Source organism: Cellulomonas olei, from assembly GCF_039548315.1.
GTDB lineage: Bacteria > Actinomycetota > Actinomycetes > Actinomycetales > Cellulomonadaceae > Cellulomonas.
The window spans coordinates 1-115343 of the sequence record NZ_JBCLVN010000005.1 but is presented as its reverse complement, the minus strand read 5'-3'; the positions used below and the strand labels follow the sequence as shown (position 1 = coordinate 115343).

Here is a 115343-nt window from a genome sequence, read left to right as displayed (position 1 = left end):
CGCACGGCCGAGCGAGTCCAGCACCTGCCCCGGGGAGAGCGGTGGACGGCCCGTGCCGCGCGACTGGCTCTCGATCACCGCGACCATCGTCGGCGGGTCGAGGTCTGCGAGGTCGAGCAGGAAGTCGTCGGGGTCGCCGCCGAGGACGATCCCGTCGACGAGCGGCTCCCACCCCAGGACCGTGGCGTCCTCGAAGGCGCTCTGCATGGCCGTGAGTCGCGCGTCGACATGCGTCGGCGCGATCTCCGGGTGGACTTCGAGGACGGCGGAACGCACCTCTCGGAGGATCTCCGCCGACCAGAGCGGGCGGTACAGCCCCGCCTCCGCCGCGCGAAGGAGCGTGTCGGCCAGCGAGGCGGGGACGAGCACGCAGGCGTCGAGCAGCGCCCCGAAGCTCACGGATCCCCGCTACCGGTCGCTCGCGCCGTCGCCCCCGCCCGCACGAGCGCGACGGAGGGCGTTCTCGTAGTCGGAGGCGGCGGCGTCGTAGAGCCCGTCGGCCACCGCCTGGCGCGTGATGCCGTCGAGCTGCGCGCGCTGTTCGCGCCGTCGGTCGTCCCGGAACGCGAGCAGGTCGTCGAGGCGCACCCGGCGGTGCCGCGTGACCCGCTCGAACGGGATCCGACCCTCCTCGAGGAGCTTCACGACCGTGGGCCGTGAGACGCCCAGGAAGTCGGCCGCCTGGGAGGTCGTCAGCCGCTGCTCCACGGGAGCGACGGTGATCGCCCGACCGGCCTCCATCGCCTCGACGACCCGTACGAGCACGTCGTGCACCGGGGACGGGATGTCGACGGCGGTCCCGTCCGGGGCGACGAGCCGGGCCGTCGGCTGCTCGAGAGCGCGCGCGAGCAACCTCACCGACTCGACCTCGGCACCCTCGGAGGGTGGCAGCGTGGTCCTGGCGGCAAGGGCGGTGCTCATACGCACACGATGCGCGAGAAACGAAACATTCGCAAGAGCGCGCCCGGGCCTGGGGACGACCTCGCTCCGTCCCGCCGCTCAGCCCCGGGCGGCCTCCGCCTCCAGCGCCTCGGTCAGCAGCCCCACGAGCGTCTCGAGCTGCACGTCCGCCGCCCCGGCGTCCTCCTGCTCCCCGGCGCCGTCGAGCGCCCGCGCCGCGAGGCCGGACTTGGCGTCGATGAGCTCGGCGATCTTCGCGTCGACGGTCTGGGCGGCGATGATCCGCCAGGCGGTGACGGGCTCGGACTGGCCGATGCGGTGGATGCGGTCGATGGCCTGGGTCTGCTCGGCGTCCGTCCAGGAGAGCTCCGCGAGCACCATGTTGGACGCGACCTGCAGGTTGAGGCCGACGCCGGCGGCCATGAGGGAGCAGACGACGATCTGCACCTCGGGGTCGTCGGTGAACGCGGTGACGTTCTTCTCGCGGGCCTTCGGCGTCTGGTCGCCGCGGATGGACGCGTACCGGATGCCGCGGTCGGCGAAGAGCTGCTCGGCGGTGTCCATGACGTCGACGTGCTTGGCGAAGAACACGACCTTGCCGACGTTGCGGGCGAGCTGGGCGGCGTAGTCGGCGGCCAGCCCGGCCTTCGCCTGGCCGATGCGACGGACCATCGTGAAGACGTTCTCGCCGCCGCCCTTGCTGCTGGAGTCCTTGAGCTCCGTGGCGGCGACGCGGCGCACCAGGTCGCGGTCGAGGCCGTCGGAGACCTCGGACCGGGCGGCGAGCGCCGCGTGGTACCGCTCGACCATGCGGCGGGTGAGCGCCTCCTCGGCGGCCCGGATGGAGCGGCCGACGGCGCCGTCCAGCTCGACGGGCAGGTCCGCGACGCGGCGGGCGGGGATGTCGGCGACGACGTCGATCTTGCGGCGCCGGACGATGCCCATGTCGATGACGGCGGTGCGCGCGGCGGCGGAGAACCCGCGGTCGGCCGGCGTCAGGCCCGTCTCCTCCAGGGCGGTCATGAGGCGGCCGAGCGGCTTCTCGTCGTCGATCCAGCCGAGGTACTGCCAGATGGCGCGGAAGTCCTCGATGTCGTTGATGAGCGGCGTGCCGGTGAGCGCCATGAGCAGCGGCCGGGGCGCGCGCTCCCGGATCCGCTCCGACAGGGCGAGCACGTGCCGCGAGCGCTGCGAGCCCTTGTTCTTGATGAAGTGCGCCTCGTCGACCACCATGCCGCGGAACCCGAAGTCGCCGAGCCAGCCGACGTGCCGGTCCAGCAGCTCGTAGTTGACGATGACGACGTCCGCGAAGCCGTTCACGCCCTCGCCGTCGCCGTGCACCACCGTGGGCTGCCGCTCGGGCGTCCACATGCGGACCTCGTGCGCCCAGTTGGTCTTGACGACGTTGGGGACGACGACGAGCAGCGGGTAGGCGTCGGCGGCGCGGGCGGACAGCAGCGCCTGGGCGGTCTTGCCGAGGCCCGGCTCGTCGGCGAGCAGGTAGGTGCGGTGGCCGGCGGCGGTCGCGGCGACGACCTGCGCCTGGTGCGGCATGAGCTCGCGACCGGCGGGCACCTGGACGAGGCGGCCGTCGGGCAGCGGCATGCACGCGGGTGCACCGGCGGGCGCCTGCTCGAACGAGCGGAACAGCGGCTCGAGCAGCTCCCAGCCTGCGAGGCGGCGCGGGCGGCCGGCCATCCGCTCGGCGGCGGCCTCGAAGTCGGGGGCCAGGAAGGGGTTCGCGAGCTGCCGGGCGACGACGGAGCGGGGCACGACGCGCTTCTCGGCGCCCGGCTCGGGCTGCACGGGCGCGGGCTCCTCGGGCTCCTCCGGCGGCTCCAGCCCACCGGCGCGCATCATCGTGGCCTTCAGGGTGCGCGCGGCGTCGGAGACGCGGGCGTCGTCGCCGAGCAGCGCCAGCAGGGAGGTGTCGCGGGCGGCGATCTTCGCGAGCAGCGTCGCCACGCCGTCGAGCCGCTTGAGCTGCTCGGTGCGGCGGGACTGCCCGAGCTCGGCGTCGCCCATCACCCGGGCGCGCTCCTCGCGGACCAGCAGGGCGACGACCTGGAACCTGGTGCGCACGGCCGGGCGCGTCGGGGGCCGGCGGACGATCGCGTCGACGTCGCGGGCCGCCGCGGCGAGGACGGGGATCAGCCCCTCCTCCGAGCGGCGCGGCGCACGACGTCGCTGCGCGGTGGCGGCACCGCCACCACCGGACGCGGAGCGCCCACCACCGGACCGCCGCCGACCCGAGCCCGCTCCTGCCACATCTCCTCCTTCGACGACCGACCGCAGCGACGACGGCGGCACGGCACGCGCCGGCGCCGCAGCACACGCGTCCGCGACGCCCCGGACGGGCACCGCCCGGACACCCGCACCGGCAGAACTCCGGACGACCCGACCACCCGGGACGACCCGACCGCCCGGGTCGATCCAGCCGCCCGGGAAGACCCGGCCACCCAGGACGACCCGGCAGCCCAGAACGACCCAGCCACCCAGGACGATCCGACCGCCCCGGCGCTCCGACTGCCGGAACCCCCGACGATCCGGGCACCCGGACCCGTCCGGACGCCCGGCACCGCACGCCACCGTGGTGCATGTGCGCGCCACCGGACGACCGGGACCTCCCGGCACGCCGGGGCGCCGCGGTCAGGGCCGAGCCTTGCGCCCCCGGCGGGAGTGACTCCACCGGCCACCCGGGGGTGGCACGCCGCCATACGCCTCGCGGGACCACGACGCGGACCACCGTGGGTGCGTCGCCGTCGGGAGCAGCCTAACGCCGCGGAGCCCCCGCGTGTCACGGCGCCCCGCGGACGCGCCCAGCCGGCGCGAGGTCGTCAGGTACGGCCGAGGTCGTCACGCCGGGCTGACGACCTGGGCCCGCAGTGACGACCTCGCCGACCCGGTGGGCGACGGGCCCGGGGCCCGGGGTGCAGGCGGGTGCCGCCGCGAGGCAGTCGCCCGGCGTGCGAGGTCGTCACGTGCAGCCGAGGTCGTCAGGTGCCGCCGAGGTCGTCCCGTGCAGCCGAGGTCGTCACGTGCGGCCGAGGTCGTCACGCCGGGCTGACGACCTCGGCCCGGAGTGACGACCTCGCGCTCCGCTGCGGCGGCCCGGGCGGCGGCGACCCCGTGGTCGCCGGCCGGCGGGGCCGGCGCGTCAGCCCTTGACGGCGCCCGCCATCACGCCGGACACCAGCTGCTTGCCGGCGACGACGAACACGACGAGCAGCGGCGCCGCCACGAGGAACACGCCGGACATCACCAGGCCGGTGTCGGTGGTGAACGCCCCCTTGAGCTGCGGCACCACCAGCGGCATCGTGAGCTGCGACCGCATGACGACCGACGGCCAGAAGAAGCTGTTCCACGACCCGACGAACGTGAACAGCGCGAGCGTCGCGGCGGCCGGCCGGGCGGCGGGCAGCGCGATCGACCAGAACGTGCGGAACATCGACGCGCCGTCGACGCGGGCGGCCTCGACGAGCTCGAACGGCAGCGCCTCCTGCAGGTACTGCGTCATCCAGAACACGCCGAACGCGGTGACGAGCGTCGGGACGGTCAGGGCGAGCAGCGAGTCGATCCACCCGAAGTCGTTCATCATGATGAACATCGGGATGGTGCCGACCTGCGCGGGGATCGCCATGGTGGCGATGACCGCGACGTACAGCGCCTGGCGCCCGCGGAACTGCAGCTTCGCGAAGCTGAACCCGGCGAGCGTCGAGAAGAACACCGTCGACGCCGTGACGGACACGGCCACGAGGACGGAGTTCAGGAACGCCATCCAGAAGTTGAACTGCGAGGCGTTGAACACCTCGCCGAAGTTCTCGATCAGCACGAGCGTCGGGAACCAGGTCGGCAGGGTGCCGACGGCGCGGGCGATCTCCTGCGTGGTGGACGACCCGTACATCGCGGAGGCGTACAGCGGGAAGACCGACACCACGAACACGACCGTGAGGATCACGTACGTGACCCACCCGGGCCGGCGGCCGGCGGACTCGTGCTGCGGGACGGGCCGGCCGCGGGCGGCACGCTTCCTGGCGTAGGCGGCGGCGCCGCGACCCGCGGTGTTCTCGATGAATCCGGTGCTCACGACCGCACTCCTTCCTGGGTGGCGTCGGCGTCGGCGTCGTCGGCCGGCCCCGGTGGCCCGGAGGTCGGCGCGGCGACCGTCTCAGGACCCTGCGGGGCGGACGCGACCGACCCGGCCGCGACGGCCCGCGCCCGGGCGACCGCCGCGTTGTGCTGGGCGCGGGTGACGCGGGACGCCTTGGACTGCGAGGACGAGATGGACCGGGTGAGCAGGAAGTTCACCAGGGAGAACACGGCGATGATGAGCGCGAAGATCCACCCGACGGCCGCGGCCTGGCCCAGCCGGTCCTGCCAGTCGCCGAAGCCGAGCTCGTAGAGGTAGAGCACGACGGTCGTCCACTGGTTGTCGGCACCGCCCTTGCCGCCGCCGGTGCCGCCGCCGTCGAACATGCGGGCCTCGTCGAAGATCTGCAGCCCGCCGATCGTCATCGTGAGGATGACGAAGATCATGGTCGGCCGGATGCTCGGGATCGTCACGGAGAAGAACTGCCGGGTGCGGCTCGCGCCGTCGACGGTCGACGCCTCGTAGAGCTCGCGCGGCACGGCCTGCATGGCGGCGAGGAAGATCAGCGCGTTGTAGCCGGTCCACCGGAACACGACCATCGAGCCGATCGCCATGTGCGACAGCATCCGGTCCTGGAAGAACGGCGAGTCGAGCCCGGTGAGCAGCCCCAGGTCGTGCAGGTTCGGCACCAGCAGCCCGAACTGCCCGAACACCTGGCCGAAGATCATGGACGTCGCGACGGGCATCACGACGAACGGGACCAGCACGCTCATGCGCCAGAACGTCCGGGCGCGCAGGTTCTGGTCGAGCACCGCCGCGATGAGCAGCGCGAGGACGAGCTGCGGGACGCTGCCCCACAGGAAGATCGAGAACGTGTTCTCCAGCGAGCGCCAGAACAGCGGCTGCTTGAGCACCCACGTGAAGTTGTCGAACCCGACGAAGTCGCCCATGCCGGCGCGACGGTGCCAGTCGTGCAGGGCCACGACGACGTTGAACAGGAGCGGGAACGCCCCGAAGACCGCGAACAGGATGAAGAAGGGCGAGACGTACAGGTACGGCGAGACCTTGATGTCCCACCGCGAGAGCCGCTGACCCCACCCCACGCGGCGCACCGCACCCGGTGCCGCCGATCTGGATGACATGCGTGAGCCTTCCGTGACGTGCGTCTGGTGGACGGGCTGCCGGCCGGCGCGCACACCGGCCGGCAGCCCCGGTCGCGGCCGGCGCCCTCGCGGGGGCGCCGGCCGCGTCGGGTCAGCTCGCGGTCTCGAAGCCCAGGGCGTCGAAGTTGGCGACCACGGAGTCCCACGCCTCCTGGGCGGTGGCGCTGTCGGACTCGACCAGGCGGATGCCGTCCGTGACGAGGGTCTGGATGCCGGCGAAGTTCTCGCCGCGGTAGCCGCCGGCCGCGGCGTCGCCGGCCGCTGCCGCGAGGTCGCCGTAGATCTTGCCGACCTGCTGGTCGCCGAAGAACGGGTTGGTGGACTCGGCGATCTCGGGGGCGGACATGGCCTCGAGCTGCGACGGGAACTGGCCGGTGGTGTTGAACCAGTCGATCGCCGCGTCGGGCGAGGTCAGGTAGTCCGCGAGCTCCGTGGCCCACGCGGTGTTCTTGCCGGTGGACGGGACGGCGAAGAACGAGCCGCCCCAGTTGCCGCCGCCGTCAGGGAACGTGCTGGCGATGCGCCAGCCGTCGATGCCGTCGGCGTTGTCCGCGATGATCCCGGTCATCCAGGCGGGCGTGACCACGGTGGCCCACTGCTCGTTCTGGAACCCGGCGCCCCAGTCGGCGTGGCCGATGGCGATGCCGGCGGAGATGTCGTCCTCGGCGGCGTCGGCGAACATCATGAAGAGGTCCTTGACCTCGGTGTTCTCCGACAGGTCGTACGGCAGGCCGGACTCCGGGTCCTCGAACGCGGCGGGCAGCAGGTTGATCGCGGCCTGGAACGCGTTGGTCAGCGAGTCGATGAAGTAGTTGTCGCTCGCGGCGACGTACTCGCGGCCGGCGTCGAGGAACGTCTGCCAGGTGGCGTCGTCCCCGCCGATGAACTCGCCGAGCGACTCCGGGTCGGTGGCGACGCCGGCCTCGGCCGTCATGTCCTGGTTGAACGCGATGGCGAGCGGGCCGATGTCGGTGCCGTAGCCGGTGATCGCGCCGTCGACGGAGCCCTGCGAGACCTTCCAGTCGACCCAGCGGTCCGGGATCTCCGGCAGCTCGACCCAGTCCTCGGGGACGGCCATCATCTCGGCCCACCAGTCGAGCTCGACCAGGTGGACGTCGGACAGGCCGGCGCCGTCGGAGGACAGGCCGTTGCGCAGGACGGTCTGGGCGGAGGCGCCGTCGGGGAACGAGTTGACGACGACCTCGATGCCGGTCTCCTCCTCGAACGAGTCGAGCAGCTCCTGCGGGAAGTCCATCCACGCGGCGACCGTGAGCTTGTCGGGCTTGTTGTCGTCGCTCGCCTCCTCGGCGGAGCCACCTCCCCCGCCGCCACCGCCGCACGCGGTGAGGGCGAGGGCCGTGACGGCGGCGGCAGCGGCCGCTCCAGCGGACTTGCGGGTGATCCTCATCGGTGAGGTCCTTTCCGGTTTCCGGGTATCCAGCGGGCGTTTCAGCGGGGGTGGTGCTCGGCGGGGGCGACGGACGCCACCGCCCAGGCGGGCAGGTCGAGGTCGATCACCAGCACGCCGTCGGCGCCGACCGTGACGGTGCGGCGGTCCAGGGCGTCGGCGACCTCGGCGAGCTCGGCGACGTCGCGGCGCGACAGGTTGAGGGGCTCGCCGCGGCGGAACCACTCCTCCGCGACGTTCCCGTGCTCCCAGTCGAGGACCTCGACGGTGTACGCGGCGCCGGCGGGCAGGCCGGCGACGGTGTGCGTGATGCGGCGGGCGGGCCCCTCGGAGGCCAGCGCGCGGGTGGCGGCGTAGCTGTTGGCGCTGCCGACGGAGCGGGAGCCCATCGAGTCGGGGTAGTTGAAGAACACCCCGGCGACGGCGTCGTCGGCGGTGCGGGTCAGCACCCCGTGCTCGGTCCGCAGCAGCATCCGGTCGCCCAGGCGGTTCAGCATCGCCATGGCGTGGAACGTCGGCTTGTGCAGGCCCTGCTCGTTGACGAACCCGAACCCGCCGTGGAACGGGCCGATGCCGCCGCCGCCCTCCTCGAACACGTCCGTGAACGTCCAGTACGAGATCGAGTCGGCGAGGTCCTGGCACTGCAGGAACGCCCGCGTGATGTACGTGGCGGCGAACAGGGTGTCGTGCATCCGGTCGCGGCTGGACGGCGACGTCGACCACTCGGTGATGTGCAGCTCGGCGTCCGGGTACGGGCTCGCGGCGATGATCTCGCGGAGCCGGCGCAGGTCGTCCCGGGTCGCGTCCCGGTGGCGGCTGATCGGCCGGCCGACGCCCTGGGTGTCGAACGCGAAGTCCGTCGGGTACAGGTGGGTCGACAGGAAGTCGATCGGCAGGTCCCGCTCGGCGCAGTACGCGATGAGCTCGTGGATCCAGACCGGCTTCCACGGCAGCACGTCGGGGTCGGGCGCCTCGGCGGTCGCGCCCTCGAGCGAGGGGTCGTGGTACTCGCCGTCGTACCGGGCGTCCGGGACGAACACCGACGAGGACGGGCCGCCGACGCGCAGCTGCGGGTCGACGCCCTTGACCGCCCGGGCGGTGGCCGCGTAGAGCTCGAAGTACTCCGTCTTGGTGCCGGTCCAGAAGTGCGGCACGAGGTTCGGCTCGTTCCAGACCTCGAACGGCCAGCGGCGCACCTCCTCGACGCCGTACCGGTCGACCCAGTGCTGGACGGTGGCGGTGACGAGGTCGACCCACGCGTCCATGTCCGTGGGCGGGCTGCCGTGGGCCTTCCACCAGAACAGCGTCTCGGTGTCCCGGGCGAGCTCGCGCGGCATGAAGCCGAGCTCGACGAACGGGCGGGCGCCGGCGTCGAGGATCGCGTCGAAGACCTTGTCGACGTAGGCGAACGTGTAGACCGGCTTCTCGAGCGGCGTGGGCGGGCCGAACCCGCCGCCGTTGGACGCGCGGTACACGAACATGTCGTCGTGGAACACCCCGTGGAACCGCACGGAGCGGGCCCCGAGCACCTCCACGGCCTCGCGGAAGTGGTCCTGCCAGTCGACGCGCAGCGCCTCGTTGGCCCGGCCGGCGCCGAGGCACTGGCTCCAGACGTGCCGCAGCTCGATCTCAGCCGCGGGGCGACCGTCGATCAGTAGGGTTGACGGCGGTGCGTCGACAGGCACGCAGACCTCCTTTGGTCGGCGGGGCCGCTGCCGTGCGGCCCCTCGTGAGTTCGAAACGGTTTCGCAACCTGTATCGTGGCTTGACCGTAGAGGGTGGACGCACCGTCTGGCAACACCCCCGCACCAATCGACGCCTTCGGGGCGTCGACTGTTATAGAGTCGCGAAACAGTTTCGACCTGAGGAGCTCCATGTCGAGTGGTCCGGAGCGGCGGCGCGCCACCCTGTCCGACGTCGCCGCGGCCGCCGGCGTGTCCAAGGCCACCGTGTCCAAGGCGCTGAACGGCCGGGACGACGTCTCCGCCGAGACGCGCGAGCGCATCCTGGCCGCCGTCACCGAGATCGGCTACCGCCCCACGACGAGCCTCGCGCCGGTCACGTCGCGCCGCGCCGTCGCCGTCGTCTTCGACATCCCGGCCTCGCCGTACATCCTCGGCGTCCTCCAGGGCACCATCGACGCCGCGACCGCCGAGCAGGTCGACCTGCTGGTGCGCCTCGCCCCCGAGCGGGCGTCCCGCACGCACCGCACCGTCGCCCGCGAGTGGGTGGCCGACCAGCGCGCCGCCGGCGTCGTCGGCATCATCGGCCTGACCCTGACGGCGCCCGACGGGCTCATCCGCGCGGCGAGCGACGCGGACCTGCCGTTCGTCATGGTCGACCCCGTCGACACCCGGCACCGGCACATGGTCAGCGTCGGGTCGAGCAACTGGGCCGGCGCCCGCACCGCCACCGAGCACCTCATCGGCCTCGGCCACCGGCGCATCGGCTGGATCGGCGGCCCCGAGGCGTCCGACGCCGCCCGGGACCGGCTCTACGGCTACCAGGCCGCGCTCGACGCCGCCGGGCTCACCGTCGACCCGGCGCTCGTGCGGTCCGACCAGTTCGCCGTCGCGCCCGGCACCCGGCACGCGCACGAGCTGCTGGCCCTCGACGACCCGCCGACGGCCATCATGGGCGGCGACGACGAGATCGCGGTCGGCGTGCTCGCCGCGGCCCACGCCCTCGGCGTCCGCGTGCCCGAGCAGCTCAGCGTCACCGGGTTCGACGACACCCCGCAGGCCGCCTGGACCACGCCGCCGCTCACCACCGTGCACCAGCACCTGGAGGAGATGGGGCGGATGGCCGTGCAGACCGTGCTCGCGATGGCCGACGGCGGCAGGCCCGCGTCGCGGCACGTCGAGCTGGCGACGTCGCTGACGCTGCGCGCGAGCACGGGGCCCGCGCCGGCCTGAGCCGGGGGCGCGTGCCGGCCCGAGCCGGGGGCGCGAGCCGGGCCCGACCGCCCCCGTCACCCCGCCGGGGGCGCCGTCGACTCCCGCACCACGAGCGTCGTCGAGAGCTGCACGTGGTGGGAGTCCACGCCCTCGCCGCGCGCGAGCTGCAGCAGCGTGCGCAGCGCGACCCGGCCCATCTCGACGACGGGCTGCCGCACGGTGGTGAGGGGCGGGGCGGACGACGAGGCCGCCGGGCTGTCGTCGAACCCCACCACGGACAGGTCCTGCGGCACGCGCAGCCCGTGCCGCTGTGCGGACGCGAGCACGCCGAGCGCGATCGAGTCGGACGCCGCGAACACCGCCGTGGGCCGCTCGGGCTGGTCGAGCAGGTGGTCCGCCATCTCGAGCCCCGCGGCGAACGTGTGCGCCCGCGAGCGCACGAGGGCCTCGTCCACCTGGCCGCCGCCGGCGCGCATCATGCTGAGGTAGCCCTGGAGCCGCTCCGAGGACGGCAGGAACGACTCGGCCCCGCCGGCGAACGCGATGCGGCGGTGCCCGAGGTCGAGCAGGTGGCGCGTGGCCTGCACGCCGCCGGAGAAGTTGGTGGAGCCGACGGAGACCGTCGAGTCGTCCAGCGGGTTCACGGGGTCGACGTGGACGGTCGCGACGCCGAGGTCCCGCAGGAGCGCGTGCTGCTCGGCGGTGGTCTGCATCGTGACGAGGACGACGCCGGCGCGGTCGGGGGCGGCCTGGCGGCGGATCCAGCCCGGGGACAGCGGCGGGGTGCTGCCGCCGGGCACGTCGAGCACGTCGACGGCGACCTCGATGCCGTGCTCCCGCGCGGAGGCGACGACGCCCTCCAGCACCCGCATCGCGTAGATGTCCGACAGCGTCCGGAACACCACGGCCACACCGACCGGCGGCGTGCCGGCGCGCGGCCCGGTGGTGGGCGCGTAGCCGAGCGCGTCGATGGCCTCCTCGACGCGTCGCCGGGTCTCCGCGGAGATGCCGGGGCGGCCGTTGAGCACCTTGGAGGCGGTCGACGTCGACACCCCGGCGGTGGCGGCGACCTGCTCGAGCGTGGGGCGGCGCGGGCGGTCTGACATGCGGGGAACTCTAGCGAAAGAGTTTCCACGACCGGTAGGCCGCCGCGGCGCCCCGTCGCCGGTCGCCGCCCCACTTCCGCTCGGCGCCGACACCGTCTAGGGTCGATCCAGCAGAAACGCGGCGGAAACAGTTTCGTCGCATGGGGCGTCGACGCCGGCGGGCGGAGGCGCGCCCGCACCCGGCCCGACCCCTCGGAGGACCTCCGCCGTGACCACCTTCCACGTCGCCGTGACCGGCTCGGACCGGGCCGACGGCTCCCCCGGCGCCCCGTTCCGCACCGTCAACCGGGCCGCCCGCGCGGCGATGCCCGGCGACACCGTGCAGGTCCACGAGGGCACCTACCGCGAGTGGGTGCGCCCCGTGCGCGGCGGCACCGGCGACGACCGCCGCATCACGTTCGAGGCCGCCCCGGGCGAGCACGTGACGATCACCGGCGCGGAGGTCGTCACCGGCTGGGTGCCCGAGGGGGGCACGGTCTGGCGCGCCGAGGTGCCGAACACGCTGTTCGGGGAGCTCAACCCGTTCGACGAGCCCGTCGCCGGCGACTGGCTGCACCCCGGCCCCGTCGTCCACCGCGGCGCGGTGTACCTGGACGGCCGCTCCCTGCACGAGGCGCAGGACCGCGCCGCCGTCGCCGCGCCCGAGCGCCGCACCCACGTCCGCTACCAGTGGACCGCGCTCGACACCGAGCTGCTCGAGCCCGACCGGACCGTGCTCGTCTGGTACGCCGAGGTCGGCGAGGACGTCACGACGATCTGGGCCAACTTCGCCGGCGCCGACCCGAACGCCTCCCTGGTCGAGGTCAACGTCCGGCCCTCCGTGTTCACGCCCGTGCGGCACCACATCGACTACATCACGGTGCGCGGCTTCGAGCTCGCGCAGGCCGCGACCCCGTGGGCGCCGCCGACCGCCGAGCAGCTCGGCCTCGTCGGCCCCGGCTGGTCGAAGGGCTGGGTCATCGAGGACAACCTGGTCCGCGACGCGACGTGCGCCGGGATCTCCCTGGGCAAGACCGCCGCGAGCGGCGACAACTTCGCCCACGAGCGCGGCGACAAGCCCGGCTACCAGTACCAGCTCGAGTCCGTGTTCACCGCCCTGCACCAGGGCTGGGAGCGCGAGCGCGTCGGCTCCCACGTGGTGCGCCGCAACGAGATCCGCGACTGCGGGCAGAACGGCGTCGTCGGGCACCTGGGCTGCGCGTTCTCGACCATCGAGGACAACCACATCCACCGCATCGGCACCAAGCACGAGTTCTCCGGCTACGAGATCGCGGGCATCAAGCTGCACGCCCCGCTCGACGTCGTCATCCGCCACAACCGCGTGCACGACACCACGCTCGGCATCTGGCTCGACTGGCAGGTGCAGGGCACGCGCGTGACGCGCAACCTGCTGTACGGCAACATCCGCGACCTGTTCATCGAGGTGGCGCACGGTCCCGCGACGGTCGACCACAACGTGCTGGCCTCCCCCGCGGCGATCGAGCTGTTCAGCCAGGGCAACGCGTTCCTGCACAACCTGGTGCTCGGAGCCGTGCGGATGCAGGCCGTGCTGGACCGCGCGACGCCGTACCACGTGCCGCACTCCACGCAGGTGGCGGGCTACGCGTTCGTCTACGCCGGCGACGACCGGTACGTCGGCAACCTGTTCGTCGGCGCGCGGCGCGGCGTGTACGGCCCGGACGCGCCGCTGGTGCTGGAGGAGTTCCCGCCCGAGACGTTCGGCACGCACGCCTACGACGGCGCGCCCGGGTCGTGGGAGGAGTACCTGCGCCGGGTGGGGACGCCCGGCGGGGCCGGCGACCACTCCCGGTTCCACCTCGAGCAGCAGCCGGCGTACGTCCGGTCGAACGCCTACGCGGACGGCGCCCGGCCCGCCTCGCACGAGACCGACGCCGTCACCGTCGCCGGGCCCGCGACCGTGCGGGTGGTCGACGAGGGCGACGCCGTCTACCTGGAGCACGACCTGCCCGGCGCCCTGGTCGCGCCGCGCGTCGGCGTCGTGACCGGCCGGGACCTCGGCCACGTCCGCATCGCGTCGGCGTCGTACGAGAACCCGGACGGCACGCCCGTCGTCGCCGACGTCGACCTGCTCGGGCACCGCAAGGAACCCGGGACCGCCTACCCGCCGGGCCCGCTGGCCTCCCTCGCCGACGGCGCCGCGCGCGTCCGGGTGTGGTGAGCGCGGTGGCCCGGTTCTACGCCCCCGCCGTCACCGCGTTCCACGCCGACGGCACCCTCGACCGCGACGGCAACCTGGCCGTCTGGGAGCACATCCTCGACGGCGGCGTCGACGGCATCGTCCTCATGGGCAGCACCGGCGAGTTCTTCGCGCTGCTGCCCGAGCAGAAGCGCGAGCTCATCGACCTGGCCGTCCGGCACGTCGCACCGCGCGCCGACCTGATCGTCGGCACCGCGTGCCTGCGGGTGGACGAGACCGTCGAGCTCAGCCGGTACGCCCTGGACGCCGGGGCGCCCGCCGTGATGATCGTCAGCCCCTACTACTTCGCGCTCGAGGACGCGAGCATCGAGGCGTACTACTCGGCGATCGCGGAGCAGGTGCCGGGCGACATCTACCTGTACAACTTCCCCGCCCGCACCGGCTACGACCTGGGCCCGGACGTCACGCGGCGGCTGCTGCGCCGGCACCCGAACATCGTCGGCTACAAGGACACCGTGCTGGAGGTCGGCCACACCCGGCGCCTGCTCACCGAGCTGCTGCCGGAGTTCCCGGACTTCCGGGTGTTCGCCGGGTTCGACGAGAACCTGCACCACGTGGTGACCTCCGGCGGCGCCGGGGCCATCGGCGGGCTCGCGAACCTGTACCCGGAGTACTGCGCCGCCTACGTGCGGGCCGTCGACTCCGGCGACGCGGCGGCCATCGCGCGGGCCCAGCGGCGCATCGACGTGCTCATGGGGCTGTACTCCCTGGGCGCGCCGTTCTTCCCGCTGCTCAAGGAGGGCATGGTCGGGCGCGGCGTCCGCCTGGAGCACCACTCCACCGCGCCGCACCTGCCCGCCACGCCCGAGCAGGCCGAGGCGCTCGCCGCGCTCATGGCCACCGTCGAGGACATGCCGTGACGGGGGCGGGCCCGCGGGAGGGCGCGCCGGAAGGCGCGTCGGACGGCGCCTCGGACCGCACGCCGGAGGGCGTGCTGGACGGGCTGCTGCAGCCGCACGACGGCATCTACGCGGTCCGCTCGCACGCCGAGGGGCCGCGCGGGCGGCTGCCGCTGACCGCCGAGGTGCTGCGCGACTCCCCCAGCGGCGACGTGTTCGGCATGACGCAGAACGCCGGCATGGGCTGGCCGCGCGCCAACATGCTGGGCCCGCAGGTCATGATCGTCTCCACCGCCGGCGGGCTGCGGTCCGAGGCCGGCGAGCCGATCGCGCTCGGCCTGCACTCCGGGCACTTCGAGCTCGTCGACCAGGTGCGCGCCGCGTCCGAGACCATCGCCGAGGCCGGCGGCCTGCCGTTCGCGTCGTTCGTCTCCGACCAGTGCGACGGCCGGGCGCAGGGCACCACCGGCATGTTCGACTCGCTGCCGTACCGCAACGACGCCGCCACCGTCATGCGCCGGCTCATCCGCTCGCTGCCCACCCGGCACGCCGTCATGGGCGTCGCGACCTGCGACAAGGGGCTGCCGGCCACGATGATGGCGCTCGCCTCCCAGCACGACCTGCCGACGGTCCTGGTGCCCGGCGGCGTCACGCTGCCGCCGACCACCGGCGAGGACCTCGCGCGCGTGCAGACCCTCGGCGCGCGGTTCGCCAACGACGAGCTGAGCCTCGCCGACGCGTCCGAGCTCGGCTGCCGCGCGTGCGCGTCCCCCGGCGGCGGCTGCCACTTCCTCGGGACCGCCGGCACCAGCCAGGTGATCGCGGAGGCGCTCGGCCTCGCGCTCCCCCACTCCGCGCTCGCGCCCTCCGGGGAGCCCGTCTGGGCGGAGATCGCCCGGCAGTCCGCGCGCGCCCTGCTCGACATGCGGCGCCGCGGCATCACCACGCGCGACGTCCTCACCCCCGAGGCGTTCGAGAACGCGATGGTCGTGCACGCCGCCGTCGGCGGGTCCACCAACCTGCTGCTGCACCTGCCCGCCATCGCCCACGCCGCCGGCGTCCCGCGCCCCACCGTCGACGACTGGGCGCGCATCAACCGGGCCGTGCCCCGCATCGTCAGCGTGCTCCCCAACGGGCCCGTGCAGCACCCCACCGTCCGGATGTTCCTCGCCGGCGGCACCCCCGAGGTCATGCTCCACCTGCGCGACCTCGGCCTGCTGCACCTCGACGCGCTCACCGCCACCGGCGAGACCCTCGGCACCGTGCTCGACTGGTGGGCCGGCTCCGAGCGCCGCGCCCGCATGCACCAGGCCCTGCGCGACCAGGAGCACGTCGAGCCCGACGACGTCATCATGAGCCCCGACCAGGCGCGCCGCCGCGGCCTCACGCCGACCACCGCGTTCCCGATGGGCAACCTCGCCCCCGAGGGCTCCGTCATCAAGTCCACCGCCATCGACCCGTCCCGCATCACCGACGGCGTGTTCGAGCACACCGGCCCGGCGCGGGTCTACACCTCCGAGGCCGACGCCATCGCCGCCATCAAGGCCCACGACGTCCACCCCGGCGACATCATGGTCATCATGGGCGGCGGCCCCCTCGGCACCGGCATGGAGGAGACCTACCAGGTCACGTCCGCGCTCAAGCACCTCTCCTACGGCAAGGAGATCTCGCTCGTCACCGACGCGCGGTTCTCCGGCGTCTCCACCGGCGCCTGCATCGGCCACGTCGGGCCGGAGGCGCTCGCCGGCGGCCCGCTCGGGCGGCTCCGCGACGGCGACGTCGTGTCGATCCGCGTCGACGTGGAGCGGCTCGAGGGGTCGGTCGACTACGTCGGGTCGGTGGACGGGGAGCGGGTGTCGGCGGTCGAGGGTGCCGCCGTGCTCGCCGCGCGGCCGCCGCACCCCGGGCTCGCGCCCCACCCGCTGCTGCCCGACGACACGCGGCTGTGGGCGGCGCTCCAGGACGCCAGCGGCGGGACGTGGGGCGGGGCGGTGTACGACGTGGACCGCATCGTGGAGGTGCTGCGGGCGGGGACGGCGGCGCTGGCCGCGGACGGCGGCGGCGCGCCGGACGAGCACGGCGGTCGGGGCTGACGCCCCGCGCGGTGCGCCCCGGATCGCACCCCGACCGTTGATCGGCGGGTCGGAACGCGCGACCATCGTCCCGACCGGTCCGGGCGGGAGGGGGATCCCGCCGACGCGGCCCGCCCCGCCTCCGCGCGACAGGGGCCGACCGCGCGGACTGCGGGGACGGGGGAACGCGCATGCAGGTCCTGGACACCACCGCACTGCCGCCGACCGACCGGGTCGCGGCCTTCCAGCACGCCGTCAGCAGCAACTCGACGGTGAGCCTGGCGACGTTCGACGACCCGGCGGACTTCGTGGCGGAGTGCCACGTGGTCCCGCTCGGCGTCGCGAAGGTCTTCACCATCGAGGCGACCGGGACCACGCTGCGGCGCACGCCCCGGGCGGCACGGGCCATGAACGAGAGCCCGATCGCGTGCGCCCTCCCCCTGCGGACCACCAACCGGCTGGAGCGCGACGGAGGTGACGACGTGCGCGCGTTCGGTGCCCGGGACCTCATCCTGGTGGACCTGTCCTCGCCCTACGTGTACGGGTGGTCCGGCCCGGGCGCGTCGTACGCGTTGCACGTCGAGTACGACGACCTCGCGCTGCCGATGGACCAGATTCGCCGCGCCATCGCCGACCCCACGGCGAGCCCGTTGTACCCCCTGGTGCGCGACCACATGCTCCGGGTCCTGACCGGGGCCGAGTCGATCGGGGCCGGCGGAGCGGCCGCGGACGTGGGGGCGGCGTCGGTCGCGCTGATGCGCGCGCTGATCGTCTCGGTGGCGGGCGACGCGCGGCAGCAGCGGGAGGCGCTGCACGCCACGGAGCGCACCCGGGTCGAGGCGTACCTGCGCGCCCACCTCCGCGACCGCGACCTCAGCCCCGCGCGGATCGCCGCGGCCGCCGGCATCTCGGTGCGGCTGCTGTACAAGCTCTACGAGTCACGGGGGCGCAGCCTGGAGCAGGTCGTCATCGAGCAGCGCCTGGAGGGTGCGCGGGGCGACCTCGCGCGACCCGCGCTCCAGCACCGGACCATCGCCGCGGTGGCGCGGTCGTGGGGGTTCACCAGCCCCAGCTTCTTCACCAGCCGGTTCCACCAGGCGTTCGGGGTGACGCCGCGGGAGTGGCGTGCCCGGCACGCCCGCACCACTCCGGCGCCGTAGCGCCGCGGTCACACCTCCAGCGGCAGCGGCACGCCCGGCACCGGCCACTCCACGTCCGCGACCATCCGCGCCGACGCGAGCTCCGCCGCCAGCTCGGTACGCCCCTGCGCGAAGTGGGACCAGCCCTCGTAGTGCACGGGCACCACGGTCCGGGGGCGCAGCTCGCGGCAGAGCCCGACCGCGTCCGCCCCCGTCATCGAGTAGCGCAGCGGGCCGGTCACCGGGAACCGCACCCCGCCCAGGTGCAGCACCGCGACGCTCACCTGCGCACGCCGCGCGACCTGGCGCACCCCGCGGAACAGCGTCGTGTCCCCCGACACCCACAGCGCCCCGTGCCGCTGCCCCTCCCACGCGACCAGGAACCCGACCACCTCCCCGACGAGCGCGCGGCTGCCGGGCGGCCCGTGCCGGCAGGGCGTCGCGGTGACGGTCAGGTCCGGCCGGCCCGGCGCCGCCAGACGCGTCACCTCCCACGGCCGCAGCCCCCGCGCGCCGCTCCCCAGCCGCACCGCGCCCGGCGCCGTCGTCACGACCACCGCCCCCGCCAGGAGCGACCGGCCGGTGTCGTCGAGGTTGTCGGCGTGGTGGTCGTGGCTCAGCAGCACGACGTCGACCGGGCCCACGTCCCCGGCGCCGAGGGCGGGACCGGTGGTCTTGCGCGACGACGTCCCCCAGCCGAACCGGTAGGTCCGGCCGGGGGCGTCGAACGTCGGGTCCGTGAGGATCCGCCAGCCGCCCACCTCGATGACGGTGGTCGGCCCTCCGACGTGGGTGAGGGTGACCATCAGCGCGCCGTGCGGCTCAGATCCGGCTGCGGCTGCCAGGTGGCGTGCCCGAGCGCCCACGCCAGCGCCTGGTCGGCGATCTGCTCCCACCCGGGCGCCGACCCCATGAGGTGCGGCTTGCCGTCGAGCACCACCTGCTCCGTCACGGTGCCGGGCGCCCGGTAGCGCGCCAGGGTCGCCGCCTGCACCGAGGGAGGCATCAGGTGGTCCGCCCCGCCGGAGAGCAGGAGCAGCGGCGCCCGCCGCGGGTTGCCGTAGTCGACCCACGCGTCCTGGTGCCCGGGCAGGTAGTTCGCGAGCACCGAGTCGAGCAGCACCCGCCGGGACGCCGGCACGTGGTACCGGTCGTACAGCCGGCGCGACTCGGCCTCGTCCAGCGTGTTCGTGAACGCGTACCGCCACTGCTCCGGCCGCAGGCCGATCGCCGCACGCCGGTTCAGCGGGTTCCTCACCACCGGGAACACCGACCGCAGCTGGCTGGGCGGCGTGGTCCGCACCCCCTCCGGCGGCGCGGAGTTCAGCACGACCCCGGCGCTGCCGTACCCCCGGTCCAGCAGCACCTGGACGAAGCAGCCCCCCGCCGAGTGGCCCATGAGGAGCGGCCGCTCGGGCAACGTGTCGAGGAACGCCGCGAGGTGGTCGACGACCGCCCGGATCGTGAGGTCCCGCACGGGCCGGGGGTCCGCGCGCAGCGCCTCCACCTCGACCTCGAACCCCGGGTACGCGGGGGCGTGCACCTCGTACCCCAGCTCCTCGTACCGGGCGCGCCAGCCCTCCCACGAGCGCGGCGTCACCCAGAACCCGTGCACGAGCACGATCGTCCCCGGCCCGTCCGGGCGGCGGGCGAGCGAGCCGGGCGCGGCGGTCACGAGAACACCCCGGACGTGCGGACGGGGCGGGCCGACCCGACCGTCGACGGCCGGCTCGCCGCGAGGCGCCCGGCCGGCCGACGGCCGGGTGCCCGGCGCAGGTGCAGCGCGCCGTGGCGCGCGGTGACAGTGCCCATCGGGAACCTCCTCGACGCTCCGGTCGACCGCGGGTCGGATCGACCTGGACCGCACACTCGCAGCGCCGCGGATCCCGCGATGTCGTGACCGTGCACCGTTCTGGCGCGTACGTGCACGCGCCGGGACGGTGCACGGGCTCTCGTGCTCGGGGTCGGTGCCGGCATCGACGGGCACGGTCGCGCCGTCGCGCCGGTGCGCCGGTGGCCGGCCGGCCGGTCGGGGCCGGCCGGCCACCGGTCGTCAGACGCGGAACGTCGCCGCGCCGCCCTCCACGAGCGCCGTCAGGACGGCGCCCTTGCGGTCCGCCGGGGCGGCCAGGTACTCGTCCGCCGCCGCCCGGTCCAGGAGCAGCGCGAGGGACACGGTGCGTCCGGTCGACTCCTGCCAGGCGGTGAGGCGCCCGAGCACCTCCTCCCGGGTCCCCTCGATGTCGACCAGCGACGGGTCCGCCGTCGTGACCGACGTGACCTTGTGGTCCTCGTCGAGGTCGAGCACGAGGGACGCCCACAGGCTGCCGGCGTCGTGCACGCCGAGGACGACCGTCGTCCCCGCGGGCACGAGCGCCCGGGCGGCGCGCTCCACGTCGTCCCGCGACGCGCCGGTCGCCCACTGCAGCCCCAGCACGTCCCGCGCGGCGCCCGGGAACGTGACGATGCCGTCCGGGTACCGGTCGAGCAGCGCGTACGTGCGCTGGACGAAGACGTCGAGGTCCTCGTCGATGTCCCAGGAGTCCTGGACGGCGGCGAAGTAGGAGTCGACGGCGTCGCGCTCCATCACCACCACGAAGTCCACGGCCTCCGCGTTCTGCGCGTACAGCGCCTCGGCCAGGGCGTGCGGGTCGTCCACCCGGTCGACGCGGCCCGCGCACGCGGTGCCGGCGGTGTGCCGGAACTTCACCACCGCGCCCCGGTCGTGGATGACGACGAGCCGGCGGGCGGCCTTGGCGGAACGCAGCAGCAGCGACTGGGCGTTGCGCCACTGGTCGACGTCGATGTCGGCCATGAGGACGTCTTGATGCAGCATGAAGGTGCTCCTCTCAGGCGGTGACGGTGCACCGGTAGACGTGGATCGAGTACGGCGCCATGCGCTCGGCGACGGTGGTGCCGGAGGTGGTGACGTCGCGGTCGTCCCAGACCTCGTGGACCTCCTTGAGGCCGACGCCCAGTCCGACCTCGGCGTCGACCGGCTCCGCGGTGGGGTTCGCGACGAACACCAGCAGCGTGCCGGGGTCGTGCGGGTCGGAGTGGATGGTGACGTCGAGGCGCGGGTCGTTGGTGACGACCTCGTGGGCGCCCGCGTCGCGGACCACCCGGGCCACGGCCTGCGGGACCGCGTCGAGCTGCGTCACGACCGTGACGGAGCCGGCGCCGACCTGCGCGGTCACCACGTCACCCGCCGCGTCGGCGAGCGCCTCGCCGACCGCGTCGGCGAGCACCGGGCAGGGCCGCATCACGCTGTCGAGCCCCGGCACCTTCGGCCCGACGACGACGTGACCGCCGCCCCGCGCGAAGTCGACCAGGCCGCGCTGGACGCCCTCGTCGAGGTAGTCCAGCGTCGTGAGCACCACGACCTTGCGGCCCGCCCAGCGCTCGGGGCGCAGGTCGGTGTCGGACAGCACCGTGCTCGCGCCCGTCGCCGCGAGGGCGTCCGAGAACGCACCGAACCAGGTGCCCTTGGCGAGCTGCACGGGCTGGTCGAAGCCGAGCGTCGCCTCGCTGACCGTCACCGGCCCGGCGTACTCCGAGAAGCCCGACGGCGTCTCCAGGAAGTCGCCCGGGAAGGACACCAGGACGCTCGTCGCCTCGAGCCGGTCGTACTCGCGGTTGGCGAGCAGCAGCACGTCCGCGTCCCGCCGGAACCGGTGGTACTCGCCGCGGTCCAGCATCGCGTTGACGTTCCCGAACATGGCGACCTTCTCGGGGCGCTCGCGCCCGTCGCGGCGCACCGGCGAGTCGAGCCACCGGTCGCGCTCCACGAGCATGTACCGGGAGAACCCGCGGATGCCCTGCATGAGGGCCGCCTTGGTGACGAACTCCTCGTCGTGCCAGTCGCCCGGGTTGAGGTACCAGGGCCACACGCCGGCGATGAACTCCGGGATGTACGGGTAGCGGCTCGTCCCGGCCACGTACGACGCGACCGTCTTGACGTGGGAGAACAGCTCCTTGCGGGAGTAGATGTCGAACCCGACGAAGTCGAGCTTGTCCTCCAGCCGCATGAGGTTGAACGGGGTCGTGAACCCCGACGCGGCGCCGCCCGGGCCCAGCGGGTGCGGGTAGTTGTGGAACAGGGTGATCCCGCCGAGCCCGCGCTCGCGCATCATGCCGGCGAGCCGGTCCATGGCGTCCACGAGGTACTGCTCGCGGTACTCCGCCCAGTCGGCGTACCAGGGGATGTCGGCCTTGTCGGTCGCCTCGAACCGCCGCGGCGGCTCGACCTCGGACAGCTCGGCGTACGGCCGGGAGTACGCCGCCGCGACACCCGGCAGGTCCCCGTACTTGCCGACCAGGAACGCCCGGTAGTTCTCGAGCGACTCGGCCGAGTAGTCGGCGATGTACGCGTTGACCCCGAAGAAGTACGCCATCTCGTTGTCGACCTGCGCGGAGACGATGCCGCCGTTCGGGTAGGCGTGCTTCGCGAGGATCGAGCAGATCGCGTCGTACCAGAGCGCCGTCTCCTCGTAGAACGCCTCGGAGGCGTAGTTGAGGGCGGGGATCGGCTTCGGCACCTGCGTGAGGATCACCTTGGACCCCTTGCCGCTCACGGCGTGCAGCCGCTCGTCGGCGAGGATGCGCCGGGGGTACCCGAACCAGGTCAGCTCGGAGTTGATCTGCGGCCCGGGGCGGACGACGATCCGGAAGCCCTTCTGCTCGCAGAGGGTGAGGAACGCGTCGATGTCGTTCGACGGGTTGATCTCGCCGAAGTCGAAGCGACCCTTCTCGATCTCGTGGGCCTCCCACGGGATGTAGATCGAGATCATGGTGAAGCCCATGCGCCTGACCGAGTCGAGGATCGGTTCCCAGCGGTCGCGCTCGAGGCGCCAGTAGTGCACGGCGCCGCCGTAGAGGCTGACCTCCTCGCCGTCGACGGCGAGGGAGCTGTTCTGGATCGTGACGGGGCGGTGGGTGCCGGAGTGGTGGGGCACGGGGCGTCCCTTCCTTCCTGGGTGAGTGGTGGTGCTACTTGTTCCGGGCGAGGGCCACCGCGAGGACGATGATCACGCCCCTGATGACCTGCTGCTGGCTTGAGTCGAGGCCGGCGAGGATCAGGCCGTTGTTGATGAGGCCCATGAGCAGGGCGCCGAAGAGGGTGCCGACCACGGACCCGCGTCCGCCGGCCAGGGCGGTCCCGCCGAGGATCACGGCGGCGATGGCGGAGAGCTCGTCCCCGGCGCCCCACTGGAAGCGCCCGGACTGGAGCCGCCCCGCGTACAGGAGGCCGGCGAGGGAGGCGGCCATCGCGGAGAGCATCATCACGCGGAACGTGATGGCCCGGGTGTTGATCCCGGAGTACTCCGCGGCGGTGCGGTTGGCGCCGGTCGCGAGCACCTGCCGCCCGAACTTCGCCTTCTTCAGGACGACGGCCCCGACGGCGACGACGACGGCGCTCCAGACGACCAGGCCCGGGAGGCGGCCGATGTTGCCGCTGCCGAAGACGGTGTTGAAGGTGCGGTCGAGGATGGGCTGAGGCGCCGACGCGGTGACCCACTGGGCGACGCCCGCGGCGATCCCGAGCATCGCGAGCGTCACGAGGAACGACGGGATGCGCAGGAACGCGACCAGCGAACCGTTGACCGCGCCGACGACCACCCCGACCAGCAGCCCCGCGACGATGCCCGGCACGAGGCCCCAGGCAGCGATCGCCATGGCGGCGGTGATGGACGTGAGCCCGGCGATCGAGCCGACGGACAGGTCGATCTCGGCGCATGCGATCACGTACGTCATGCCGACGGCGATGATCGTGATGATGGCCGACTGCCGCAGGATGTTCAGCAGGTTGGTGGTCGACAGGAAGCCCTGGTCGCCGAGCAGGACGGCGAACACGAGGAACACCACCACGAAGCCGACGTAGATGACGTCGCGGCGCCAGTCGATGCGCGCGCCGGCGCTCCGCCACCACGGCGTCGCCGCGCGGGTGCCGGGCCGGTCGGGGGCGGTGGTGCTCATGCCGCGATCCCCTGGACGGCGAGCTCCAGCTCGACCTCGGTGGTGATGCGGTCGGCGTCGATGCTGTCGACGACCCGGCCGTCGCGCATGATCAGGAACCGGTCGCACATGGCGATCAGCTCCGGGTACTCCGACGAGATCACGATGATCCCCTTTCCGGTCCGCGCGAGCTCGCGCACGATGCGGACGATCTCGGTCTTGGTGCCGACGTCGACGCCGGCCGTGGGCTCGTCCATCACCAGGACCTCGGGGTCGGTCCCCAGCCACTTGGCGATGACGATCTTCTGCTGGTTGCCCCCGGACAGGAGGCGGGCGGGCCCGTCGGGGCGGGCCACCGCGATGGAGAGCTGCTCGATCAGCCGGTCGGACAGCGCGCGCACCTTGTCCCGGGCGATCAGGCCGTGCCGGCGCAGCCCGTCCAGCAGGGGCAGCGTGAGGTTGTCCCGCACGGAGTGGTCGAGCACCAGGCCCTGCAGCCGCCGGTCCTCGGGGATGAGCGCGATCCCGGCGGCGATGGCGTCGGCGGCCGACCCGAGGCGCACCGGGCTGCCGTTGCGGTGCACCGAGCCCGCGGTGACCGGGCTCATGCCGAACAGCGCCCGGGCGAGCTCGGTGCGGCCCGACCCCATGAGGCCGGCGATCCCCACCACCTCGCCCGCCCGCACCTGGAACGTCGCCCCGTCGACGCCCGCCGCGTGGACGTCCCGGACGTCGAGCACGACCGGCCCCGGCTCGGTGTCCCGCACCGGCCCGGCGGTGGCCGCCAGCTCCCGGCCCGCGATGCCGGCGACGATCTCCTGCGGCGTGATCTCGTCGAGCGCCGCGGTCACGAGGTTCCGGCCGTTGCGCACGATCGTGATGCGGTCGGCGATCCGGTACACCTCGTCCATGCGGTGCGAGATGTAGACGATCGCGATCCCCTGCTCCTTGAGCCGGGCGACCAGCTCGAACAGGGCGTCGACCTCGTGCTTGGCGAGCGAGGCCGTCGGCTCGTCCATGATCAGCACCGTGGCGTCCTGGCCGAGCGCCTTCGCGATCTCGGTGAGCTGCCACTGGGCGGTCGAGAGCGAGCCCACCTCCGCCGCCGGGTCGATCGCGACGCCGATGCGCCCGAGCAGCTCGGCCGCGCGGGTCCGCATCGCGGCGTCGTCGATCAGCCCGGCGCGGGTGGGCTCCCCGTCGAGGAAGATGTTCTGCGCGACGGTCAGCGTGCTGATCAGCGAGAACTCCTGGAACACCATCCCGACTCCCGCGGCGCGGGCGGCCTGGATGCTGCGGGCCTCGAGCGGCTCGCCGAACACCTCGACGACCCCGGCGTCCCGCTGGTAGACGCCCTGCAGGATCTTCATGAGCGTGGACTTGCCGGCTCCGTTGCCGCCCGCCAGGGCGTGGACCTCTCCCGGGCGGACCTCGAAGTCGACGTCGTCCAGCACCGTCACGCCGTCGAACGCCTTGCGGATCCCGTGCATCCGGATGGCGAGCGGGGACTCGCTGGGCATGCGGCACCTCCTCGTGCGCAGTCGTGTCTGTGGGGTGGGGACCGGGGGTGGAGCAGCGGCTCCCGGTCCCGGCGGCGCCGCCGGCCGCGGGGTCGCCTCAGTCGGCGTAGGAGTCCGTGACCTCGGACGGCGGGTCCGCGTGGTAGACCTGCTGCCACGCGTCGAGCACGTTGTCGTGCGTGACCGGCAGCGCGGACAGCGCGACGTACGGCGGGGCCGTCCTGCCGAGCAGCGCGCCCGCGGCCAGGTCGGCCTCGGTCACGCCCTGGTCGAACGGCACCTGGGCGCCGAGGCCCACGACCATCTCGCCGCGCGCCAGCGCGATGGCGACGTTCGTCCCCAGGTCCTCCGTGGCGATCTTGAGGTCGGTGCGGCCGGCGGCACGCGCCGCGGCCATGACGCCCTCGGCGGGGACGTCCCAGACGGCCCAGATCCCGTCGAGGTCCGGGTACTGCGTCAGCCACGCGTCCGCGACGGCCTGGGCGTCACCCGCGAAGTCGGGCCCGGCGATGCCGCGCTCGTCGACGACCTCGATGTCCGGGTACTGCTCCTCGATGGTGGTCTTGAAGCCCTCGTACCGCTGCTGCGTCACGAAGAAGTCGGCCTCGTGGTAGATCAGGCCGATCTTGCCGGAGCCGTTCAGCGCCTTCGCCATGAGGTGAGCGGACACGACGCCGTTGCCGTAGTTGTCGGCCGAGACCACCGAGACGTAGTCGGTCCCCGGCTCCAGGCCGTCCGGGACGTTGTCCATGAACACGAGCTTCACGCCGGCGTCCGCCGCGGCCTTGTACGCCGCCGCGGTGGCGACCGGGTCCGTCGGGATCGACACGATGATGTCCGGGTCACGGGCCATGACGGTCTCGATGTCCGACACCTGCTGGCCGGGGTCGAAGTCGGCGTCCGTCACCGCGACGACCTCGATGCCGAGCTCCTCGAACCGCTCACGCAGCCCGGCGATCTGGGCGTTCGCCCAGTCGTTGCCGCCGTAGTGCATGACGATCGCGGCCGTCGCCCCCATCTCGCGGACCTGCGCGACCTCGTCGTCCGTGAGGGCGGCCTCCGACGCGGGCGCCGGGTCCTCACCGCGCGGCCCCTGGGCCAGGACCTGCCCCTCGAGCTCGGCCAGCGCCTCGTCGGCCTGGGTCGAGACCTCGGTGTTCTGCTCGGTGGTCGCGCCGCTCTCCGACGAGCACGCGGTCAGTGCCACGGCGGCGACCGCCAGTGGTGCCACCCAACGCAGCCTGCGCAACATCATCAATCTCCTTCGATCGGTGTGCGGTGGTGGTGCGGGGTCGGGACGCCCGTCACGGCTGCTCCCGAGTGCGGGGCGCCGTCCTCGGCAGGTCCCCGTCCCGAGGAGTGTGAACGTTCGCCCTGAGCGGGGTCAAGGGTTTGGGCGAACGTTCGCCTATCACGATTCGGTCTCGGTGCGCGGGGTGCCGTGCGGGCGGGACGTTCGACCCGGACGGGAGGGGGGCGGGCGGGAGGGGCGGCGGGCGGAGGTCAGCGCGCGGGCGGGGGGCGGCGGGCGGAGGTCAGCGCGCGGGCCGGGCGGCGGACGCCCGGACGACCAGCGACGGCTCGGCCGGCGACGTGTCCACGTCCTGGCCCTCGATCAGCCCGAGCAGGATCTCCATGCAGCGCGACCCCACCGTCGCGAACGACTGGCGGACCGTCGTCAGCGGCGGGAACACCTGCGCGGCGAACTCGTTGTCGTCGAACCCGACCACCGAGACGTCCTGCGGCACCCGGACACCCGCCTCGTACAGCGCGCGCAGGAAGCCCAGCGCCATGAGGTCCGAGGCCACGAACACCGACGTCGGCAGGCCGGCGGCGACCATGCGGCGCCCGATCCGGTACGCGCTCTCGCCCGTCCAGTCCCCGTACTGCACGGCCGGCGCCGGCAGCGCGTGCGCGCGCAGCTCGGCCTGCCAGCCCCGCAGCCGCACCTGACCGTCCAGCCAGTCCTGGCTGCCGGCGAGGTGCGCGACCTCGCGGTGGCCCAGCTCCACCAGGTGCCGGGTGGCCAGCCGGGCGCCGAGCTCCTGGTCCTCGTAGAACACCGTGATGCCCTCGTGGCTCGTCTCCCCCGGCGACAGCAGCACGACCGGGAGCCCGGCGGTGACCTCCTGCGTCACGTGCGACAGGGACACCCGGGGGGCGATCACGACGACGCCCTCCACCCCGCGCTCGACGAACGCGCGGAAGATCGCCGCCACCTCCTGCGGGGACGGGTGGCTGGTCGTGGTGACGAGTGCCGTGTAGCCCGCGTCCCGGGCCGCGGACTCGACGGCGGCGAGCGTGCTGACGGGCCCGTACTTGGGCGAGGCGTCGGCGATGACGCCGATCGTGTGCGAGCGGCTCGTCACCAGGGCGCGCGCCGCGTCGTTGCGGCGGTACCCGAGCTCCGCGATCACGGCAAGCACCCGGTCGCGGGTGGCCGTGGAGACCCGGCCGCCGTCGTTGATGACGCGCGACACCGTCTGGTACGAGACGCCGGCCTCCCGCGCCACGTCCTTCAAGGACGCCCGCCGACGCGTTCCTGGCACTGCGGCTCCTCGTCCCTCGCCCCCGGAGGGCGCTACCCCCCTGACAGAGCCCCAGGTTAGGGCCTCATGCGCTCCCGGCACCCGCGCTCACTCCCGCGTGCTCTCCAGGCTGTGCCACGTGTCGTACGCGACGGCGGCGGCCCGGTCGGTCTCGCCCGCGGCGCACAGCCGGATCAGCTCGTCGTGCTGCGCGACCGAGCGCCGGCCGGCCTCCGACTCGAACCGCAGCCGCTCCGCGCGCCGCACCGCGGGGGTGAACAGCTCCAGCACCCGCTCGAGCGCGCGGTTGCCCGCGACGTCGACCAGCACGCCGTGCAGCTCGCCGTCCGCGCGCAGCGCCGCGTCGACGTCCCCGGACTCGACCGCCGCGGCGAAGCGCGCGTTGGCGTCCCGCATCTCCGCGACCTCCGCCTCCGTGAGCAGCGGCACCGCCTCGCGGACGGCCACCTCGTGCATCGCGGCGACCACGTCGCGGGCGTCGCGGACCTCGCGCGCGTCGAGCGGGCTGACGATCGTCGAGCGCCCCGGCTGGGCGAGCACGAGGCCGCCCTGTGCGAGCCGGAGCAGCGCCTCGCGCACCGGCGTGCGGCTGACACCCAGCCACGCCGCGATCTCCTGGTCCCGCAGCTGCTCCCCCGGCTCGAACGTCCCGTCGACGATCGCGTCGCGCAGCCGCAGGTAGACGTCGTCGCGCAGCAGGTGGCGGTCCACGCCGGGGGGTGTTGCCGGGACGGGCACGGGCGGGTCCTCTCGGATCGGTCGGGGGCTAGCTCTCGACAGAGCGTATCCCTGGATGCAATATATCGGATACCGCATGCGTTGCTCATCCCGGCCGGAGCGGGACCCGCCCGCCCCGGATCACCGAGAGGACACTCCGATGACCGACACCACGCTCGACAGCACCGGCACCTCCACCCCCACCGTCGTGCTCGTGCACGGCGCGTTCGCCGACTCCTCCAGCTGGAACGACGTGATCGCCCGGCTGCGCCAGGACGGCTACCCCGTGCTCGCCGTCGCCAACCCCCTGCGCTCCCTCGACGGCGACGCCCGGTTCCTGCGCGACGTCCTGGACAGCATCGACGGCCCGATCGTCCTGGCCGGCCACTCCTACGGCGGCACCGTCATGAGCGAGGCGGCCGACGGCCACCCCGGCGTCCGGGCGCTCGTGTACGTCGCGAGCTTCCTGCTCGAGGAGGGCGAGAGCACCGGCGAGCTCGCCGGCCGCTACCCCGGCAACGAGCTCGGCGGCGCGCTGCGGCCCGTGCCCGTGCGCACCCCCGACGGGCGGACCGTCGACGACCTCTACATCCAGCTCGACACGTTCGGGCCCGTGTTCGCCGGCGACGTCCCGGCGGACGTCGCGTCCGTCATGGCCGTCACCCAGCGGCCGATCATCGGCGAGGCGCTCGCCGACAAGGCCACCAGGGCCGCCTGGAAGACGATCCCGTCGTGGACGCTCGTCACCCTCGCCGACCTGGCCGTCCCGGCGGAGGCGCAGCGGTTCATGGCGTCCCGGGCATCGTCGCACGCGGTCGAGGTGGACGCGTCGCACGCGGTCACCGTGTCGCAGCCGGGCGTCGTGGCGGAGCTGATCGAGGAGGCGGCGCGGGCGACCGCGCGCTGAGTCCTCGCACGCAGGGCGGCGCCCTCGGGCGCTCCGGCCCGGGTCAGTCCGGGGCGGGGCGGCCGGGGGCGTCTCCGGTGGACGCGGCGCCGAGCTTGCGCAGCATCACGGCCAGGGCCGTCAGCTCGTCGTCGTCGAGGACCGCGAACAGCTCGTCCGTCGCGCGCTCGTAGCTGGCGACCCACGCGCTCGCCAGGTCGGCGCCGTCGGGGGTGACGTGCAGCAGCACGGACCGGCGGTCGTCGGCGCTCGGCCGGCGCTCGAGCAGCCCGTCGCGGACGAGCCCGTCGACCAGCGTCGAGGCCGTGCCCTGCGCGACGCCCACCGCGTGCGCGAGCTCGGTGAGGCGGACCGGCTGCGACCGGGCCACCTCGACCACCAGGCGTGACCGCGGCGTCGACACGCCGTGCTCGCCCAGCCGCTCGTCCAGGCGCCGCACCAGCACCTTGGCCGTGCGGCTGAACTCGTCCGCCACCTCGGCGGCCGTCACCGTCGCTCTCCTGCGTGCCATTGGCACCGCCCCTCCCTTGACGAGCCGATCCTACGGCGGGTTACATAGACCCCGATGTATTGATATCGAACTGTTTGGTGCCGATGCGGTTCCGGGTGGTGCCGTCGCGCCCCCCGCAGCCCACGCACGTCGATCGGAGAGGACCAGCCATGAGGATCTTCGTCACCGGAGGCAGCGGCTTCGTCGGCGGCGCGCTCGTGCGCCGCCTCGTCGCCGAGGGCCACCAGGTCACCGCCCTCGCGCGGTCGGAACCCAGCGCCCAGCGGGTCCGCGCGGCCGGCGCCGTCGCGCTGCACGGGGACCTCGCCGACCTGGCGGACGCGGCCGGCGCCGAGTGGCTCGCACGCCTCGCCGACGTCGACGCCGTCGTGCACACGGCCGCTCACATGGAGTTCTGGGGACCGGACGCCCTGTTCGAGCGCGTCAACCACGCGCCCACCATCGCCCTGCACGCCGCCGCCGTCGCCGCCGGGGTCCGCCGCTTCGTCCTCGTCAGCGCCGCCTCCGTCTCCACCGGCAGCCAGCGCCGCCCGGTCGTCGACGAGACGACCCCCGAGGGCCGGCCCAACATCGCCTACAGCCGGGTCAAGCTCGCGACCGAACGCGCCCTCCTCGCCGCGCCGGCGGGGGGCATCGAGCTCGTGGTCCTGCGGCCGCCGTTCATCTGGGGGCGCGGGATGGCGACGATCAACGGCTTCGTCGAGGCGGCGCGGACGGGTCGGTTCGCCTGGATCGACCACGGCCGCCACACCGTCGACATGGTGCACGTCGACAACCTCGTCACCGCGCTCGTCCTCGCGCTCACCCGCGGGCGGCCCGGCGGTGTCTACCACGTGACCGACGGCGCGCCGATGCCGATCCGCGAGTTCCTGGTGCCGCTGCTGGCGACGCAGGGCGTGGACGTGTCGGGCAGCCGCAGCGTCCCGCTCGCGGTGGCTGCGCCGCTCGCCGCCGTGCTGGACCGCGCGGCGCGGGTGCTGCGGCGGCGTACCGCTCCGCCGCTGACGAACTGGCTGGTGAGCTTCACGGGGCGCGACCGGGCGTACGACATCACGGCCGCGCGGAGGGAGCTCGGGTACGTGCCGGGGGTGACGTTCGGGCAGGGGCTCGGGGGTATGGCGTCGGCGTGAGCCCTGGGAAACCTCGCGACGACCTATCGGTGAGGATCGCCCGGAGCCGCGGCGGGACCGGGTCGGGGCGAGACGGGGTGGGGCGGTCGACGCCGCAGAGGCCACCGAGACCAGCGCGCCGGGGGCGACGCACTCACGGCCACGTCAGGAGCCGGGCCCCACCCTCCGGCGCGCAGCGCTGCCACGGCTGCGACGACCGCGTCCTCGTACTGACGCCGATCGAACACGAACGGCCCGAACCCCGCGTACGACCTCGCCCGGCGGTGCGGCTGGGAGAAGCTGGACCACGTCACCGACTGGCCGGCGAGCGTCACGTCAGCCTCGAACGGCCAGCACCCCTCCTCACCGCACTCGCACCCGAGAAGCCAGACCCGCTCACGCCGGGGCCACTGCCGTCCCGCGACGCCGAGGTAGTAGTCAGGGATGTCGTCGAACGCGACCAGCGTCGGCCCGACACCCGCGTAACCCCCGGCAGGCGAGAAGCCCTGGCGCTGCTCGAAGGCCTGCACCATGTCGGCCAGAGCCGTGCCGTCGACCGACGGGACCAGCGTCGCGAGGCCCTCCCACTCGTCCACGGCGAGATCCAGGACGTTGACCATGTCGGTGAGTCTTGCACCGCGGGACGCGGCGCGGGGCGGAGCAGGGAGCGACCTGCCAGGCCCACTCTCCAGCCGCGCGCCCGCTCTTGCAGTTCGAGCTGACCCTCCTCACTGAGTTCGCCTCGGTCTCCGCCGCCGATCCCCGCTGGGGCCACGGCTCCGACGTCGACCCTGACCTGCGGAAACCCCTCTGTGCGCCTGGGCAGCTGCGAACCGCGGACACCTGGTACAGGATTCCGATCTCGGAATTTCGACAGCGCGCTGACCTGCGGAACTACATGCGGGCAGTTCGCCGGATCACCCGGTTCCGGAGCGGACGCTGACCACGCGCTGACCACGGTCCGCTCCACCACAGCTGATTCGGATAGGAGCGCGCTCCCTGCTCCCTTCTAGCGACCGTCGCCGGCGGCCCGCCCACGCCCCTCCATCGCGTGCTGAACCGACTCCCGCGGTGCCGGGCAAGTCGACTGCCCAGGCGGCCGGGGCGGCCAGGCCCACGAGAGCTCCTGCGGCGGCGCTCAACTACCCCCACTCCTCCGCCTCACGCTGTCGAGCCTCCTCGAGCTGCACCTTCAGCGCGGCCACGACCTTCACAGCCCACCGCTTCACGGCGGCTGGTTCCGAGGCAGCTGCAATCCACCCCTCAAGTTGAGAAATGAACCCTGCCAGCCGATCCGACTCCGGCCCCGACCATGTGCCAGTGATGTAACCGAAGTACAGGTGAGCATCTACCTTCTCGTCAGTACCGAACGCCTCGAGAAGAAACCGAACGACGGGCGACGAAGTCGCCCCCTTGGCGGACGTGAGGGCAGCGACCACTCGAGCACGCTCAACGTCCTCCCCGACCCAGGTCGTGATTACATCAGGGGAAACCACCTCCGTGACCCACGGCCCGAGCTCAAGTTGGAGATGCCAGGCGCCAGTCTGCGCGCGGTCCATCACCTCGCGCCAACCGGCCTCGCCGGTCACGGAAACAGCCTCCGAGAAGAGCCTCCGCTCATCGCTTCCCTCGTAGGCGCGGTACTCGCGGGCGTCCGCGATTGCCAGAATCGTCCTCAGTACCCCGGTGGCGTCGGTGCGCAGCGCTATCCCGGCCAACTGGACCCAGTCCCACGCCTGACGACCCACCTTCGGGAAGTCGGCTCGCTGGCGGACGAGCCAGGCCACCTCCGCGGTCAGCTCACGATCCGCTGCGCCAAGCCTATGCACCGCTGCCGCGGCAAAATCCACCACTGCGTCATAGTCGGCCTGGGTTCGAATGCGCTGCCGCCAGTCCGCCAGAAGTGGTACGAGATCGCTCCGCTCGAGCTGGCGTGACCACCCGAAGAGTAGCGGCGCTGCCCTGCCTGGCTCGAGAGCGCCGGCCAGCGCAATTATCCGCTCTCGCGCGATCGTTGACTTCGGCCCCCGCAGACTGAGCGCCAGTCGAGACTCCTCACCGATACTCGATCCATGAGGACCCGCCAGGAAGTCGTCGAAACTGCCCTGGGTACCCACATCCTCGAGGCCCCAAAGGAATCCTGACAGCGCGCCAAGCCGCCCCTCACGCGCTAGTTCACAGAGCCGCGCAAGCACCTCCGGGGAAGCGGGCGCCACTTCCGCGAGTAAATGGCCTACTTCAAACGCGGCGTCGTCAATGTCTCTCAACGACTCGACGAGGTGAGGAACGAGCTCAGGCGCCGCAATCCGCCCCGCCGCTTCGCGAAGCCGGACACGGTAGGCTTCTTCCCCGATCTCCCAAGTATGCGTCGCTAGCAAGACGCGTAAATCATCCTCAACTGACGCTGGCGGAAAGGCGCGCGCGAACTCTTCGAGACTTTGCCGTCTATCGTCTGTCTCGGCTCCGACCCGGTCAAACAATGCCGAAAGGTGACTCAACTCTGCCCGAACGAGACGCAACTCCTGCGATGGGAGAGTTGATAGCGCCGTAGCTAGGTGTTGCCGAGCGTTCGGGTCTTCCAGCAAGGGGTGTATCGACGAGACAAGGGCCTTGAGGGCAGCGGCCTTGACCTCCTCGGACTCATCGGCGGCCAGCGCCCGCAGGACAGTGATCGCACGAGCGCGGTAGTCCCAGACCTCTCCCCAAGTCCTCGGTCGTCCCCGAGGCTCCACGACCAGGCCCCCCTGGACCTCGCCGGACACAATGATCGACTCCTGCTGAACGAGGGCGTGTGCCGCGCCCCCAACGGCTAGGAGCCGGGCCGGCTCGTCGGGGTCGGCCGCCACGCTCTCGAGGTACGACATCCTCGCAGCCGGGCCCGCCGCGGTCCCCGGTAGCATCAGGCCGAACAGGTCCGTCCACGTTCCGGTAGCGTTATTGCTCCAACTCTCGTTTTCTTCGAGGGCGAGCCGGAGAAGCGCATCCGCGGCCGGTTCAAATGTGTCGGAGTGCCACGCGAGCTTCTCGAGCGTCCACACAAGGTCACGCCGGATGCCCGTGAGCCGTCGCAGTTCCTGAGGCTCACTTGCGGCAATCAATGCGGACAGATGCCGCGTCACCGGCACCGCAGCGATGATAGCGAACTGCGTTAGCAGTGAGCCGTTGCTAGACTGCTCGATTGCCTCAAGCGTCGCAAACGGTCCCTCTGCAGACAGAAGCTTCCCCACAGCTGACTGTGCAGCGTCGAAGTCGCCGATCTCCGCTGCCCGACGGAAGAGACGCACAGCCATGGACTCAGTCAGCCGAGGGAGCAGATCGTTCAGTAGCGCTTCACCGAAAACCTCCCACCCTCGGACGGCGAGGAACACAGCCAGTGGCTGAGGTGCGACGCCACGGAACCTACCTTGGATGCTAAGTAGGCCGCGTTCCGCCAGTTGCCGTGCTGCGGCCCTAAGGTCGCGAACACTAATCCCCAAGCCTTCGCTCAGAATCGATAGCTCGTCGGAGACAGCCCCCTCGAAACCGACTCTGGTGAACAGGGCCAGAGCGCTACAGGCTAAAAAAGCCGATCCATCCGGTAGCGTCTTGGTGATATATTGCTCAATCGTCTCGGGCGTTATTAGGTCCCGCATCGACACGTCGGGGTTCTCGACCAATGACTTCGCAAGATGGAGCGCCCATCGAATGTTCCCAGCCGCCGCGTCAACGACCACCCGCGCAGCCTCGGGCCAGAGGCCTGGCTGGTTCTCCCGGAGCAGTGCAAGCATAGACTGCTCGTCGAAGGAGCCGAGGTGCACAACAGGCGCTTGTCCGCGGAAGGCGTCCGGCTCTCCTATTGTGATGACGCGTATCGGACTTCCGGTGGGAAGCACTCCAGCAATCGTCTCATGCCGCCGCCCTCCGCACTCGTCGACGACCACAATTCCCGTTCGCCGATCATCGAGCAGGTGCTCGACCATTCCCGGCGCTAGGTCGTCGGCGGCGGACACGTAAACAACCAGGGGCTCGTAGAGCTGCCCGCGGATGGCTTCCAAGACGAGCCTCGTCTTGCCGATTCCGCTGGGCCCCTCGATGCGTAGGTCGAGGCTCGATGGGCTGAGGAGGAACTCACGGATCCGCTCTATCGTCTCGTCGCGCGAGTCCGAGGAAACCCATCGCGATGCGTGGCGATTTGATTGGCTCCAAGCGTCGAAGGTCCTGGCGACGTTGCCCGGCTGGCGCAAGAGTGGCGAAACCGCGAGCGCCGGGTGATCCTCGAGCCAACGGGCGAGATGGCTGGCATTGAGCACCCGGAACTTCCGCTCCGGGTCATTGATGCCGAGCAATCGCGCCTCGGCAACTAGGGCATCGCGTCGATTCCTGAGTTGGGTCCCGGTAACGTCCGATCCGAGAACGAGGATGTACTCCCCGCCGTTGCGAAGGATCTCCAGAGCGCCTAAGGCACCACGGAGTTCCTTCTTGCAGGCCGTGGGGCCGAGATCGCCCGCCTTGAACTGCCATGCGCTGTCTCCCGCGGGGATCCATTGGGTGCCCGGCGCGCCCACAACACCTGCGTCGACGCCGCCGTCCGCGGTGTCGACCCGGTAGGTGGTCACAAGCTGTTCGCCGCGCATGCCCGCCGCCGCCGTCTCGGCAGCGAGGAGCGCATTGACCAGAGGGGTGAACCGAGCGGCTCCAAGAGTGGTGATCTGCTCCGGGCTCACGGAGAACGGGCCGAGCGTTTGGCGGGCCAATGGTCCCCCCGTTCAATGGGCACACTAGGCGACTCCACGCAGAGTAGCGGTAAGGAAGAACCCGCGGGCGCCACTGTGGATCTCGATCTCGGCCCGACCCCTGAGGTCATGCGCCAGGTCTGCGGCATCCCATGCGGTGCAAGAGGAGTCGCGACCGTCGTCACCCCCTAGCGGGGGGCACCAGGCGGGGTCTGACGCAGCGAGCGAGGTGTGTGCCCGGCACGTCTGCTGGCGGAGTCGATGTCAGAGCACCCGGCTGGGAAACGGCGGGACATCAGGTGAGTTCCTCCTTCGGCAGCCGCCGATCCTGCGCGCGCGACAGCCAGTACGCCCGTTCCCGAGTGGGCTGAGCGGTGAGCTCCTCGACGTCCCGTGAGGACTCTGCCTGCGTCCTCGCTTGAGGGGTGGCGGACTCCCCGCGAGCGCCATGCCGACGGCATGTTTAGGCCGACCGTTGTTGAAGCCCTCGGTTCGCCCGACGCTGCCCTTTGGGGCGCCGTAATGGCGCACACCGGTCACGCTAAAGCACCTCAGCGCTCTCACAACCCCGTCACCTGCTCGAGCAACTCCACGAGGCCGGCTTCCGCGTCATCGACCTCCGGCGTGAGCATGGAGATGTTCCACTCGTGGAGTACCGCCTCCTGAATAGGGTTCGGTCGCGGTGCGTATAGATAGGAGCGAGGCTGCGCGCTCCCTGCTCCGCCTTGCCTCCAAAGATTCGCCAACTTGTAGAAGAGGTACCTAATATTCAGATCCCCGAAGCCGTAACCAATAAATAGCACAGAGCGCCCCAGGACGTCAGCTCGCAGCTTGATATCGAGCGGGGACTCGAAGTCGAGTCGGCGATAGTAGCTCGACTCATCCAGAACAATCGACGAATCGTCGTCGAAGTCACCGTGGAACTTAACAACTTGGCGCTTGCCGGAATCTGCAGTCACCAGGTCGCCAACATTGGTGATCTTGTCGAATGATTGCCCGTAGTGTTCGAGCGCGCGCTCGATCCAGCGGTCATAGTTGGTTGTGTAGATCAAGTCAAAGCTGCCGCGGGCAATCAGTTCGTGGATGCGAGACTTCGCCAAGTCAACGCCAGCAGCATGCCACTCCCGGTCCATCCAGCTGCGGAGCGAGCCGATCTTGCCCTTCTTGATTCGGTAGTACTCGGCGAGGGCGAGGTAGTCGCCGTAGGTCCGGTAGATCGCTGGATCGAAATCGAGGTCCAGCGCCATGCGGTCGGTCATCCGGGACCACGACGGCAAGCCTAAGTTCATCGAAACACCCGCTCCCACAAACAGCAGGACACGCCCCGACCGATAGGCTTGAACAAGTTCGTCCACTATGCACCCCTCTGGAGGAAACTGCTCAGAGCGTTTAGCGCCTTGCGCCGCATCGAAATGGCGTGCTTGGCGTCACCCATCTCCGCAAACGTCTGGACATGCTCATTAGGGACGAAAACGCAGTCCCACTGGAAGTCTCGCGGCCCACGCGGTACTTCTGCGATATGACCAGAAACCGAACCAGCGAACAGATGGAGGCGTCGCCCGTCGCAGTAGCAGATCGTGGTGCGCGCTGTCACCGCGCGCGTCGAGAGGCCAGCAGCAAGTTGTGCGAATCGGTCCGCCTCGAGTCCGTCCCAGAACACTTGCGTTAGCCCTCCAGGCAAGCCATTCAGCCCATCAAGTTCAAGACCTGTGTGTTCCACAAAGACCGGGCGTCCAATGGCCGCGAAGGCCTTCATTGCCTTGTCCCGAACCAGTGCCTCGACATCCGGTGTCTGGATTTCGTCGATCTTGTGCCCGATTGGCACGACTTCAAGGCCGACGGGCGCAAGGATCAACTCGACTTCGCGGATCTTGTGGGGGTTCGCCGAGAGGAACCGTACGGACTTCGTGGTCAAGGCAATGCGCCCCCATGACATACGCTGCAAGCGGTGACGCCTATGCATACCACGGCTCACCGGTGAGGCGGTCACGAACGAAGCACCCGCGTAGCGCCCGCGGCGGGCGCCCGGCCGCGAGTCGCTCGGAACCTGAGGGTGGCATGCCGGGCAGACCAGACACGCTGGGCCTGCCGGGGTGGTATGGCGCGCTACACGACCCGGCGCGCGGGCGGATCACGTTCGCGGCGCTGGCCGCGGAGTGGCAGATCTCGCGGGGTCACCTGGCGGTGCGCAGCCAAGAGACCACACGGTTCCTGCTCGACAAGTAAGTGATCGGCGAGATCCGGCTGGTCCTTGGCTACGCGCTCCGTCACCAGCGGCTGAGCGTGAACGCCGCCCGCATAGTGTCGCTCCCCCGCTGGGACCAAGCGCGAGCCACACTGGCTACGGCCCGAGAAGTTCGGGCGGCTCGTGCTGGCGCTGCCTCCGCTGTGCCAGCCAGTGGTGCAGTTCCTCGGGACCACTGGATGCCGGTTCTCGGAGATGGCCGCCCTGCGGGTTGCCGGGACCGCGCCCGGCGCGCATCTGTTCCCGAACCCGACCGGTGGCGTGTGGACGAACACCGACTTCCGCGCACGGTCGGGACGGATGGACGCGACGCGACGCGACGGGCGGGCGTGAAGGGACGACGATCCACGACCTGCGGTACACCGCGGGGTCGCTGCTCAGCGCGGCCGGGGCCGAGGTCAAGGCGGTGCAGGTGACCCTCGGGCACTCCACCGCCATGACGACGATGGACCTGTACAGGCACCCGTTCAGCGAGGCCACCTAGCAGGCCATGAAGCGGCTGCCGGCCTTACCACTAATGGAGGCGCCGACGCGGGCGATCGAGCCGCCGGTCGCACCGCCGGGCCAACGCACCCGGGCAAGTCGCTCTTCTGCGCAGCGCGCTTAGGGTCTCCATCTTGGACGCCAGCCCTAGGCTTGCTCGAGCGGGCACTGCACTGGGGTGGTCAGTGGTGTCCGTCCGCGACGTCGTCGAACTCATCGCGGTCGGAGAGTGCCCCAGGAGCTGCGGCGGCGAGGGGGCTTGCGAGCCGCGGCCGGTAGTCCTCGTGTGCGTACTCAACCCGCTCATCGATGTAGGCGTCCGCATCTGCGAGCGCGTCCTGAACCGAGGCGTCATCGGCAAAGGCGTCCCTGTATTGCCGGATCGCGGTGCGTGCCTCGTCGTATCGCTGGGCCGGCTCGACGTCGTCATCCCATCCTTCACCCGCTTGATCGATGCGCTCCCGCAGATCTGGGATGACCTCCTCACGGATGCGGTCAAGAATGCTCGCGCGCTCGTCGGCGGTGAGCAAGGTCACGACGCCGGGGTCTAGCCAACCGCTGTCGAAGTCGAGGGCATGCTCCGCGAGTTGGGCGGCAGCCGCCGCACGGACGCTCTCGGGTAACGCCTCCGCCGCCTGCAGCCGGACAAGAACGCCGGGCTCCCACATCGCACCGATGTACATGCCAAAGGTCGCGAGCCGGGGCAGGTCCTCCGCGTGGTGCGAGGCCCACTGGCGCAGGAACTCATCGGAGCAGCGGTACTGGAGGAACCACGCCGTCGGGTTGCTCCATTTGGTTGCCGTTCTGCTTGGTACGGGCACCTTCGGCACGACCCGGTCGTATAGGGACGGCGGTACCCGCACGAACGTGCCGCGCGCTCGTTCCCCCCCGCAGTCGAGCTGCTCAACCAGTTCATCAGGCGCGAGCCCATCCACGAACACGCCCACAGCGTTCGCTTCCTCGGCGACGACAGCGGCGAATCCCTCACGAATGGTGGGGTGTCGAAACCTCCAAACCGGATCGCCGTCGCTGCTTTGCGACAGCTGAAGAAACGTGCCGTCGGCCGGGCCGAACGCGCTCAGGACCTCCGCCGGCGACGACCCCAGGCGGGTGATCGCGTCGGAGAGCCGGGGCGTCAGCTCGATTGGTGCTGAGAGCTCATCTCCGGCCATGTAGACGCAGGCAAGTGCGGCGCGAGCCGCCGGGTCCAGCTGACGTAGCACGTCAGCCAGGAACGACACAGGCCGGTCGAACCATCGGAGCAGGGCGTCGCGAGACGCGAGCTGGGCACTTTCGGTGAAGGCCGTGTACGCAAGACGGCGCGCAACCTCGGGCTGGAACCGCTCGACGTTGGCCGCGGCGCGCAGGTGCGGACGCCAGCGGTTCAGGGTGTCCGCCGACTGGTCACCGGCCTTGAGGTGGTTGTACAAGATTTGCCCGCGCTCGGTGGGCGTGAGCTCGGTGACGTCGACAACGACCTGCCGTTCGCGCAGCCGTGTGTGCACGTACTCCTTCAGGTACGGGCGGGCATCTCGATAGATGTAGTCCCTACTAGTGAGCACGACCTTTGCGCCACGCTCAATGGCGGTCATGACTTGGTCCATCCGGCGGGTCCAGCCGTCGGTGAGTTCGGGGTTGTGGCGGATGCTGCCGAACGCGTCGTCGACCCAGAACAACTGATCGGGATCGTCCGGGTCCCACGCAGCTACGAGCTCCTCGGCCGAGTCCACACGTCGGACGCCACACTTCCAGTTGTCGAGCGCCGCGAGGGCCAACGTCGCAGCGATCGTCGTCTTCCCACATGCGGGTTCGCCAAGCAGCAGGACGAAGCCGTAGTCGGCGACGGCGTCGGCAGCGCGCCGGTAGGCAGCAGTCGGGACGAACGTCGCTAGATCCGGCCTCAGCCGCGCGAGCAGCGCCTCCGCCTGACGCAGCCTCCGGTCGTCCAGGATCTTGCCGAGGTCGCCGAGGCCGTACACCCGCGGAACGTAGCGGCGCAGGTCCGGACGGGTCTCGATCTGCTGGCAGATCCAGCGGCCGTCAAGAACGAGCGACGCGTCGACGCCGACGCGCGCGCACTCCTCGGCCACCCATGCCTCAGTCCGACCGGTTACCCGCAGGTTTGTTAGGAGCAGGTACGCGTCGCACAAGCCTTGTTGATGCAGAAGCTCGACCTTCGAGATCTCGTCCGCGAGCATCGACGGCGTGAGCGTCCCGGTCGCTTGGCCGCTGAACTTGCACTGCGCGACCGTCGCCCGCCCGGCGGCTAGAGCCGCGACTTCAGGCTGGGGCGCATCGCCCGGTGTTGCCCAGGTGCCGTGAAACGCGCCGTCCCGGCCTCCATCGTTGCTGTCCGCGAAGGCATGGAACGTCTGGCCTAGCACGCGCTGTAGCACGACTGCGGACAGGTCCTGGAACGCCCGCCATCCCAGCGTGTGCAGGTTGTAGTCGAGTGGGAGCACCGGCCTATTCTCGTTCTGCCCTAGCAGGCGGAGCCGCAGGTGCCCTCGGCGCGTCGCCCTCGCGAGCCACTGCCCCACGCCGGACGCCGAACGCCGGACGCCGTGCATTTCGCGGGTCGTTTCGATGTACTACGGCCTCACGCTCGGCGGCGCGCGCCCGTCCTACCGAGACGACGCGCTAGCCGTCACCTGCACTTCATTGGAGGCCGAGCGGCGGCTCGCGGAGGGACTCCTCGGGCACGCCGAGGTCCGCCGGCAACACCCGGCTCGCTTTCATGATGTGCATGTCGCCGCTCGCGTCGCGCAGCATCGCAATGGACACGATGTCGTCGTCGGCAACAGCACGGAAGACCCGAACGAGGGTCGCTGCGGCGAGGAAGTAGACGCACCTCCGCCGCTTCCTGTCGGATGACACAAAGATGCCGTCGAACAAGTGCGGCGGCTCCTCCGTCACGGACAACATCCAGACCCAGGAGTGGATCACCTGGTTGCAGAAGTCGGCCAACGCCAGCTGCACCGACTGAGTGTGCTCCATGTCGTAGTGCACGTAGAACTCGTGTCGGTTCCAGACATCGACAGGCCTCCCGATGAGCGTGTGCTCCCGGGCGGGGACCGTCTCCGCGGCCAGTTCGTCTGAGACCTTGCGCGCCTCAATGAGCTTCCTCACGGCGTACGCTGCGTTCATCACATCGCGCTCCACCAGGAACGAGGTGCGCTCGCTCCACCGTCGCTGCACGGTCCGCCGTTCCAGAGAGTCGGCCACACGCAGCAGGTCCGCCTTCCACGGGATCGAGTCCCAGATCAAAGCGGTCCCCCCGTGACGGTCGCAGTGCGCGAACTCCATCGACTTCGTGCGGCCCAGCGTTTGCACCGCACCACTCAAGCCACGCCTGCCGCCGGGAACGCAAGACCCGGCCGCGGCGCCCACCGGCCGTTCGCCAGCGTCCGTCCGCGCCCTAGACGGACCGTCCACGTCCTGAGACAAGTCGCTGACCGCGCGCTGACCACAGCCCGGCAAATCGGACACTGGTTCCGCCGCGGCCGGGGCGCGAATCCAGTCCCTGACCTGCGACAACACGCTGTGCGCCTGGGCAGATTCGAACTGCCGACACCCGCTTTAGGAGAGCGGTGCTCTATCCACTGAGCTACAGGCGCCCGGGCCGGGCCAGAAACGTGGGCGGAAACCCGGCGAAGATCGCCCCGGGTCGGTCCGTGCATGTTCTCGTCGGCCCCGTGCGACGCCGGTCGGTCCTGCACAGGCCGTTCGACGCCCGTTCAGCCTACCGGTGCGCGCAGCGGTTGGGTGTCAGCGGCTCGTCCCACCGGACGCTCAGAAGAGCCGGGGCAGCGTCGCGCACGCTCGAACGCCTCCTTGCTCGGTGATCAGCGAGGCGCCGTAGGACCCGCGTTCCCGGCCCCTGCTCGTCCCGGCGGGGACGGGATCGACCGGCTCGATCGTGCCGTCCGGTCGTCGACGGCCCGTCACCCGGCTGGCGATCGGCACCCGTGCCTTGCGGAGCCCGATGGGCCCGCTCGGGGCTTCGGCATCGCGCCGAGCCTTCCAGGCACGCATGCGTTCGTCCCGCTCCTCCTGCGGAAGCGCGAGCCACGCCTCGATGTCGTCGAACGGCTGGTCGCTCACTCGATGATCTCCTCCAGCAGGTGGTCCACGACCTCACAGGTCAGAGGTCGATCAGGACCTCGCTTCCGCAGGTGTCGGTCTGCCTCTGACCGTATGGCATACGCCCGGCCGAGCCACATGGGCTTCCCCGGTGCTTCACGGACGCCGGGCCCGGCAAACGACAGGGCCGGACTCCCGAGAAGGATGTCGCCGCTCGGTCTTCTGCGACCACGCCACGTGTGACCCATGGCACATCGGTTCGCCTGCGACGACGTGAGGCCCCGTCCTAGCCTCTGCCTGTCCGGCCGAATCCCGGATCGACCACGCTTCACGAGCAGCGCCATCGACCAGATGCCGGTCCGGGACGCGACGGCCCCGGGGCCCGAACGGTCGGACGCGACGACCGGCCGGCGCGGAGATGTACGACGACTGCGTACGACCTCGTACGCGCATTCCCTGTCGGACCAGACCGCAAGTAGGTGGCACGCATGAACACGACCCGGCCCCGCCAAGGGTCGCTCGGCCTGTGGAGTCTCGCCCTCGCCGGTTCGGCCGTCCTCGTCGCCTCGCTCGCGGGATGCGCGACGGCAGACGGGGCTTCGGCGCCCGCTTCGGACTCCGCCACCAGCCCGAGCGCTGCCGAGCTCATCGCGGAGCAGGCCGAGCGCGGAGGCCCGACGGCTGCACCCACCGAGTGGGTCCCCTCGGAGTACGCCCTGTGCGCGGAGTTCCCGCCAGCTGGGCAGACATCGGCGGGCGACCTCGAGGGCTGGTGGAACGGCGCGCCGGCGAACCCTGACGGCAGCATCATCCAGAACCCAGACGAGTGGCCGAACACCCGGATGCGCGATCACCCGCGGGTCGCGGTCGTCGGGGTGGACAACGCGGAGGTGTACTCGACCTGGGACCGCATCACCTGCGGCCCCGACCCGACCTACGTGCCGACGCGGACGGACGAGTGGCCCGCCGACGTCGATGCCGTCGTGCTCGACATGGACACCGGAGAGGTGCTCGCCACCGGCCGCCTCGGCGGGTGACCGCCGGACCGCGCGCGGGCACCAGAGGCGATCGACGCCGTCCGCGGCGACCGCGCAGGCAAGCCGGCGAGGCATCACCCCCGTGACGACCGTCCCGGACTGGCAGCTCCCCAGCGCCGCCTTCACCCGCGTGATCCGCCACCGACGTCGCCACGCCGTCGCCCCGACCCCCGCGGCGAGAGCCCCGACCCCGATCGCACCGACGGGCAGCAGGTCGCGCAGGTTCGGCTCGGGCCGCCCGCCGATGAGCGCGATCCGCAGGCCGTCGACCAGCTCGACCCGGAGGCACCCGGCGGCGGACGCCAGCCCGCGCGGGTTCACGGGCCTGCGCCGCTCCAGCTCATGCGCCCTCGCCACCCAGCAGCCGCTGCACGGTCCCGAGGCTCTGCTCCGTCCCGAGCTCCGCCGCCGCGGCGGCGGAGCGGTAGTGCGTCAGCACCCGGGCGATCGCCTCCCCGGTCTCAGGGAGCCTGTCGGTCGGGATGCCCTTGATCGTCGTGAGCGCCTCCCCGGAGGCAGCCGGACCGCGATCGCGGGACACCGCGACCCGCAGCACCACTGGCCCGGAGGCTGCGGACGGCGCGACCACGTCGACGACCTCTGCCCAGGCGACCGTGAGGGATCCGCGCGCGTCACGCACCACGAGCTGCTGCGGGGTCATCCACACCCCGGGCCGTCTGGCCCGGAGCACCGCGCGAACCGTGAAGACCCCGAACCCGATCGCGCCCGCGGCCGTCACGACACCGACAGGGTCCGCAGCGGCGCTCAGGGCGGTGGCGGACGCGGCGAGCGTCGCCGCGGTCCACCCGGGGATCGCCGCCGCGATGCGATCAGCCCGCACGTCGGCCGGGATCACGGTCGCTGGCGTCCCGCCGGTCTCGGCGATCAGCGGCGCAGCGCCCCAAGGGATCCACCGACGGCTGGAGCGCGCACACCGTGCCGCCAGGAACACGAGACCGAGCCCGGCGATCCACACGCCGAGAAGCATGAAGCCGGGATCATCACGTGCCGCCACCGCGATGAGCGACCCCACGATCAGCAGCGCGCTGATCGTGGGGACCTCCGTGCGACGACGACGGCGCTCACGGCGGTGGAGCTCCGCACGGAGAGCCTGGCTCGACGGGCCGCGCAGGTCCCGCGGACCGTTCCGGTCCGGATCGCTCATCCGAACACCGACTCCCACGCGTCTGAGAGGCCGTGCCCGAGGCCGGAGACAGCGACCCCGATGGCCCGTCCGCCACCCACGACGACGTCACCGACTGCCTCAGCCGACTCGCGGAGGTCACCGATCCCGGTGGCCAGAGCCGCAGCGACGTCGCCGTTCTCCTCGTACAGCCCGTCGATGACACCGGACGTGAACATGCCGACCAGACCCCCGACGGCTGCTCCGATGACCGCGCCGGCGACGTTCCCGATGCCCGGAGCGAACGAGCCGAGGAACATGCCGACCCCCGCTCCCGCCGCCACCGACGCGCCGAGCCCACCGAGGTTCGACGCCCAGGCCTGCTCGGCGCTCTCCCCTGCCTGGATGTCGCTGCTGATGGAGACCCCCGTCAGAAGGGTGCTGGTGACGACACCGCCCACTCTGCCGGCGCGGGCGAGCCTGGCGGCGTCGTCGGCGGCGCCCTGTGCCTGCACCCGCAATCGCGCGGCGTCGTCCACGTCCCGGTAGAACTGCTGCGGGAACCGGCTCGACCCGGGGAGCCGCGTCCGGGACTCCAGCGTGTCGGCGTCGTCGAGGAGGAAGCGGGCTTGCCCTCGCATCGCCGTCACCCCGAGCCCGACGCTACCGCCGATCACCGCACCGACCGCGAAGTCGATCGCGGGGACCGACAACGTCCTGACGCCGGCAGCGGTCCGCTCCAAGTCGTCGAGGGCATCGGCCAGCTCGGCTCGGACGTCCGCTACCGCCGCCGAGGCGACGACGAAGGCCTCCACGCGACGGCTCGCCTGCTGGTGCTCGAGCACAGCGGCTGCGTACCGACGGGCCGCAGCGGAACCCGACGGCGCCCTGGGGCGGGAGGGCGCGGGAGCTGTGGGTGGCCGGACGATGCCCCCTGGAGTAGTTGCGAGCCCGGCACCCGCCGCGGTCGCACGGATCTCGCCGATCGATCCGGTGGCTCGCTGCGAGGCTTCCGCGAGCCTGTCCAGCGCCGCGGCGGCAGCGCCGGCAGCATCTGCCACAGCGCTCGCGGGCCCGACCAGAGACGACATTCGTGCCCGGAAGGCGTCGGAGGCGGGCCCCGACCACGCCCCACGGTCAGCACGTGCGTAGAGCAGGGCGTCGACAGCCGAATCGAGTCCCCCGCCGAGCCGCCGTCTGAGCCAGGAAGCCGTGCCACGGAGCGCAGCGGCGTCCACGTGCAGCGTCGTGTCGAGGTCTGTCATCGCCTCTCCATCAGGCTCCGCTGCCGCTCCGAGGAGCTGCGATCTGCGGCTTCATAGCTCGCCCGCGTCGCCTCGATCGCCTCGCCCGCGGACTCGAGGGCGAGGCACAGGTGTCCGTACTGCCTCAGCAGGTGCGCGGCCGTCTCCATCGCGACGGTGCCACCGACGACATCCGGCGGGACTTCCGGGAGCTCGGAACCTGGGCCTCCCTCCTCGCCCGCTGCCGCCCGGAGCCTGGCCGCGATGGCACTGAGCTCGCCGTACCCGACGGCCACGCCACGTGTCATGCCGTCGACTCCCGGTGCTCCGTCGGGATCCGCAGATCCTGGTAGATGACGTCGAACGGCGACTCCTCACGGAGACGCCCGAGATCGCCGACCGACATCACCACCCAGGGGACATCGCCGGCGCCCGCGAGCAGGCGGTCGAGCGCGGTGTAGACGAGCAGCGCTACCCGGCCGTCGTTCGTCCGTCTGAGCGTGGCGCGGAAGACCCCGGAGGCGTCTGTCGTGCACGGCACGTAGAAGACCGGTGGGGTCACATCGGGCGCCGGCACGATCCTCCTCGGAGACGCTCTGAGCTCGTCACCGACGGTAGGAGGCACTGCGCTCGCTGGCCGCTCGTCCTCCTACGCTGCGTGGGAACCCCGGCGCAGGCGCGGTCCCCGGGGCCGGCGCAGCGCGCGTCGCCGGCCCGCTCGGAAGCCAGCCGCTGGTGGATGGCGGATGTCCCACGGGCGCCGCCACCGCTGCGACGACCGTTCGCCGCCTGGCCTGCCCGGCAGCCCGGACGGGGCGCGTGACCTCTGCCCGCATCGGCGGCCTAGAGTGGCCGCCGGGCCCGCCCGGGCCCGCCGACCGGTCGGACAGGAGGGGTTGCGGTGCCGCGGATCGACGCCCCCACCGTCGCGGAGCACCGGGCGGCGCGGCGCCGGGCGCTGCTCGACGCGGCCCGCGACGCGCTCACCGCGGAGCCCGACCGGCTGCCGTCGCTGGCGGAGGTCGGCGAGCGCGCGGGGTTGTCGCGGTCGAGCGTGTACGAGTACTTCCGGTCGCGGGACGACCTGCTGCGCGCGGTGGTGAGCGACTCGTTCCCGCGGTGGCAGCAGCGGCTCGACGCGGTGATGGGCGCGGCGCCGGACCCGGCGGAGCGGGTGCTGGCGTTCGTGCGGGGGAACCTGCAGCTGGTGGCGGACGGCGAGCACGCGCTGGCGCGGACGCTCGCCGTGGTGGCACCGGCGGAGGACCTGGCACGGGAGTCGCGGGCGTTCCACGAGCAGCTGCTGCTGCCGGTGCTGGACGCGCTGCGGACCCTGGGCGTCCCGGACCCGGAGACGACGGCCGAGCTGGTGAACGCCCTGGTGCACGCGGCGTCGCGGCGGGTCGAGCAGACCGGTGACCTGGAGCGGGCGTACGAGGCGACGGCGGCGCTGCTGGAGCCGTACCTCGGCGGCGCCGGCACGCGCGGGCGCACCGGCACCGCCGAGGACGGCGGCGCCGCGGACGGCACCGTCCCCGACCGGACCTAGCCGCCCCGGGTCACGCCGGCCGGAGCCGCCCGTCGACCATCTCCACCACGCGGTCCACGTGCTCCAGCACGTCGTGGTCGTGGGTGACCATGACGGTCGCGACGCAGAACTCGTGCGTGCGCCGGGCGAGCAGCTCGACGATCTCGTGGCTGCGCCGGCGGTCGAGCGCGGCGGTCGGCTCGTCGACGAGCAGCACCGACGGGGTCGCGGCGAGCGCCCGGGCGATGCCGACGCGCTGACGCTCGCCGCCGGACAGGCGCCCGGGGCGCCGGTGGGCGTGCTCGGCCATGCCGACCGCGTCGAGCAGCTCGAGCGGCGGGCGGGCCGGGGGCCTGCCGGTGATCTTCTCCACCAGGCGGATCTGGTCGACCGCGGTGAGCGCGGGCACGAGGTTGCCGGACTGGAACACGAACCCGACGTGGTCGCGCCGGAACCGGGCGAGCCCCCGGGTGGAGACGTCCGTGAGCTCGGTGCCGTCGACCACGACGGAGCCCGACGTCGGGCGGGTGAGCCCGCCGGCGACGGCCAGCAGGCTGGACTTGCCGGCGCCGGAGGGGCCGACGACCGCGACGATCTCGCCCGGCTGGACGACGAGATCCACGTGGTCGAGGGCGGTGACGAGCTGGTCGCCGTCGCCGAACGTCAGCACGACGTCGGTCAGCGCGAGCTCGGACGGGATGCGCGGCTCGGCGTCGCGCGGGCGGGGCGTGCGCGGCGTGCGCGGCGTGCGCGGCGTGCCGGACGGCCCGGCGGTGGTGGCGGTCATCGGTTCTCTCCCAGGGCGGTGACGGGCTCGACGGAGGCGATGCGGGTGGTCGCGACGGCGGCACCGACGAGGCCGAGCCCGACGATCAGCGCCGCGCCGCCGAGCACGGGCGCGGCCTCGAGCGCGAACGGCATGCCCGTCCCGTCGAGCAGCGCACCGGCCCCCAGTCCGACGGCGACGCCCGCGGCGGTGGCGGTCACCAGGAGGATCGCGGCCTGCAGCAGGCCGTCGGTCAGCAGGTAGCGCGTGGAGGCGCCGATGGCCCGCATGACGGCGAGCTCGCGGGTGCGCTGCACGGTCCAGAGCGTGAAGAACGCCCCGACGACCAGTGCGGAGATCGCGTACAGGAACGCCTGGATGAGCTGCATGGTCATGAGCTCGGCGGTGTAGCCGGGCGAGGAGTCGTACGCCTCGGTGATCGTGCGGGCGGACGTCCCGGCGGCGGCGTCACCCGCGGCCAGGTCGATGCCGTCGCCGCCGACGCCCCGCAGGGCGACGACGCTCGCGACGTCGTAGGCGTCGGCGGGCACGGGGTCCCCCGGGGACACGCCGGCGTGCACCTCCTGCCAGGTGGTCAGCGCGATGTAGCCGATGTCGACGTGGCCGAACGTGCGCTGGTCGGCCGTGAAGCCGACCACCTCGAGCGGCGTGCCGAGGCGGTCGAGCGTGATGACGTCGCCGATCTCGACGCCCTCGTCGCGCGCGGTGGCGCTGAGGACGACCTCGCCGTCCCCGGCGACCTCGCGTCCCTGCGCCGCCTCGGGCGCGACGAACCCGCCCGGCCGGACGCCGAACAGCGTGAGGTCGACGGGCGTGCCGTCGTCGTTCTTGGCGTTGACGATCGCGGTGCCGAGCAGCTCGGCGACCGCGACGTCGTCCCGGGCCGCCCAGGCGTCGCGCTGCTCGGTGGTGACCTCGGAGCGCGTGAAGGCGGAGTCGGTCTTGGTGCCCTCGGCGAAGGCCAGCGCGTCGATCGGACTGCGCTGGAGGCCGGAGACACCATCGGTGACGAGTCCGGACGACAGCCCGGACAGCAGGACCATGAGGACGGCGATCAGGGCGACCACCGCTCCCACGAGTCCGAAGCGGGTGCGCGCGAAGGCGAGCTCGCGCAGGGCGAGGAACACGGGTGGCCTCTTCCGTTCGGGTCGGACGCCGGTTTTCCGACGTCATGTCGGGATCATACCGACGGGGTGTCGGTATCCCACCGACACCCCGTCGCGGTGCGGGTCAGCGACCCGCGCGGGCGGCCACGCGCCGCCGCAGCACGCGCGCGACCGACCACACGGCCACGCCCGCGACGGCCAGCGTCCACGCGGCGACCCAGCCGCTCGCGAGCGCGAGCCCTGTCGTGGCGAGCACGCCCGCCCCCTGTCCGGTGATCTGGTACACGGTTCCCCCTCCTCTCGTGTCGTGCGGCCGCGGCCGCGGGTCGGTGCACGCTCAGGCGCGCGCGGGTGCGAGGTGACCCCAGCTCGGCTGCCGGCCGCGCAGGTGGGTCACCCAGGCATGCAGGTAGGCGCACTGCAGCGCCGTGTCGTAGACGAGCTCCGGCAGCACCGCGGCGCTCAGCCACCGCGCCCGCGGGCCGCCGTCCCAGACGGTGACGAGCCGCTCGACGACGAACACGGCCCCGACGGCCAGCCAGAACGCCTGCCAGACGAACGTGCCGGCGAGCGCGGCGCCCAGCATGATCGCCAGCATCGCCCACCAGGTCAGCGTCCCCAGGGTGAGGGCCGCCTGCTGCAGGTGGTACCGCACGGTCACCGGCGTCAGGCCGTACGCGCGCAGGTTGTCGAGCATCCCGGCGTACCAGCGCACGCGCTGGCGGTGCAGCGTCGTGAACGTCGGCATCAGCTCGGTGCTGCACCGGCAGTCCGACGGGGCGACGAGCCGCCAGCCGCGGGTCCGCAGCGCGAGCGTCAGCTCGGAGTCCTCCGTGACGGCGGCGCGGTCGTACACGTCGCCGCGCGGCCCCGGCAGGACGTCGCCGCGGTGCTCCGCCACGTCCGCGAGCGCCCGGTAGCGGAACACCGACGCGGTGCCGGTGACGACGGCCACCCGGCCGGTCGTGAGGATCTTCGACGCGTAGCGCGTGTACTCGTTCGCCTGGCAGCGCTCGACCATCCCGTGCGCGCCGTCGCCGTGGAAGATGCCGCTGACCGCGCCGAGCGCGGGGTCGGAGTCGAGGTGCGCCAGGGCGGTCTCGACGAACGTCGGGGCGATCCGCGTGTCCGCGTCCAGCACCAGCACGTACTCCGGCGGCGCGACCGCGAGCGCGGCGAGCGCCTGGTTGAGGGCGCCGGCCTTGCGGTCCGCGTTGTCGCGGGTGCGCAGCACGCGGGCGCCGAACGCGTGGGCAACCTCCGGGGTCGCGTCCGTGCAGCGGTCGGCGACGACGGTCACCGCGGACGGCCGCACGGTCTGACGGCGCAGCGCGCGCAGGGTGCCCGGCAGGGCGGCCTGCTCGTCGTGCGCGGGCACCAGCACCACCAGCCGGGAGCGGTCGACGGACCGGCGCGCGGTCTGCCGCTGCGGCGTCCCGTGCGGGGCGGGCGCGGGTGCGGTGGGCATGGGGACCTCCGGGGCGCTCGGGCACCCGGGTGTCGGCAGGACCGGGTGCGGTGTGCACCCATCGGACCTCCGCGGGGGTGCTGCTCACCGGCCGCGCGACGCCCGCGAGCAGGGCGCGGCACGCGGTGGAGCAGCCGGGCGCGAGGCGGCGAGCGACCCGGGCGGCTGTGCTCACGTGGTCCGCCCTCGGCGGGGTCGCGGTCAGTGGATGCGGCGGGCCAGGCTCTCCCGGTCGCTGACGCCGACCTTCCGGTAGATCCGGTACAGGTGGTTGTCGACGGTCCGCACGGACACGCCGAGCGTCTCTGCCACCTGCCGGTTGGAGGCCCCGCCTGCGACGAGCCGGGCGATCTCCAGCTCGCGGGCGCTGAGCCCGGCGACCGGCCCGACCGCGTCCAGCGCCCGGTCGAGGTCTCCCCCGGCCTCCGCGATCACCGCCTCGGCAGCCCGGAGCTGCTCCCGCGCGGCGGCCGGGTCGCCCTGGAGCGCCGCGAGCGAGGCGGCGCGCGCGTGGGCGCGGACGGCGTGCACGCGCAGCCCGGCCGCCCGCAGCTCCGGCGCGACGCGCGCGGCCTCGTCCGGGCTGCCGGAGGCGAGCGCCGCGACGTAGCGCCCGAGCACCGGCAGCAGCGTCCCCTGGGCCTGCGACGCGGCGGCCGCGACCCGGGCGGCCGACGGGTGGTCGGGCAGCACCTCGGCGGCGGCGGACCCGGACAGCACCGCGGCGGGGACGAACCCGCGGTCCAGGTCGAGCTCGACCTCCGCCCACAGCGCCTCCGCGTCCCGCCGCGGGTCGGTGCCCGACGCGACCGTGACCCGCGTGCTCGCCAGCGTCGCCGACGTCAGCGGGACCGGCCCGACCGGCAGCCGCATCGCGACCAGGCCGTCCCGCAGCGCCTGCGCGGCGACCACCCGGCCGTCCGCCGCGGCCAGGGACGACCCGATGCACAGCAGCCCGGCGCGCGCCCACGGCTGCAACGGGGCCGTCGACCCCAGCGCCAGGGCGCCCGGCAGGTGCTCGCGCAGCTCCCGCGACCGGCCCGCGAGCGCCAGCCCCAGCGCGACGACCGCCGCCCCGAGCTCGATCGCGGGACCGTCCAGCGCGGCGCGCGCCTCGTCCAGCGCCCGGGACGCGTCACGGACCGCCTCGTCGATGCGACCCGCCAGCAGCACCGCCAGCCAGCGGGCGGCGTGCTCGTCGGGGTCGGGCGCGGTGGGCCCGGCCGGCGGGTCGGTCGCGTCGAGGGCGTCCAGCGCGTCGAGCGCACGGCCCCGGGCGAGCAGCAGCCAGCCGTCGGGCCGCTCCCCACCCGTGTCCCCGTCCTCGTCCTCGTGCTGTCCGCCTGCGCCCACGCCCAGCAGCAGCTCGAGCCGCCGCCGCGACCGCCGACCCGCGGCGTCCTGCGGCACCGGCACCGCGAGCGCCGCGTCCACCTCGCCGCACGCCAGGCCGAGGTAGCGCGCGTGCCACTCGTCCACGGCCGCGCGACCGGCCGACCCGACCCGGTCCCGGGCGGCGGCGACGGCGGCCTCCACCTCGCGCCGGTCGGCGCCGGCCCGGGCGAGCGCGTCGAGGAACGGCACCGCCGTGCCCGCGTCCGGCTCGTCCTCCCACTCGGCCCGGCGCACCGCGAGCCGGGTGGCCGCCGCGCGACGCAGGGCCCGCCCCAGCACCGCGACGCCCTCCCGGGACTCGGCCCACCGCGCACCGCTGCCGTCGGGCTGCGCACGGCCGCCGTCAGGCTGCGCGGGGCGGTCGCCGAGCCGCGCACCCCGGCCGTCGGGCTGCGCGCCGGCCGCGGGGACGCCCCCGGGGGCGGGAACGGGCGCGGCTGCGGGGACGGACGCCGGGGCGGCCACCCCGGCGACCCCGCTGACCGGGGCGGCCACCCGGGCGTCCCCCGCGGCGGCACCCGCGCCGCCCGGGGTCGCGGCCAGCGCCCGCTCCACCTGCTCACGGGCCCGCGCCGCCTCGACGCGTCCACCCACCGCCAGCAGGTGCTCGGCCACGAGCGGCGGCACCACGACCACCTCGGTCCGGTCCCCCGCGTCGACCACCCGCACGACGCCGGCGTCCTCGAGCGCCGCCAGGTCGTCCCACTCGAGCACCCGGCGCACGACGGCCGGGCTCGCGGGACCGAGCGTCGCCAGCACCGCGAGCGCCGACCGCGCCGGCCCGTCGAGTCCCTCCAGCAGCGCGTCGACGACCGTCACCAGTCCCGGCGTGCGCAGGTCGGCCACCGCCGTCCACACCCCGTCGACGAGCACCAGCCGCCCGGCCCGGCGCGCCCCCGCGACCACCGCACGCGCGACGCCCGGCACCCCGGCCGACAGGGCGTACACCCGGGCGGCGGCGTCCGGCGCCGGCGGCCCGCCGAGCTCCTCGGTCAGCACCGCCAGCAGCGCGTCGAACCGCAGCGGCGGCACGGCGACGCCCGCCAGCGGCACCGCGCCGGCGGCCCGCGACGCGGCGACCCGGTTCGCGCGGGCCGGCCGGGCGGTCAGCAGCGGCAGCGACCCGGTCTGCTCGGCGACCGTCGCGAGGACCGCGCGGGACTCCTCGTCCAGCAGGTCCGCCCGGCGTGACAGCAGCACCGCGCGCCCGGCACCGACGGCCTCCAGCACGCGCGCAGTCGCCGGACCGAGCGGGTCACCCGGCGCCGGGCGCGCCGCCCACCCGGCCAGCGCGAGCGCGGCGAGCGGCCGTCCGCGGACGCCCGGACGACCCGGCACCCGGAGCACCTGCCAGCCGTCCTCCGCGAGCACACCCGCAGCCCGCTCGGCGAGCGCGCCCGCCCCCGACCCCGCGACACCCGTCAGCAGCGCCCCGGTCCCGGCGCGCAGCGCGTCGAGGACCTGGTCCGCCGCGTCGTCGTCCCCGGGTCCCGCCCCCATGCCCGCCACGCTACCCACGCGCGGTCCGGGCGGCCCGGCGTCCGCACGGGTGCGCGGGCGTCGCGGCGCTCAAGGTGACGTGTCAGGCGCCGATAGCAGGGAGGTCGGACGGCACGCGGTCACCTCCGGGACCGCGGGAGCGAGATCCGGCTCCCCGATCCCAGGAAGCTCAGATGACCTCACGTCTCCGCGCCCGCCGACGGGCCACGCCCCGGTCCGGGGTCCGGCCGGCCGCCACCATCGCGACGGCCGCCCTCCTACTCACGCTCGGCGGTCTGCCGGCGCTCGCCGTCGACGACGCGCCCGCCGACGGCGCCTCCGTCACGACGACGGACACCTCCGACCCCGCGGACGGTGCGCCCGCCGACAGCACGCCCGCCGACGGCACGTCCGCCGACAGCGCACCCACGGACAGCACGCCCGCCGACGGCGCGTCCACGGACGAGACGCCCACGGACGACACGGACGCGGCCCCCGTGGTCCCCGGCGACGACGCGGGCACGAGCCCGGTCGCCCCGGTCGACAGCAGCCCCACCAGCACGGACACCGACACGGACGTCGACACCGACGACGGCGCCGACCCCGGTCCCGCGCCGGCCACCACCATGCTGGCGGCCGCCGAGACCCCCGCGATCAGCATCCGCCTGCCGGACGGTTCCACGAGCGCCACGCTGCCGTCGGACGCGACGTCGTTCGACGTGGTCGTCGACGTGACGGGCTGCTACGACGACGGCTCGATCCGGATGTTCGCGTACGGCTACCCCTACACGTTCCGCCCGACCACCGACTACGGGCTCTGGGGCCGCGAGTGGTTCGCGATCCCCTACACCGACCCGGACCAGGACGGCCGCGGCAGCTACACGGTCACCTTCGACATGGTCGACGTCGACGGCGTCCCGCTGACGGGTCACTTCCAGCTCCTCACGGCGGCGTTCCAGGGCATGTCGTGCTTCGGCAGCGGCGGACAGTCCAACGTCCTGGACCTCACGGTGGCCACGGTCGTCGCGCCCTCGTGGCAGACCGCGATGCTCCCGGTGATGCGCGCCGGCGAGCCCGTCGAGGCTCTGCTGCTGGCCTCGGACGCCACCGCCTACGCCGTGACCGCCGGCGCGCTGCCGGACGGCGTCGAGCTGGACCCGGCCACGGGCGCCCTGAGCGGCACCCCCCGCGCGGCCGGCCCCTACTCCGTGACGATCACCGCGACGTCCGCCTCGGGCGGCTCGACGCCGGCGACGTTCACCGGCACGGTGGCCGCGGCGGAGCCGACGGCCGCCCCGGTCGTGTCGACGCCCTCCGTCCGGACGACCTCCGCCGTGGTGGCGTGGGGCTGGACGCCGGGCACCACCTGGCAGTACCGCACCGGCACGGGCGGCACGTGGTCGGCCTGGACGGCGACGTCCGAGCCGGGCGCGACCCTGACCGGCCTGAAGCCGGGCACGGCGTACACCGTCGAGGTGCGCGCGCTGGACGCCTCGGGCATCCGCCCGGTCTCCGCTGCGACCAGCGTGCCGTTCACCACCGCGGCCGCTCCCGTCCTGCCGGGCACGGCGGTGGCCATCGAGCTCGGCGCCTCGGTGGGCGACCCCGTCGCCGGCGCACCCGCCAGCGTCACCGCGACCGGCCTGCTGCCGGGGTCGTCCTGGACGATCGTGCTGCGCTCCACCCCGCAGGTGCTGGCCCGCGGCACGGCGCCCGGGTCGGGCGCCCTGCTGGAGCAGGTCGTCATCCCGGAGGGCCTGGAGCCGGGGTGGCACAGCCTGACCCTCACGGGCACGGCTCAGGACGGCTCGCCGCTGTCCCGGGTGCTGTGGTTCGAGGTCACCGCGACCGGCGTGCTCGCCGCGACGAGCGACGTCGAGCCGGTCGTGACCGCGCCGCAGTCCCCCGCCGTCGCGGCGCCGGCCGCCGTCGCAGCCCCGGCCGCGGCGCGTCCGGCACCCACCCGCGAGCTCGCCGCGACCGGTGCCGACTCCGCGGGCGTCGCCGCCCTCACGGCACTGGGCCTCATCGGCCTGGGCGCGGTGACGCTCACGGCCCGCAGGCGGTTCGCGACGCGCTGAGCACCGGGACGTCCCACCCTCCACGGTCCGGGGCCGGCGCACGTCGCGCCGGCCCCGGACGTGTCCCCGCCGACGGTCCGGCGGGCGGGGGCCGAGTCGCGGCCCGGGCCCGTGGCCGACGGACCCGGCCGACGAACGCGGCCCGTGAACCCGGCCCGTGAGTCCGGCCCGTGGACCCGGCCGGCCGCTGGGGCAGCGGACGTCAGCCCGGCCGCAGACCCGCCCGGTCCACGATGACCGCGAGCTGCGACCGCGTCGTCACCCCGAGCTTGGCCATCGCGCGGCTGAGGTGCGCCTTGACCGTCGAGTCCGAGCGGTAGGTCAGCTCGCCGATCGCCTGGTTCGACAGCCCGGCGGGCACGTACGCGGCGACCTCGAGCTCCGCCTCCGTCAGCACCTCCAGGGCGCGCTGCGCCTCCTCGCGCCGGCCGCGGTCGGGGTCGGCGGCGACGTGCCGCAGCAGCGACCCGGCGGCGGCGCGGCCGAGCGCGCCGTCCCCGTCGGCGACGCGGCGGACGGCCTCGGCGATCTGCGCCGGGTCGGCGTCCTTGGCCAGGAACCCCGAGGCGCCCGCACGGACCGCGGCGACCACCGTCTCGTCGGTGCCGAAGGACGTGAGCGCGATGACACCCGGCGGTGACGGCAGCTCGCGCAGGGCGGCCAGCGCGTCGAGGCCGGACATGCGCGGCATGTGCAGGTCGAGCAGCACGACGTCCGGGTGGTGGGCCTGCACCGCGGGGACGACCTCGTCGCCGTCGGCGGCCTGCGCGACGACCGTGAGGTCCTGCGCGGCCAGGATCGTCGTGAGCAGCGTGCGCACCAGCGCGTCGTCGTCGACGACGAGGACCCGGATCACACCGACGAGCGTAGGGCCTGGCCGTCGTCCGTCCGGGACTGCCAGGGCAGGCGCGCGTCGAGCACGTGCCAGCCCTGGTGCACGCCGGCCTGCACGGTGCCGCCGAGCAGCGCGGCCCGCTCCCGCATGCCGACCAGCCCGGAGCCGGTGCCCGGCGCGGCCGGCCGCACCCCGGGGACGACCGGGTTCGCCACGCGCAGGTGGACGCCCTCGGCGGGCGACGCGCGGACGGTCACCTCGACCGGGCGGCCCGGGGCGTGCTTGAGCGCGTTGGTCAGGCCCTCCTGCACGATGCGGAACGCCGCCCTGGTGAGGGCCGGCGAGGCGTCGCGGCCGTCGGTGACGAACACCGTGCTGGTGACCCACCGGCCCTGCCGCCGGGCGCCGTCGAGCAGCCCGGCGAGCTCGTCGAGCGTCGCGCCGGGCGCGTGCGGGTCGTCCCCCGTGCGGAGCGTGGAGATGAGGCCGCGCATCTCGGCGATCGCCTGCTGCGCGGAGGAGCGGACCTGCTGGGCGGCGGCCTGCACCTGCGCGTCGGTGGCGCCGCGCTGCACCTCGAGCGCGGAGGCCTGCAACGAGATGCGCGAGATGTGGTAGGCGACGGTGTCGTGGACCTCGCGGGCGATCAGCTCACGCTCCTCCTGGCGGGACATCCGGTCCCGCAGGGTGTCGGCCCGCGCCACCTGCCCCTCCATGTCCGCCACGGCGCGCTCGGCACGCGCCCGGGACGCGCGGACCAGCCCCGCGGCGACCGACGCGGACAGGCACAGCACGCCCACGACGACGATGCCGAGCGGGCTCGCGGTCGAGATCTGCCCCGTGACCTGGTCGGTCAGGCTCAGCACGCGGTGCTCCGGCGGCCGTGCGGCGTCCCGCCACAGCGCCGCCCCGCTCCCGGCGGCGACGGCCGCGGTGCACCACCAGGCGACCCGGCGGGACGCGGTCGCGAACACCCACGGCAGGGCGATCAGCGCGGTGACGGAGTCGAGCGGCAGCACCACGGGCAGCGCGGACGCGGCGAGCGTGAGGGGCACGGCGGCCGAACGGCGGGCCACCAGGAACCCCGCCCCGACCAGGCCGACGAGCATCGCCACGATGTCGAGCGCGATGCGCGGGTCGTCCGTCACCCGGGCGTTGCCGCTGAACGACGACGCGACCATCGCGCTGAACGCGGCGACGGTCACGGCACCGACCGTCCCGGCCCGCGACCACCACGGCCGACCCGGGCGCGGCGCGGCGGTGCGGGCCCCACCCGCGGGCGGGGCGCCGGGGAACCACGTCGCGGCGGCCGGGCCCGACGGCACGGCACCCGACGGCACGGCACCCGGCGACACGGCACCCGACGACACAGGGCGCTGCGGGCCGGGGACCAGGGACATGCCGCACAGGGTACGGACGACCGGGGACACCCCACGTCCGCCGACCGGGCGGTCCGACCGGGTCGGTGCTGCCCGATCGGGCACACCGGTCCTGCCCGGCCGGCCGACGCCGCGCCCCGGGCCGGTCCGGGAGCGTCGGTGCACGTCACGGCGGTGCCCGTCACCGCCGGTCCGCACCACCCGATCCGTCCGCGTCCGCGGCGCCCACGAGGAGCAGCACCATGTCCCAGGTCCCCCCGCCCGGCTCGTACCCCGTCCCCGGCGCGCCCACGCCGCCCCCGTCGGAGCCTCCGACGCGGAAGCGGTCGTGGTTCGCCCGTCACAAGGTGCTCACCACGCTCGGCGTGCTGGTCGTCGCCGTCGTCGCGATCGCGTCGGCCACGTCCGGAGGCTCCGACGCGCCCGACGCCTCCGCCCCGGCCGCCGGTGGCAGCACGGCCGGCGGCGGCGGCGACCCCGCGGCTCCCGCCGACGACCCGGCGGCCGACGACGCGGGCGACGACGCCGCCCCCGCCGCCGAGCAGCCCGCCGGGATCGGCACCCCGGTCCGCGACGGCAAGTTCGAGTTCACCGTCACCGGCGTCGAGCCCGGCGTCGCCCGCATCGGCGACGACATGCTCGGGCAGGACGCGCAGGGCCAGTTCGTGCTCGTCCACCTCACCGTGACGAACATCGGCGAGGAGGCCCAGTACTTCGACGGCTCCTCGCAGAAGGCGTTCGACGCCCAGGGCCGTGAGCTGTCCGCGGACGGCACCGCCGCGGTGTACCTCGGGGACGCGAACTCGTTCCTCAACCAGATCAACCCGGGCAACTCCGTGACGGGCACCGTCGTGTTCGACATCCCGGCCGACGCGGCGCTGACCCGGCTCGAGCTGCACGACTCGCCGTTCTCGGGCGGCGTGGAGGTGGCGCTCGGCTGAGTGCGCGGCGGCGGCCGGCCCCCGGACACGCTCTGCGGGGCAGGCCGCCGCTCTACGCTGGGCGCATGGCCACGATCAGGGACGTCGCCTCGGACGCCGGGGTCGCGCCGAGCACCGTGTCCTACGTCCTGTCGGGCCGCAAGAAGCTGCCGGACGCCACCGTGCAGCGCGTGCTGGAGAGCGTCGCGCGCCTCGGGTACCGGCCGTCACCGGCCGCGCGGGCGCTCGCGCTGGGCCGCACGAACATCCTCGGGATGCTCGCGTCGTACTCCCCGGCGACGCCGGAGCCGGACGTCGACGTGTTCATGCGGTTCGTCCGCGCCGCGATGTACACGGCGCAGCCGCGCGGCTACGACGTGCTCGTGATGGGCCGCGGCGACGACGAGCTGGCGGGCGACATGCTGGCCGACGCCCTCGTGGTCATGGACATCCGGCTGCACGACCGGCGGCTGCCGGTGCTGCGGGAGCGGGGGCTGCCGACGGTGCTGATCGGCTGGCCCGCGGACCCGGCGGGCATGAGCGCGGTCGACCTGGACTTCGCGGAGGCGGCCCGCGTGATGGTGCGCCACCTGGCGTCCCTGGGGCACCGCGAGGTCGCGGTGCTGGTGCACCCCGACGACAACGTGGACGAGCTGGCGTTCCGGTACCGGTACCGGACGGCGTTCGCGCAGACGTGCGCGGAGCTCGGCCTGCGAGGGGCCGTCGTGTCGTGCCTGCCCGGGCCGGGGGCGGCGGGCCGGTGGCTGGACGAGGTGCTGACCGAGCTCCCCGGCCTGACCGGCGTCCTGGTGCTGGGCCTCGCGTCGTTCGACGACCTGACGGCGGAGCTCGCGCGGCGCGGCCGCTCGGTGCCCGGCGACGTGTCCGTGCTGGCGCTGGCGCCGGCGGAGCAGTTCCTGCCGCTGCACCCGGGGACCACGCTCGTGGACCTGCCGGGCCGGGCGATGGTGTCCCGCGCGGTCGAGCGCGCGCTGGACGAGCTGGCGGGCGCCGCGGGCGGGGCGGTGGACCTGCTGCCGGCGGTCCTGCACGAGCACGGGTCGACGGGCCCCGCGGGCCGCGGCCTGCGCGCCTGACACGCGGCCCCGCCGCCCTCGGGGCCCGCCGAGGTCGTCAGTTGCGGCCGAGGTCGTCACGCCGAGCTGACGACCTCGGCCCGAGATGACGACCTCGCGCGAGCGTGTGGGGGCGCAGGGGCGGGGGGCGGCGGTGCGCGGGACGGCGGGCGGCGGGGCCTTCGGGCGGCGGGCGCGCTCCCACGGCGGTGTCAGGTCACGATCCGGTCACGATCGGTGAACCGGTTCACCTCACCCCCTTGATCCGCCGAGCGCGCCGAGGATACGGTGCCGCGCATCGGTGAACCGGTTCTCCACATGGGGTACCGCACCGCCGCTCATCAGAGAGGATGACCGTGAAGCAACGACGCTTGGCCTCTGCCGCCGCCCTCGCCCTCCCCCTCGCCCTGCTCGCGACCGCCTGTGGTTCCGGCGGTGGCGACGAGTCGGGGGGCGACCCCACGCAGCTGACGTTCTGGGACGGGTTCACGCAGTACAACACCGGCGGCTCGCCGTTCGAGGAGCTCATCGCGACCTGCGAGGACGAGACCGGCATCACCATCGAGCGCACCGTCAGCGACAACATCTACGACAAGTACACGCGTGCCGCCTCGACCGGTGACCTGCCCGACCTGCTCATCCTCGACAACCCGAACGTCGCGCAGTTCGCGGAGACCGGGATCCTCGCGGACAACGAGGCCGCCGGGATCGACACCAGCGAGATGCAGCCGAACATCGTGGCGTCCGGCATCTACGAGGGGAAGACGTACGGCGCCCCGTTCGGGTCCAACACCCTCGCGCTGTTCTACGACGTCGACGCGTTCGCGGAGGCCGGCCTCGAGCCGCCCACCGACTGGGACTCCCTGCGGTCCGCCGCGCAGGCGCTGACCGACCCGGCCACCGGGCGCTACGGCATCGCGTTCTCCGCCCGCCCCGACCAGGAGGGCACGTTCCAGTTCCTGCCGTTCTTCTGGGGCGCGGGCGCCGAGCTCACGGACGTCGACTCCCCCGAGGCCGTCGAGGCGCTGACGCTCTGGACGGACCTGGTGGCCGACGGGTACGCCTCCGGCGAGAACGTCACGCTCAACCAGCAGGAGATCCGCGACCAGTTCACCGCCGGCCACGCCGCGATGATGGTCAACGGCACCTGGCAGCTCAACACGCTCGACGACAGCGACGTGAACTACGCCGTCGTGCCGATCCCCGCCCCGGACGGCGGCGCCGCGCCGAGCCCGCTCGGCGGCGAGTTCATCAACGTCGTCCAGAACGAGGACCCGGCGATCGTGACCGCGGCCGGCGAGTTCGCGTCCTGCTTCACCTCGCGCGAGAACCTCGCGGGCTGGCTCGAGGGCCAGACGTACATCTCCCCGTACGCGGACCAGGCCGAGGAGCAGGCGGCGGACGACCCGCGGCTGGTGCCCTGGGTGGAGGCCGTCGGCGCGGCCCGCAGCCGCACCGAGGACCTCGGCTCGTCCTTCGCGTCCGTCGCGACCCGGCTCGGTGAGGCGCTCTCCGGAGCGGTGGCGGGTCAGACCGACCCGGCCACGGCCCTCGCCGACGCCGCGCAGTGAGCCCGGCGGACGGACGACCGTGACGCTGCCGGCCACCGCCCCGGCGCCCGCCGGCGCCGGCTCCCCCCACGCGGATGCGCGTGAGGCGAGCCGGCGCCGGGCGCGGCGCGCCTCCCGCCTCGCGGCCTTCGGGTTCATCGCGCCCGTGGTCGTGTTCATCGCGCTGTTCTTCGCGTACCCCATCGTCCGCACGCTCCAGCTCAGCCTGCAGGACTACACGTTCCAGTCGTACTTCACGGGCCAGGCCGACTTCGTCGGGTTCGCCAACTACGTGACGCTGGTGCAGGACCGGCTGTTCGCGCCGGTGGTCCGCAACACGGTGCTGTTCACCGTCGTGAGCCTGGTGTTCCAGTTCGTCATCGGGCTGGCGCTGGCGGTGTTCTTCCAGCGGACGTTCCCGCTGTCCGCGACGTTCCGCGCGCTCATCCTCATCCCGTGGCTGCTGCCGGTCGTCGTCTCGGCGACCACGTGGCGCTGGATGTTCTACAAGGACTACGGCATCGTCAACGCGCTGCTCGGGACGCACATCGGGTGGCTGTCGGACCCGCAGTGGTCGCTGTGGGCGGTCATCATCGCGAACATCTGGCTCGGGATCCCGTTCAACCTCGTGCTGCTGTACGGCGGCCTCCAGGGCATCCCCGGGACGCTGTACGAGGCCGCCGCTCTCGACGGGGCGGGCGCGTGGCGCCGGTTCCGGTCGATCACCTGGCCGCTGCTGCGCCCCGTCACCGCGGTGACGCTGCTGCTCGGCCTCGTCTACACGATCAAGGCGTTCGACGTGATCTGGGTGATCACCGAGGGCGGCCCGGTCGACAGCTCCCAGACCCTCGCGACCTGGTCGTACAAGCTCTCGTTCGAGGGCGGCACCGACCAGAGCCTGAGCATGGGCGCGACGGTGGCGTCGCTGCTGTTCGTGGTCGCCCTGGTGTTCGGGCTGCTGTACATCCGCACCCAGCGCAAGGAGGCCGCGGCATGACCCGCTCCCGGACCCGGTCCGCCGTCCGCGTCGCGATCGGCGCCGTGCTGTGCGGGGCGCTGCTGTTCCCGCTCTACTGGATGGTCGCGGTGTCGCTCACCCGCCCGCAGGATCTCATCCGCTCACCCCCGGCCCTGTTCCCGCTGGACCCCACGTTCGACGGCTACGCGCTCGCGATCGACCGGAACCTCAGCTCGATGGGCACCAGCATGGTGATCGCCCTCGGCACCGTGGCGATCACGCTGGTGATCGCGCTGCCGGCGGCGTACGGGATGAGCAAGCTGCGCGCGCCGGGCACCGGGGCCGTGATGTTCGCGTTCCTGCTCGCGCAGATGATCCCGAGCGTCGTCGTCGTGACCGCCCTGTTCGCGCTCTACAAGCAGCTCGGCCTGCTGGACTCCTACCCGGGGCTCATGCTCGCGAACGCGACGGCGTCCGTGCCGTTCGCGATCATCCTGCTGCAGGCGTTCATGCGGACCATCCCGGACGAGCTGCTCGAGGCCGCCCGCATCGACGGCGCCGGGCGCCTGCGGACCTTCGGGTCGATCGTCGTCCCCCTGAGCCGCAACGCCGTGGTGACCGCCGCGCTGTTCGCCTTCCTGTTCTCGTGGGGCGACTTCCTCAACGCCAAGACGCTGACGACGGGCAACAGCATCACGCCGATGACGCTGGCGCTGTTCCGGTTCGTCGGCGCGGAGGCCACCAACTGGAACGGCGTCATGGCCACCGCCGTGCTCGCCTCCGTCCCGGCCGCCGTCCTGCTCGTCGTCGCCCAGCGGTACGTCGCCGCCGGCGTCACGGCCGGCGCGGTCAAGGACTGACCCCACCCGACCCCACCCCACCTCGAACGACCCTGCGACATCGGAGATCCTGTGAGCTTCTTCCAGACCGACGGACACCACCTGCGCTGGACCGGCGACGGCGAGACCCTGCTCGTCGAGCCGTGGGGCGCGGACGCCGTGCGCGTGCGCGCCGTGCCGGCCGGTGACGTCCTCGACACGGCGTGGGCGCTGCTGCCCGCGCCCGCCACCCCGCCGCCCGCTGTCGAGGTCTCCCCGGACGGCGCCACCGCGCGGCTCGTCCAGGGCCGCCTGACCGTCGAGCTCGAGGCCGGGCAGGAGCACGACTGGCAGACCGGGTACTCCGTGTCCCGCTGCCGGCTGACGTTCCGCGACGCCTCGGGACGCGTGCTGCTGCGCGAGCTCGAGTCCGGGGGCGCCCTCAAGCAGAAGGCGCGCGACTACCGCGCGATCGTCGGCGGCGACCACCGGCTCACCGCGGCGTTCGAGTCCCCCGCGGACGAGCACTTGGCCGGCATGGGCCTCTACCAGCAGGACCTGGCCGACCTCAAGGGCAGCACCCTGGAGCTGGCGCACCGCAACTCCCAGGCGTCGGTGCCGTTCGTGCTGTCGAGCGCCGGCTACGGGATGCTCTGGCACAACCCCGCGATCGGCCGGGCGACGTTCGGGGTCAACCGCACCGAGTGGGTCGCGGAGTCCACCCGGCAGCTCGACTACTGGGTCACGGCCGGCGACACCCCCGCGCAGATCCTCGCGGCGTACGCCGACGCGACCGGCCACGTCCCGCCGATGCCCGAGCACGGCCTCGGGCTGTGGCAGAGCAAGCTCCGGTACGCCTCGCAGGAGGAGCTGCTGACGACGGCGCGCGAGTACCACCGCCGCGGGCTGCCGGTCGACGTGATCGTGGCTGACTTCTTCCACTGGCCGCACATGGGCGACTACCGGTTCGAGGAGGAGTTCTGGCCGGACCCCGCCGCGATGGTCGCGGAGCTGCGGGAGCTGGGCATGGAGCTCATGGTGTCCGTCTGGCCGCAGGTGTCGGTCGAGTCGGAGAACTTCGACCGGCTGCGGCGGGACAACCACCTGGTGCGCACCGACCGGGGGCTCGAGGTCCAGATGTCGTTCGAGGGCCCGAGCATGTTCGTGGACGTCACCCACCCCGGCGCCCGCGAGACGCTGTGGGACCTGTGCCGGCGGAACTACCACGACCACGGCGTCCGGCTGTTCTGGCTGGACGAGGCCGAGCCGGAGTACGGGCGCTACGACCTGGACAACTACCGCTACCACGCCGGCCCGGGCGCGCAGGTCACCAACCTGTACCCGCAGCACTTCTCGCGGGCGTTCCACGACGGGCAGACCGCCGCCGGCCAGGGCGACGTGGTCAACCTGGTGCGGTGCGCGTGGGCGGGCAGCCAGCGGTACGGCGCGCTCGTGTGGTCCGGGGACATCTCCTCCACGTGGGAGGCGCTGCGCCGGCAGGTCGTCGCCGGGGTGCACATGGGCGTCGCCGGCATCCCGTGGTTCACCACCGACATCGGCGGGTTCCACGGCGGCGACGTCACCGACCCGGGGTTCCACGAGCTGCTGGTCCGGTGGTTCCAGGTCGGCACGTTCAGCCCGGTGCTGCGGATGCACGGCGACCGCCGGCCCGGCCAGGAGGTGACCGCCGCGGACGGCTCCCGGCGGTCCCCCACGGGTGCCGGCAACGAGCTGTGGAGCTTCGGCGAGGAGGTGTACGGCGTGCTGTCCGGCTACCTGCGGCTGCGGGAGGCGATGCGGCCGCTGCTGCGCCGGCTCATGGCCGAGGCGCACGAGCACGGGCAGCCGGTGGTCCGCGGGCTGTTCCACGAGTTCCCGGACGACGCGCGCGCGTGGTCCGTCCCCGACCAGTACCTGCTGGGCGCGGACCTGCTGGTGGCGCCGGTCATGGAGGCCGGCGTCGATGCCCGCGAGGTCTACCTGCCGCACGGCGCGACGTGGACGGACCTGTGGTCCGGCGCCGAGCACGCCGGGGGCACGACCGTGCGCGTCGACGCCCCGCGGCACGTCATCCCGCTGTTCGGGCGGGACGGCGCGGGGGCGGACCTGCGGGCGGTGCTCGCGGAGCTGGACTGACCGGCAGCACCGCGACGGGCGCCGGACGAGGGAGCTCTCCCCCGTCCGGCGCCCACTCCATTCGCAAGAGTTGTTGCGCAAGAGTTGTTGCGCGTCGTAGGGTCGTCCCGTGGAACCGACCCCGCCGACCGCCGCGCCGCCCGTCCCGGCGCGCGCCGCCGCCCAGCACATCTCCGACCCCGCCCGGATGCGCGCCCTCGCGCACCCCGTGCGCCTGGACCTGCTGAGCCACCTCGACGACGTCGGCGAGGCCACCGCGACCGAGTGCGCCGACCACCTCGGGCAGACCGTCGCGAACTGCTCGTTCCACCTGCGCACCCTCGCGAAGGCGGGGCTGGTGGAGCCGGCACCGCGACGGGGCCGCGAGCGGCCGTGGCGGGCCGTCGCCCGCGAGCGGTCCTTCGCCAGCGACGCCACCGACGCGGCGGGCCTGCAGGCCGTCGCCGAGCTCGGCGAGGTGCAGGTCCGCCGGGAGGCCGAGCGGTTCATCGCCCACCTGCGCCAGTCCGCCACCGCGGCGCAGCAGGACCCCGACCTCGTCCGGCTGACCCAGGTGTCGCAGGCGGCGTTCTGGGCCACCCGCGACGAGGCGACCGCGCTGCTCGCGGAGCTCACCGCGCTGACGGAGCGCTTCGCGGGCCGCGCCGCGGACCCGGCGCTCCGTCCGGCCGGCGCCCGGCTGATGCGGCTGTTCACGACCGCCAACCCCGACCTCGCCCACGCACCTGCGCCGGCACCCGCGCCGGCGTCCACGACCGCGCCGCAGGAGGACTGAGATGACCACCGTGACGTTCGACGTGACCTACGGGCTGCGCCCCGTGCGGCTGCGGCTGCCCTACCTGTCGGTGCGCCGGCTGCGGGACGGCGGACCGACGCCGCGCGACCCCGGCGCCCGCGCGGCGAGGTCCGCCCGGGCGGACCGCCTGGCCGACCGCGTGGGTGCCGGCCGCGAGGCCGCGCTGCGCCGCGTGCTGACGGAGCGCGCCGGCGCGGGCTGGTGACCCGCGCCGGCCGCGCCCCGGGTCGGCTCAGGCCGCTGAACCGTCCGCGGCGTCGTACCGGGCGGTGACCGCCAGCTCGATCCCCCGCAGCTCGGCGAGCCCCTTGAGCCGGCCGATCAGCGAGTACCCCGGGTTCGTGGCCCGCCGGACGTCGTCCAGCAGCTCGTGCCCGTGGTCGGGGCGCATGGGGATGCGGGGCCCGCCCTCGGCGGCCCGGCGGCGCTGCTCCGCGACCAGCGCGTCGACGACCGCGACCATGTCGGCGTCGCCCGCGATGTGCGGCGCCTCGACGAAGCTGCTGCCGTCCGCGTCGAGGCGGACCGACCGCAGGTGCGCGAAGTAGATGCTCCGCGCGAACCGGCGGGTCATGGCGACGACGTCGTTCCCGCGGCCCGAGCCGTACGAGCCGATGCACATCGTGAGGCCGTTCGCCTCGGAGGGCGCCGCGTCGAGCACCGCCTGCGCGTCCTCGGCGGTCGAGACGACGCGCGGCAGGCCGAACAGCGGGCGCGGCGGGTCGTCCGGGTGGATGGCGAGGCGGACTCCGACCTCCTGCGCCGTCGGCACGACCTCCCGGAGGAAGTGGGCCAGGTTGCCCCGCAGGGTGGCGGCGTCGACGTCGCGGTACGCGTCGAGCGCGGCCCGGAACTCCGGCAGGTCGTACCCCTCCTCCGCACCGGGCAGCCCCGCGATGATCGTGCGGGTCAGCGTGGCGCGGGCGTCGGCGTCCATCCCGGCGAGCAGCGCCGTCGCGCGCGCCACCTCGTCGGGGGTGTACGACTCCTCGGCCCCCGGCCGCTCCAGCAGGAACAGGTCGAACGCCGCCGCCGCCGCGATGTCGAACCGCAGGGTCCGCCCGCCGTTCGCGAGCGGGAACCGCAGGTCCGTGCGGGTCCAGTCCAGGACGGGCATGAAGTTGTAGCAGACGACGTCGAGCCCGCACGCCGCGAGGTTCCGCAGCGTCGCGCGGTAGCTCTCGATCGCCGCGTCGCGCAGCGGGCCGCCGCGCTTGACGTCCTCGTGCACGGGGACGCTCTCGACGACCGACCAGGTGAGGCCGGCCCGCTCGATCTCGGCCTGCCGGGCCTGGATCGCGTCGACGGGCCAGACCTCGCCGTTCGGTATCTCGTGCAGCGCCGTGACGATGCCGGTGGCGTCGGTCTGCCGGATCTCGGCGAGGGTGATCGGGTCGCGCGGGCCGAACCAGCGCCAGGTGTGCTCCACGGGTGCTCCTGCTCTGTGTGCTGTGCGTGCTGCGGGCCGGGCCGGGTCAGCCGCGCCAGCGGCGGCGCAGCAGGTGGGCGGCGGCCTTGGGCCGGCGGTCCCGCGTGAAGACGCCCTTCTTGTTGCCGTCGACCCGCACGATCGAGGTGGAGCTGGTCGCGAAGTCCGCGAAGTTCCACACGTGCTCGCCGATGACCGCGGGGACCGAGTCGAAGACCCGGTGGTTCATGTCGAGGTACTCGACCTGGTACTCCTCCGACCACGGGGTCGGCACCACGGTGTGCAGGCCCGCGACGGTGTCGGCCCCGTACTCCGTGATGATGATCGGCTTGCCCTCCGTCGCCCAGGCCTCGAGCTCGCGGCGCCACGCGTCCTCGGCCGGCGCGAGGTCACCGGTGTTCTCGTACCAGCCGTAGTAGCGGTTGAGCATGAGGACGTCGGCGTACTGCGAGACCAGGCACGCGCCGTGGGGCGACAGGCCGACGTTCACGAACCCGACGGGGCGCGTCGGGTCGAGCTCGCGCGTGAGGGTGAACAGCGGCTCGAAGTACGCGCGCGCCTCCTCGGTGTGCGACTCCGGCTCGTTGGCGATGGACCACAGCACGACGCACGGGTGGTTCTTGTCCCGGGCGACGAGCTCGCGGATGGCCTGCCGGTGCGCCTCCTGGGTGCGGCCGTCGATCGTCTCCGCGGAGAACGTCGTCCACCCCTGGTTGCCGAAGATGCCGCCGCCGAGGCCCATGTTGAGGCCGACGGCCGCGGTCTCGTCGATCACGACCACGCCGGTGCGGTCGGCGTAGTCGTAGACCTCCTCCGCGTACGGGTAGTGGGAGGTGCGGAACGAGTTCGCGCCGATCCAGTCCATGAGCGCGAAGTCGTGCACGAGCATCACGTCGTCGTGGCCCTTGCCGCGCACCGCGACGTCCTCGTGCTTGCCGAAGCCGCGGAACCGGAACGGCTCGTCGTTGATGAGCAGCCGGGTGCCGTCGACGCGCACGGTGCGGATGCCGACCGTCTGCTCGTAGACGTCCAGCAGCTCCCCCGCCCCGTCGAGCAGCTCGACGTGCGCGGTGTACAGGTACGCGGCCCCCGGCTGCCACAGGTGGGCGTCCGGCACCTCGACCCGCCCGGAGGCCCCGGTCGCCCGCCCGACCTCGGCGCCGGCCTCGTCGACCAGCCGCACCCGCACCGTGTGCGGCGCGTCCCCGACGGTCACCACGTCGTAGTCGACGAGCCCCGTCGCGCCGTCCCGCCCGGTGCGCACCGTGACGTCGTCCACCGCGGTGGCGGGCGTCCGGTGCAGCCACACGGTGCGGTGCAACCCGGCGTAGTTGTAGAAGTCGTGGAAGTAGAGCTGCCGCGGGCCGTGCGGCGTGTCGCGCACGTGGCCCGGCGGGATCGTCTGGAACGACAGCCGGTTGTCCACCGCGACGGTCACCCGGAGCTCCTGCCCGGCGACTGCGATCGCGGTGAGGTCGGCCTCGAACGGCGTGTAGCCGCCCACGTGCTCCGCGACCAGGAGGTCCCCGACCCAGACGCTCGCCGCGTGGGTCGCGGCGCCGAACCGCAGCAGCACGCGCGACCCGTCCCAGCCGGCCGGGACCCGCACCGTCGTCTGGTACCAGACCTCGCCGACGTGGTCGCGGACGGCCGGGTCCGCCAGGACGTCGTTGAAGCTCGCCGGCACCGGCATCCAGCCGGCGTCCGGCAGCTCCCGGGCGAACCACCGGGAGTCCCGCCCCTCGCCGGCGGGGTCGGTCCGGAACCGCCAGAGGCCGTCCAGGCTCTTGCGCTCGCGGGTGGCGGTGTCGGAGGGGCGCAGCATCGGGTCTCCTCGCTCGGGGATGCGGGTGGGGCTCGGGTCGTCGGGTCGGGTGGTCGCGGGGTCGCGGCGGGGTGCGCCGCCGCCGTCAGCGGGCGGCGACGGCCTGCTCGTGCCGGGCGGCGCGCCGCTCGGCCTGCCGGTCGGGGTCGGGCACGGGCGACGCCAGCAGCAGCCGCCGGGTGTACGGGTGCGCGGGCTCGGTGGTGACCGCGAGCGCCGGCCCGGTCTCGACGATCTCGCCCTGGTACATGACCGCGACGCGGTGGCTGACGTGCCGCACCACGTCGAGGTCGTGCGACACGAACAGGTACGAGACCTGCGTGTCCGCCTGGATCTCCAGCAGCAGGTCCAGCACGCGCGCCTGCGTCGACAGGTCGAGCGCGCTGACGGGCTCGTCGCACACGATCAGCCGGGGCCGCAGCGCCAGGGCCCGCGCGATGGCGATGCGCTGGCGCTGACCGCCGGAGAACTCGCGCGGCAGGCGCCCCATCGCGTCCTGCGGCAGGTGCACGCGGTCCAGGAGCTCGCGCACCCGCTGCCGGGCCTCGGAGCCGCCGACGCGCTGCACCTGCAGCGGCTCGGCGAGGATCTGGCCGATCGTCAGCGACGGGTTCAGCGAGGTGTACGGGTCCTGGAACACGACCTGGAGGTCCCGGCTGAGCGCCTTGCGGTCCTGGCGGGTGGCGTGCGTGATGTCCTGGCCCTGGAACTCGATGCGGCCCGCGGTCACGGGCGCGAGCCCGAGCACGGCCCGGCCGAGCGTGGTCTTGCCGGACCCGGACTCGCCGACCAGGCCGAGCGTCTCCCCCTCGCCGATCTCGATCGAGACGCCGTGCAGCGCCCGGAAGGGCCGGCTGCGCCAGCGGCGGCGCCCGTACTCGACGACGACGTCGGTCGCGGTGAGCAGCGGGCCGGTCACCGGGTCACCGCCGCGTCTCCGGTCGCCAGCAGCGGCGTCATGGGTTCCTTCCCTTCGAGCGTGGCGGACAGCAGCATCCGCGTGTAGGGGTGCGCGGGGGCCCGCAGGATGTCGCGCACGGGGCCCTCCTCGACGATCCGCCCGGACTGCATGACCGCGACCCGGTCGCACAGGTCGGCCACCACGCCGAAGTTGTGGGTGACGAGCACGATGCCCACGCCCAGGCGCTGCTGGAGGTCCCGCAGCAGGTCCAGCACCTCGGCCTGCACGGTCACGTCCAGGGCGGTCGTGGGCTCGTCCGCGATGATGAGGTCCGGCTCGCAGGAGATGGCCCCCGCGATCAGCACCCGCTGCGCCATGCCGCCCGAGATCTCGTGCGGGTAGGCCGCGAACGTGCGCTCCGGGTCCGCGATGCCGACGCTCGCGAGCAGGTCCAGGGCGCGCGCCCGCGCCTCCTGCCGCGAGAGGCCGAGCACCTTCACCAGCGGCCGCGTGAGCTGGGCGCCGACCGTGAACGCCGGGTCCAGGTTGCTCATGGGCTCCTGCGGGATGTAGGAGATCCGCCGGCCCCGCAGCGGGCGGACCCGCCCCTGGTCGACCTGCCGCGCGCCGGCCGGCACGAGCGCCGTCCCGTCGAACAGGATCGAGCCGCCGGTGATGACGGCGTTGCCGGGCAGCAGGCCGAGGACGGCGAACGCGGTCTGCGTCTTGCCCGATCCGGACTCCCCGACGATCCCGAGCACCTCGTTGCGGTCCACGTGCAGGGTGACGCCGTCGACGACGAGCTTCACCGAGCCGTCCGCCTGCGGGTACCCGAGCCGCAGGTCCCGCACGGACAGCAGGTGGGCGTCGTCACCGGCGACCGGCTCCGCGGCACCCGCCGCCGCGGCGGCCGCGGCCTCGAGGGTCCGCCGGTCGCGGCGCCGCACGGTGACCTTCTCGAGGTCCTCGAGGGAGTCGCGCACCGCGTTGCCGAGCAGCACGAACGTCGCGATGGTCACGGCGATGGCCAGCGACGGCCACAGCAGGTTGAGCGGCTGGCGGTAGATGGACCGGAAGCCGTCGTTGACCATGACGCCCCAGGTCGGCGTGTTCGGGTCGCCGAGGCCCAGGAACTCCAGGGACGACTGGATCGCGATGGCCACGCCCGCGACGCCCGCCGTCTGGATGATGATCGGCGCCCGCACCACCGACAGGATGTGGCGGCCGACGATGCGGGCGTCCGACAGCCCCGCGACCCGGGCGGCGTCGACGTACAGCTCGCCGCGCACCGCCTGCACCGTCGTGCGGGTCAGCCGGAAGTACCCGGGGCTGAGCAGCACGCCGAACACGATCATCGTGATCCACGTCGACGGCCCGACGGCGCTGCGCACCGCGAGCAGGACGATCATCGCCGGCAGGGCGAGCAGGATGTTCGCGACCCAGCTCGACGCCGAGTCGAAGAGCTTCCCGTAGTACCCGGCCAGCAGGCCGGCGGGCACGCCGATGACCACCGCGACACCTGCCGCGAGCGCGGCGGACAGCAGCGTCAGGCGGGTGCCGTGCACGAGGCGCGCGAAGATGTCACGGCCCGCGCTGTCCGTGCCGAGCAGGTGCTCCCCGCCGGGGGGCAGCAGCACGCTGCCGAGGTCCGAGCGGCCGGGGTCCTGGCCCGCGATGAGCGGGGCGAACAGCGCCACGAGCACGAGCAGCGCGAGCACCACCAGGCTGGCGAGCCCCATCGGGTTCTTCAGCAGCCGGCCGGTGGCCGACGAGCGGGTGGGGGCCGCGAGGGCCTGGGGCTGGGCGGTCACCTCGGTCACGACACACGCACCTTGGGGTTGAGCCATCCGTTGAGGATGTCCACGAGCAGGTTCACCACGATGACGATGAGCACCGTGTAGACGACGACCCCCATCACCACGGGCAGGTCGGCGCGCGCCGTCGCGTTGACGGCGAGCGAGCCCATGCCGGGGATGGCGAACAGGGACTCGATGATGACGACGCCGCCGAGCAGGGAGATGAACTGCAGCGACAGCACCGTCAGGCCCGCGGGCGCCGCCGAGCGAAGCACGTGCCGGAACAGCACCTCCCGCTCGCTGATCCCCCGCGAGCGCAGCGTGCGCACGTAGTCGAGCTCGAGCTGCTTGATGAACGCGCTGCGGATCTGCTGGGCGGTGCCGCCGACGCCGTTCACCACGAGCGCGAGCACCGGCAGCGTCAGCGACGTGATCCACACGCCGAGCCGTGCGCCGGGCGAGATCGCGGAGATCGCCGGGAACCAGCCCGCGTTGATGGCGAGGGTCAGCACCAGGACGATGCCGATGATGAAGCCGGGGACCGCGTTGCCGACGACGGCGGCGACCTGCACGACCCGGTCCACCCAGCCGCGGCGGACCGCGGCGACCATCCCGAGCACGGTCGCGACGAGGGCGATCAGCAGGATCGACGTGATGACCATCGCGAACGTCACGGGCAGCCGGCCGAGGATCGAGCCGACGACCGGCTCGTTGGTGAACCAGGACCGGCCGAAGTCGCCCTGCGCGGCGTGGGCGAACCAGTCGCCCAGGCGGGTCAGCAGCGGCTGGTCGAGGCCGAGCGCGACCTCCTTGGCGGCGACGGCCTCGTCGGTGGCCTGGTCGCCCAGGATGTTGCGGGCGATGCTGCCGGAGGACGAGTAGAGCAGGACGAAGGTCAGCACGGTGACGCACAGCAGCACGGCGATGCCGGCGCCGAGGCGTCGCAGGACCAGGGAGATCATGGCGGGCTCCGGGTGCGGGTGCGGGGCCGGGGTGCGCCGCGGGACGGCGCACCCCGGCGTGGCTCAGGAGGCGGGCGTGTAGTTGTAGATCGACGGCACGGCCATCTGGATCTGCGCCTCGACCTGCACCTTGTCCGCGTCGTAGAAGTACAGCTGGCTCGGGCGGTACCACGGCACGAACCACGCGTTCTCGGTGATGTACCGGTTGAGGTCCTGCGCGGCGGAGTCCGCGTCGTCACCGCCCGCGTTGATCGCCTCGGCCGCCGCGTCGATCTCCGGCGTCGTGGTGGCGAACGGGTTGTACGCCGCGCCGGTCGCGAGCAGCTGCGTGTAGGCGACCGACGTCGGGCCCTGGAACAGGTTGAACACCGCCATCGGGTACTTGCCGGCCCGCAGCACGTCCAGGTACTCCTGCTGCGTCACCGCGGTGGTCTCCACCGTGATGCCCACGTCGCCGAGCTGCTGCACGACGAACGCCGTGAGGGTCTCGAAGTTCGGGGCGAGCAGCGGCATCGTGATGGTCAGGCCGTCCGCGTAGCCGGCCTCGGCGAGCAGCTCGCGGGCCTTGTCCGGGTCGTACGCGTAGTAGTCGTCGAGCTCGGGCAGGTACGCGGAGCTGTCCGGGCCGAACACCTGGCTCGTCACCTCGCCGAACCCGCCGGCGACCTGGTCGAGCAGCGACTGCCGGTCGAACGCGTAGTTGATCGCCTGGCGGACGCGCACGTCCGCCAGCGCCGGGTTCAGCACGCCCTCACGGTCGAACAGCATCATCCCGGACCAGTCGGTGGGGTACTCGAGCAGCGTGTAGCCCGACTGCTCCCCCTGGTCGTACGTGGTGGCGTCCAGCAGCACCGCGTCCACCTCGCCGGCCGAGACGGCGTTCGCCCGGGCCGCCGAGTCGACGAGCACGCGCAGGGTGATCTGGTCCCACTTCTGCAGGTCGGCGCCCCAGTAGCCGTCGCGGGCGGTCATGACGTACTGCGAGCCGGGGATCGACTGGCCGCCGTCCATGACGTAGGGGCCCGTGCCGACCGGCAGCGTGTCCATGTCGTCGGTCCCGAGCGCCTCGGGGCTGCCCATGAGGCCGAGCGCCTGGCTGAGGAAGTACTCGAAGGAGGCGTCCGGGCGGGACAGCGTGAACTCGACGGTGTCCTCGTCGACCGCCACGACCTCCTCGAGGGAGGCCGCCTGGTTGGCCTGCGGGCCGTTGTCCTCCCGGAAGTGCGTGATGTTCGCGACCACCGCGTCGGCGTCGAACGCCGCGCCGTCGGAGAACGTCACGTCCGTGCGCAGGTCCATCGTGAGCACCGTGCGCGCGTCGTCGGTCCACTCCCACTGCGTGGCGAGCATCGGGGAGAGCGTGCCGTCGGGCTCGCGCAGGATCAGCGAGTCGTAGACCGCCTGGTAGGGCTGCAGCGCGTGGCCGACGTGGGCCTGCGCCGGGTCCCAGGAGGTCGGCTCCCCGAGGATCCCCAGGGTGAGCGTCGCCCCGCCGGCGGAGTCCCCGCCGGCGGAGCCGTTGTCGTCCGATCCGGCGCTGCAGGCGGCCAGCGCCAGCGCCGCGGTGGCGGCGAGCGCGGCTGCCGCCGTGGTACGAGACTTCATCGTCTGGTTCCTCTGTCTCGGCTGCGGCGGCGGTCGTTGCCGCGCAGCGACGGGTTCACGTGCCCGGCACCGCTGCCCGTCGGCGTCCTGGCAGGCCCACCTTCACAGCGCCGACGGGCGCGGTGCAATCGGTTGCCATCAGTTGCCCCTCGCGCCCCGGGCGGGACGCAGCGTCGCCCCCAGGTCGACGAGCACGGTCGCGAAGCCGGCCGACCGCACGGCGTCGTAGACCTCGCGGCGCAGGGGCTCGGCGGCCAGCGCGACCACGTCGTCCCCGGGGACGAGCAGCCGCGCCGCCCGGCCGTCCGCGCGCACGCGCATGCCCGGCAGACCGAGGCGTCTCAGCTCGGACTCGGCCGCCTCCACCTGCGAGGACGCGTCCCCGGGGTCGACGACGACCGGCACCGCCCCGACGCCGGAACCTGCCCCACCCCCACCGCTCGCACCCGCCACGCAGCCCCGCCGTCCCGTCCCCTCGTCGACCGGCCGGAACTGGACGGTCGCCCGACCGTCCAGTGCGCACGGCGCGCGGTGCAAGCGGTTGCCACCGTTTGCCGTGGGGCGTCCTGCGCGACGCGCGGGCTCGTATGCTCGCGCTGTGAGCGACGACGCCGGGGTCCGCCGCAGGCCGGCCGCACCCACGATCTACGACGTCGCCCGCGCGTGCGGGGTCGCGCCGTCCACGGTGTCCCGGGCGTTCTCCCGGCCCGGCCGCGTCAACGCCGACACCGCCCGCCGCATCCACGAGGCCGCCGAGCGCCTGGGCTACCGCACCAACCCGCTCGCCCGCGCCCTGCCCACGGGGCGGACGTCGCTGCTGGCGGTCGTGGTGTCGGACGTGACCAACCCGTTCTTCTTCGACATCCTGCGCGGCGCCGAGGCGGTCGCCGTCAAGGCCGGGTACACCCTGCTCGTCGCGGACGTGCACGAGTCCGGCGAGGCCGAGCGCAACGCCGTCGACCGCACGGTGCCGCTCGTCGAGGGCGTCGCGCTCGCGACGGCGCGGATGTCGCACTCGGCCATCCGCGTGGGCGCCCGGGAACGCCCGACGGTCGTGCTGAACCGCGTGCTGCCGGACATCCCCAGCATCGTCACCGACAACGCCGACGGCGCCCGCCAGCTCGTCCGGCACCTCGTCTCCCTGGGGCACACGTCCCTCACGTACGTCGGCGGGCCAGAGGCCTCGTGGGCCAACGGGATGCGCTGGCGCGCGGTGCTCGAGACCGCCACGGACGCCGGGGTCCGCGTGCGGCAGGCCGGGGCGTTCCCCCCGACGCAGGCCGGCGGGCTCGCCGCCGCGCAGGTGGTCGCCGCGGAGGACGCGACAGCGGCGATCGCCTACAACGACCTCATGGCGATCGGGCTGATGCGCGGGCTGACGCGGCTCGGGCTCGACGTGCCCGGCGACCGGTCCGTGACCGGGTTCGACAACATCTTCGGGTCGGACTTCTGCACCCCGCCGCTGACGACCGTGGCCGCGCCGCTGCGGCAGCTCGGGGCGCTCGCCGTCCAGACGCTGCTCGACGCGCTCGGTGCGGACGCCCGGACGCGGCCGGGTGGCGGTGCGCCGACGACGCCGGTCGTGCTGCCGGTGCAGCTCATCGTGCGGGACTCGACCTCCGCCCCGCGCTGACCGCGGGGTCGACTCCGGCCGACACCGCGCCGACACCGCGCCGACCCCGGCCGACGCCGCGCCGCGGGCGCGTCAGCGCGTGCCGGACGTCCGGCCGGCCGGCACCGCCAGGGCCCGCGCGCGCTCCGCGACGGCCTCCACCGCACCGCGGTCGTCGGCGAGCGCGCCGTCGACCTCCGCCAGCAGCGCCCGCGCCGCGTCGTGCCAGCCGCCGGTGCGGGCCGCGGCCACCACGCGGTCCGCGGCCACGTCGGCCACCGGCGCGTCGGTGGTGCGCAGGTACCGCAGCCACGCGGCGACCGCCTGCAGCGCGCCCGCCCCCTCGCGGCCGGCCGCGCGCTCCACCACCAGCGTCGCCCCGAACCGGGCCGGGATCTTCTGCGACCCGTCCGCGGCGATCTGGTCGAGACGGTGCACGATCGCCGGGTTGCCGAACCGCTCCAGCAGCCGGTCGGTGTAGGCCGCGACCTCGGCGGGCGGGAAGTCCAGGTGCCGTGCGGCGTCGGACCACCACCGCCGGACGTCGTCCACCAGCGCGTCGTCCGCGACGGCCTCGGCGACCGTCGTGTGCCCCCGGACCAGGCCGGCGTACGCGAGCAGGCTGTGCGCACCGTTCAGCAGGCGCAGCTTGCGGGTCTCGAAGCGCTCGACGTCCGGCGTCACGAGCGCTCCCGCGGCCTCCCAGGCGGGTCGCTCCCGCGTCAGGGCCGCGTCCAGCACCCACTCCGCGTACGGCTCGGTGACGACGACCGCCGGGTCGTCCACCCCGGTCAGCGCGCGCAGGCGCTCGACGTCCGCGGGCGTCGGGCGGGGCGTGATCCGGTCGACCATCGTGCCGACGAACGTCACGTGCTCGCGGGCCCACGCGTGCAGACCCGGGTCGACCTGCTCGGCGATCCCGAGCACGGCGGCCGCGACGGCAGCGCCGTTGCCGGGCAGGTTGTCGCACGACACCACGTCGAGCCGCCCGGCGTCCGCGGCGCGCCGGGCGGCCAGGCCCGCGACGACCCGGCCGGCCGCCGTCACCGGCGCCCCCGCACCCGACCGGAGGGCCGCGACGTCCGCCCCGACCGCCGGGTCCCCGGGCACCGGGCGGCCGTCGGCGCCGAGCCGGTACCCGGCCTCGGTGACCGTGCAGGTGAGCAGCGTGACCGCCGGGTCCGCGAGGTAGGCGGCCCACGCCTGCGCGTCGCCGGCCACGTGGGCGCGCACCACGGACTCCACGAGCTCCACGTCGTCCCGCTGCCCGCGCGCGACCAGGGTGTAGACGCCGTCCTGGGCGGCCAGCACCGGCGCGGCGCCCTCCCCCATCCCGCTGAACGCGGCGATCCCCCACCCCGCGCCGTCGGGTGCGCGGTGGGTGTACCAGGCCTGGTGGGCGCGGAAGAAGTTGCCGAGGCCGAGGTGGACGTGACGCACCGGCGGCGCCGGACGGCGCCGGACGGGACGGCTCACAGGCCGAACACCTCACGGGGCCGGCCGACCACGAGGTCCACCGCGGTGTCGACGGCCTCGTCCAGCTCCAGGCGGTGCTCCGCGACGAGCCGCGCGAGGTGGCCCGCGTCGATCCGGCGGCTCATGTCGTGCCGCGCCGGGATGGAGCAGAACGCCCGCGTGTCGTCGACGAAGCCCGCCGTCTTCCGGAAGCCGGCGGTCTCCGTGACCGCGTCGCGCCACCGGCGGATCGCGTCGGGCGCGTCGTAGAACCACCAGGGCGCCCCGGCGTACACCGACGGGTAGAAGCCGGCGAGCGGCGCGACGTCGCGCGCGTACGTCGCCTCGTCGAGCGAGAACAGCACGACCGTGAACCCGGGATCGGTCCCGAACCGCTCGAGCAGCGGCGCCAGCGCGTCGGTGAACTCGGCCGCCGCCGGCACGTCGTGCCCCGTGTCCGGGCCGAAGCGCCGCGTCGTCGGCGGGTGGTGCCCGCGGCGCACCCCCGTGTGCAGCGTCATGGTCAGCCCGTCGTCGGCCGACATGCGCGCCATCTCCAGCAGCATGTGCCCGCGCAGCGCGGCGGCCGCGGCGGGCGTCGCGGTGCCGGCGACCGCGTCGCGGTAGACCCGCGCGGCCTCCTCGTCCCCGAGCGGGTACGCGCGCACGTCCGCGTGGCTGTGGTCGGCCGACAGCGCGCCGTGCGCGCGGAAGACCTCGCGGCGGCGCTCCATCGCGGCCACCCAGCCGGGCCAGGTCCGCGTGTCGACGTCCGCCACCGCGCCGAGCCCCGCCACCGCGTCCGCCCAGCCGGGCGCGGCGGGCTCGAGGTAGCGGTCGGGGCGGAACGTCGGGACGACGCGCCCGTCCCACGCGGGGTCCGCCGCGAGCGCCGCGTGCGCCGCGAGGTCGTCGGCGGGGTCGTCGGTCGTCGCGAGCAGCTCGATGCCGAACCGCCGGAACAGCGCGCGCGGCCGGAACTCCGGGCGGGCCAGGGCGGCCTGGACGCCGTCGAACAGGTCGTCGGCGGACGCGCGGGAGGGGCGCCGGTCGAGGCCGAACACCTCCGTGAGGACGTAGGTGGTCCAGTACGCGACCGGCGTGCCGCGGAAGACGTCCCAGTGCTCGCAGAGCAGGCGCCACGCCGCGCGCGCCTCCGCCTCGTCCAGGTCGTCCCGGCCGACGCCGAGCCGGTCCAGCGGCACGCCGGCGGCGTGCAGCAGCCGCGTGACGTAGTGGTCCTTGGACACCAGCAGCGAGGTCGCGTCGCGGAACGGCCGGTCCTCCAGGAGCAGCGCGGCGTCGACGTGCCCGTGCGGGGACAGCACCGGCAGGTCCCGCACCGCCGCGTGGATCTCCCGGGCGATCGCGCGGACCTCCGGCGCCGACGGGAGGAGGCGGTCCTCGTGCAGGTGGACCCGGGTGGCGACGCTGCTCATGCCTGGCATGCTCCCCGCCCCGGCGGCGGCGGGACAACCGGTTGCCACGACTTGCGGCGGGACCGGCTCAGCGCGGTCGCGGCCCGCTCTGCGCCTCCTCCAGCCACACCGCCGGGTCCGGGGACCCGCACAGCGCGGAGCCGCTGACCACCCAGGTCGCGCCGTGGGCGGCGCAGTCGCGGGCGCGGTCGAGCGTGACGCCGCCGTCGACCCCGAGCGCCGCACGCCCGGCCAGCGCGTCCAGCCGCGGCAGCGTCGCCGGCTCGAACGCCGCGCCGGCCCGGCCGGGCACGATCGACATCACGAGCACCGCGACGTCGTCGGGGAGCCCGTCGACCACCGCGGGCGGGGTGCCGGGCGCCACGGCCACGCCGGGCCGGCGGCCGCGCCGGCGCACCCGCTCCACGGCCTCCTGCCAGCCCCGCGCCTCGGCGTGCACGACGACCGTGTCGCAGACCTCCGCCCAGTCGTCGACGTGCGCGAGCGGGTCCGTGACCATGAGGTGGGCCTCGCCGGGCAGCCCGGTGCGGCGCATCAGGCGCGCCGCGGTCGCGACGTCGAACCCGCCGGGCGCGGCGAGCACGCCGTCGGAGGCGTCCCAGTGCCACCGTCGCAGGCCGGCGGCCGCGAGCCGGCCGGCCTCGGTGTCGAGCCGGTCGCGCGGGGTGGACCAGAGCGACGCGGCGACCAGCAGGGTCACCGCGTCAGGCCCCGCGCCACCGGCGGCAGCGCGAGCAGCGCCTCGGCGAGCGCGCGATCCGTGACGAGCTCCGTGCACAGCCCCGCGCGCACGATCGCCGCCACGGCCCGCGCCTTGCGCGCCCCGCCCGCGGCCGCGACGATCCGCGGCACGGCGCGCATCTGCTCGTAGGCGATGGTGACGCAGCGGTCCTGGAACCCGGGGGCCACGAGGTGGCCGTCGTCGGAGACCAGCAGCGAGGCGACCTCGGCGCGCACGCCGGCCTCGAGCAGCGCCTGCCGCTCGTCCTCCCCGATGGTGCGCAGGAGCTGGGAGTCGGGCGGGTCCCAGGACCCGACGGACACGACGGCGGTGGTCACGGAGCCGAACATCTGCAGGGCCGCGGCGACGTCCGGCTGCCGGCGCAGCGCGGCCGCGGTGCGGGCGTCGTCCACGACCAGGGGCGCGAAGATCGGCCGCGCCACGCCGCCGGAGCGCAGGGCGACGCGGCGGACGATCTCGACCGGTGACTCGGCGAGGTCCGTGCCGATGGCGCCGGTGAGCTGCACGACGTCCACACGCGGCAGCGGCGGCAGGGCCGCGCTCATGGCGGTCAGCGTGCGGCCCCACGCCAGGCCGAGGACCTCGCCGGGACGGAGCGTCGCGCTGAGCACCTGCGCGGCGGCCTCGCCCACCTGGCGCCGCACGGCGTCGGCGTCGCCGCCGGACTCCACGACCGTGACCTCCGCCAGACCCAGGTGCTCGCGCAGCCGCGCCGCGAGCGCGGGGTCGCGCAGACCGTCGGCGTGGACCGTGATGGTCACGACGCCCTCGGCCCTGGCCTGCTCGAGCAGGCGCGCGACCTTGAAGCGCGACAGGCCCATCTCCTGGGCGATCTGCACCTTGGACACGTCGTCCACGTAGTAGCGGCGCGCGGCCAGGACCATCAGGCCGCGCTCGTCCGGCGAGCTCCCCCGCGCGTCTGCCTCCTCGCTCATGTGAGCACTGTAGCGCGCTCGAACGTATCCAAACCGTGATCTGGAACCGGGTTGCCAGGATCGACGACCGCACCGTACGGTCGTCGCAGATGAGCACCACTCAGTGCTCAGATGAGCAAACTGCAAGGAGGCAGTCCATGGTCAGGCGACGCCGGATCCCGGAGGAGCTCGGCATCGGTGTGGTGATCGTGCTCGTCGCCGCGATCTTCAGCCTGATGTCGCCGACGTTCCGCACGTTCGACAACGCGAACCTGCTGCTGCTCAACGGCACGGTGATCGCGTTCCTCGCGATGGGGCAGGCGTTCGTGCTGCTCACCGGCGGCATCGACCTGTCGACGGGCTCGAACATCGCGCTCACCGGCATGGTCGCGGCGCTCCTCATGCGCTCGGGGCTGCCGTGGTGGCTCGCCGCGCTCGCCGCGCTGGCCGTGGGCGCGCTGGTCGGCACCATCAACGGCGCGCTGATCCACTACCTGCGCCTGCCACCGTTCATCGTCACGTTCGCCGCCTTCGGCGTCGCCGCGAGCATCCCCCTGATCCTCACCGGCGCCAGCTCCGTCAACGTCGCCGACCCGATGTTCGCGGTGATCGGCCGCGGGTCGCTGTTCGGCGTGCCGATGCCCGTCGTGCTCGTCGCGGTGTTCGCCGTCGTGCTGACCGTGCTGCTCAAGCTCACCCCCACCGGCGTGCGGATCTACGCGGTCGGCGGCAACCGCGAGACCTCCCGGCTGTCGGGCATCCCCATCGGCCGCGTCACGATGCTGGTCTACGCGCTGTCCGGCCTGTGCGCCGGCATGGGCGGCCTCATCGTCACCTCCCGCCTCATGGTCGGCTACCCGTCCGCGGGCTCCGGCAACGAGCTGTTCTACTCGATCGCGGCCGCCGTCGTCGGCGGGGTCAGCCTGTTCGGCGGCATCGGCACCCTGCCCGGGGCCCTGCTCGGCGCGGTGCTGATCGCGACCGTCTCCAACGGCATGAACGTCGTCGGCGTCCAGTCGTACTGGCAGCCGCTCGTCATCGGCCTGATCATCCTCGGCGGCGTCATCGTCGACACCTACCGCCGCCAGTCCTCGCTCACCGCGCTGATCCGGGCCCACCTCCCCGGACGCAGCGGCACCGACGGCACCGACGGGCCCGGGAGCACCGCCCCGGCAGCCCCGGCCGCCGTCCCCTCCGGCGCCGCACCGGCCGCACCGCCGGGCACCGCGGCCCCCTGACCACCCCGACCGCAGCCAACCCCGTCCACCAGGAGAAGAAGCGATGAAGCTCCGTGCCCCCGTCCTCGCCGCCGGCCTCTGCGCCGCCGGCCTCACCCTCGCGGCGTGCAGCGCCGTCGACACCGGCACCGGGTCCTCCGGCGGCGGGACCGACGACGGCTCGGGCTCGTCCGCCGCCTCGTCCGGGATCCCCCGCCCCGACTCGTGCGACGACGACACCCCCTACGTCGCGGTCGCGCTGCCGAACCTCACCAACCCGTACTACGTCGCCATGAAGCAGGGCTTCGAGGACGCGGGAGAGGCCAACGGGTTCGACGTCGAGGTGCAGATCGCCGACGACGACGACGCCAACCAGCTCGCGCAGGTCCAGGCGATGCTCCAGAAGCAGCCGTGCGCCCTCGCGCTCAACGCGGTGAAGTCGGAGCCCGGCGCCGCGATCGTCAAGGCCGCGAACGACGCCGGCGTGCCGGTGTTCACGGTGAACGTCGGCATCGACCCCGACGCCCTCGAGTCGCAGGGCGCGAGCATCGTGCAGTACCTCGGCGCGGACAACGTCGCCGGCGGCCAGCAGACCGCCGAGCAGGTGCTCACCGACCTGGGCGCCGACGCCGAGCTGACCATCGGGTTCGTCACCGAGCCGGACGAGACGCCCACCCAGATGCGCGACCAGGGCTTCGAGGACGAGATCGCGTCGAACCCGAACGCGGAGGTCGTCGCCCGCGTGGACGGCAACGTCAAGCCCGACGACAGCCTGCGCGCCACCACGGAGATGCTGTCCGGCAACCCGGGCATCAACGTCATCTTCGCCTCCACCGGGCCCGCCGCGTACGGCGCGCTCCAGGCGCTCGGCGCCGGCAGCGACGTGAAGGTCTACGGGTTCTGCGCAGCCGAGGTCACGCTCACCGAGCAGTACCCCGCGTGCGTCGCCCAAGAGCCGAACGTGTACGGCACCGAGGTCGTCGAGCAGATCCGCGCGTGGGCCGACGGCGCCACCCCGGAGCCCGAGATCCTCAAGCCGCTCAAGCTGTTCACGGTCGGCGAGACCCCCGGACCGGGCGAGGTCGGCTGACATGACGACGTCGACCGGGACGCCGGCTGGGCTGAGCGTCCGAGGGATCACCAAGACGTACTCGGGTGTGTCGGTGCTGCACGGCGTCTCGGTCGACGTCCGGCCGGGCGACGTCGTCGGGCTCGTCGGCCACAACGGCGCGGGCAAGTCCACGCTGCTGCGCACCGTCTCCGGGGCCACCGCCCCGGACGGCGGGCGCATCGTGGTGGACGGGCGCCCCGCGGCGATCGACTCGCCCGCGGCCGCCATCGCCGCGGGCATCGCGACCGTCTACCAGGAGCTGGCGCTGCTGCCGAACCTCACGGTGGCGCAGAACGTCTTCCTCGGGCAGGAGCGGTCCCGCGCGGGCCTGCTGCGCCGGGAGGAGATGCGCGCGGCGGCCCGCGAGCTCGTCGCGTCGTTCGGGATCGAGGTGGACGTCGACCGCAGGCTCGGCGACTACCCCGTCGCCACCCGGCAGATGCTCGAGATCGCGGTCGCCACCCACCGCGACGCCCGGTACCTGCTGCTGGACGAGCCGACCACCAGCCTCGAGGGCGGTCAGGTCGAGCGGCTGCTCGACGTCGTCCGCTCGCTGGCCGCCGACCGCGGCCTGGGCATCGTGTTCGTCGACCACAAGCTCGACGAGCTCTACGCGGTGTGCAACCGCGTCGTGGCGCTCGTCGACGGGCGGGTGCGCATCGACGCGCACGTCGACGAGGTCGGCCGGCACGACGTGGTCGCGGCCATCGCGGGGGACGAGGCCGCCGAGCACGCGTCCCCCGTCGGCGCCCCGGCCCCCGCCGGAGCGGCCGCCCCCGGCGAGAGGTCCGCCCTCGCGCACGGGGCCGCCGGCGTCGCGCCCGCGCGCGCCGTCCCCGACACCCGGGCGTGGTTCCCTGACGCCACGCCCGGGCCCCTCCTGGAGGTCCGCGACCTGCGCGCCCCCGGCGTCGCCGGCGTGACCCTCACCGCCGAGCCCGGCCGCGTGCTCGGCCTGTACGGGCTCGTGGGGGCCGGGCGGACCGAGCTGCTGCGCGCGCTCGTCGGCCTGGCGCCCGTGTCCGGCGGCTCGATCACCCTCGACGGCCGCCCGTACCGCCCCGGCAACCCCGCCCACGCGCAGCGGGAGGGCGTGGTGTACGTGACCGAGGAGCGCAAGAGCGACGGCATCGTGCCGGGCCTCGACTCCCCGATGAACGTCGCGCTGCCCGTCCTGCGCCGCTACCGCCGCGCCGGGCTGCTGGACACCCGCCGCATGCTGCGGGACGCGGACGACCTGCTGGGCAGCCTGCGGGTGCGTGGGGACCGCCACGGTCCGGTGGTCAGCCTGTCCGGCGGCAACCAGCAGAAGGTGCTGCTGGCCCGCGCGATCGCCCAGCGCCCCCGCGTCCTGCTGCTCGACGAGCCCACGAAGGGCGTCGACCTGGGGGTCAAGGCCGAGATCCACCGCATCGTCCGCTCGCTCGCGCACGACGCGGGGCTGACGGTGCTGCTCGTCTCCTCCGAGGAGGACGAGGTGTGCGACGTCGCCGACGACATCGTCGTCGTCTCGCACGGCCGCAGCACCGGCGGGCGGGTCCCCGCCGAGCACCGCACGCCGCAGGCCCTGCGGCACGCCGCCTGGGACGCCGCGTGACCCGCGCCCGCCCCGACCGCCCCACACCCCCGGAGGACAGCACGATGACGACAGCCGCCGACAGCCTCGAGACCGCCCGCGCGATCGTGCGGCGTGAGGGCCGGGGCGTGGCCGACGTCGCCGACCAGCTCGACGCGACGTTCGTGACGGCCGTCGAGATGATCGGCCGGGTCACGGGCAAGGTCTTCGTCACCGGCTCGGGGACGTCCGGGGCGGTCGCACGCCGCATGGCGCACCTGCTGTCGGTCTGCGGCACGCCGTCGCTGTTCCTGCCGGGGATGGACGCCCTGCACGGCACGATGGGTGCCGTGGTGCGCGGCGACCTCCTGATCACCATCTCCCGCGGCGGCGAGTCCGACGAGCTCAACGACCTGTCCCGGCGCGTGCAGCAGCGCGACGTCCCCGTCATCGCGCTCACCGCCGTGCCCGGGTCGTCGCTCGGGCGGCTCGCGGACCTGACCGTGGTGGTGGACCCCGGGCCGGACGTCGACCCCGGGGGCGTCATCGCGATGGGGTCCACGCTGGCGACCGCCGTGTGGGGCGACGCGCTCGCCGCGGTGCTCATGCAGCAGCGGGGCTACGGCTGGGAGCAGGTGCTCTCCACGCACCCCGCCGGCGCCGTCGGCCGCCTCGAGACCCTGCCCCCGGCGCTGCCGGCGCTCGGGACCCCCGCGGCGACCGCCGCCGCGCCGGCCCCCGGGGCCGTGCAGCCGTGACGGGCGTCGTCGCGGGGGTCGACTCCTCGACCCAGTCCTGCACCGTCGAGCTGCGCGACGCGGACGACGGGCGGCTGCTGGGCACGGGGCGCAGCCCGCACCCGCCGACGTCGCCGCCGGTCAGCGAGCAGCACCCGGACGCGTGGTGGCGGGCGCTGGAGCAGGCGCTCGCCGCCGCCCTGGCCGCCGCGGGGCTCGCGGCGCGGGACGTCGATGCGGTCTCCGTGGCGGCGCAGTGCCACGGCCTCGTCATGCTGGGCGCCGACGGCCGCGTGCTGCGCCCGGCGAAGCTCTGGAACGACACCACGTCCAGCCCGCAGGCCGCGGCGCTGGTGCGCGAGCTCGGCGCGGCGCGCTGGGCCGACGCCGTCGGGTCCGTGCCGACCGCGGCGTTCACGATCACCAAGCTCGCGTGGGTCGCCGAGCACGAGCCGCGGCACCTCGACGCGCTGCGCTCCGTGCTGCTGCCCCACGACTACCTGACCCGCCGCCTGACGGGCCGGGCGACCACCGACCGCTCCGAGGCGTCGGGCACCGGCTACTACGCCGCGCACACGGGCCGGTACCTCGTCGACCACCTGCGGCGCTGGGTCCGCGACGACCTGCCGTGGCCGGAGCTGCTCCCAGAGGTGCTCGCGCCGTCCGAGGCCGCCGGCACGGCGAGCACCGCGGACGCCCGCCGGCTCGGCCTGCGGCCCGACGTGGTGGTCGGCGCCGGCGCGGGCGACCAGCACGCGGGCGCGCTCGGCACCGGGCTCGCCCCGCACCAGGTCCTCTACAGCCTCGGCACGTCCGGGGTCGTCATGACGACCTCCCCCACCCCGGTGCACGACCCGTCGGCGTGGGTCGACGGCGTGGCCGACGCCGCGGGCGGGTGGCTGCCGCTCGTCTGCACCCTCAACTGCACCAAGGTCACCGACACGATGGCGCGGCTGCTCGGCGTGGACCACGCGGGGCTCTCGGCGCTCGCGCTCGCCGCCCCCGCCCGCGCGGACCGGCCGCTGCTGGCCGCGTTCCTGGACGGCGAGCGCTCCCCGGACCGCCCCGCCGCGCGCGGGCTGCTCGCCGGGCTGCGCTCGGACAGCACCCGCGAGGAGCTGGCGCTCGCGGCCGTCGAGGGCGTCGTGCTGGGGCTCGTGCGCGGGCACGAGGCGATCCGCGCGGCCGGAGCCACCGCCGACGGACCCGTCGTCGTGGCCGGCGGCGGCGCGCGGTCGGCCGCGTACCGGCAGGTGCTCGCCGACACGCTCGGCACCCCGGTCGAGACCCGCGCGGTCGACGAGGCCACCGCCCGCGGAGCCGCCGTCCAGGCCGCCGCCGTGCTCGCGGGCGCGGACGTGCGGGACGTGCGGGACGCGTGGGCGCCCGCGACCACCGGTGTCGTCGAGCCGCGGCGTGCCCCCGACCCCGAGGTCGCGCGCCGCTACCGGGCGCTGGCCGACACGCGCCAGCCGGACGAGCCGCAGCCCGGGGGCACGTCGCCCACCGGGGACCCGAGCGAGGAGTGAGCATGCTGCTGTACCTGGACGCCGCGGACACCACCGCCCTGGAGCCGCTGCTCGCGACCGGCCTGTTCCGGGGCGTCACCACCAACCCGCTCATCCTGCAGCGCGGCGGCGTCCGGCTGTCCGGCGTGCCGGAGCTGGTGGGCTGGCTGCTCGGCCACGGCAGCCGCGAGGTGTTCGTGCAGACCACGGCGCACGACGTGGACGCCGTGGTCCGCGAGGGCCACGAGCTGCGCGCGCTGTCCGACCGCCTCGTCGTGAAGGTGCCCGCGACGAGCGAGGGCCTGGCGGCGACCCGCCGGCTCGCGGACGACGGGGTGCCCGTCCTCGTCACCGCCGTGTACCACCCCCGCCAGGCGGTGCTCGCAGCCGCCGCGGGCGCCCGGTGGATCGCGCCCTACCTGGGCCGCATGACCGAGTCCGGCCGCGACGGGCACGCGCTGGTGGCGCAGATGGTCCGGGTGCTCGCGGGCACGGGCACGGGCACCCTCGTCGCGAGCGTCCGGACGCCGGACGACGTCGTCACGCTCGCCGAGGCGGGGGCGGACGCCGTCACCCTGGCGCCGGACGTCGCGCGCGGGCTGTTCGCGGAGCCGCTGACCGACGCGGCTGTCGCCCAGTTCGACGCCGCGGCCGCCGCGCTCGCCTGAACCCCGGGCGGGGGGCGCCGGGCCGGACCGGCCGGCCGGGCGCCCCCGCGCTCAGCCCTCCCCGAACACCGCCGCGAGCCCGTCCCAGGCCGACGCCCGCGCGTACACCGGCACGACGTCCCGCGGCACCTCCCGGGTGACGACCTCGCCGTCGCCGTGCGGCACCCCGGCGGCGGGCTCCCCGGTCCACACGTCGACCCAGTCGCCCGCCGGCAGGTAGGTGTCCCACGTGGTGGCTCCGGGCTCCGTGACGGGGTGCACCAGCAGGTCGTCGCCCAGCAGGAACTCCCCGGGCCGCTCCCACACGGCCGCGTCGTGCGGGTGGTCGACGAACAGGCCGCGCATCAGGGGCGCGCCGGTCGCGATGGCCGCCCGGGCGCCCGCGGCCAGGTACGGGACCAGCCGCTCGCGCAGCAGCGCGTAGCGCCGGAACACGGCGACCACCGTGGGGTCGTCGTTGACCTCGGCCACGAACCACGGCGTGCGGTCCCGCAGCGGGAGCCGGTGGTGGTTGAACTCCGAGTGGTACTGCATGACCGGGCAGAACGTCGCCGCGGCGACCGCCCGGACGTACAGCTCGGCGTCGGGCACGGGCCCCGAGAACCCGGCGAGGTCCCAGCCCCAGTAGACGATGCCGGACGCCGACGCGGTGATGCCCGCGGTCATCGACCAGCGGAACGCCTCCCACGTGGAGTTCTCGTCGCCCGCCCAGTGCAGGCCGTGCGCCTGCGAGCCGGTGAACCCGGCGCGGGAGAACGTCACCGGCGCCTTGCCGGCGGACCGCAGCAGGTCCCCGAACGCGCGGGCGTAGTGCACCGGGTTGAGGTTGTTGCCCTCGTCGCCGCGGCGGCCGTCGGCGTACCGCAGGTCGTCGCCCCACGCGTGCTCGCCGCCGTCGGTCTTGAAGCCGTCGACGTCGTAGTCCTCCACCAGGTAGCGCCGTCGCTCGGTCCACCACGCGCGGCCCTCGGGCGTGGACAGGTCGGCCATCAGCGCCTGCGGGAACCACCAGCCGCGGTTGTGGTACGGCGTGCCGTCGGCCTCCCGGACCGCGTGCCCGGCGGCCACCATCGCGCGGCCGTCGGCGAGCACCTGCGCGTCGTGCGGGACGTCCGGGCCCAGGTCGTGCTCCGTCTTGAGCAGCGGGATCTGCCAGAGCACGACCTTGGTGCCGCGGGCGTGCAGCTCGTCGACCATCGCGCGCGGGTCCGGCCAGGCGCCGTCCGGCGGGTAGGTGAAGTCGGCCGCGCGGTGCGGTGCGCCGTCCGGGTGCACGTCGTACCGGGCGTCGCGGAAGATCGTGATGCCCTCCTCGTCCGACCACGCCTCGATGACGACGACGCCGACGGGGATGCCCAGGTCGCGGTGGGCGTCCATGCGGTCCATGACGATCGCCTGGGTGTTCCACTCGTTGCCGGACGCCCACAGGCGCAGCACCCAGTCCGGGAGCTCCTCGGCGCGGCCGACCTCGTCGCCGAACGCCCGCAGCACCTGCGCCGGGGTGCCGTCGTAGACCGCGACGTCGAGCGCCGCGTCCGGCCCGACCAGCGCCTCCACCACCAGCTCGTCGGGTGTGGACGCCCCGACGTCGAACCAGGTGCGCCGGGAGGTGCGGACGTGGAACCCCCAGCCGTCGCCGCCCACGACGTGCGCGAACGGCATGGGCAGGTAGGTGCGGCCGGTCGCGCCCTGCGACTTGTACTGCTCGAACACCACGGCGTCCAGGCGGCGGCCGCGCTGGTCGACGGCGTCGAACCGCTCGCCGAACCCGACGACGTGCTCGGACGGGGCGAGCCGGAACGCGAACCGCACCCGGCGCGCGCCGTCGAGGTCGCGCCACACCCGCACCGACCCGGGCACGACGCGCGGGTGCGCTGCGGCCGGGACGCCGCCGACCGTGACGGGGGCGTCCGGGGCGTCGGCCCACGCGCCCGCGGAGACCTCTGACCACGGCGTCGCGACGATGTCGTCCGCGGCCGCGTCGGCGCCCGCCACCACGAACCGGTACCGGTACCGCACCCCCGCCGCGAGCGCCGGGGCGGTCACGTGCCAGGCGCCGTCGGCGGCGAGCTGGCCCGCCTGCGCGGCCGCGAGGTGCCCGTCCCCGCCCGCGAGCGCCGCGGCGTCGGCGGGCGAGACGGACCCGGGCTCGCACGGCAGCACAGCGACCTCGTCGCCCGCGGCCCACTCGCAGACCACGGACGCGCCCGCGGGCAGGCCGGTCGCGACGACGCCGAGCGCGGGCCGGTCACCGGCGCCGGGGTGCACGGGGAGACGCTGGTCGGCGGACGCGGCGTACGGGTGGCCGATGCCGGCGGGGCGGTGGGCGAGCACAGGGCGGTGGGCGAGCACGGGCCGCGCGGGGGCCGCTGCCTCGGTGCGGGCGGCGGCGCGGTCGTCGGTCGAGGTCATCGGGAAGCCTCCGGGGCGTCGTCGGTGCCGGACTGGTCGGGCCGGCCGAGCAGGCCGAGCTCGTCGGCGAGGATCAGGTACATGCCGTGCGACCACAGCAGCGGCTGCGCGACGGTCCCCCAGCGGTCCACCCACTCGTCGCGGGAACCGGGGTGCAGCAGGTGGTCGGGCACCTGCTCGGGCATCTCCCCCGTCGCCGGGTCGGCGTGCGCCGCGATCCAGCGCAGGTGCGCCCACGCGGCGTCGGTGCGGCCGGCGGCGGCGTGGTTCCAGCCGAGCAGGGCGGACAGCAGCAGCCACTGGCCGCCGCCGTAGAACACGTCGGCGCGGAACCGGTGCACCCCGCCGTCGACGTCGAGGTCCCGGGCGACGGCGTCCAGCGTCGCCTCCGCGACGGGCGAGCCGACGGGCACCAGGCCGAACGGCACGACGCAGGACGCGAGCGAGGCGTCCACGGCGTCCGAGCCGCACCACTTCGCGAGGTGCGGCGCGTCCGGGTCGGCGGCGCGCCCGGCCGTGACGCCGGTGGTCGCGACCAGCGCGGCGGCAGCCTCGGCGGCCTCACGGGCGCGGGCGGACCTGCCGGCGTCCAGCAGCGGGGCGCCGTCGTCGCCCGTCGCCCCCGCCGCGGCGAGCAGGCCGGCGCGGACGGCGGCGAGCGTCGACGGGTGCCGCTGCTCGACGTGCTCCTCCCACCAGTCGTAGCAGGGCCGGTCCCACGTGGCGCACAGGTAGTCGACGGCCACCGCCACGGCCTCGCGGTACGGCTCGAGGGGCCGGTCGTGCCGGGCGGCGTGCGTGACGAGCTGCCACAGCCACATGCCGTACCCGTCGGTCTGGAAGTCCCACCACGGGTCCTGGCCGTCGGAGCCGTCCAGCCGGAACCGCGTCGGCAGCAGGTCGGTCAGCGGGACCTCCTCGCCGGCGTCGCGGCGGGCGAGCACGTCCGCGACCTGCGCGCGGCGGCCGGTCAGCACCCCGGCGGCCCAGGCGTGGAACCGGTCGACGCCGGCCACGTCGCCGTACCGGGACATGCCCTCGGCCGTGAACGAGCCGTCCCGCAGCCACGCGTACCCGCGGTAGGCGCTGAACGTGGGCGACGCCGGGTAGGCGCCGCCGGCGTCCTGGTGCCGGGCGATCACCTCGGCGGAGGTGCGGACGAGCGCGCGCAGGCGCTCCGTCGACGGGGTGGACGACGCGGTGGCCGGCCGGGCGGTGAGGGTCATGGAACGGTCCCGGGGGTGGTGCGGATGGAGAGGGGGCGGGGCCCGCCCGCCGCGCGCCGGCAGGGCGGCGGGCGGCGGGCGGGCGGCGCGTCAGCCGAGCAGCGCGTCGACGCGCGAGGCGGCGTCGGCGAGCGCCTGCTCGACGGTCTTGCGGCCGGCGGCGGCGTTCGAGAGCTCCTCGTTCACCGCGTCCTGCATCTCCTGCTGCGAGGCGATGACCGGCGGCAGCGCGACGGTGTCGAGCGCGTCGAGGACGGCCTGGCGGTTGGCCGGCGGCGTCTGCTCCAGGTACGGGGCGAGCGCGTCGGCGTCGTCCACCGGCGGCAGCTCCCACGAGGACGCCACGCGGGTGTCGACCGCGGTCGAGGACGCCGTGAGGAACTGCGCGAAGTCCTGCGCGGCCTCCTTGACCTCCGACGACGCCGCGACGGCGACGCCGTTCGTGAACAGCGCGGACGCGTGGGTGGTCTCACCCGGCTCGACGACGATGTCCCAGTCCAGCCCGTCGACCTCCGCGAGGCCGCCGAACATCCAGATGCCCGAGTGCCACATCGCGAGCTTGCCGGCCTTGAACAGGTCGGTGTCGAAGTCCGGCGTCCCCGCGCCGTCGGCCTCCGTCGGCATGACGGTGCCGGGCTTGGACACGAGCCACTGCGCCGCGCGCAGGCCCTCGGGGCTGTCGAACGCCGTGGCGGAGCCGTCCTCGGTGAAGAACTCCCCGCCCGCCTGGGCCAGCGCCTTGTAGAACTCGTGGAACGACACCGGCTGGTAGTCGCCCCACACCCCGGCGCCCGTGTCGGTGAGCGCGGTGGCGGCGGCCTGCTCGTCCTCCCACGTCCAGTCGGCGGTCGGGTAGTCCAGGCCGGCGGCGTCGAACAGGCCCTTGTTGTAGAACAGCACGACGTTCGAGTACGACGACGGTAGGCCGTACTGCGTGCCGTCGAGCTGGAACGACTCGAGCAGGCTGCCCTGGTACGGGGCGGTGTCGACGTCCTCCAGCGGCGCGAGGCTGCCGGCCTCGGCGTACGACACGAAGTTCTCGTAGTTGAGGTCGACGACGTCCGCGACGGTCTGCCCCGCGAACGCGGTCTGCAGCTTCGTGAAGTAGTCGGCGTACGGGAGGGTCTCGACCTGGACGTCGACGTCCGGGTGCTCCTCCTCGTAGGCGGCGACGATCGCGTCGAGGTCCTCCTCGTGGCCGTCGTTCGACGTGAAGTTCATGTAGCGGACGACCGTCTGCCCGTCGGTCGCGGCGCCGCCCGAGGTGGCGGAGCCCTGTGCGCACCCGGCCATCACCACCGCCCCGGCGAGGGCGAGCGGGACGAGCGCGACCTTGCGCCCGGAGATGCTGGAGGCCATGGGAGCCTCTCCTTCCAGTGGGGGTGTGGGTGGTGCTTACTTGAGGCCGGTGTGTGCCATGCCGGCGATGATGTGGCGCTGGGCCACGAGGTAGACGAGGGCGATCGGCAGGATCGAGACCACGGACCCGGCCATGACGACGTCCCACTGGGTGGTGAACTGCCCCTGGAGGGTCGCCAGGCCGAGCGGCAGCGTCATGAGCTCCGGGGAGCGGATGACGACGAGCGGCCAGAGGAACGAGTTCCACGAGCCCATGAACGCGAACACCGCGAGCGTCGCGAGGGCCGGCCGCACCAGCGGCAGGACGACGGTGCCGAAGATGCGCAGGTGCCCCGCGCCGTCGAGCGTCGCGGCCTCGTCGAGCTCCCGCGGAACGCCCTCGACGGCCTGCCGCAGCAGGAAGATGCCGAACGCCGACGCGATCGTCGGGGCGAGCAGCGCGAAGTACGTGTCGTTGAGCCGCAGCCGCGTCATCTGGATGAACAGCGGGACGACGAGCACCTGCAGCGGGATCATCAGCGTCGCGAGGTAGGCGGCGAACACCACCGGCTTCGCCCGGAACTCCATCCGCCCGAACGCGTACGCCGCCATCGACGCGGTCACGAGCTGCAGGACGGTCGAGACGATCGCGACGAGGAACGAGTTCGCGACGATCCGCCAGATCGGCAGGGACTCCCCGAGCGTGCGGTACGCGTCGAGCGTCGGGTCCTCGACCAGCAGCGACGGGCCGCCGGACAGCGAGCCGCTCGGGGTGATCGACGTGACCACGGTCCACAGGAACGGGAACAGCATCACCCCGGCGCCGACGGCGACGGACAGGTACAGGCCGACGCGGCCGAGCGCGTGGCGGGCGCCGCGGCGCGGGCGTCGGGCGGGTGCCGGACCGGCGGCGGGTGCCGCGGGGGCGGGCGGCGCGGCGGGGGCGAGCGTGTCAGGCATGGGTCACCCACTTCCGCTGGCCGCGCATCTGCACGGCGGTGACGAGGAGGATCAGGACGAAGAGGATCCAGGAGAGCGCGGACGCCTCCCCGGCCCGGCCGTACCGGAACGTCAGGTCGTAGATCTGCCCGACGACGACCTGGCTGGCGCCGGACGGCCCCCCGCCGGTCATGACGAACACCTGGTCGAACACCTGGAACCCGTTGATGAGCGAGATGACGACCACGAAGAACGTCGACGGGGACAGCAGCGGGAACGTGATCCGCCAGAACCGCTGCCACGCGCTCGCTCCGTCGACCCGCGCGGCCTCCAGCACGTCGCCGGGGATCGCCTGGAGCCCCGCCAGCAGGATGACCATGACGAAGCCGAGGTCCTTCCACGCGGACGCCAGGACCACCGAGGGCATCGCCCACTGCGGGTCCGTCCACCACCCCGGCGGCGCGAGCTCGGTGCCGAGCACGCCGTTCACCGCGTCGAGCACGGGCGCCAGGAGCTGGTTCACCAGGCCGTTCGACGGGTTGAGCAGCCACTGCCACACCAGCGCGACGACGACCCACGACGTCACGACGGGCAGGAAGTACGCGGCCCGGAAGAACGCCCGGCCCCGCATCGCCCGGTTGAGCAGCACCGCCAGCCCCAGGCCGCCGGCGTACACCAGCGGCAGGTACCCGACGATGTACCCGAGCGTGTGGCCCAGCACCTTCCACGTGGTCGGCGACGTCAGCAGCTCCGTGTAGTTGCCCAGCCCCACCCACTCCATCGGGGAGATGAGGTTCCAGGAGTGCAGGCTCACCCACAGCGACGACACCATGGGCGCGAGCGTGAACACCGCGAGCGGCACGGCGCTGGGCAGCAGGAAGAACAGCACCCACGCGCGGTTCCGCCACCGGCGGCTGCGGGCGGTGCGGCCGTCGGAGGACCGCACGGGGCGGGTGGCGCCGGCGGGCCGGGTGGCCTCGCGGGCGGTGGCCGCGGGGCTGCTGGTGGTCGTCACGACGTCGCCTCCTGCAGCCGCGCCAGCACGAGCCGGCCCTGGTCGCCGGACGCGCCGCTCACGTCGAACGGGGTGGCGAGCACGAGCGTCGCGGCGCCGAGCGCCCACTTGTCCTCCGCCCACGGCTCCACCACGAACGGCAGCGAGCGCCGCGACGGCAGCAGGTGCGCGCGGAACACCGGGTCGAACCCGCGCTCCCAGTGCCGCCAGGCGCGGATCCCCTCGCCGAGCAGCACGACGACCTCCGGGTCGATCACGTGCACGACGCCGGCCAGCGTCCGGGCGAGCAGGGCGCCGGCCTCCCGGTAGATCTCCTGGGCGACCGCGTCGCCGGCGTCGGCGGTGGCGACCAGCGCGGCGACGCCGTCCCCCGACGCGACCGCGCCGCGCTCGACGGCCCGGGCCAGCAGGGCGGCGTCGCCGATGACGGCCTCGAGGCAGGCGCGGTTGCCGCACTCGCACACCGGCCCGTCCTCGGCGACCGGCACGTGGCCGATCTCCCCGGCACCGCCGCCGGCCCCGCGGCAGATCCCGCCGTCGACCACCAGGCCGCAGCCGATGCCGCGCCCGATCGTCAGGACCAGGAACGTCCGGTGCCCGCGGCCGGTGCCGTACAGCCGCTCGGCGACCGCGAGGGTGTTCACGTCGTTCTCCACCAGCACCGGCACGCCGAGCGCGTGCCGCAGGGCCGCGCCGACCGGCACCGCCGTCCAGCCGAGGGTCGGAGCGGTGACGACGCCGGAGTCCTGCGCGTCCACCGAGCCGGGCAGCCCGATCCCGACGCCCAGCACCGGACCGTCCTCGGCGTCGACGGCCTCCCGCAGCACGTGGCCGAGCGCGTCGAGGGCGTCCGGCCGGGACGGGTCGAACGGGTAGGTGGCCTGGCCGCGGACCTCGCCGTCGAACCCGACGGAGACGACCGCGACGTGGTCGTTGGTGACCTTCGCGCCGATCGCCCGGGCCTGGGCGCCGCTGAGCCCCAGCAGCCGGGCCGGGCGGCCGCCCTGGCTCGGGGCCGTGTCGAGCTCGACGACCATGCCGCGCTCGACGAGCTCGCGGGTCACCTGGGTGATGGTCGCCGGGCTGACGCCGAGCAGCCGCGCGATCTCCGCGCGGCCCAGCGGGCCCCGCGTGCCCAGCAGGGCCAGCGTTGCCGCCGGGACCTGTTCTCCCCGCGCCGTGACGGACACGCGAACTCCTTCGTTCATGACTACCTTTAGTCACAAATTAAGCCCTCGGGCTGCGGGGGTCAAGCACCCGGCCCGGTCCTCCCCCGTCGCCGTCGCCGCCGCGCGGCGGGCCGCACCCTCCGGAGCGGACCGGACGCACGGCGGGCCGGCGGACCTGCCGCGGGTGCCCGCCGCGAGCGCCGAGGCGCCGGCGGCGGCCCGTCGCGGCGCCGCACCGACCGCCGCACGGTCTGCCGCACCGCCTGCCGCACGGTCTGCCGCACGGGCGGGTGCGTGCGAGGATCGGGCGTCATGGAGACCCCGTCCGCGCCGGACGCCACGGCGCACGTCCCGTCCACGGCCCCCGCGCAGTCCACCCGGCTCTGGGTCGAGCGGACCGGCACCCGCACGTACACCGGTCGCAACAGCCGCGGCGCCGAGGTCAGCATCGGCCCCGTCGAGGCCGGCGCGGTGTTCACGCCCGGCGAGCTGCTGAAGATCGCGCTCGCCGGGTGCTCCGGCATGTCCGCCGACACCGCGTTGAGCCACCGGCTCGGCCCGGACGTCGAGGTCACCGTCGAGGTCGAGGGCGCGAACCACCCCACCGAGGACCGCTACCCCGCGCTGCAGGAGCGGATGGTCGTCGACCTCAGCGGGCTCGACGAGGCCACGCGCGACCGGCTGCTGCGCGTCGTGCAGCGGGCCGTCGACCAGCACTGCACCGTGGGCCGCACCCTCAAGCACGGCGCGACGGTCGACCTCGAGGTCGTCAGCCCGTGACGCGCCGCACCCCGCTGGTCGACGCGGCCCTGGACCGGGCCGTGACGATCCCGTCCGCGACCGTCCACGCGCACGTCGACCAGCTCCGGCGCAAGCACCCGGACGCCACGCCGCAGCAGCTCGTCGAGCTGCTCGAGCGCGAGTACCTGCTGCTCGTCCAGGGCACCGGCGGCGCCGTCGGCGCGGCGGCCGCCGCCCCGGCGGTCGGCACGGGCGTCGCCCTGGCCCTGACGCTCGGCGACGTGGCGACGTTCTTCGGTGCGTCCGCAGCGTTCTCGCTGGCCGTCGCGAGCGTGCACGGCATCGACGTGCAGGACGCCGAGCGCCGCCGGGCGCTGCTGCTCGCCACGATCCTCGGCGAGACCGGCGTCAAGGCCGTGGCCGACGCCGGCGGCATCCGCACCGTCTCCGTCGCCCGCGCCCTGCTGACCCGGATGCCGACCGGCACGATCCGCCGCGTCAACACCCGGCTGACCCGGCAGCTGTTCCGGCGGCAGCTCGCCCGGCAGAGCGGCCTCGCGTTCGGGCGGCTCGTGCCGTTCGGCATCGGGGCCGTGATCGGCGTGACCGGCGCGCGGGCGCTCGCACGCACCGTCATCGAGGGCGCCCAGCAGGCCTTCGGCCCGGCACCCGCGGCGTTCGGCGACCGCGTCCTGGTCGTCGAGACCGGCGCCGAGCCCCGCCTGCTCCCCGAGGGCACCCCGGCCCCGCCGCGCTGACCCCGCGGGCCGCCCCCACGCCCGCCGCGAGCACACACCCGCCGGGCACAACGAGAGGCCAGTACCCGGGCACCGAACCGCCGCGCGACCACCAGTTCCTGGCCTCTCGCCACCCGCACCTGGGCCCAGACCCATCGACGTTGCAGCAGATGCGGGGTTCCCGCGCGCGAACCCCGCAACGACAGCAACCTCGTCGACAGGACGACGCGGGCGCACCCGGGCCGCGTGCAGCCAGAGGCCACACCCCGAGCGCACACCCGCCCGACGCATCGAGAGGCCAGCACCCGGGCACCGGCCCCCCGACCGACCACCAGTTCCTGGCCTCTCGCCACCCGCACCTGGGCCCAGACCCATCGACGTTGCAGCAGATGCGGGGTTCCCGCGCGCGAACCCCGCAACGACAGCAACCTCGGCGACAGGACGACGCGGGCGCACCCGGGCCGGGCGCGCGCCACGCTCGCGGCGCTCGTGCGCTCGGGCCATGGGCCGGGCCCGCGTCGCGGGCGGGCCCGGGCCGGGTCACCAGCGGGTGTGGACGTGCTCCCGGATGCGGTCGTCGTAGATCGCCCGCAGGGCGTCCTGGGTGGCCTCGTCCAGCGCGGGCAGCGACGCCGCGGCGGCGTTGGCGCGCGCCTGCTCGGGGTTGCGGGCGCCGGGGATGACGGTCGAGACCCCGGGCTGGTCGACGATCCACCGCAGCGCGAGCTGGGCGGTCGTCGCGCCCTCGGGGGTCAGCGCCGCGACCTCGCGGGCCGCCGCCACGCCGACCTCGTACGGCACGCCCGAGAACGTCTCGCCGACGTCGAACGCCTCGCCGTGCCGGTTGTAGGCGCGGTGGTCCGTGGCGGCGAACTGCGTGTGCTCGTCGTACTTCCCGGACAGCAGGCCGCTCGCGAGCGGGACCCGCGCGATGATCCCGACGCCGGCCTGCGCGGCGGCGGGCAGCACCCGCTCGAGCGGCTTGCGCCGGAACGCGTTGAGGATGATCTGCACCGTCGCGACGTGCGGGCGGGCGATCGCCGCGAGCGCCTCGTCGACGGTCTCGACGGACACCCCGTACGCGGCGACGCGGCCCTCGTCGACCAGCGTGTCGAGCGCGTCGTACGTGGCGTCCCGGTCGAGCACGACGCTCGGCGGGCAGTGCAGCTGCACCAGGTCGAGGGTGTCCACGCCGAGGTTGGCGCGGGACCGGTCCGTCCAGGCCCGGAACGCGTCGAGCGTGTACGCCTCCGCGACGTGCGGGTCCGCGCGGCGGCCCATCTTCGTCGCGACGGTGATCCGCGCGGCGTCCGCGGGCCGGTCCGCCAGGAACCGCCCGATGAGCGTCTCGCTGCGGCCGTCGCCGTACACGTCGGCGGTGTCGAAGAACGTCACGCCCGCGTCGGCTGCGGCGGCGAGCACGGCGAGCGCGTCGTCCTCGGCGACCTCGCCCCAGTCCGCGCCGAGCTGCCAGCAGCCCAGCCCCACGACCCCGACGTCCCGTCCGGTCCTGCCCAGCGTCCTCGTCTGCATGGCCGCGAGGCTACCCGCGGCGGCGGGGGTGCCGCGCGCCCGGGACTGCGGCGACGCGTCGGCCCCGCCACCGCCCCGCCGGGCGTTCCGGGGAGCAAGATGGTCCCTGCGCCCGGATCGGGCCAGCGCCGCACGAGGGGGGTGTCCGGTGCCCGCAGGACCGTCTCATCCGCCCCGGTCGCTCCCGTGGGCGCGCGTGCAGCGGACGCTCGCGCTCGGTGCCGACGAGGCCTGGGCGCTGGTCGCCGACGTCCGCCACCACGGCCGCTGGGTGCCGGCCACGCGGGTGACCCTCCACCGCCCGGACGGCGCCGGGTGGCGGCCCTGCGCACCGTCGTCGCCCCCGGAGCCGGGGGACCTGGTGGTGGCCGTGACCGGACCGCGCGCGCGTCGCGGTGGCGGCGGGCTGGTCGACCGGATGCGCATCGAGCGGTTCGACCCGCCGCTGGGTGCCGCGCCGGGCGTGGCGGTGCTCGTCAAGCTCGGGCCCGTGCTGCTCGGGTCGGCGCGCATCGAGGTCGCCGACGCCGGACCGGGCCGCTCGCGCGTCACGTGGTCCGAGCAGGTGCACCTGAAGGGGCTGCCACCTGGGCTGACGGCGTGGGCGGGGGCCGTCGGCACCGACCGGATGATCGCCCTGGTGCTGGGCCGCGCGGCCCGCGAGACGCAACGAAACGCCGGATGAGGCCCGATCCGCGCAACGAAGCACCGGTCGCTGCGCAACATCGCGCCATGATGTGCAGCCCGGACGACTCGTAGGCTGTGCGGGACGTGCCCCGACGAGGCGGCCGACGTCCCGTGGACCCGACCGCACCCGCACCTTCGAGGAGCACCCATGACCGTCACGCCCCGCGCCACGACCCGGCACTACCTGATGTGCGAGCCGACCCACTACACCGTCTCGTACGAGATCAACCCGTGGATGGACTCGACCCGGTACACGGACGCCGGTCTCGCGGTGCAGCAGTGGCGGACCCTGCGGGAGACGTTCGAGTCGCTCGGGCACGTCGTCGAGACCATCGACCCGATCCCCGGGCTGCCGGACATGGTGTACGCCGCGAACGGCGCCACGGTCGTCGACGGCCTGGTGTACTCCGCCCGGTTCCGCCACCCCGAGCGCCAGCCCGAGGGCCCGGCCTACGAGAAGTGGTTCGCGGACCACGGCTACGTCACGCACACCGCGGAGCAGGTGAACGAGGGCGAGGGCGACATCCTGTCCGTCGGGGACGTGCTGCTGGCGGGCACCGGGTTCCGCACCGACCGCGCCGCGCACGACGAGATCGCGCGGGTCACCGGCCGCGAGGTCGTGTCGCTCGAGCTGGTCGACCCGCACTACTACCACCTCGACACCGCGCTGGCCGTGCTGGGCTCCGAGCCCGGCGCCGAGCAGGTCGCGTACTTCCCGCCGGCGTTCTCCGACGCCTCCCGGGCCGAGCTGGAGCGCCGGTTCCCGGACGCCGTCATCGCCTCCGAGCGCGACGCCGCCTGCCTCGGGCTGAACGCCGTCAGCGACGGCCTGAACGTCGTCGTCGCGCCCGGTGCCGTCGACCTGGCGGCCCAGCTCACCGAGCGCGGCTACCGCCCGCACCCCGTCGACACCAGCGAGCTGCTCAAGGGCGGCGGCGGCGCGAAGTGCTGCACGCTGGAGATCCGCGCCGCCCGCTGACCCCTCCGGGCCGGGCGGCCGTCCGCCCGGCCCGACCCGCACCACACGACCCCGCACCGCTCCACCCGCGCCCTGCGGACACCCGGGGCGCCCGCCCGCCGAGGTGACGCCATGACCGCCACGATCCCCGCCCGCCACGCCGGGGGCGCCGCCGCCGGGCCGCTCGCGCAGAACTACCACCCGCTGCCCGTCACGCTCACGACGGGCGAGGGCGCGTGGGTGCGGGACGTCGACGGCCGCACCTACCTCGACCTGCTGGCCGGCTACTCGGCGCTGAACTTCGGGCACCGGCACCCGGCGCTGACGGCCGCGGCCCACGCGCAGCTGGACCGCCTCACGCTGTCGTCGCGGGCGTTCGACCACGACCTGCTGCACCCGTTCGCGACCGCGGTGTCCGACCTGGCCCGCCCCGTGGTCGCGGGCGCCGAGGACGACGGCGTCGTCCCGATGGTGCTGCCGATGAACACGGGCGCGGAGGCCGTCGAGACGGCCATCAAGGCCGCGCGCAAGTGGGGGTACGAGGTCCGGGGCGTCGCACCGGAGCAGGCCACGATCGTCGTCGCGTCGGGGAACTTCCACGGCCGCACGACGACGATCGTGTCGTTCTCCACCGACCCGGAGGCGCGCGAGGGGTTCGCCCCGCACACGCCCGGGTTCCGCGTCGTGCCGTTCGGCGACGCCGAGGCGCTGCGTGCCGCGGTCGACGACACCACGGTCGCCGTGCTGCTCGAGCCGATCCAGGGCGAGCAGGGGGTCGTGGTCCCGCCCGAGACCTACTGGCCGGCCGTCCGGGACATCTGCACCGAGGCCGGCGTGCTGCTGATCGCGGACGAGATCCAGTCGGGCCTCGGGCGCACGGGGACGACGTTCGCGCTGGAGCTGTGGGGCGTGCGGGCGGATCTTGTCACGCTCGGGAAGGCGCTCGGCGGCGGGGTGCTGCCCGTGTCCGCGGTCGTGGGGCGGCCGGACGTGCTGGGGGTGCTCACCGCGGGCACGCACGGGTCGACCTTCGGCGGCAACCCGCTGGCGTGCGCCGTGGGCATCGCGGTGGTGGACCTGCTGCGCACCGGCACGCACCAGGAGCGCGCGCGGGTGCTGGGCGAGCGGCTGCACGCCCGGCTCGCGACCCTGGTCGACACGGGGCTGCTGGTCGGCGCCCGCGGCGTCGGGCTCTGGGCGGGGCTCGACGTCGACCCGGCCCGGATGACCGGCCGGCAGCTGTGCGAGCGGCTGCTCGCGCTCGGCGTGCTGGCCAAGGACACCCACGGCTCGACGATCCGCCTGGCGCCGCCGCTCGTCATCGACGAGGACGACCTGGACCTGGCGCTGGACCGCCTGACGCAGGCGCTGCGCTGACGGCCGCGGGCGGCGGGCGTCGTCGTCGGGCGCGCCGCCGGCGTCAGGAGAACAGCATCGCGGTGTAGAGCCGCCCGCCGTACGTCACCGCGCCGATCGAGACGGTCGACACCCCGTCCTTGAGGATCCACGCGCGGTGCGGCGGGGAGTTCAGGTACGCCTGGATCATCTGCTCGTCGCTGACGGGCTGCACCCACCCGACGATGTGGTCGCTGCCGGAGTGCCAGATGCTGCCGGCCGCCGCCATCGCCGCGGCGTGGTCCGCCAGGGAGGACGACCCGACCACCGCGAGCGCGGGCAGGCCGTTCGCCGCCCGGGCCGCGTTGATCGACGCGCCGAGCCCGCCGACGCCGTAGGAGGACACGCCCGCGACCCACGCGCTCGCAGGGGCGGCCGCGGCCGGGGCTGCGGCGCCGCCGCCGGTGGTCGTGGTGACGGGCCGTGACCCACCGGTCGGGCGAGCGGCTGCGGCGCGGGCGGCGGCCTCCGCAGCGGCGCGCTCGGCCGCGACCCGCTCGGCCTCGATCCGCGCGTCCTCCGCCGCCTGCCACGCCGCCTGCGCCTCGACGACGGCCCGCTGGGGGGCGGCCACGGCCTGCGCGGTCGCCCGCAGCGCGGCGACGCTGGTGCCGTCGCCGAGGCCGGCCGACGCCGCCTCCACGGCCTGCGTCGCCGAGCGCAGCGCGCCCAGGGCCTCGTCCCCGGCGTGCGGGGACGCGTCCGCCGCGGCACGGGCGTCCGCGAGCACCCGCTCGGCCCCGGCGACCGCGGCCTCGCTCGCGGCGGCGTACGACGCCGCGACGGCGTCCGCACGGGCCGACGCGGAGACGGCGGCGTCCGCGCGGTCCGCGGCGACCTGCGCCGCGACCCGCTGCTGGGCGTGCGCCCACGCGGTGGCCCGGGCATCCGCCCGCAGCTGCAGCACGACGGCCGTCGCGACCACGCCGACGAGCAGCAGGCAGAGCACCGTCACGGCGACCGCCCGACGGACCGCACGGGCGGGCGCGGCCGGCGCGACCGGCGAGGCCGGCGACGACGCCGGGGAGGGCGCCGGGGAGGGCGCCGGGTCGAGCGCGCGCGTGCGCTGCGTGGGGATCGTCCCGGTGGGAGCCTCCGAACGGGTGCGGGGCGGCCCGAGGCGCGGGTCGGGCGCCAGCTCCGGTGCGAGCGGCCCGGCGGGCGCCGGCGCCGGCTCGGTCGCGGTCGCTGCGGGCGCGGGTCCGGGCGCCGTCCGCCCGGCGTGCGGTGCCGGCATCCGCCTGCCCCCATCTGCTCGATGACGATCTCTCCCCGGTGTCATCGGCGCGCGGCGCGGCGGCCTGAAGGGTGTCGCCGAAGATCGCCTCCGACGACCGGCCCGGCTGCGGCCCGCGTGAGGGGCCGCCGGTGGTTCCCCAGCACCCGGACGACCGCGGAGGCCGTCCGCACCGTGCGCGAAGATGGGCCCGTGCCCACCTACTCCGGCGACCTGGACCCGATCGACGAGGCGCTGCTGCGCGAGCTGGCCGTCGACGCCCGCGCGTCGTACGCGGACCTCGGCGCGGTCGTGTCGCTGTCCGCCCCGGCGGTGAAGCGGCGCGTGGACCGCCTGCGGGAGCGCGGCGTCGTCCGCGGGTTCACCGTCCTGCTGGACCCGGCCGCCCTCGGGTGGGCCACCGAGGCCTTCGTCGAGCTGTTCTGCCACGGCTCGACGAGCCCGGCCACGATGCGCTCAGCCGTCGAGCGCTACCCGGAGGTCGTCGCCGCCAGCACCGTCACGGGCGACGTCGACCTGGTCGTGCAGGTGCGCGCCCGGGACATGCGGCACCTGGAGCAGGTGGTCGAGCGCCTCGCCGCCGAGCCGTTCGTGTCGCGGACGCGCTCCACGGTCGTGCTGTCGGCGCTGGTGCGGCGACCGGACGTGCCGCCCCCCGCCTGAGCCGCCCGCGCCGCGTCAGCCCGCCGCTTCCGTCAGCCCGCCGCGCCGCCGTCCGCCCCGGCCCCGGCCGTCCCCGCGGCGCCTGCGGTCCCCTCGGCGCCGCCGGCCCCGGCGGCCGCCACCCGCTCCGCGCACCGGTTCGTGACCACCATCACCGGGCACGCCGAGTGGTGCAGCACGGCCTGGCTCGTGGAGCCGAGCAGCAGCCCCGTGAACCCGCCCCGCCCCCGGGAGCCCACGACGATGAGGTCGGTCGCGGCCGAGAACTCGGTGAGCAGCTCCGCGCCGGTGCCGTCCAGCACGGCCCTCCGCACCGTGGCGCCGGGGTGGTCGGCCAGCGCGCGGTCGACGACGACGTTGAGCCCCTCCGTGACGTCCGCGAGCACCTGCGTCTGGTCGATCGTCGCGGGCAGCCACGCCATGACGCCCGAGCCGCTGCCGACGGGCACGCCGGCGACGGCCGTGAGCTCGGCGCCCCACGCCTGCGCCTCCTCGATCGCGTGGCGCAGGGCGAGGTCCGCCTGCGGGGAGCCGTCCACGCCGACGACCATGCGCCGCACGGGCCGGACCACCGGCGCGGACTCGTCGCTCGGCACGATGCCGCCCCGGCGCTGGTCGCGCAGCGGCACGACGACGGTCGGGCAGTACGCGTGCGCCGGCAGCGTCGACGAGACGGTCCCGAGCAGCCGGTCCGCGAACCCGCCCTTGCCCCTGGTGCCGACGACGACGAGCGAGGCGTCCCGTGACATCTCGACCAGGACGGCCGCCGCGTCGCCGGTCGCCACGGTGGTCGTGACCTGGAGGTCCGGCCCGGCGACGCGCTGCTGCGCCTCCGCGAGCACCGCGCGGGCGCCCTGCTGGATGGCGGTGTCGTCGAGGGCCGCGTACCCGCCGTCCAGCGAGGCGGCCGTGAACGACGGCAGCGTGTAGGAGCACACCACGTGCAGCGGGCGCCGTCGCGTACGCGCCTCCCCGGCAGCCCAGTCGAGCGCGTGCATGCTCGCCGCCGACCCGTCCACCCCGACCAGGATCTCCGCGTCCCGCTTCATGGCTCCGACCTCCTTGGTGGCACACCCCAGTGTGCCCCCGATCATGCCGGATCCGCACCTGCCACGGAGCAGGGCGTGGCGTTTCCTTGCCGTCCCCTTGACCCGCTCCGTCGCTCAGGCGGCGAGGTACGCGGACCAGGCGGGCTCGTCGGCGGCCACCCCGCGCAGGAACGCCGTCGCACCCCGCGGGGCCGACGGCGTCCAGGCCAGCTCCCACCCGATCTCATGGAGCAGGTGGTCGGCCTTGCGGTGGTTGCACCGCCGGCACGCCGCGACGACGTTGGTCCACTCGTGCCGGCCGCCGCGCGAGCGGGGGTGCACGTGGTCCACGGTGTCGGCGTGCGAGCCGCAGTACGCGCACCGGTGGTCGTCGCGCTGGAGCACGGTGCGGCGCGTCGGCGGCAGCGGCCGGCGCACGGGGACGTGCACGTAGCGGGTCAGCGACAGCACCACGGGCATCGGGACGGCGACGTGCTCGGAGTGCAGCACCCGCCCGTCCGACTCGAGCACCGTCGCCTTGCCCGACATCACGAGCGTGACGGCGCGCGGCAGTGCGACGACGCACAGCGGTTCCAGGCTGGCGTTGAGGAGCAACGTCCGGGGTGGCGCAGGGAGCAGCACGGCGAACTCCTTGACCGGGGGGCCCGTCTGGCTGACGGGTCCGCTGGGGAGCGAGCAGCGCCAGCGTACGCGCCCACCCCGGGAACCGGCCCGGTCTTTCGCGCCGGCCGCGCCGGTGCGCGGCGTGCGGACCCCCCGGGGACGGCAGGACCCCCGCACCCGGGGCGGGTGCGGGGGTCCTGGAGGCGTCGTGCGTGCCCGGGAGACTCAGCCGATGCGGATGAACGTCGGCGAGCTCTGCCAGATGGCGCGGAACTGCACCGTCTTGCCGGGGCGCGGGGAGTCGATCTGCTGGTCGCCGCCGGCGTAGATCGAGATGTGGCCGGGGCTCCAGATGAGGTCACCCGGCTGGGCCTCGGCGGCCGAGATGACCGTGCCCGCGTCGCGGATCGCCGACGACGTGCGGGGCAGCGAGATGCCGAGCTGCGCGTACACGTAGGACACGAAGCCGGAGCAGTCGAAGCCGTCCGGGGTCGTGCCGCCGGAGACGTACGGCGTGCCGACGTAGCGGGCCGCGATCTCGAGGACGGCGTTGCCGGCGACAGACTGCGGCACGGCAGCGGCGGCGACCTCGACCGGGGCGGCCTCGACCGTGGCGCGCTGGGCGCTGCGGGAGACGACCGGCTCGGGCTCGGGCTCCGGCTCGGGCTCCGGGACCACGGCGGTCGCGGCGGGGGCCTCGAAGGTCCACGCGGCGTCGGCCGGGGCGGTGACGACCGGCGCGGTGTCGAGGACCGTCTTCGCGGAGGCGGTCAGCGCGGTGGTGTCGACCGACGGCAGCGCGGCCTGGTCGCCGGAGGTCGTCGCGGCGCCGGCGGGGACGGCGACCGCGGAGACCATGAGCCCCGTGGTGGCCGCGACGACGGCGGTGCGGCGACCGGCCTGGGCGAGGGTGCCCGTGGCGGCGGTGGCGAGGTCGGTCAGGGGGGTGACGGGGCGACGCGCAGAACGGTGTCGGGCGCGCACAGCACTTGCGGACACGTACAGCCTCTCCTGGCGCCTACGAGGTGAGCTGTCGGGTTCGGGTGGAGATACCCGGCCGCGTGGCGCTCCCGGGAGGTCCCGGTCACGTCGCGCGGCTTCACCCCAAGGACACCGTCGCCGGTGCCCACAAGTGGTTCCCCCGCCCCTGCCGGCGAGTCGTACGGACCTCGGGCGGCGGCAGGGCTCGGCGTACCGTCCAAGGGCTCTGACGGAGGAGGGTTCCGTCGAGCAGGACCGACCGTACCCGACCCCCGAGCCGATTGTCACGTTCCGGTCACGATCCGTTTGCCGATCACCCGGACGCCCCCGCGGGGACCCTGGTCACGCACACGACGAGGCCCTGCGGGTGGCGCGTGCCACACCGCGGGGCCGTCGGTGCCGGGCGCCGTCGCCGGCGCTGGGCGAGGGCCTCAGCCGACCCCGAGGAACACGTGGCGCGCGACCTCCTGCGGCAGGTCGAGCACCGTCTCCGCGCCGGGCTTCCCGACCGTGACGACGCCGGCGCCCTTCTCGACCGTGACCTCCTGGCCGGGACGCACGCCGGCCTGCGCGAGGCGGGCGAGCAGGTCCACGTCCGTCTGGATGGGCTCACCCAGCCGGGCGACGACCCCCGTGGTCGGGCCGGTCGCGGCCGCCGCGACGGCGACGAGCGACTCCACGCCGTCGAGGAACCCGACCGGCGTGCGCTCCTCCCCGATCTCGTCGAGACCGGGGATCGGGTTGCCGTACGGGTCGAAGTGCGGGTGGTCGAGCAGGCCGGCGAGCCGGCGCTCCACCCGCTCGCTCATGACGTGCTCCCAGCGGCACGCCTCCTCGTGGACGTACTCCCAGTCCAGCCCGATGACGTCGACCAGTAGCCGCTCGGCCAGCCGGTGCTTGCGCATCACGCGCATCGCCTTCGTGCGGCCCGCCTCGGTCAGCTCCAGGTGGCGGTCACCGGACACGACGACGAGCCCGTCCCGCTCCATGCGGGCGACGGTCTGGGACACCGTGGGACCGCTGTGCCCGAGCCGCTCGGCGATGCGGGCGCGCAGCGGCGTGATGCCCTCCTCGGTGAGCTCGTAGATGGTCTTCAGATACATCTCGGTCGTGTCGATCAGGTCACTCACGCCGGTGCCCTCCTGTGTACGCAGACGTCCGTCCACAGGCTAGTTGGTCCTGCCGCCGGGCGGCGTCGGGCGCGTAGGGTGCGGCGCGTGACCGTGACGCCCGCCACCGTGACCATCCCCGAGGAGCTCCTGCCGTCGGACGGCCGGTTCGGCTCCGGGCCCGCGAAGGTCCGCGACGCGCAGGTCCGGGCGCTCGCCGAGGTCGGCCGCAGCCTCCTCGGCACCTCGCACCGCCAGGCCCCCGTCCGCTCGCTCGTCGGCCGCGTGCGCGCCGGGCTCGGCGAGCTGTTCTCCCTCCCGGACGGGTACGAGGTCGCGCTCGGGAACGGCGGCTCGACGGCCTTCTGGGACGTCGCGACGCTGTGCCTCGTGGAGCGCCGTTCGGCCCACGCCGTCTTCGGGGAGTTCGGGGGCAAGTTCGCGGCCGCCGCGGCACGCGCCCCGTTCCTCGAGGACCCCGTCGTCACCGAGGTGCCCGCCGGGTCCTCGGCGACGCCCGCGGCCGCCGACGGCGTCGACGCCTACGCGTGGGCGCACAACGAGACGTCCACCGGCGCCGTCGCGCCCGTCCGCCGCGTGCCGGGCTCCGCCGACCAGGGCGCGCTGGTGCTGGTCGACGCCACCTCGGGCGCCGGGGGCCTCGCCGTCGACGTCGCGCAGACCGACGCCTACTACTTCGCGCCGCAGAAGTCGTTCTCGTCCGACGGCGGCCTGTGGCTGGCCGTGCTGTCCCCCGCCGCGGTCGAGCGCGCCGAGCGCGTCGAGTCCGGCCGCTGGGTGCCCGAGTTCCTGTCCCTGAGCGCGGCCGTGCGCAGCTCGCGTGCGGACCAGACCCTCAACACCCCCGCGATCGCCACGCTCGTGCTGCTCGCGGAGCAGGTCGACTGGATGCTGGCGAACGGCGGCCTCGACTGGTGCGCCTCGCGGACCGCGACCTCCGCCGGGCACCTGTACGGCTGGGCGGACGCGCGCGACTGGGCCCGCCCGTTCGTCACCGACCCCGGGCAGCGTTCACCCGTCGTCGGCACCGTGGACCTCGCGCCCGAGATCGAGGCGCCGACCGTGGCGCGCATCCTGCGGGCGCACGGCATCGTCGACGTCGAGCCCTACCGCAAGCTCGGGCGCAACCAGCTGCGGGTCGCGATGTTCCCGTCGGTGGAGCCGGACGACGTGCTGGCGCTCACCGCCTGCATCGACCACGTGGTGGACCGGCTGCTCTGACGGCCGGGGGGGCGCTCCCCCGCGCACGGCCGACGCGACGGACGGCACCGGCCGAGCACGGGGCCGACGGCACCGGCCGGGCACGGGGCCTGGCCGGTGCCGTGCGATCCCGCCCGGTGGGCGGGACGGGGTCAGCGGGCCCGGTGGGTCCGGCGGGACGCGACCACGACCAGTCCGGCACCCAGCAGCACCGCGCCACCCGCGGCGGCCAGCAGCTGCCACGAGTTCGCCCCGGTCACGGCGAGCACCGCCGACTGGTAGCGGACCTCCGTCGCGGGCGCGGCGAGCACCTCGGAGGTCGTCACGACGCCGGAGACCTCCGAGTCCGGGGGCGTCACGACCACGCCGTCGACCTCCTCCTGCGGCCCCGCGCACGCCGACGTCGGCGGCGGGTAGGCCACGACGGTCGACGCCGACGGGTTCACCTCGAACTCGACCCGCACCGCCGGCCGGGAGAAGTCGAACTCGTCGTGCTGCACCCACGTGCCGTCCGGCTGCTGCGACCAGCCGGGCCAGTCGACGACCCGGTCGCCGTCGAGCACGGTGCCGGGCCAGTACACCCGGCCGCTGAGCGGCAGGCCCGACTGGACCACCGCGTCGCCGTCGGGGTTGACCCACGTGAGCGTGACCGTGTCGTTCGACGTCCCGTACGGCTCGACGGCGTAGTCGAGCACGGGGGCGTCGCCGACGCAGAGCGCGGTCGCGCGGGCGATGACCAGCTCGCAGCGACCGGCCGGGGCGTAGCCGTCGGAGGGCGTCGTGCAGGCGGCGTCGGGGTCGGTCGCGCCGGCGTCCGGGCCGGGGTCGGTCGCGTCCGGGCCGGCCGCCGGGTCGTCCGCGGCCGGGTCGTCGGCCGCCGGCCGGAGCGCGGCCGGTCCCGGCGTCGCAGGAGCCGGCGACGCGAACGCCGGAGCCGCCCCCGCCGTCACGGCCAGCGCCGTCAGCAGGAGCCCGGCGAGCGCTCGTCGCGTCCGTGCCATGTCACACCTCCACCCGCCCGACGCCGTCGCCGGGCTCGCCTCACCGATTCGTACAAATCGGACATTTCGCCCATGCTACGGCCACCGGGGCCCGACGCGCCGACCGGAGGGCCGGGTGAAATCCGCATGATCACGCGGAAGAGCACCCCCGAAGCCCCCGACCAGCCACGACACCCCACGCACCGACCCGCCGACCCACCGACCCGCCGACCCACCCCACTCGCCGCCCCCACCCGCCCCACCCGCCCCACCCGTTCGGAGGCTCCGAACGCGCTCGGCGGTGGCCGCGCGCCGTCGTGGTGCTCCCCGGACCACCACGATCACCGTTCGGAGCCTCCGACGGGACGGAGTCCGGCCCTGCTCGGGGTGCGGGGTGCCGTGCCGTTCGCGGTCACGCGCACCCTCGGTCGGAGGCTCCGAACGCGCTCGGAGGTGGCCGCGCGCCGTCGTGGTGCTCCCCGGACCACCACGATGGCCCGTCGGAGCCTCCGACGGGCTCAGAGGGGGTGGGTGGGTGCGGGCGGGGTGGGTGCAGGGCGCGGGGTGCGGGGGGTCAGGGGGCGGGGCAGTGGGACTCGACGAGGCCCGGGCCCGTCAGGGTCGGGGTGGTCCAGACGGTGATCCCGCTCGCCGTGGCCGGCACCGTCAGCGTGTAGGTCTCCGCCCCGCCCGGCTCGAGGCGGGAGGTCACCACGGCGACGTCGCGGCGCGCGGTGCGGGCGGTCTGCCCACCGACCACGGCGTCGTCGCGCCGGATCTCGCCGAGCCGGCCGTCGCGCGCGGAGTAGAACGACACGTTCGTCGCCAGCCACCCGGGCGGCAGCCCGGACCCGCCGTCCCCGAGCACCTGCGCCGGGAAGGTCGCGACGTCGGCGGGCGGCCGGTAGCCGAGCGTCAGGTCGATGCGGGCCTGCACGTCCGGCGACCCGCACCCGGTCAGGGTCACGGCGACCTGGGCGTCGAGGTCGACGTCGAGCTTGCCGGCCGTCGCGTCGTCGAGGAACACGCCGACGGCCTGCCCCGCCGTGCCGGTCGGCGTCGGCGGGTCGCCCGTGAGGAACGCCCCGCCGAGCACGGACGCGGCGATCCCCGCCTGCTCGACAGGGTCCGCCGACCAGACCGCGACCCGGCGCTGCTCCACGGCGTCGGCCGCGACCTGCACCGCCGCCCCCGCGGTCGCCGGGTCGGCGGCGGCGTCGCGCAGGACGCCGAACGCCTCCGCCGCGACCTGGGCGTAGAACGCGTCGCCCGCCTTGGGGTCGCCGTAGGCGAGGTAGGCGTCGCGCAGCAGGCCCCGCAGCAGGTCGTCCCCGCCGAGCTCGGTGCCGTCCGCGCTCACGGTCCGCCCGGTCGCGCCGAGGAGGTCCGCGACGACCACCGGGTCGGTGGCGAGCACCCCGTCGACCCGCTGCCCGGTGGACGCGGTCCAGAACGCGGACGCGGCCTCGGCGGCACGCGGGAAGTCGGGCGTGAGCACGGTGTCCTGCACCCAGCGGCCGAGTCGGTCCCCGAACAGCGCGAGCTCGGCGTCGCTCAGCGGCAGCGCGGACTCGGCGAGCTCGGGCAGGTCCGCGGTGCTGCGCTGCCCGACGAGCCCCACGGCGCCGTCGCGGGCCTGGAGCACGCTGACGGCACCGACGATGCCGCCCTGCGCGCGCAGCTCCGCCGGGTTGAGGGACAGCAGCAGGTACGTGCGCGGGCCGTCCGCGCCGAGGAGGCCGGGGAGCACGGGTGCGAGCTCGCGGACCGTCTGCAGCGGCCCGGCCGCGCCGTCGACGGCGTCACGGAGCCCGGCCACGGGACCGGCGAGCGGCCCGACCAGCCCGTCGGGGTCGACGGCGGCGAGGTCCGTGCGCAGCCGCTCGACGGTGGCCGCCGCGCGGTCGAGCGCCGGTGCCGCGTCGGCGAGCGCCTGCAGGTCGACCCAGCCGTCGGGCACGGTGCCCCCGCCGGCCGACGCGCCCGCGCCGCCGGACGGCTCGGCGAGCGAGTCGAGGGCGTCGAGGAGGTCGGGCGCGGCGTCGCCCGCGAGCGCGTCCGCGGCCCGGCCGATCGCCGAGACGGCGGCGAGGTCGTCCCCGACGACCGGCAGGTGCTCGGCCACGCGCCACACCGGGTCCTGCCCGGCGGCGTGCACCCGTGCGGCGGCGTCCTGCACCGCGTCGAGCCGGTGGCGCAGCGCCGCGACGTCGAGCCGGGCGACCTCCTCGCCGGCGCCGGACGCGGCGGCCTGCAGGTCGCGGGCGGCGTCCGCGGCCTGCCAGACCCGGTACGCCAGCCACCCGCCGACCAGCAGCACCGCGGTGAGCAGCACGGCAGCGGCCAGGAGCACACGCCGCCGGATGGTCATCGACCGATCGTCACATACCGGACAAATCGACCGGCCCGCAGGGGGCCAAGTTCACCCGGGTGGTGTCACACCGACGCGTCGGCGGCCTCCCGCGCGGCGAGCTGGTCGGCCGCCGCACGGCGAGGCGCGGGCACGTCCGGGTGCAGCACCTCGAGGTGGGGGCGCGTCCGCACGTGGTACCGCAGCTCCACCTGCCAGCGCCGCTTCGCCCACACCGCGGCGAGCGCCGAGACGAGCAGCGCCGTGATCGAGCCGATGCCGATCGACCAGCGCGGGCCGAACGTCTCCCCGATCCACCCCACGATCGGCGACCCGATCGGCGTCGCCCCGAGCATGACGATCATGTAGAGCGACATCACCCGCCCGCGCACGGTGGGGTCCGTCGACATCTGGATGGTCGTGTTGGCCGCCGTCAGCATCGTCAGGGACGCCAGGCCCACCGGGATGCACGCGACCGCGTACGAGGCGTACGTCGGCATCAGCGCCTGCACGCCCGTCGCCACGCCGAACGCGAACGCCGCCCCGATCACGAGACGCACCCGCGGCCGCTCCCGCCGCGCGGCCAGCAGCGCCCCGCCGAGCGAGCCGATGGCCAGCACCGACCCGAGGATCCCGTACTCCCCCGCGCCCTTGCCGAACTCGGCACGCGCCATGAGGGCCGACGTCATCTGGAAGTTCAGGCCGAACGTCGACACCACGCCGATCACCGCCATGATCACGAGGATGTCGCTGCGCCCGCGCACGTAGCGGACGCCCTCGCGGATCTGGCCCTTCGCGCGCCGGGCGACCGGCATCGCGTGCAGCTCGGACGTCCGCATCGCCACGAGCGCCAGGATCGTCGCCGCGAACGACACCCCGTTGATGACGAACACCCAGCCCGTGCCGACCGCCGCGATCAGCAGGCCCGCGAGCCCCGGCCCGATCAGGCGCGCCGCGTTGAAGGACGTGCTGTTGAGCCCCACCGCGTTCGACAGCCGGCCCGCGGGCACCAGCTCCGCCACGAACGTCTGCCGCACCGGCTGGTCGACCGCGGCGACCGCCCCCAGCAGCGCCGCGAAGACGTAGACGTGCCAGAGCTCGGCGTGACCCGAGAGCACCAGCGCACCCAGGCCGAACGCGAGCACGCCCTGCGCGGCCTGCGTGATCATCAGCAGCTTGCGGCGGTTCACCCGGTCCGCGAGCAGGCCGGCCCAGGCCGACAGCAGCAGCGTCGGGGCGAACTGCAGCGCGGTCGTGATGCCGACCGCCAGCCCCGAGTCGTCGGACAGGTCGGTGAGCACGAGCCAGTCCTGCCCGACACGCTGCATCCAGGTGCCGATGTTCGCGACCAGCGCGCCGGCGAACCACAGCCGGTAGTTCACGTACCTCAGCGAGGCGAAGGTGGAGTTCATGCAGGGGGCCTCATCCTGCCGCGATCCGGCGCAGCAGCACGGCGGCCTGCGCCAGGGTCCGGCGTTCGTCGGGGGTCAGGTTCTTGAGCTGGTCGGCGAGCCACGCGTCGCGGCGGCGGCGGGTCTCCCGGACCTCGGCCTCCCCCGCGTCCGTCAGGCTCACGACGACCTGTCGCCCGTCGGTGGGGTGCTCCGACTTCGCGACGAACCCGAGCCCGACCAGGGCGTTCACGGTGCGGGTCATCGACGGCGGCTGCACGTGCTCGGCCTCGGCGAGCGCGCCGGGCGTCAGCGGGCCCTCGCGCAGCAGGATCGCGAGGACGTTGAACTGCGGGTCCGGCAGGTCGGCGGCGCCGCGCCGTGAGCGGATGCGTCGCGTGGACTTGGCGAGCGCGACGCGCAGCTCACCGGCGAGCGTCGACGGCCGGCACTGCGCCGCGGCCACACGCGGCTCCTCGGGGGCATCGGCAGGCATGTCCTTACCCTAACTCATTACCTTCGCTAACGAAACCGCCGCCCCTCCGGCCCCCGCACCCGCGAGCCGGTCGGCTCGTCGAGAGTGCAGTCGTTGCGGGTTTCGCCGCTCTGAACCCCGCAACGACTGCACTCTCGTGCGGCAGCACGGGCGGGAGGTCGAGCGGGACGGGCAGGTCGAGCGGACCGCACGGGTCGGAGCGGTCCGGACGGGTCGGTCAGCGGGGACGGGTCCTCCACAGGGCCAACCGGACGGTCCGGTCCCCAGGACGACCACCCCGGTGCTGCCCCTCGCGGGCCCGACGCGTCACCGTGGCTGCATGCCGCAACGCCCCGCTCCTGTGCCGTCAGGGCTCGGGGCGGCGTTCAGCGTCCGTGAAGGCCGGGCCGCGGGCATGACACCGGCGCAGCTCCGTCGTGAGTCCCTCCGGGCGCCGACCCGCGGCTTCCGCGCCACCGGACCACCCCCGGAGGCGGTCGACGTCCTGGCCCGGTGCCGCGAGGCCTTGCCGTGGCTACCGGCGGACGCGGTGTTCTGCGGTGCGACGGCACTCGCGCTGCTGCACGTGGACCTGCCGCGAGGCGTCGACCCGGCGGGCGCTCTGCACGTCGAGGTCGGCCCGGGCACCACGCCGCCGCGTCGGCCGGGCGTCCGGGGCCATCGCCGTAGCGGGCCCGGGGTCCCCACGCGGTTGCTCGCGGGCGGCGTGCGGGTGCTGCCGCCCGAGGTGGTGTGGACCCGGATGGGCGGCGAGCTCGACGAGGAGGAGCTCGTCGTGCTCGGCGACGCGCTCACCCGCCGACGCGCCCCGCTGTCGTCCGTCGGCGGGCTCGAGGACGCCCTCGCGCTCCTGCCGCCGAGGGCACGTGGCCGGCGACGGCTGCGCGCGGCGCTGTCGCGGGTCCGACCTCGCACGGACTCGCCGATGGAGACGCGGCTGCGCCTCCTGGTCGTCAGGGGCGGCCTCCCCGAGCCGGTCGTCAACGTGCCGGTGCTGTCGGGCTCCGGGACGTTCGTCGCGCTGCCGGACCTCAGCTACCCGGCGTCGAAGGTCGCGATCGAGTACGACGGGGACGTGCACCGGACGGACCGCACGACCTGGCGGCGGGACATCGGCCGGCGCCAGGCGATGGAGGCGCTCGGCTGGCGGGTCGTCACGTGCACCGCGGACGACCTCCGACGCCCCGCCCGGACACTCACCTGGATCCGCGCGGCCCTGACCCACGGCCTCGCCCGGCCCCACGAGGTTGCAGCAGATGCGGGGTTCAGCGCGGGCGGTTTCAGGCGGCGGTTGCAAC

96 protein-coding genes, 1 tRNA gene and 1 riboswitch (1 of these 98 running past the window's edge) are annotated in these 115343 nt (G+C 74.3%); of the genes, 33 read left to right on the top strand and 64 right to left on the bottom strand.

Going from position 1 to position 115343, the window contains the following annotated elements:
• The 7 genes from AAHH18_RS03105 to AAHH18_RS03075 form a co-directional block, all read right to left on the bottom strand.
• Positions 1-399, bottom strand: the 5' portion of a protein-coding gene (locus AAHH18_RS03105) for a PIN domain-containing protein (protein ID WP_343300530.1). It extends 57 nt beyond the left edge of the window; only the first 399 of its 456 coding nucleotides appear in the window; the start codon lies at positions 397-399; its stop codon lies off the left edge, out of view.
• 9 nt (positions 400-408) lie between these two features.
• Complete coding sequence (locus AAHH18_RS03100; protein WP_343300529.1) at positions 409-921, bottom strand: helix-turn-helix domain-containing protein; 513 nt, start codon at positions 919-921, stop codon at positions 409-411.
• A gap of 78 nt (positions 922-999) precedes the next feature.
• Positions 1000-3168 carry a DEAD/DEAH box helicase gene (locus AAHH18_RS03095; protein WP_459349071.1) on the bottom strand — a complete coding sequence of 723 codons (2169 nt, stop codon included), beginning with the start codon at positions 3166-3168 and terminating at the stop codon, positions 1000-1002.
• Positions 3169-4057: 889 nt separating this feature from the next.
• Positions 4058-4987, bottom strand: coding sequence for a carbohydrate ABC transporter permease (locus AAHH18_RS03090; RefSeq protein WP_343300528.1), 930 nt, complete (start codon positions 4985-4987; stop codon positions 4058-4060).
• Positions 4984-6132: a carbohydrate ABC transporter permease gene (locus AAHH18_RS03085; RefSeq protein ID WP_283321395.1), complete on the bottom strand. Its 1149-nt coding sequence runs from the start codon at positions 6130-6132 to the stop codon at positions 4984-4986. Before AAHH18_RS03085 ends, AAHH18_RS03090 begins: the two co-directional genes overlap by 4 nt.
• A 112-nt stretch (positions 6133-6244) precedes the next feature.
• Positions 6245-7561 (bottom strand): ABC transporter substrate-binding protein, encoded by a 1317-nt coding sequence (locus tag AAHH18_RS03080; RefSeq protein WP_343300527.1) that lies wholly within the window; start codon positions 7559-7561, stop codon positions 6245-6247.
• A gap of 41 nt (positions 7562-7602) precedes the next feature.
• Positions 7603-9246: a GH39 family glycosyl hydrolase gene (locus tag AAHH18_RS03075; RefSeq protein ID WP_343300526.1), complete on the bottom strand. Its 1644-nt coding sequence runs from the start codon at positions 9244-9246 to the stop codon at positions 7603-7605.
• Positions 9247-9435: 189 nt separating this feature from the next.
• On the opposite strand from AAHH18_RS03075, the gene AAHH18_RS03070 reads away from it, so the two are divergent.
• Complete coding sequence (locus tag AAHH18_RS03070) at positions 9436-10476, top strand: LacI family DNA-binding transcriptional regulator (RefSeq protein WP_283321398.1); 1041 nt, start codon at positions 9436-9438, stop codon at positions 10474-10476.
• 56 nt (positions 10477-10532) lie between these two features.
• Here the strand turns inward: AAHH18_RS03070 and AAHH18_RS03065 are convergent, their stop codons facing one another.
• The gene (locus AAHH18_RS03065; RefSeq protein ID WP_343300525.1) at positions 10533-11564 is read right to left on the bottom strand and encodes a LacI family DNA-binding transcriptional regulator; all 1032 of its coding nucleotides are present in this window, start codon (positions 11562-11564) and stop codon (positions 10533-10535) included.
• Positions 11565-11772: 208 nt separating this feature from the next.
• Between AAHH18_RS03065 and AAHH18_RS03060 the strand changes: the two genes are divergently transcribed.
• The 4 genes from AAHH18_RS03060 to AAHH18_RS03045 all read left to right on the top strand — a co-directional run bounded on the left by AAHH18_RS03060 (position 11773) and on the right by AAHH18_RS03045 (position 17853).
• Complete coding sequence (locus tag AAHH18_RS03060) at positions 11773-13743, top strand: right-handed parallel beta-helix repeat-containing protein (protein ID WP_343300524.1); 1971 nt, start codon at positions 11773-11775, stop codon at positions 13741-13743.
• A gap of 5 nt (positions 13744-13748) precedes the next feature.
• Entirely contained in the window at positions 13749-14642 is an 894-nt protein-coding gene (locus AAHH18_RS03055) for a dihydrodipicolinate synthase family protein (RefSeq protein WP_343300523.1), read from the top strand.
• On the top strand, positions 14639-16714 hold the full coding sequence (locus AAHH18_RS03050) for a YjhG/YagF family D-xylonate dehydratase (protein WP_343300522.1): 2076 nt from the start codon (positions 14639-14641) through the stop codon (positions 16712-16714). The genes AAHH18_RS03055 and AAHH18_RS03050 overlap by 4 nt, the downstream gene beginning before the upstream one ends.
• Before the next feature lie 170 nt (positions 16715-16884).
• Entirely contained in the window at positions 16885-17853 is a 969-nt protein-coding gene (locus tag AAHH18_RS03045; RefSeq protein ID WP_343300521.1) for a helix-turn-helix domain-containing protein, read from the top strand.
• An 8-nt stretch (positions 17854-17861) separates the two neighbouring features.
• On the opposite strand, the gene AAHH18_RS03040 is transcribed toward AAHH18_RS03045, so the two are convergent.
• From AAHH18_RS03040 to AAHH18_RS02995, 10 genes are all read right to left on the bottom strand, one after another.
• Positions 17862-18638 carry an MBL fold metallo-hydrolase gene (locus tag AAHH18_RS03040; protein ID WP_343300520.1) on the bottom strand — a complete coding sequence of 259 codons (777 nt, stop codon included), beginning with the start codon at positions 18636-18638 and terminating at the stop codon, positions 17862-17864.
• The gene (locus tag AAHH18_RS03035) at positions 18638-19507 is read right to left on the bottom strand and encodes an alpha/beta hydrolase (protein ID WP_343300519.1); all 870 of its coding nucleotides are present in this window, start codon (positions 19505-19507) and stop codon (positions 18638-18640) included. Before AAHH18_RS03035 ends, AAHH18_RS03040 begins: the two co-directional genes overlap by 1 nt.
• A complete protein-coding gene (locus AAHH18_RS03030) occupies positions 19504-19644 on the bottom strand; it encodes a hypothetical protein (protein ID WP_343300518.1) in 141 nt (46 codons plus the stop codon). Before AAHH18_RS03030 ends, AAHH18_RS03035 begins: the two co-directional genes overlap by 4 nt.
• Before the next feature lie 241 nt (positions 19645-19885).
• On the bottom strand, positions 19886-20668 hold the full coding sequence (locus tag AAHH18_RS03025; protein ID WP_343300517.1) for a hypothetical protein: 783 nt from the start codon (positions 20666-20668) through the stop codon (positions 19886-19888).
• 13 nt (positions 20669-20681) lie between these two features.
• Complete coding sequence (locus AAHH18_RS03020; protein WP_343300516.1) at positions 20682-22787, bottom strand: alpha-amylase family protein; 2106 nt, start codon at positions 22785-22787, stop codon at positions 20682-20684.
• Positions 22788-22821: 34 nt separating this feature from the next.
• A complete protein-coding gene (locus tag AAHH18_RS03015; RefSeq protein ID WP_283321406.1) occupies positions 22822-23808 on the bottom strand; it encodes an ABC transporter permease in 987 nt (328 codons plus the stop codon).
• Positions 23805-25307, bottom strand: coding sequence for a sugar ABC transporter ATP-binding protein (locus AAHH18_RS03010; RefSeq protein ID WP_343300515.1), 1503 nt, complete (start codon positions 25305-25307; stop codon positions 23805-23807). The genes AAHH18_RS03015 and AAHH18_RS03010 overlap by 4 nt, the downstream gene beginning before the upstream one ends.
• A 97-nt stretch (positions 25308-25404) precedes the next feature.
• Positions 25405-26538, bottom strand: coding sequence for a substrate-binding domain-containing protein (locus AAHH18_RS03005; protein WP_283321408.1), 1134 nt, complete (start codon positions 26536-26538; stop codon positions 25405-25407).
• Positions 26539-26842: 304 nt separating this feature from the next.
• A complete protein-coding gene (locus AAHH18_RS03000; protein ID WP_222171435.1) occupies positions 26843-27856 on the bottom strand; it encodes a LacI family DNA-binding transcriptional regulator in 1014 nt (337 codons plus the stop codon).
• A gap of 87 nt (positions 27857-27943) precedes the next feature.
• Positions 27944-28567: a GntR family transcriptional regulator gene (locus tag AAHH18_RS02995; RefSeq protein WP_343300514.1), complete on the bottom strand. Its 624-nt coding sequence runs from the start codon at positions 28565-28567 to the stop codon at positions 27944-27946.
• Positions 28568-28733: 166 nt separating this feature from the next.
• Between AAHH18_RS02995 and AAHH18_RS02990 the strand changes: the two genes are divergently transcribed.
• Positions 28734-29480, top strand: coding sequence for an alpha/beta fold hydrolase (locus AAHH18_RS02990; protein ID WP_343300513.1), 747 nt, complete (start codon positions 28734-28736; stop codon positions 29478-29480).
• A 43-nt stretch (positions 29481-29523) separates the two neighbouring features.
• On the opposite strand, the gene AAHH18_RS02985 is transcribed toward AAHH18_RS02990, so the two are convergent.
• Complete coding sequence (locus AAHH18_RS02985) at positions 29524-29991, bottom strand: MarR family winged helix-turn-helix transcriptional regulator (protein WP_343300512.1); 468 nt, start codon at positions 29989-29991, stop codon at positions 29524-29526.
• Between the two features lie 149 nt (positions 29992-30140).
• Between AAHH18_RS02985 and AAHH18_RS02980 the strand changes: the two genes are divergently transcribed.
• Positions 30141-31121 (top strand): NAD-dependent epimerase/dehydratase family protein, encoded by a 981-nt coding sequence (locus tag AAHH18_RS02980; protein ID WP_343300511.1) that lies wholly within the window; start codon positions 30141-30143, stop codon positions 31119-31121.
• Positions 31122-31144: 23 nt separating this feature from the next.
• Here AAHH18_RS02980 and AAHH18_RS02975 read toward each other — a convergent pair whose 3' ends face one another.
• The 8 genes from AAHH18_RS02975 to AAHH18_RS02940 form a co-directional block, all read right to left on the bottom strand.
• A complete protein-coding gene (locus tag AAHH18_RS02975) occupies positions 31145-31720 on the bottom strand; it encodes a hypothetical protein (protein ID WP_343300510.1) in 576 nt (191 codons plus the stop codon).
• Positions 31721-32242: 522 nt separating this feature from the next.
• Positions 32243-35803, bottom strand: coding sequence for a hypothetical protein (locus AAHH18_RS02970; protein WP_343300509.1), 3561 nt, complete (start codon positions 35801-35803; stop codon positions 32243-32245).
• Between the two features lie 569 nt (positions 35804-36372).
• Positions 36373-37167, bottom strand: a complete 795-nt coding sequence (locus AAHH18_RS02965) for an SIR2 family NAD-dependent protein deacylase (protein WP_343300508.1) — start codon at positions 37165-37167, stop codon at positions 36373-36375.
• Entirely contained in the window at positions 37167-37727 is a 561-nt protein-coding gene (locus AAHH18_RS02960) for a non-canonical purine NTP pyrophosphatase (RefSeq protein ID WP_343300507.1), read from the bottom strand. The genes AAHH18_RS02965 and AAHH18_RS02960 overlap by 1 nt, the downstream gene beginning before the upstream one ends.
• Positions 37728-38722: 995 nt before the next feature.
• Positions 38723-41002 carry an nSTAND3 domain-containing NTPase gene (locus tag AAHH18_RS02955; RefSeq protein ID WP_343300506.1) on the bottom strand — a complete coding sequence of 760 codons (2280 nt, stop codon included), beginning with the start codon at positions 41000-41002 and terminating at the stop codon, positions 38723-38725.
• A 196-nt stretch (positions 41003-41198) separates the two neighbouring features.
• Positions 41199-41846: a hypothetical protein gene (locus tag AAHH18_RS02950; protein WP_343300505.1), complete on the bottom strand. Its 648-nt coding sequence runs from the start codon at positions 41844-41846 to the stop codon at positions 41199-41201.
• Positions 41847-42084: 238 nt separating this feature from the next.
• Positions 42085-42157 (bottom strand) — tRNA-Arg (locus tag AAHH18_RS02945).
• 175 nt (positions 42158-42332) lie between these two features.
• Entirely contained in the window at positions 42333-42644 is a 312-nt protein-coding gene (locus AAHH18_RS02940; RefSeq protein ID WP_343300504.1) for a hypothetical protein, read from the bottom strand.
• Positions 42645-43111: 467 nt separating this feature from the next.
• Here AAHH18_RS02940 and AAHH18_RS02935 point away from each other — a divergent pair, with 467 nt between their 5' ends.
• The gene (locus AAHH18_RS02935) at positions 43112-43660 is read left to right on the top strand and encodes a hypothetical protein (protein ID WP_343300503.1); all 549 of its coding nucleotides are present in this window, start codon (positions 43112-43114) and stop codon (positions 43658-43660) included.
• Positions 43661-44000: 340 nt separating this feature from the next.
• Here the strand turns inward: AAHH18_RS02935 and AAHH18_RS02930 are convergent, their stop codons facing one another.
• The 3 genes from AAHH18_RS02930 to AAHH18_RS02920 all read right to left on the bottom strand — a co-directional run bounded on the left by AAHH18_RS02930 (position 44001) and on the right by AAHH18_RS02920 (position 46604).
• Entirely contained in the window at positions 44001-44825 is an 825-nt protein-coding gene (locus AAHH18_RS02930) for a hypothetical protein (RefSeq protein WP_343300502.1), read from the bottom strand.
• Positions 44822-45628 (bottom strand): hypothetical protein, encoded by an 807-nt coding sequence (locus AAHH18_RS02925; RefSeq protein WP_343300501.1) that lies wholly within the window; start codon positions 45626-45628, stop codon positions 44822-44824. The genes AAHH18_RS02930 and AAHH18_RS02925 overlap by 4 nt, the downstream gene beginning before the upstream one ends.
• 703 nt (positions 45629-46331) lie before the next feature.
• On the bottom strand, positions 46332-46604 hold the full coding sequence (locus AAHH18_RS02920; protein WP_343300500.1) for an SAV_915 family protein: 273 nt from the start codon (positions 46602-46604) through the stop codon (positions 46332-46334).
• Between the two features lie 324 nt (positions 46605-46928).
• Between AAHH18_RS02920 and AAHH18_RS02915 the strand changes: the two genes are divergently transcribed.
• Entirely contained in the window at positions 46929-47576 is a 648-nt protein-coding gene (locus AAHH18_RS02915; protein ID WP_343300499.1) for a TetR/AcrR family transcriptional regulator, read from the top strand.
• A 10-nt stretch (positions 47577-47586) separates the two neighbouring features.
• On the opposite strand, the gene AAHH18_RS02910 is transcribed toward AAHH18_RS02915, so the two are convergent.
• The 5 genes from AAHH18_RS02910 to AAHH18_RS02890 all read right to left on the bottom strand — a co-directional run bounded on the left by AAHH18_RS02910 (position 47587) and on the right by AAHH18_RS02890 (position 53811).
• Positions 47587-48342, bottom strand: a complete 756-nt coding sequence (locus AAHH18_RS02910; RefSeq protein WP_343300498.1) for an ABC transporter ATP-binding protein — start codon at positions 48340-48342, stop codon at positions 47587-47589.
• Entirely contained in the window at positions 48339-49469 is a 1131-nt protein-coding gene (locus tag AAHH18_RS02905) for an ABC transporter permease (RefSeq protein ID WP_343300497.1), read from the bottom strand. Before AAHH18_RS02905 ends, AAHH18_RS02910 begins: the two co-directional genes overlap by 4 nt.
• A 103-nt stretch (positions 49470-49572) precedes the next feature.
• Positions 49573-49734 (bottom strand): hypothetical protein, encoded by a 162-nt coding sequence (locus AAHH18_RS02900; RefSeq protein WP_283321433.1) that lies wholly within the window; start codon positions 49732-49734, stop codon positions 49573-49575.
• 51 nt (positions 49735-49785) lie between these two features.
• Complete coding sequence (locus AAHH18_RS02895; protein WP_343300496.1) at positions 49786-50916, bottom strand: glycosyltransferase family 2 protein; 1131 nt, start codon at positions 50914-50916, stop codon at positions 49786-49788.
• A 201-nt stretch (positions 50917-51117) separates the two neighbouring features.
• A complete protein-coding gene (locus AAHH18_RS02890) occupies positions 51118-53811 on the bottom strand; it encodes a helix-turn-helix transcriptional regulator (RefSeq protein WP_343300495.1) in 2694 nt (897 codons plus the stop codon).
• 173 nt (positions 53812-53984) lie between these two features.
• On the opposite strand from AAHH18_RS02890, the gene AAHH18_RS02885 reads away from it, so the two are divergent.
• A complete protein-coding gene (locus tag AAHH18_RS02885) occupies positions 53985-55871 on the top strand; it encodes a putative Ig domain-containing protein (protein WP_343300494.1) in 1887 nt (628 codons plus the stop codon).
• Between the two features lie 202 nt (positions 55872-56073).
• Here the strand turns inward: AAHH18_RS02885 and AAHH18_RS02880 are convergent, their stop codons facing one another.
• Entirely contained in the window at positions 56074-56727 is a 654-nt protein-coding gene (locus tag AAHH18_RS02880; RefSeq protein WP_283321437.1) for a response regulator transcription factor, read from the bottom strand.
• Positions 56724-58106 carry a sensor histidine kinase gene (locus tag AAHH18_RS02875; protein ID WP_343300493.1) on the bottom strand — a complete coding sequence of 461 codons (1383 nt, stop codon included), beginning with the start codon at positions 58104-58106 and terminating at the stop codon, positions 56724-56726. The genes AAHH18_RS02880 and AAHH18_RS02875 overlap by 4 nt, the downstream gene beginning before the upstream one ends.
• A 221-nt stretch (positions 58107-58327) precedes the next feature.
• Here AAHH18_RS02875 and AAHH18_RS02870 point away from each other — a divergent pair, with 221 nt between their 5' ends.
• The 8 genes from AAHH18_RS02870 (at position 58328) to AAHH18_RS02835 (ending at position 66544) form a co-directional block, all read left to right on the top strand.
• Entirely contained in the window at positions 58328-59026 is a 699-nt protein-coding gene (locus AAHH18_RS02870; protein WP_283321439.1) for a DUF4352 domain-containing protein, read from the top strand.
• A gap of 65 nt (positions 59027-59091) precedes the next feature.
• The gene (locus AAHH18_RS02865) at positions 59092-60102 is read left to right on the top strand and encodes a LacI family DNA-binding transcriptional regulator (protein ID WP_343300492.1); all 1011 of its coding nucleotides are present in this window, start codon (positions 59092-59094) and stop codon (positions 60100-60102) included.
• A 350-nt stretch (positions 60103-60452) separates the two neighbouring features.
• Positions 60453-61652 carry an ABC transporter substrate-binding protein gene (locus AAHH18_RS02860; RefSeq protein ID WP_343300491.1) on the top strand — a complete coding sequence of 400 codons (1200 nt, stop codon included), beginning with the start codon at positions 60453-60455 and terminating at the stop codon, positions 61650-61652.
• Positions 61653-61671: 19 nt separating this feature from the next.
• Entirely contained in the window at positions 61672-62628 is a 957-nt protein-coding gene (locus tag AAHH18_RS02855) for a carbohydrate ABC transporter permease (RefSeq protein ID WP_283321442.1), read from the top strand.
• Positions 62625-63449: a carbohydrate ABC transporter permease gene (locus AAHH18_RS02850; protein ID WP_343300490.1), complete on the top strand. Its 825-nt coding sequence runs from the start codon at positions 62625-62627 to the stop codon at positions 63447-63449. Before AAHH18_RS02855 ends, AAHH18_RS02850 begins: the two co-directional genes overlap by 4 nt.
• A gap of 51 nt (positions 63450-63500) precedes the next feature.
• Positions 63501-65543 (top strand): glycoside hydrolase family 31 protein, encoded by a 2043-nt coding sequence (locus AAHH18_RS02845; protein ID WP_343300489.1) that lies wholly within the window; start codon positions 63501-63503, stop codon positions 65541-65543.
• 109 nt (positions 65544-65652) lie between these two features.
• Positions 65653-66318 carry an ArsR/SmtB family transcription factor gene (locus AAHH18_RS02840; RefSeq protein ID WP_343300488.1) on the top strand — a complete coding sequence of 222 codons (666 nt, stop codon included), beginning with the start codon at positions 65653-65655 and terminating at the stop codon, positions 66316-66318.
• A gap of 1 nt (position 66319) precedes the next feature.
• The gene (locus AAHH18_RS02835) at positions 66320-66544 is read left to right on the top strand and encodes a hypothetical protein (protein ID WP_283321447.1); all 225 of its coding nucleotides are present in this window, start codon (positions 66320-66322) and stop codon (positions 66542-66544) included.
• 27 nt (positions 66545-66571) lie between these two features.
• On the opposite strand, the gene uxuA is transcribed toward AAHH18_RS02835, so the two are convergent.
• From uxuA to AAHH18_RS02800, 7 genes are all read right to left on the bottom strand, one after another.
• Positions 66572-67768, bottom strand: a complete 1197-nt coding sequence (gene uxuA / locus AAHH18_RS02830) for a mannonate dehydratase (protein WP_283321448.1) — start codon at positions 67766-67768, stop codon at positions 66572-66574.
• A 46-nt stretch (positions 67769-67814) separates the two neighbouring features.
• Positions 67815-69593, bottom strand: coding sequence for a beta-glucuronidase (uidA, locus tag AAHH18_RS02825; RefSeq protein WP_343300487.1), 1779 nt, complete (start codon positions 69591-69593; stop codon positions 67815-67817).
• An 85-nt stretch (positions 69594-69678) separates the two neighbouring features.
• Positions 69679-70512 carry an ATP-binding cassette domain-containing protein gene (locus AAHH18_RS02820; RefSeq protein WP_283321450.1) on the bottom strand — a complete coding sequence of 278 codons (834 nt, stop codon included), beginning with the start codon at positions 70510-70512 and terminating at the stop codon, positions 69679-69681.
• A complete protein-coding gene (locus tag AAHH18_RS02815; protein WP_343300486.1) occupies positions 70509-72314 on the bottom strand; it encodes a dipeptide/oligopeptide/nickel ABC transporter permease/ATP-binding protein in 1806 nt (601 codons plus the stop codon). The genes AAHH18_RS02820 and AAHH18_RS02815 overlap by 4 nt, the downstream gene beginning before the upstream one ends.
• Positions 72311-73252 carry an ABC transporter permease gene (locus AAHH18_RS02810; protein ID WP_283321451.1) on the bottom strand — a complete coding sequence of 314 codons (942 nt, stop codon included), beginning with the start codon at positions 73250-73252 and terminating at the stop codon, positions 72311-72313. Before AAHH18_RS02810 ends, AAHH18_RS02815 begins: the two co-directional genes overlap by 4 nt.
• A 63-nt stretch (positions 73253-73315) precedes the next feature.
• Positions 73316-74857: an ABC transporter substrate-binding protein gene (locus AAHH18_RS02805; protein WP_343300485.1), complete on the bottom strand. Its 1542-nt coding sequence runs from the start codon at positions 74855-74857 to the stop codon at positions 73316-73318.
• 138 nt (positions 74858-74995) lie between these two features.
• The gene (locus AAHH18_RS02800; protein ID WP_283321453.1) at positions 74996-75262 is read right to left on the bottom strand and encodes an adenine nucleotide alpha-hydrolase family protein; all 267 of its coding nucleotides are present in this window, start codon (positions 75260-75262) and stop codon (positions 74996-74998) included.
• 193 nt (positions 75263-75455) lie between these two features.
• Here AAHH18_RS02800 and AAHH18_RS02795 point away from each other — a divergent pair, with 193 nt between their 5' ends.
• On the top strand, positions 75456-76490 hold the full coding sequence (locus AAHH18_RS02795; protein WP_343300484.1) for a LacI family DNA-binding transcriptional regulator: 1035 nt from the start codon (positions 75456-75458) through the stop codon (positions 76488-76490).
• 72 nt (positions 76491-76562) lie between these two features.
• Here AAHH18_RS02795 and AAHH18_RS02790 read toward each other — a convergent pair whose 3' ends face one another.
• The 4 genes from AAHH18_RS02790 to AAHH18_RS02775 all read right to left on the bottom strand — a co-directional run bounded on the left by AAHH18_RS02790 (position 76563) and on the right by AAHH18_RS02775 (position 81040).
• Positions 76563-77945 (bottom strand): mannitol dehydrogenase family protein, encoded by a 1383-nt coding sequence (locus AAHH18_RS02790; RefSeq protein WP_343300483.1) that lies wholly within the window; start codon positions 77943-77945, stop codon positions 76563-76565.
• Complete coding sequence (gene uxaC / locus AAHH18_RS02785; RefSeq protein ID WP_343300482.1) at positions 77942-79363, bottom strand: glucuronate isomerase; 1422 nt, start codon at positions 79361-79363, stop codon at positions 77942-77944. Before uxaC ends, AAHH18_RS02790 begins: the two co-directional genes overlap by 4 nt.
• Before the next feature lie 67 nt (positions 79364-79430).
• A complete protein-coding gene (locus AAHH18_RS02780) occupies positions 79431-80063 on the bottom strand; it encodes a hypothetical protein (protein ID WP_343300481.1) in 633 nt (210 codons plus the stop codon).
• Positions 80060-81040, bottom strand: coding sequence for a sugar-binding transcriptional regulator (locus AAHH18_RS02775; protein WP_283321458.1), 981 nt, complete (start codon positions 81038-81040; stop codon positions 80060-80062). Before AAHH18_RS02775 ends, AAHH18_RS02780 begins: the two co-directional genes overlap by 4 nt.
• Before the next feature lie 137 nt (positions 81041-81177).
• Here AAHH18_RS02775 and AAHH18_RS02770 point away from each other — a divergent pair, with 137 nt between their 5' ends.
• Genes AAHH18_RS02770 through AAHH18_RS02745 form a run of 6 tightly spaced genes read left to right on the top strand, consistent with a single transcriptional unit; the run spans position 81178 to position 87815 of the window.
• The gene (locus tag AAHH18_RS02770) at positions 81178-82257 is read left to right on the top strand and encodes an ABC transporter permease (RefSeq protein WP_283321459.1); all 1080 of its coding nucleotides are present in this window, start codon (positions 81178-81180) and stop codon (positions 82255-82257) included.
• A 43-nt stretch (positions 82258-82300) separates the two neighbouring features.
• Positions 82301-83326, top strand: a complete 1026-nt coding sequence (locus AAHH18_RS02765; protein WP_343300480.1) for a substrate-binding domain-containing protein — start codon at positions 82301-82303, stop codon at positions 83324-83326.
• A 1-nt stretch (position 83327) separates the two neighbouring features.
• Positions 83328-84944, top strand: a complete 1617-nt coding sequence (locus AAHH18_RS02760; protein ID WP_343300479.1) for a sugar ABC transporter ATP-binding protein — start codon at positions 83328-83330, stop codon at positions 84942-84944.
• A 44-nt stretch (positions 84945-84988) separates the two neighbouring features.
• Positions 84989-85660 carry a KpsF/GutQ family sugar-phosphate isomerase gene (locus AAHH18_RS02755; protein ID WP_283321463.1) on the top strand — a complete coding sequence of 224 codons (672 nt, stop codon included), beginning with the start codon at positions 84989-84991 and terminating at the stop codon, positions 85658-85660.
• Positions 85657-87168 carry a xylulokinase gene (gene xylB, locus AAHH18_RS02750; protein WP_343300478.1) on the top strand — a complete coding sequence of 504 codons (1512 nt, stop codon included), beginning with the start codon at positions 85657-85659 and terminating at the stop codon, positions 87166-87168. Before AAHH18_RS02755 ends, xylB begins: the two co-directional genes overlap by 4 nt.
• A gap of 2 nt (positions 87169-87170) precedes the next feature.
• Positions 87171-87815: a transaldolase family protein gene (locus AAHH18_RS02745; RefSeq protein WP_283321465.1), complete on the top strand. Its 645-nt coding sequence runs from the start codon at positions 87171-87173 to the stop codon at positions 87813-87815.
• A 51-nt stretch (positions 87816-87866) separates the two neighbouring features.
• On the opposite strand, the gene AAHH18_RS02740 is transcribed toward AAHH18_RS02745, so the two are convergent.
• The 6 genes from AAHH18_RS02740 to AAHH18_RS02715 form a co-directional block, all read right to left on the bottom strand.
• The gene (locus AAHH18_RS02740) at positions 87867-90227 is read right to left on the bottom strand and encodes a glycoside hydrolase family 31 protein (protein WP_343300477.1); all 2361 of its coding nucleotides are present in this window, start codon (positions 90225-90227) and stop codon (positions 87867-87869) included.
• Positions 90224-91453, bottom strand: coding sequence for a glycoside hydrolase family 15 protein (locus tag AAHH18_RS02735; protein ID WP_343300476.1), 1230 nt, complete (start codon positions 91451-91453; stop codon positions 90224-90226). The genes AAHH18_RS02740 and AAHH18_RS02735 overlap by 4 nt, the downstream gene beginning before the upstream one ends.
• A gap of 90 nt (positions 91454-91543) precedes the next feature.
• Positions 91544-92812: an ABC transporter substrate-binding protein gene (locus AAHH18_RS02730; RefSeq protein WP_343300475.1), complete on the bottom strand. Its 1269-nt coding sequence runs from the start codon at positions 92810-92812 to the stop codon at positions 91544-91546.
• Between the two features lie 36 nt (positions 92813-92848).
• Complete coding sequence (locus tag AAHH18_RS02725; protein ID WP_283321469.1) at positions 92849-93751, bottom strand: carbohydrate ABC transporter permease; 903 nt, start codon at positions 93749-93751, stop codon at positions 92849-92851.
• Complete coding sequence (locus AAHH18_RS02720) at positions 93744-94745, bottom strand: carbohydrate ABC transporter permease (RefSeq protein ID WP_343300474.1); 1002 nt, start codon at positions 94743-94745, stop codon at positions 93744-93746. The genes AAHH18_RS02725 and AAHH18_RS02720 overlap by 8 nt, the downstream gene beginning before the upstream one ends.
• Positions 94742-95935, bottom strand: a complete 1194-nt coding sequence (locus AAHH18_RS02715; protein WP_343300473.1) for an ROK family transcriptional regulator — start codon at positions 95933-95935, stop codon at positions 94742-94744. Before AAHH18_RS02715 ends, AAHH18_RS02720 begins: the two co-directional genes overlap by 4 nt.
• 291 nt (positions 95936-96226) lie before the next feature.
• Here AAHH18_RS02715 and AAHH18_RS02710 point away from each other — a divergent pair, with 291 nt between their 5' ends.
• The gene (locus tag AAHH18_RS02710; protein WP_283321472.1) at positions 96227-96694 is read left to right on the top strand and encodes an OsmC family protein; all 468 of its coding nucleotides are present in this window, start codon (positions 96227-96229) and stop codon (positions 96692-96694) included.
• Positions 96691-97413 (top strand): hypothetical protein, encoded by a 723-nt coding sequence (locus AAHH18_RS02705; protein ID WP_343300472.1) that lies wholly within the window; start codon positions 96691-96693, stop codon positions 97411-97413. Before AAHH18_RS02710 ends, AAHH18_RS02705 begins: the two co-directional genes overlap by 4 nt.
• Before the next feature lie 519 nt (positions 97414-97932).
• Here AAHH18_RS02705 and AAHH18_RS02700 read toward each other — a convergent pair.
• The gene (locus AAHH18_RS02700; RefSeq protein WP_283321475.1) at positions 97933-98925 is read right to left on the bottom strand and encodes an aldo/keto reductase; all 993 of its coding nucleotides are present in this window, start codon (positions 98923-98925) and stop codon (positions 97933-97935) included.
• 196 nt (positions 98926-99121) lie between these two features.
• Here AAHH18_RS02700 and AAHH18_RS02695 point away from each other — a divergent pair, with 196 nt between their 5' ends.
• The 3 genes from AAHH18_RS02695 to rocD all read left to right on the top strand — a co-directional run bounded on the left by AAHH18_RS02695 (position 99122) and on the right by rocD (position 101947).
• Positions 99122-99610 carry an SRPBCC family protein gene (locus tag AAHH18_RS02695; protein ID WP_343300471.1) on the top strand — a complete coding sequence of 163 codons (489 nt, stop codon included), beginning with the start codon at positions 99122-99124 and terminating at the stop codon, positions 99608-99610.
• Positions 99611-99760: 150 nt separating this feature from the next.
• Positions 99761-100591, top strand: coding sequence for a dimethylargininase (gene ddaH, locus AAHH18_RS02690; protein WP_343300469.1), 831 nt, complete (start codon positions 99761-99763; stop codon positions 100589-100591).
• 111 nt (positions 100592-100702) lie between these two features.
• Entirely contained in the window at positions 100703-101947 is a 1245-nt protein-coding gene (rocD, locus tag AAHH18_RS02685; protein WP_343300468.1) for an ornithine--oxo-acid transaminase, read from the top strand.
• Positions 101948-101990: 43 nt separating this feature from the next.
• Here rocD and AAHH18_RS02680 read toward each other — a convergent pair whose 3' ends face one another.
• Positions 101991-103202, bottom strand: coding sequence for a spore germination YkwD domain-containing protein (locus AAHH18_RS02680; protein ID WP_343300467.1), 1212 nt, complete (start codon positions 103200-103202; stop codon positions 101991-101993).
• 192 nt (positions 103203-103394) lie between these two features.
• On the opposite strand from AAHH18_RS02680, the gene AAHH18_RS02675 reads away from it, so the two are divergent.
• Positions 103395-103865, top strand: coding sequence for an Lrp/AsnC family transcriptional regulator (locus AAHH18_RS02675; protein WP_343300466.1), 471 nt, complete (start codon positions 103395-103397; stop codon positions 103863-103865).
• A 32-nt stretch (positions 103866-103897) separates the two neighbouring features.
• On the opposite strand, the gene AAHH18_RS02670 is transcribed toward AAHH18_RS02675, so the two are convergent.
• From AAHH18_RS02670 to AAHH18_RS02655, 4 genes are all read right to left on the bottom strand, one after another.
• Positions 103898-104914 carry a universal stress protein gene (locus tag AAHH18_RS02670; protein ID WP_283321481.1) on the bottom strand — a complete coding sequence of 339 codons (1017 nt, stop codon included), beginning with the start codon at positions 104912-104914 and terminating at the stop codon, positions 103898-103900.
• Positions 104915-105028: 114 nt separating this feature from the next.
• On the bottom strand, positions 105029-105535 hold the full coding sequence (locus AAHH18_RS02665) for an HNH endonuclease (protein WP_343300465.1): 507 nt from the start codon (positions 105533-105535) through the stop codon (positions 105029-105031).
• A 207-nt stretch (positions 105536-105742) separates the two neighbouring features.
• Positions 105743-106501, bottom strand: a complete 759-nt coding sequence (locus AAHH18_RS02660) for a C40 family peptidase (protein ID WP_459349070.1) — start codon at positions 106499-106501, stop codon at positions 105743-105745.
• Positions 106502-106518: 17 nt separating this feature from the next.
• A riboswitch (cyclic di-AMP (ydaO/yuaA leader) is annotated at positions 106519-106683 on the bottom strand.
• Between the two features lie 246 nt (positions 106684-106929).
• Entirely contained in the window at positions 106930-107628 is a 699-nt protein-coding gene (locus tag AAHH18_RS02655; RefSeq protein ID WP_343300463.1) for a metal-dependent transcriptional regulator, read from the bottom strand.
• An 87-nt stretch (positions 107629-107715) separates the two neighbouring features.
• On the opposite strand from AAHH18_RS02655, the gene serC reads away from it, so the two are divergent.
• The gene (gene serC, locus AAHH18_RS02650) at positions 107716-108849 is read left to right on the top strand and encodes a phosphoserine transaminase (RefSeq protein WP_343300462.1); all 1134 of its coding nucleotides are present in this window, start codon (positions 107716-107718) and stop codon (positions 108847-108849) included.
• Positions 108850-108980: 131 nt separating this feature from the next.
• Here the strand turns inward: serC and AAHH18_RS02645 are convergent, their stop codons facing one another.
• From AAHH18_RS02645 to AAHH18_RS02630, 4 genes are all read right to left on the bottom strand, one after another.
• Positions 108981-109829: a peptidase gene (locus AAHH18_RS02645; RefSeq protein ID WP_343300461.1), complete on the bottom strand. Its 849-nt coding sequence runs from the start codon at positions 109827-109829 to the stop codon at positions 108981-108983.
• Positions 109830-110382: 553 nt separating this feature from the next.
• Complete coding sequence (locus AAHH18_RS02640) at positions 110383-112179, bottom strand: DUF4012 domain-containing protein (protein WP_343300460.1); 1797 nt, start codon at positions 112177-112179, stop codon at positions 110383-110385.
• A gap of 65 nt (positions 112180-112244) precedes the next feature.
• Complete coding sequence (locus tag AAHH18_RS02635; RefSeq protein ID WP_343300459.1) at positions 112245-113570, bottom strand: MFS transporter; 1326 nt, start codon at positions 113568-113570, stop codon at positions 112245-112247.
• A 10-nt stretch (positions 113571-113580) separates the two neighbouring features.
• A complete protein-coding gene (locus AAHH18_RS02630) occupies positions 113581-114045 on the bottom strand; it encodes a MarR family winged helix-turn-helix transcriptional regulator (RefSeq protein ID WP_343300458.1) in 465 nt (154 codons plus the stop codon).
• A 712-nt stretch (positions 114046-114757) separates the two neighbouring features.
• Here AAHH18_RS02630 and AAHH18_RS02625 point away from each other — a divergent pair.
• Positions 114758-115343 (top strand): endonuclease domain-containing protein (locus AAHH18_RS02625; protein ID WP_459349069.1); only part of this gene is annotated, 586 nt, incomplete at its 3' end.

Coding starts and splice junctions, on each gene's coding strand:
- AAHH18_RS03100 (WP_343300529.1), bottom strand. CDS start 921: ATGAGCACCGCCCTTGCCGCCAGGACCACGCTGCCACCCTCCGAGGGT.
- AAHH18_RS03085 (WP_283321395.1), bottom strand. CDS start 6,132: ATGTCATCCAGATCGGCGGCACCGGGTGCGGTGCGCCGCGTGGGGTGG.
- AAHH18_RS03080 (WP_343300527.1), bottom strand. CDS start 7,561: ATGAGGATCACCCGCAAGTCCGCTGGAGCGGCCGCTGCCGCCGCCGTC.
- AAHH18_RS03070 (WP_283321398.1), top strand. CDS start 9,436: ATGTCGAGTGGTCCGGAGCGGCGGCGCGCCACCCTGTCCGACGTCGCC.
- AAHH18_RS03065 (WP_343300525.1), bottom strand. CDS start 11,564: ATGTCAGACCGCCCGCGCCGCCCCACGCTCGAGCAGGTCGCCGCCACC.
- AAHH18_RS03045 (WP_343300521.1), top strand. CDS start 16,885: ATGCAGGTCCTGGACACCACCGCACTGCCGCCGACCGACCGGGTCGCG.
- AAHH18_RS03040 (WP_343300520.1), bottom strand. CDS start 18,638: ATGGTCACCCTCACCCACGTCGGAGGGCCGACCACCGTCATCGAGGTG.
- AAHH18_RS03030 (WP_343300518.1), bottom strand. CDS start 19,644: ATGGGCACTGTCACCGCGCGCCACGGCGCGCTGCACCTGCGCCGGGCA.
- AAHH18_RS03025 (WP_343300517.1), bottom strand. CDS start 20,668: ATGCTGCATCAAGACGTCCTCATGGCCGACATCGACGTCGACCAGTGG.
- AAHH18_RS03015 (WP_283321406.1), bottom strand. CDS start 23,808: ATGAGCACCACCGCCCCCGACCGGCCCGGCACCCGCGCGGCGACGCCG.
- AAHH18_RS03010 (WP_343300515.1), bottom strand. CDS start 25,307: ATGCCCAGCGAGTCCCCGCTCGCCATCCGGATGCACGGGATCCGCAAG.
- AAHH18_RS02990 (WP_343300513.1), top strand. CDS start 28,734: ATGACCGACACCACGCTCGACAGCACCGGCACCTCCACCCCCACCGTC.
- AAHH18_RS02985 (WP_343300512.1), bottom strand. CDS start 29,991: ATGGCACGCAGGAGAGCGACGGTGACGGCCGCCGAGGTGGCGGACGAG.
- AAHH18_RS02980 (WP_343300511.1), top strand. CDS start 30,141: ATGAGGATCTTCGTCACCGGAGGCAGCGGCTTCGTCGGCGGCGCGCTC.
- AAHH18_RS02975 (WP_343300510.1), bottom strand. CDS start 31,720: ATGGTCAACGTCCTGGATCTCGCCGTGGACGAGTGGGAGGGCCTCGCG.
- AAHH18_RS02950 (WP_343300505.1), bottom strand. CDS start 41,846: ATGGAGTTCGCGCACTGCGACCGTCACGGGGGGACCGCTTTGATCTGG.
- AAHH18_RS02935 (WP_343300503.1), top strand. CDS start 43,112: ATGAACACGACCCGGCCCCGCCAAGGGTCGCTCGGCCTGTGGAGTCTC.
- AAHH18_RS02930 (WP_343300502.1), bottom strand. CDS start 44,825: ATGAGCGATCCGGACCGGAACGGTCCGCGGGACCTGCGCGGCCCGTCG.
- AAHH18_RS02910 (WP_343300498.1), bottom strand. CDS start 48,342: ATGACCGCCACCACCGCCGGGCCGTCCGGCACGCCGCGCACGCCGCGC.
- AAHH18_RS02895 (WP_343300496.1), bottom strand. CDS start 50,916: ATGCCCACCGCACCCGCGCCCGCCCCGCACGGGACGCCGCAGCGGCAG.
- AAHH18_RS02890 (WP_343300495.1), bottom strand. CDS start 53,811: ATGGGGGCGGGACCCGGGGACGACGACGCGGCGGACCAGGTCCTCGAC.
- AAHH18_RS02885 (WP_343300494.1), top strand. CDS start 53,985: ATGACCTCACGTCTCCGCGCCCGCCGACGGGCCACGCCCCGGTCCGGG.
- AAHH18_RS02875 (WP_343300493.1), bottom strand. CDS start 58,106: ATGTCCCTGGTCCCCGGCCCGCAGCGCCCTGTGTCGTCGGGTGCCGTG.
- AAHH18_RS02870 (WP_283321439.1), top strand. CDS start 58,328: ATGTCCCAGGTCCCCCCGCCCGGCTCGTACCCCGTCCCCGGCGCGCCC.
- AAHH18_RS02865 (WP_343300492.1), top strand. CDS start 59,092: ATGGCCACGATCAGGGACGTCGCCTCGGACGCCGGGGTCGCGCCGAGC.
- AAHH18_RS02850 (WP_343300490.1), top strand. CDS start 62,625: ATGACCCGCTCCCGGACCCGGTCCGCCGTCCGCGTCGCGATCGGCGCC.
- AAHH18_RS02835 (WP_283321447.1), top strand. CDS start 66,320: ATGACCACCGTGACGTTCGACGTGACCTACGGGCTGCGCCCCGTGCGG.
- uidA (WP_343300487.1), bottom strand. CDS start 69,593: ATGCTGCGCCCCTCCGACACCGCCACCCGCGAGCGCAAGAGCCTGGAC.
- AAHH18_RS02810 (WP_283321451.1), bottom strand. CDS start 73,252: ATGATCTCCCTGGTCCTGCGACGCCTCGGCGCCGGCATCGCCGTGCTG.
- AAHH18_RS02805 (WP_343300485.1), bottom strand. CDS start 74,857: ATGAAGTCTCGTACCACGGCGGCAGCCGCGCTCGCCGCCACCGCGGCG.
- uxaC (WP_343300482.1), bottom strand. CDS start 79,363: ATGAGCAGCGTCGCCACCCGGGTCCACCTGCACGAGGACCGCCTCCTC.
- AAHH18_RS02775 (WP_283321458.1), bottom strand. CDS start 81,040: ATGAGCGAGGAGGCAGACGCGCGGGGGAGCTCGCCGGACGAGCGCGGC.
- AAHH18_RS02770 (WP_283321459.1), top strand. CDS start 81,178: ATGGTCAGGCGACGCCGGATCCCGGAGGAGCTCGGCATCGGTGTGGTG.
- AAHH18_RS02765 (WP_343300480.1), top strand. CDS start 82,301: ATGAAGCTCCGTGCCCCCGTCCTCGCCGCCGGCCTCTGCGCCGCCGGC.
- AAHH18_RS02760 (WP_343300479.1), top strand. CDS start 83,328: ATGACGACGTCGACCGGGACGCCGGCTGGGCTGAGCGTCCGAGGGATC.
- AAHH18_RS02755 (WP_283321463.1), top strand. CDS start 84,989: ATGACGACAGCCGCCGACAGCCTCGAGACCGCCCGCGCGATCGTGCGG.
- AAHH18_RS02745 (WP_283321465.1), top strand. CDS start 87,171: ATGCTGCTGTACCTGGACGCCGCGGACACCACCGCCCTGGAGCCGCTG.
- AAHH18_RS02740 (WP_343300477.1), bottom strand. CDS start 90,227: ATGACCTCGACCGACGACCGCGCCGCCGCCCGCACCGAGGCAGCGGCC.
- AAHH18_RS02735 (WP_343300476.1), bottom strand. CDS start 91,453: ATGACCCTCACCGCCCGGCCGGCCACCGCGTCGTCCACCCCGTCGACG.
- AAHH18_RS02730 (WP_343300475.1), bottom strand. CDS start 92,812: ATGGCCTCCAGCATCTCCGGGCGCAAGGTCGCGCTCGTCCCGCTCGCC.
- AAHH18_RS02725 (WP_283321469.1), bottom strand. CDS start 93,751: ATGCCTGACACGCTCGCCCCCGCCGCGCCGCCCGCCCCCGCGGCACCC.
- AAHH18_RS02710 (WP_283321472.1), top strand. CDS start 96,227: ATGGAGACCCCGTCCGCGCCGGACGCCACGGCGCACGTCCCGTCCACG.
- AAHH18_RS02700 (WP_283321475.1), bottom strand. CDS start 98,925: ATGCAGACGAGGACGCTGGGCAGGACCGGACGGGACGTCGGGGTCGTG.
- ddaH (WP_343300469.1), top strand. CDS start 99,761: ATGACCGTCACGCCCCGCGCCACGACCCGGCACTACCTGATGTGCGAG.
- rocD (WP_343300468.1), top strand. CDS start 100,703: ATGACCGCCACGATCCCCGCCCGCCACGCCGGGGGCGCCGCCGCCGGG.
- AAHH18_RS02680 (WP_343300467.1), bottom strand. CDS start 103,202: ATGCCGGCACCGCACGCCGGGCGGACGGCGCCCGGACCCGCGCCCGCA.
- AAHH18_RS02670 (WP_283321481.1), bottom strand. CDS start 104,914: ATGAAGCGGGACGCGGAGATCCTGGTCGGGGTGGACGGGTCGGCGGCG.
- AAHH18_RS02645 (WP_343300461.1), bottom strand. CDS start 109,829: ATGGCACGGACGCGACGAGCGCTCGCCGGGCTCCTGCTGACGGCGCTG.
- AAHH18_RS02640 (WP_343300460.1), bottom strand. CDS start 112,179: ATGACCATCCGGCGGCGTGTGCTCCTGGCCGCTGCCGTGCTGCTCACC.
- AAHH18_RS02635 (WP_343300459.1), bottom strand. CDS start 113,570: ATGAACTCCACCTTCGCCTCGCTGAGGTACGTGAACTACCGGCTGTGG.
- AAHH18_RS02630 (WP_343300458.1), bottom strand. CDS start 114,045: ATGCCTGCCGATGCCCCCGAGGAGCCGCGTGTGGCCGCGGCGCAGTGC.